The 115343-nt window shown below is 62.9% G+C and carries 93 protein-coding genes, 1 tRNA gene and 1 pseudogene (1 of these 95 running past the window's edge); 38 read left to right on the plus strand and 57 right to left on the minus strand.

Translation table 11 applies throughout. The annotated features are described in order from the left end of the window. Nucleotides 1-88: 88 nt before the first annotated feature. The 6 genes from ORS3428_RS33010 to ORS3428_RS11910 form a co-directional block, all read right to left on the minus strand. Complete coding sequence (locus ORS3428_RS33010; protein ID WP_131802886.1) at nucleotides 89-574, minus strand: hypothetical protein; 486 nt, start codon at nucleotides 572-574, stop codon at nucleotides 89-91. A 29-nt stretch (nucleotides 575-603) separates the two neighbouring features. Next, a complete protein-coding gene (locus tag ORS3428_RS11890) occupies nucleotides 604-1242 on the minus strand; it encodes a DUF4236 domain-containing protein (protein ID WP_071097792.1) in 639 nt (212 codons plus the stop codon). 53 nt (nucleotides 1243-1295) lie between these two features. Next, a complete protein-coding gene (locus ORS3428_RS11895; protein ID WP_157895957.1) occupies nucleotides 1296-2342 on the minus strand; it encodes a hypothetical protein in 1047 nt (348 codons plus the stop codon). Next, nucleotides 2339-3187, minus strand: coding sequence for a hypothetical protein (locus tag ORS3428_RS33015; protein ID WP_131802887.1), 849 nt, complete (start codon nucleotides 3185-3187; stop codon nucleotides 2339-2341). The genes ORS3428_RS11895 and ORS3428_RS33015 overlap by 4 nt, the downstream gene beginning before the upstream one ends. Nucleotides 3188-3645: 458 nt before the next feature. Next, the gene (locus ORS3428_RS11905) at nucleotides 3646-4464 is read right to left on the minus strand and encodes a hypothetical protein (protein WP_040990732.1); all 819 of its coding nucleotides are present in this window, start codon (nucleotides 4462-4464) and stop codon (nucleotides 3646-3648) included. Beyond that, entirely contained in the window at nucleotides 4457-5896 is a 1440-nt protein-coding gene (locus ORS3428_RS11910; RefSeq protein WP_071097796.1) for a hypothetical protein, read from the minus strand. The genes ORS3428_RS11905 and ORS3428_RS11910 overlap by 8 nt, the downstream gene beginning before the upstream one ends. 268 nt (nucleotides 5897-6164) lie before the next feature. Between ORS3428_RS11910 and ORS3428_RS11915 the strand changes: the two genes are divergently transcribed. Continuing rightward, nucleotides 6165-6545, plus strand: a complete 381-nt coding sequence (locus ORS3428_RS11915; protein WP_071097798.1) for a hypothetical protein — start codon at nucleotides 6165-6167, stop codon at nucleotides 6543-6545. 135 nt (nucleotides 6546-6680) lie between these two features. On the opposite strand, the gene ORS3428_RS11920 is transcribed toward ORS3428_RS11915, so the two are convergent. From ORS3428_RS11920 to ORS3428_RS11940, 5 genes are all read right to left on the minus strand, one after another. Then, nucleotides 6681-7514, minus strand: coding sequence for a thermonuclease family protein (locus ORS3428_RS11920; RefSeq protein WP_083355112.1), 834 nt, complete (start codon nucleotides 7512-7514; stop codon nucleotides 6681-6683). Nucleotides 7515-7517: 3 nt separating this feature from the next. Beyond that, on the minus strand, nucleotides 7518-7988 hold the full coding sequence (locus tag ORS3428_RS11925; protein ID WP_071097800.1) for a hypothetical protein: 471 nt from the start codon (nucleotides 7986-7988) through the stop codon (nucleotides 7518-7520). Between the two features lie 481 nt (nucleotides 7989-8469). Continuing rightward, nucleotides 8470-8775 (minus strand): hypothetical protein, encoded by a 306-nt coding sequence (locus ORS3428_RS11930; RefSeq protein ID WP_040990724.1) that lies wholly within the window; start codon nucleotides 8773-8775, stop codon nucleotides 8470-8472. A 41-nt stretch (nucleotides 8776-8816) separates the two neighbouring features. Further along, entirely contained in the window at nucleotides 8817-9062 is a 246-nt protein-coding gene (locus ORS3428_RS11935; RefSeq protein WP_040990722.1) for a hypothetical protein, read from the minus strand. Then, a complete protein-coding gene (locus ORS3428_RS11940) occupies nucleotides 9059-9334 on the minus strand; it encodes a hypothetical protein (protein ID WP_338011930.1) in 276 nt (91 codons plus the stop codon). The genes ORS3428_RS11935 and ORS3428_RS11940 overlap by 4 nt, the downstream gene beginning before the upstream one ends. Before the next feature lie 526 nt (nucleotides 9335-9860). On the opposite strand from ORS3428_RS11940, the gene ORS3428_RS11950 reads away from it, so the two are divergent. Together ORS3428_RS11950 and ORS3428_RS31470 are read left to right on the plus strand one after the other, a co-directional pair. Beyond that, nucleotides 9861-11585 (plus strand): DNA methyltransferase, encoded by a 1725-nt coding sequence (locus tag ORS3428_RS11950; RefSeq protein WP_071097984.1) that lies wholly within the window; start codon nucleotides 9861-9863, stop codon nucleotides 11583-11585. Between the two features lie 902 nt (nucleotides 11586-12487). Next, the gene (locus tag ORS3428_RS31470) at nucleotides 12488-12844 is read left to right on the plus strand and encodes an AlpA family phage regulatory protein (protein ID WP_083355113.1); all 357 of its coding nucleotides are present in this window, start codon (nucleotides 12488-12490) and stop codon (nucleotides 12842-12844) included. On the opposite strand, the gene ORS3428_RS11960 is transcribed toward ORS3428_RS31470, so the two are convergent. From ORS3428_RS11960 to ORS3428_RS11975, 5 genes and pseudogenes are all read right to left on the minus strand, one after another. Continuing rightward, nucleotides 12825-14078, minus strand: a complete 1254-nt coding sequence (locus ORS3428_RS11960) for a tyrosine-type recombinase/integrase (protein WP_071097806.1) — start codon at nucleotides 14076-14078, stop codon at nucleotides 12825-12827. The two genes, ORS3428_RS31470 and ORS3428_RS11960, sit on opposite strands and share 20 nt — an antisense overlap. 315 nt (nucleotides 14079-14393) lie before the next feature. After that, nucleotides 14394-15950 (minus strand): glutamine-hydrolyzing GMP synthase, encoded by a 1557-nt coding sequence (gene guaA / locus ORS3428_RS11965; protein ID WP_071097808.1) that lies wholly within the window; start codon nucleotides 15948-15950, stop codon nucleotides 14394-14396. A gap of 177 nt (nucleotides 15951-16127) precedes the next feature. Next, nucleotides 16128-16766, minus strand: a complete 639-nt coding sequence (locus ORS3428_RS11970) for a 5'-methylthioadenosine/S-adenosylhomocysteine nucleosidase (RefSeq protein WP_071097987.1) — start codon at nucleotides 16764-16766, stop codon at nucleotides 16128-16130. Between the two features lie 99 nt (nucleotides 16767-16865). Continuing rightward, nucleotides 16866-17228, minus strand: a pseudogene (locus ORS3428_RS34315) (PaaI family thioesterase); the annotation flags it as partial. Between the two features lie 95 nt (nucleotides 17229-17323). Beyond that, the gene (locus tag ORS3428_RS11975; RefSeq protein WP_071097811.1) at nucleotides 17324-18613 is read right to left on the minus strand and encodes an RsmB/NOP family class I SAM-dependent RNA methyltransferase; all 1290 of its coding nucleotides are present in this window, start codon (nucleotides 18611-18613) and stop codon (nucleotides 17324-17326) included. A gap of 341 nt (nucleotides 18614-18954) precedes the next feature. Between ORS3428_RS11975 and ORS3428_RS11980 the strand changes: the two genes are divergently transcribed. After that, entirely contained in the window at nucleotides 18955-19632 is a 678-nt protein-coding gene (locus ORS3428_RS11980) for an MIP family channel protein (RefSeq protein ID WP_071097817.1), read from the plus strand. Nucleotides 19633-19755: 123 nt separating this feature from the next. Here ORS3428_RS11980 and katG read toward each other — a convergent pair whose 3' ends face one another. Next, entirely contained in the window at nucleotides 19756-21957 is a 2202-nt protein-coding gene (gene katG, locus ORS3428_RS11985) for a catalase/peroxidase HPI (protein WP_071097819.1), read from the minus strand. 137 nt (nucleotides 21958-22094) lie between these two features. Here katG and ORS3428_RS11990 point away from each other — a divergent pair, with 137 nt between their 5' ends. After that, nucleotides 22095-23003, plus strand: a complete 909-nt coding sequence (locus tag ORS3428_RS11990) for a hydrogen peroxide-inducible genes activator (RefSeq protein WP_071097821.1) — start codon at nucleotides 22095-22097, stop codon at nucleotides 23001-23003. A 51-nt stretch (nucleotides 23004-23054) separates the two neighbouring features. On the opposite strand, the gene ORS3428_RS11995 is transcribed toward ORS3428_RS11990, so the two are convergent. From ORS3428_RS11995 to hisS, 5 genes are all read right to left on the minus strand, one after another. Then, the gene (locus ORS3428_RS11995) at nucleotides 23055-23678 is read right to left on the minus strand and encodes a poly-gamma-glutamate hydrolase family protein (RefSeq protein ID WP_071097989.1); all 624 of its coding nucleotides are present in this window, start codon (nucleotides 23676-23678) and stop codon (nucleotides 23055-23057) included. Nucleotides 23679-23863: 185 nt separating this feature from the next. Continuing rightward, complete coding sequence (locus ORS3428_RS12000) at nucleotides 23864-25630, minus strand: AMP-binding protein (protein WP_071097823.1); 1767 nt, start codon at nucleotides 25628-25630, stop codon at nucleotides 23864-23866. A gap of 196 nt (nucleotides 25631-25826) precedes the next feature. After that, entirely contained in the window at nucleotides 25827-26519 is a 693-nt protein-coding gene (gene hisG, locus ORS3428_RS12005; protein ID WP_071097826.1) for an ATP phosphoribosyltransferase, read from the minus strand. Beyond that, complete coding sequence (locus ORS3428_RS12010; protein WP_071097828.1) at nucleotides 26516-27637, minus strand: ATP phosphoribosyltransferase regulatory subunit; 1122 nt, start codon at nucleotides 27635-27637, stop codon at nucleotides 26516-26518. Before ORS3428_RS12010 ends, hisG begins: the two co-directional genes overlap by 4 nt. A 171-nt stretch (nucleotides 27638-27808) precedes the next feature. Next, nucleotides 27809-29374, minus strand: a complete 1566-nt coding sequence (hisS, locus tag ORS3428_RS12015; protein ID WP_071097830.1) for a histidine--tRNA ligase — start codon at nucleotides 29372-29374, stop codon at nucleotides 27809-27811. 474 nt (nucleotides 29375-29848) lie between these two features. Here hisS and ORS3428_RS12020 point away from each other — a divergent pair, with 474 nt between their 5' ends. Next, complete coding sequence (locus ORS3428_RS12020; RefSeq protein WP_071097833.1) at nucleotides 29849-30088, plus strand: hypothetical protein; 240 nt, start codon at nucleotides 29849-29851, stop codon at nucleotides 30086-30088. A 123-nt stretch (nucleotides 30089-30211) separates the two neighbouring features. Here ORS3428_RS12020 and ORS3428_RS12025 read toward each other — a convergent pair whose 3' ends face one another. Continuing rightward, nucleotides 30212-30850, minus strand: coding sequence for a DNA-3-methyladenine glycosylase I (locus ORS3428_RS12025; protein WP_071097835.1), 639 nt, complete (start codon nucleotides 30848-30850; stop codon nucleotides 30212-30214). Nucleotides 30851-31062: 212 nt separating this feature from the next. On the opposite strand from ORS3428_RS12025, the gene ORS3428_RS12030 reads away from it, so the two are divergent. After that, a complete protein-coding gene (locus ORS3428_RS12030) occupies nucleotides 31063-31800 on the plus strand; it encodes a L,D-transpeptidase (RefSeq protein WP_071097837.1) in 738 nt (245 codons plus the stop codon). A gap of 371 nt (nucleotides 31801-32171) precedes the next feature. Next, entirely contained in the window at nucleotides 32172-33092 is a 921-nt protein-coding gene (locus ORS3428_RS12035) for a bifunctional 5,10-methylenetetrahydrofolate dehydrogenase/5,10-methenyltetrahydrofolate cyclohydrolase (protein WP_071097991.1), read from the plus strand. Between the two features lie 8 nt (nucleotides 33093-33100). Here ORS3428_RS12035 and glcF read toward each other — a convergent pair whose 3' ends face one another. From glcF to ORS3428_RS12060, 5 genes are all read right to left on the minus strand, one after another. Further along, a complete protein-coding gene (gene glcF / locus ORS3428_RS12040) occupies nucleotides 33101-34426 on the minus strand; it encodes a glycolate oxidase subunit GlcF (RefSeq protein WP_071097839.1) in 1326 nt (441 codons plus the stop codon). 66 nt (nucleotides 34427-34492) lie between these two features. Further along, entirely contained in the window at nucleotides 34493-34882 is a 390-nt protein-coding gene (locus tag ORS3428_RS12045) for a DUF4870 family protein (RefSeq protein ID WP_071097841.1), read from the minus strand. Next, nucleotides 34879-36135 carry a glycolate oxidase subunit GlcE gene (glcE, locus tag ORS3428_RS12050; RefSeq protein ID WP_071097843.1) on the minus strand — a complete coding sequence of 419 codons (1257 nt, stop codon included), beginning with the start codon at nucleotides 36133-36135 and terminating at the stop codon, nucleotides 34879-34881. The genes ORS3428_RS12045 and glcE overlap by 4 nt, the downstream gene beginning before the upstream one ends. A gap of 239 nt (nucleotides 36136-36374) precedes the next feature. Next, nucleotides 36375-37871 (minus strand): FAD-linked oxidase C-terminal domain-containing protein, encoded by a 1497-nt coding sequence (locus ORS3428_RS12055; RefSeq protein WP_071097846.1) that lies wholly within the window; start codon nucleotides 37869-37871, stop codon nucleotides 36375-36377. A 265-nt stretch (nucleotides 37872-38136) separates the two neighbouring features. Further along, nucleotides 38137-39459: a DUF3422 family protein gene (locus ORS3428_RS12060; protein ID WP_071097849.1), complete on the minus strand. Its 1323-nt coding sequence runs from the start codon at nucleotides 39457-39459 to the stop codon at nucleotides 38137-38139. Nucleotides 39460-39668: 209 nt separating this feature from the next. Here ORS3428_RS12060 and ORS3428_RS12065 point away from each other — a divergent pair, with 209 nt between their 5' ends. From ORS3428_RS12065 to ORS3428_RS12075, 3 genes are all read left to right on the plus strand, one after another. Beyond that, a complete protein-coding gene (locus ORS3428_RS12065) occupies nucleotides 39669-40466 on the plus strand; it encodes an FCD domain-containing protein (protein ID WP_071097852.1) in 798 nt (265 codons plus the stop codon). A gap of 22 nt (nucleotides 40467-40488) precedes the next feature. After that, nucleotides 40489-41625 (plus strand): alpha-hydroxy acid oxidase, encoded by a 1137-nt coding sequence (locus tag ORS3428_RS12070; RefSeq protein WP_071097854.1) that lies wholly within the window; start codon nucleotides 40489-40491, stop codon nucleotides 41623-41625. 217 nt (nucleotides 41626-41842) lie between these two features. Next, nucleotides 41843-42613 carry a metallophosphoesterase gene (locus ORS3428_RS12075; protein WP_071097856.1) on the plus strand — a complete coding sequence of 257 codons (771 nt, stop codon included), beginning with the start codon at nucleotides 41843-41845 and terminating at the stop codon, nucleotides 42611-42613. 61 nt (nucleotides 42614-42674) lie between these two features. On the opposite strand, the gene ORS3428_RS34210 is transcribed toward ORS3428_RS12075, so the two are convergent. Together ORS3428_RS34210 and ORS3428_RS12080 are read right to left on the minus strand one after the other, a co-directional pair. Next, a complete protein-coding gene (locus ORS3428_RS34210; protein ID WP_263481599.1) occupies nucleotides 42675-42806 on the minus strand; it encodes a hypothetical protein in 132 nt (43 codons plus the stop codon). A 291-nt stretch (nucleotides 42807-43097) separates the two neighbouring features. Continuing rightward, complete coding sequence (locus ORS3428_RS12080) at nucleotides 43098-43796, minus strand: type 1 glutamine amidotransferase (RefSeq protein WP_071097859.1); 699 nt, start codon at nucleotides 43794-43796, stop codon at nucleotides 43098-43100. Nucleotides 43797-43883: 87 nt separating this feature from the next. Between ORS3428_RS12080 and ORS3428_RS12085 the strand changes: the two genes are divergently transcribed. The 4 genes from ORS3428_RS12085 (at nucleotide 43884) to ORS3428_RS12100 (ending at nucleotide 47846) form a co-directional block, all read left to right on the plus strand. After that, on the plus strand, nucleotides 43884-44531 hold the full coding sequence (locus ORS3428_RS12085; RefSeq protein WP_071097862.1) for a hypothetical protein: 648 nt from the start codon (nucleotides 43884-43886) through the stop codon (nucleotides 44529-44531). A gap of 31 nt (nucleotides 44532-44562) precedes the next feature. Further along, nucleotides 44563-45297 carry a 16S rRNA (uracil(1498)-N(3))-methyltransferase gene (locus ORS3428_RS12090; RefSeq protein WP_071097864.1) on the plus strand — a complete coding sequence of 245 codons (735 nt, stop codon included), beginning with the start codon at nucleotides 44563-44565 and terminating at the stop codon, nucleotides 45295-45297. Between the two features lie 204 nt (nucleotides 45298-45501). Further along, nucleotides 45502-46875, plus strand: a complete 1374-nt coding sequence (locus tag ORS3428_RS12095; RefSeq protein ID WP_071097866.1) for a glutamate--cysteine ligase — start codon at nucleotides 45502-45504, stop codon at nucleotides 46873-46875. A 98-nt stretch (nucleotides 46876-46973) separates the two neighbouring features. After that, nucleotides 46974-47846 carry a DUF937 domain-containing protein gene (locus ORS3428_RS12100; RefSeq protein WP_071097868.1) on the plus strand — a complete coding sequence of 291 codons (873 nt, stop codon included), beginning with the start codon at nucleotides 46974-46976 and terminating at the stop codon, nucleotides 47844-47846. Nucleotides 47847-48083: 237 nt separating this feature from the next. Here the strand turns inward: ORS3428_RS12100 and ORS3428_RS12105 are convergent, their stop codons facing one another. Beyond that, nucleotides 48084-48374, minus strand: coding sequence for a DUF1127 domain-containing protein (locus ORS3428_RS12105; protein WP_071097871.1), 291 nt, complete (start codon nucleotides 48372-48374; stop codon nucleotides 48084-48086). A gap of 179 nt (nucleotides 48375-48553) precedes the next feature. On the opposite strand from ORS3428_RS12105, the gene ORS3428_RS12110 reads away from it, so the two are divergent. Then, nucleotides 48554-49510 carry a LysR substrate-binding domain-containing protein gene (locus tag ORS3428_RS12110; protein ID WP_071097873.1) on the plus strand — a complete coding sequence of 319 codons (957 nt, stop codon included), beginning with the start codon at nucleotides 48554-48556 and terminating at the stop codon, nucleotides 49508-49510. A 3-nt stretch (nucleotides 49511-49513) separates the two neighbouring features. On the opposite strand, the gene ORS3428_RS12115 is transcribed toward ORS3428_RS12110, so the two are convergent. Continuing rightward, nucleotides 49514-51694 carry a bifunctional diguanylate cyclase/phosphodiesterase gene (locus ORS3428_RS12115; protein ID WP_244507935.1) on the minus strand — a complete coding sequence of 727 codons (2181 nt, stop codon included), beginning with the start codon at nucleotides 51692-51694 and terminating at the stop codon, nucleotides 49514-49516. Between the two features lie 153 nt (nucleotides 51695-51847). Here ORS3428_RS12115 and xseA point away from each other — a divergent pair, with 153 nt between their 5' ends. Further along, the gene (xseA, locus tag ORS3428_RS12120) at nucleotides 51848-53413 is read left to right on the plus strand and encodes an exodeoxyribonuclease VII large subunit (protein ID WP_071097877.1); all 1566 of its coding nucleotides are present in this window, start codon (nucleotides 51848-51850) and stop codon (nucleotides 53411-53413) included. Between the two features lie 7 nt (nucleotides 53414-53420). Continuing rightward, nucleotides 53421-54557, plus strand: a complete 1137-nt coding sequence (locus ORS3428_RS12125) for a DmpA family aminopeptidase (protein ID WP_071097880.1) — start codon at nucleotides 53421-53423, stop codon at nucleotides 54555-54557. 20 nt (nucleotides 54558-54577) lie between these two features. On the opposite strand, the gene ORS3428_RS12130 is transcribed toward ORS3428_RS12125, so the two are convergent. The 3 genes from ORS3428_RS12130 to ORS3428_RS12140 all read right to left on the minus strand — a co-directional run bounded on the left by ORS3428_RS12130 (nucleotide 54578) and on the right by ORS3428_RS12140 (nucleotide 57113). After that, nucleotides 54578-54832, minus strand: a complete 255-nt coding sequence (locus ORS3428_RS12130; protein ID WP_071097882.1) for a DUF768 domain-containing protein — start codon at nucleotides 54830-54832, stop codon at nucleotides 54578-54580. A 473-nt stretch (nucleotides 54833-55305) separates the two neighbouring features. Continuing rightward, nucleotides 55306-55941 carry a Crp/Fnr family transcriptional regulator gene (locus ORS3428_RS12135; RefSeq protein ID WP_157895958.1) on the minus strand — a complete coding sequence of 212 codons (636 nt, stop codon included), beginning with the start codon at nucleotides 55939-55941 and terminating at the stop codon, nucleotides 55306-55308. Between the two features lie 608 nt (nucleotides 55942-56549). Next, complete coding sequence (locus tag ORS3428_RS12140) at nucleotides 56550-57113, minus strand: hypothetical protein (RefSeq protein WP_071097887.1); 564 nt, start codon at nucleotides 57111-57113, stop codon at nucleotides 56550-56552. A gap of 360 nt (nucleotides 57114-57473) precedes the next feature. On the opposite strand from ORS3428_RS12140, the gene ORS3428_RS12145 reads away from it, so the two are divergent. From ORS3428_RS12145 to ORS3428_RS12195, 11 genes are all read left to right on the plus strand, one after another. Next, nucleotides 57474-59621, plus strand: a complete 2148-nt coding sequence (locus ORS3428_RS12145; protein ID WP_244507936.1) for a GumC family protein — start codon at nucleotides 57474-57476, stop codon at nucleotides 59619-59621. 20 nt (nucleotides 59622-59641) lie between these two features. Further along, entirely contained in the window at nucleotides 59642-60205 is a 564-nt protein-coding gene (nusG, locus tag ORS3428_RS12150) for a transcription termination/antitermination protein NusG (RefSeq protein WP_071097891.1), read from the plus strand. 269 nt (nucleotides 60206-60474) lie between these two features. After that, on the plus strand, nucleotides 60475-62112 hold the full coding sequence (locus ORS3428_RS12155) for a hypothetical protein (protein WP_201788310.1): 1638 nt from the start codon (nucleotides 60475-60477) through the stop codon (nucleotides 62110-62112). A gap of 189 nt (nucleotides 62113-62301) precedes the next feature. Further along, nucleotides 62302-63525, plus strand: a complete 1224-nt coding sequence (locus ORS3428_RS12160) for a glycosyltransferase (RefSeq protein WP_083355115.1) — start codon at nucleotides 62302-62304, stop codon at nucleotides 63523-63525. Nucleotides 63526-63577: 52 nt separating this feature from the next. Continuing rightward, on the plus strand, nucleotides 63578-64954 hold the full coding sequence (locus ORS3428_RS12165) for a polysaccharide biosynthesis/export family protein (RefSeq protein ID WP_244507937.1): 1377 nt from the start codon (nucleotides 63578-63580) through the stop codon (nucleotides 64952-64954). 203 nt (nucleotides 64955-65157) lie between these two features. Continuing rightward, the gene (locus ORS3428_RS12170) at nucleotides 65158-67272 is read left to right on the plus strand and encodes a type I secretion system permease/ATPase (protein WP_443136851.1); all 2115 of its coding nucleotides are present in this window, start codon (nucleotides 65158-65160) and stop codon (nucleotides 67270-67272) included. Nucleotides 67273-67307: 35 nt separating this feature from the next. Next, complete coding sequence (locus ORS3428_RS12175) at nucleotides 67308-68612, plus strand: HlyD family type I secretion periplasmic adaptor subunit (protein WP_071097895.1); 1305 nt, start codon at nucleotides 67308-67310, stop codon at nucleotides 68610-68612. A gap of 61 nt (nucleotides 68613-68673) precedes the next feature. Further along, nucleotides 68674-69624 (plus strand): sulfotransferase family protein, encoded by a 951-nt coding sequence (locus tag ORS3428_RS12180; protein WP_083355117.1) that lies wholly within the window; start codon nucleotides 68674-68676, stop codon nucleotides 69622-69624. A gap of 72 nt (nucleotides 69625-69696) precedes the next feature. Next, on the plus strand, nucleotides 69697-71199 hold the full coding sequence (locus tag ORS3428_RS12185; protein WP_244507938.1) for a lipopolysaccharide biosynthesis protein: 1503 nt from the start codon (nucleotides 69697-69699) through the stop codon (nucleotides 71197-71199). A gap of 247 nt (nucleotides 71200-71446) precedes the next feature. Next, nucleotides 71447-73819, plus strand: coding sequence for an RTX toxin (locus tag ORS3428_RS12190; protein ID WP_201788311.1), 2373 nt, complete (start codon nucleotides 71447-71449; stop codon nucleotides 73817-73819). Nucleotides 73820-74109: 290 nt separating this feature from the next. Next, on the plus strand, nucleotides 74110-77778 hold the full coding sequence (locus ORS3428_RS12195) for a metallophosphoesterase (RefSeq protein ID WP_071097897.1): 3669 nt from the start codon (nucleotides 74110-74112) through the stop codon (nucleotides 77776-77778). 173 nt (nucleotides 77779-77951) lie between these two features. On the opposite strand, the gene ORS3428_RS12200 is transcribed toward ORS3428_RS12195, so the two are convergent. The 10 genes from ORS3428_RS12200 to ORS3428_RS12245 all read right to left on the minus strand — a co-directional run bounded on the left by ORS3428_RS12200 (nucleotide 77952) and on the right by ORS3428_RS12245 (nucleotide 88683). Beyond that, a complete protein-coding gene (locus tag ORS3428_RS12200; RefSeq protein WP_071097900.1) occupies nucleotides 77952-78191 on the minus strand; it encodes a hypothetical protein in 240 nt (79 codons plus the stop codon). A gap of 224 nt (nucleotides 78192-78415) precedes the next feature. After that, on the minus strand, nucleotides 78416-78688 hold the full coding sequence (locus ORS3428_RS12205) for a hypothetical protein (RefSeq protein WP_071097902.1): 273 nt from the start codon (nucleotides 78686-78688) through the stop codon (nucleotides 78416-78418). An 87-nt stretch (nucleotides 78689-78775) separates the two neighbouring features. Beyond that, nucleotides 78776-79777: a nucleotidyltransferase family protein gene (locus ORS3428_RS12210; protein WP_244507939.1), complete on the minus strand. Its 1002-nt coding sequence runs from the start codon at nucleotides 79775-79777 to the stop codon at nucleotides 78776-78778. Further along, on the minus strand, nucleotides 79768-80925 hold the full coding sequence (locus tag ORS3428_RS12215; protein WP_071097904.1) for a PqqD family peptide modification chaperone: 1158 nt from the start codon (nucleotides 80923-80925) through the stop codon (nucleotides 79768-79770). Before ORS3428_RS12215 ends, ORS3428_RS12210 begins: the two co-directional genes overlap by 10 nt. Next, nucleotides 80922-82403 carry a cation:proton antiporter gene (locus ORS3428_RS12220; RefSeq protein ID WP_244507940.1) on the minus strand — a complete coding sequence of 494 codons (1482 nt, stop codon included), beginning with the start codon at nucleotides 82401-82403 and terminating at the stop codon, nucleotides 80922-80924. Before ORS3428_RS12220 ends, ORS3428_RS12215 begins: the two co-directional genes overlap by 4 nt. Continuing rightward, the gene (locus tag ORS3428_RS12225; RefSeq protein WP_071097906.1) at nucleotides 82400-82969 is read right to left on the minus strand and encodes an adenylyl-sulfate kinase; all 570 of its coding nucleotides are present in this window, start codon (nucleotides 82967-82969) and stop codon (nucleotides 82400-82402) included. Before ORS3428_RS12225 ends, ORS3428_RS12220 begins: the two co-directional genes overlap by 4 nt. A gap of 17 nt (nucleotides 82970-82986) precedes the next feature. Then, entirely contained in the window at nucleotides 82987-85167 is a 2181-nt protein-coding gene (locus tag ORS3428_RS12230) for a pyruvate kinase (RefSeq protein ID WP_071098005.1), read from the minus strand. 179 nt (nucleotides 85168-85346) lie between these two features. Further along, the gene (locus ORS3428_RS12235; RefSeq protein ID WP_244507941.1) at nucleotides 85347-86387 is read right to left on the minus strand and encodes a hypothetical protein; all 1041 of its coding nucleotides are present in this window, start codon (nucleotides 86385-86387) and stop codon (nucleotides 85347-85349) included. A gap of 4 nt (nucleotides 86388-86391) precedes the next feature. Next, nucleotides 86392-87231, minus strand: a complete 840-nt coding sequence (locus ORS3428_RS12240; RefSeq protein ID WP_071097908.1) for a hypothetical protein — start codon at nucleotides 87229-87231, stop codon at nucleotides 86392-86394. A gap of 156 nt (nucleotides 87232-87387) precedes the next feature. After that, nucleotides 87388-88683 carry an O-antigen ligase family protein gene (locus ORS3428_RS12245; RefSeq protein ID WP_071097910.1) on the minus strand — a complete coding sequence of 432 codons (1296 nt, stop codon included), beginning with the start codon at nucleotides 88681-88683 and terminating at the stop codon, nucleotides 87388-87390. Between the two features lie 194 nt (nucleotides 88684-88877). Here ORS3428_RS12245 and ORS3428_RS33020 point away from each other — a divergent pair, with 194 nt between their 5' ends. After that, nucleotides 88878-89309 (plus strand): hypothetical protein, encoded by a 432-nt coding sequence (locus ORS3428_RS33020; protein WP_131802889.1) that lies wholly within the window; start codon nucleotides 88878-88880, stop codon nucleotides 89307-89309. 60 nt (nucleotides 89310-89369) lie between these two features. Here ORS3428_RS33020 and ORS3428_RS12255 read toward each other — a convergent pair whose 3' ends face one another. Then, complete coding sequence (locus tag ORS3428_RS12255) at nucleotides 89370-89960, minus strand: sugar transferase (protein WP_071097915.1); 591 nt, start codon at nucleotides 89958-89960, stop codon at nucleotides 89370-89372. A gap of 818 nt (nucleotides 89961-90778) precedes the next feature. Here ORS3428_RS12255 and ORS3428_RS33025 point away from each other — a divergent pair. Continuing rightward, nucleotides 90779-91774 (plus strand): hypothetical protein, encoded by a 996-nt coding sequence (locus tag ORS3428_RS33025; RefSeq protein ID WP_210185691.1) that lies wholly within the window; start codon nucleotides 90779-90781, stop codon nucleotides 91772-91774. Between the two features lie 58 nt (nucleotides 91775-91832). On the opposite strand, the gene ORS3428_RS12265 is transcribed toward ORS3428_RS33025, so the two are convergent. The 3 genes from ORS3428_RS12265 to ORS3428_RS12275 all read right to left on the minus strand — a co-directional run bounded on the left by ORS3428_RS12265 (nucleotide 91833) and on the right by ORS3428_RS12275 (nucleotide 94103). After that, the gene (locus ORS3428_RS12265; RefSeq protein WP_071097920.1) at nucleotides 91833-92594 is read right to left on the minus strand and encodes a response regulator transcription factor; all 762 of its coding nucleotides are present in this window, start codon (nucleotides 92592-92594) and stop codon (nucleotides 91833-91835) included. A gap of 619 nt (nucleotides 92595-93213) precedes the next feature. Continuing rightward, a tRNA-His gene (locus ORS3428_RS12270) sits at nucleotides 93214-93290 on the minus strand. Between the two features lie 354 nt (nucleotides 93291-93644). Next, nucleotides 93645-94103: a phasin gene (locus tag ORS3428_RS12275; protein ID WP_071097922.1), complete on the minus strand. Its 459-nt coding sequence runs from the start codon at nucleotides 94101-94103 to the stop codon at nucleotides 93645-93647. Nucleotides 94104-94349: 246 nt separating this feature from the next. Between ORS3428_RS12275 and ORS3428_RS12280 the strand changes: the two genes are divergently transcribed. Then, entirely contained in the window at nucleotides 94350-98111 is a 3762-nt protein-coding gene (locus ORS3428_RS12280; protein ID WP_071097925.1) for a PAS domain S-box protein, read from the plus strand. Nucleotides 98112-98394: 283 nt separating this feature from the next. Here the strand turns inward: ORS3428_RS12280 and ORS3428_RS12285 are convergent, their stop codons facing one another. Continuing rightward, nucleotides 98395-100353 (minus strand): acetoacetate--CoA ligase, encoded by a 1959-nt coding sequence (locus tag ORS3428_RS12285; protein WP_071097927.1) that lies wholly within the window; start codon nucleotides 100351-100353, stop codon nucleotides 98395-98397. Between the two features lie 263 nt (nucleotides 100354-100616). Here ORS3428_RS12285 and ORS3428_RS12290 point away from each other — a divergent pair, with 263 nt between their 5' ends. After that, nucleotides 100617-102497 carry an AsmA family protein gene (locus ORS3428_RS12290; protein WP_071097930.1) on the plus strand — a complete coding sequence of 627 codons (1881 nt, stop codon included), beginning with the start codon at nucleotides 100617-100619 and terminating at the stop codon, nucleotides 102495-102497. A 78-nt stretch (nucleotides 102498-102575) separates the two neighbouring features. Here the strand turns inward: ORS3428_RS12290 and ORS3428_RS12295 are convergent, their stop codons facing one another. The 6 genes from ORS3428_RS12295 to ORS3428_RS12320 form a co-directional block, all read right to left on the minus strand. Next, nucleotides 102576-103394, minus strand: a complete 819-nt coding sequence (locus tag ORS3428_RS12295; protein WP_071097932.1) for an ABC transporter permease — start codon at nucleotides 103392-103394, stop codon at nucleotides 102576-102578. Further along, a complete protein-coding gene (locus tag ORS3428_RS12300) occupies nucleotides 103391-104356 on the minus strand; it encodes an ABC transporter permease subunit (protein ID WP_071097934.1) in 966 nt (321 codons plus the stop codon). The genes ORS3428_RS12295 and ORS3428_RS12300 overlap by 4 nt, the downstream gene beginning before the upstream one ends. Nucleotides 104357-104365: 9 nt before the next feature. After that, nucleotides 104366-105505: an ABC transporter ATP-binding protein gene (locus ORS3428_RS12305; protein ID WP_071097936.1), complete on the minus strand. Its 1140-nt coding sequence runs from the start codon at nucleotides 105503-105505 to the stop codon at nucleotides 104366-104368. Nucleotides 105506-105583: 78 nt separating this feature from the next. Further along, complete coding sequence (locus ORS3428_RS12310) at nucleotides 105584-106681, minus strand: polyamine ABC transporter substrate-binding protein (protein ID WP_071097938.1); 1098 nt, start codon at nucleotides 106679-106681, stop codon at nucleotides 105584-105586. A 339-nt stretch (nucleotides 106682-107020) separates the two neighbouring features. Further along, complete coding sequence (locus ORS3428_RS12315) at nucleotides 107021-107971, minus strand: DMT family transporter (RefSeq protein WP_071097940.1); 951 nt, start codon at nucleotides 107969-107971, stop codon at nucleotides 107021-107023. A gap of 158 nt (nucleotides 107972-108129) precedes the next feature. Further along, nucleotides 108130-109578, minus strand: coding sequence for a helix-turn-helix domain-containing protein (locus ORS3428_RS12320; protein WP_071097942.1), 1449 nt, complete (start codon nucleotides 109576-109578; stop codon nucleotides 108130-108132). A 249-nt stretch (nucleotides 109579-109827) separates the two neighbouring features. Here ORS3428_RS12320 and aceA point away from each other — a divergent pair, with 249 nt between their 5' ends. The 3 genes from aceA (at nucleotide 109828) to ORS3428_RS12335 (ending at nucleotide 112089) form a co-directional block, all read left to right on the plus strand. Next, on the plus strand, nucleotides 109828-111117 hold the full coding sequence (aceA, locus tag ORS3428_RS12325; RefSeq protein ID WP_071098010.1) for an isocitrate lyase: 1290 nt from the start codon (nucleotides 109828-109830) through the stop codon (nucleotides 111115-111117). Nucleotides 111118-111170: 53 nt separating this feature from the next. Then, nucleotides 111171-111413 (plus strand): SMc00767 family acetate metabolism repressor, encoded by a 243-nt coding sequence (locus ORS3428_RS12330; protein ID WP_071097944.1) that lies wholly within the window; start codon nucleotides 111171-111173, stop codon nucleotides 111411-111413. A gap of 259 nt (nucleotides 111414-111672) precedes the next feature. Next, on the plus strand, nucleotides 111673-112089 hold the full coding sequence (locus ORS3428_RS12335) for a response regulator (protein ID WP_071097946.1): 417 nt from the start codon (nucleotides 111673-111675) through the stop codon (nucleotides 112087-112089). Nucleotides 112090-112102: 13 nt separating this feature from the next. On the opposite strand, the gene ORS3428_RS12340 is transcribed toward ORS3428_RS12335, so the two are convergent. Continuing rightward, nucleotides 112103-112843, minus strand: coding sequence for an HAD family hydrolase (locus ORS3428_RS12340; protein WP_244507943.1), 741 nt, complete (start codon nucleotides 112841-112843; stop codon nucleotides 112103-112105). A 241-nt stretch (nucleotides 112844-113084) separates the two neighbouring features. Here ORS3428_RS12340 and ORS3428_RS12345 point away from each other — a divergent pair, with 241 nt between their 5' ends. Both ORS3428_RS12345 and ORS3428_RS12350 read left to right on the plus strand, forming a co-directional pair. Continuing rightward, a complete protein-coding gene (locus ORS3428_RS12345; protein ID WP_443136852.1) occupies nucleotides 113085-114521 on the plus strand; it encodes a glutamine synthetase family protein in 1437 nt (478 codons plus the stop codon). A gap of 123 nt (nucleotides 114522-114644) precedes the next feature. Further along, nucleotides 114645-115343, plus strand: the 5' portion of a protein-coding gene (locus tag ORS3428_RS12350) for an NAD(P)/FAD-dependent oxidoreductase (protein ID WP_071097948.1). Its footprint extends 588 nt past the window's final position; the window shows 699 of its 1287 coding nt (coding positions 1-699); the start codon lies at nucleotides 114645-114647; its stop codon lies beyond the right edge, outside the window.

The following is a 115343-nucleotide window of genomic DNA, read 5'->3' on the forward strand; positions in this document are numbered from 1 at the left end:
GGGGCGGCAAACTCGACCGAGACGGCGATGGAAACCTTGCGAGGGCCTCCGCTAGTTCGCTGCAGTGGACCTTCCTACGTGCGCAGGTTCACGATCTGGACGTTAGGCTGCGCTGCACATGCGGTGTCGATCGGTGCGAGCCGTGCACTTGGGCCAGCGCTGAGATTGCCTGACAGAACGGCTGACTGATATTCGTTTTCGAGAACTCGAGGAGTTCATTCAGTCCGCTACCGCTCGACAGTCGCAACGCCTCATATCGACAGATGGGAATCTGCCGATTGTTTTTGAACCGCCGGTCGGGTCCGCCGCTCTTGTTGGGGTGTGTCCAGGTGTAACCAATGACTTGGGCGTCGGATGGAACTCGGCCAGTCTCAATGAAATTGCTGGGAGCAAATTGGGTCCGAAGATCAGCATAGCCGACGGCACCGTACCGATTGYCATCTTTCACCAGGACAAGGTCCGGCATGAAATAGAGAACCTGCCGGCCGACGTGGATCGACGGCGGAGTAACGTTGCTGCGAACAACCTGGGGTAACGTGCTTGCTAGTGTCGTCGGCTTCTTGTCGACCAGCATGCTGGCGCCAGCGTTCCGCTTCCAAGTCGTCAGATCCTCAATCTTGCCCCCTGCCGCAACATGCCACCTTCCCGCGCAACCAGTGAGCGTCTCGAATGCAGCCACCAGCCTGCCGTAGGCAGCCTCGGCGTCCTGTTCCAGATCATAGTAAAGCACGCCACCCGGCGATAGCCGTCGAACCAACCCCCAATCAACATGCCAGATAAGAAGGCGGCTACCCCAACCACCGGCCCTACCCCGCCGATTGCTTTTCCGACAAAGAAACCCACGATGCCGAACAGAACAGCCAGGATCACCGAGAGCCGCGKTTGCGACTGTTTGGCGTTGATTTCGTCCAGCACCTCAGCCGAGGTTTCATCGCGCATATCAATCACGTCGCCGGACTCGATCTCCCTCATCACGACCCCATCGGCGATATATTCTGGGGCTGATGGTTGCGGCGTCATTTGCAGCCCTTGAGGTGCTGGCTGCCGGGCGGTGTTTTTCGCACCAGCCTTCCCGAGCGTCCCTCGGTAGTAGAGACCGCCAAAGCCTGCATGGATGTAATGGCCCCGTGGACCCGTTCCGATCCGAAGCCCCTTCACGCCCACAGAGACACCGACGCCGCCCGATGAAAAATTGAACCGGAACGGTCCCGCGCTGATCGATTTGCGAACGTAAAACCCCATCCCTTCCCCCCGACACAATGCAGTGAACGCTAAGTCACGGCATTGTCCCTCAGTCATGACTTCGATCCCTGTGAAGGCGCGAGGTCCTTTTCACGGGAGCGCTGCCTTACCCTGATTTCAATTCGCCTTCTGGCCTTCACGTCGCCAGCCTGTGCTCCATCGGTCAGACGATCGCCAGGAAGGATCAGCTGCCCGCCGGACATCGGCAAGATGGTGAACCCTCCCAGGTCAGGCATCTCTCGGAGGATGCTCGTGACGGAGATCGCTCGAGCCAAACCGAGGCCAGCGTTGTCGGCAGGATGAAGCGCACCTACCTCAACCTTGCCTGCTAGGACCGGTTGGAGGCCCTTGTCCATGTTCGACGACACGCCCGACATCGCCTGCTCGTCCGTGTGGCCAATCACTTCGATGACGTCGACGCCGTATGAGGTTGCAATACCCGCAATCGTCTTCGACAGGTCGCGTAGCTTGGTCTTGAAGCCATCGGAAAGCTCGGCGCTACCAGATTCGAAATTGTAGCCGTCAAGTTCGCTGAGACTAATGATCGGTGGCCAATCGTGAGGTTTGGCTGCGACTGTGAATTCGTTGGCCTTCTTCAGGACATCGGAGAGGTCCTTCGGAGTCTTGCCTCCGCCGACATAGCCATTCTGCTTCAGAACTTTCATATGCTCGATCATGACCTTGCCTTGGTCGACGTCGACGTCGTTCTCAGCAAGCACTTTGGTGACCGGCGCCCTTTTCACCACCTCTTCGACCGTCAGCCCCGCCTTCTTAAGTGTTTCGACGGCCTCTTTCGCCAGGACGAGTTCGCGCCATTCTTGATCGGAGACATTGCGTCCCGTCGCGGGCTTAAACGCATTTAGTTGAGCAAGCAGGCGCTTGTTTTCTTCGCCGAGTTTGCGAGCGGTCTCCTCGGCAGATTGCGCAATCCTCTGCGCCTCCGCCGCCTCCTTTTCCTTCTTGGCGATGATGGCACCTGCTGCCAAGAGGAGGCAGAAAACGAGAAGTAGCATTGTCTCAGCCATCGTTAGGCCAAGGATCAGGCCGCGGCCATAGCCTTTGCGCTCGAAAGCGACCGACGTTCCGCTGACGTCGCTCACCTGCCCCACCAACTAGATCTTCTCGGCGCTTCAACCTTCTCTGCCTGCGGTGTTCCACTCAAAGTTTGGAAGGAATCGCCTTGCGAGCTCTCGGATATCTTTATTGCTGCGCCCTCGCCGACACCCGGAGTTCCAAAAGGTGCCGGATCGATTGCGATGGGGCCGTTGGCGGAGGGTGTCGGGCGCGAGACCTGAAGGCTCTTTTCAGCAAGAGTCGCGATGAGTTCGCTCGTGTCCTTGCTTTGCTTTTGCACCACGGCTGCGAGCGCCTCGGTCAATCGCTGCTGAGCTTGCACGCTCTCAGCGGTCTTCTCTGCAGCCGCGGCYGCTCGCTCCACACCACTAGCGACCTTTGATACCACCTCTGAAATGCCGGTCATCCGAGCTTGCTGCTCCTGCGAGGCGGTTTCGGTCTTAACGGCATACTGGGCGACAGCGCTGCCAAGCAGCTTCACCATCGGCGCCAAATCGTTCTTCAGCACCTCGTCAGGAACAACAACCTTCTCCAGCTTCGTGGCGACGGTGTCAGCTTGCGTACCGAGCTTGCTTACCGACGAGGACATCGAACCATTAGCTTTATCGAGCAAATCGGCAGCRGCCTCGACTCGCTGCGCAATCGAAGAGAACTGACTTTCGACCTGACCGAAATTATCTTTCAATGCGTCGCTTAGTTTGCCCGACGCCTCCTGGACCGGCTTGATCGCTTCCATAGCGATCTTGTCCAGAGCGGATCTAATATGCTCACCGTTCCGTTCTGCCTGGGCTGCAATCTCGCCAAAGCCCTCCTCAAGCATTTGATGGCTGACGCGACGGAAATCGGCGAACTCTCTGGTCACGCTCTCCATCTCTGCTCTCACTCGCCGAGTCATGTCTGCGAGCTCGTGTCTCGCTGTCCGCTCGATGTCGGCAGGGTCGCGGCGCATCTGATTGTAGAAAATCCTGAGCGCGATACCGGTGATCGWGGAGRTAACGGCGATACCGAAAYTCCTCACGATCGTCTCAGTMGAACCCTCCGATCCGAACTGAAATAGCGAGACGCCGAGGCTCGTTAGGGTGAAAAGGAAGCCCATGTAGTAGAGGTTGTCACCAGTTTGCTCGTCGTGCAGCCGAAGCTTCCCCGTGAAGATCGATACACCCAGATAKAAAAACATCAGGCAAACCGGTATGYCCGCCGCTACAATGGGATTCACACCGGACAACTTGRCGACAGCGATAAAGGCGCAGCCGCCTAGRGTTAGGACCGCAAAGACAACCAGCGGAAAACCTGGGTGACCCAACAKGGCCCGGTCGTCTTTCCTAGCCATCAGTTTAACCCTTCCAAGCCAACAAGCTTGTCGAACTCGCCATGATGGCTCTGAACCCACTCCGCCCAGAACTCTGCGTGGTCGAGCGACTGAAAGGGCTTCTTTGCCCTATCGATGTAGAGAATTGTGACGTTCACCCCATCGAGCGAGGTGCCATAGGTTCGGTCGGCAGCACTGGTTAGGTACTTCTGGTAATCGAGTCCCGATCTGTACTGCGAATACAGAGCAGTGTGCTCAATCATATCCGATGCGACAACCAACCGCTTTGCGCTACCTTGTTTCGCCAAGCTGCTATCGAACAGCGACAGTTTGATTTTCTGGATACCAGCCATGATCGGGGACTGGCTTACCGAGTCACCATTTGGAATTTCATCCGGAAGCTTGCTCAGAGGATCGCCAAAAGCGTCTTCCCATTTCTTTTGACGGCGTGCTGGGTTGTTCGTCCAACTATCCACCGTCGACCCATCGCCCGGATTACAGGCATCGAACATCACGGTTAGGTCGCCAGGATCGGAATTCAGCATATAGATTCTCACATAACCGCCTGGCTCGACTCGCGCGATCGCTTTACGGAACTCGTTCTTCAGGTCGGACATCGTCGCCCCCGAAATAGGATCCGTAGCGTCGATCAGCACGGCCGTCAGACTTGTCGGGCCGTCCAAGGGGCAATTCGTGTTCGCGTCGATCTGTCCCTTCCCAGATCGCGACCACATCCAGGCAAAGCCGGTCAACATCGCGACCGACAGGACCCCGAGAGCGGCGGCCGCTACGATCGTGCCCGCCTGACGCTTCTTGCGCCTACGAGTCCGCTTAGACATTCACGCCGTCCGGATGGAGCTTGTCGAGATCCCGGTACTGCTCAATTCCCCGCTCGCATTCTTGGCCAATCAAGCGAACCTGACCATTGAGCTCGTCCTGCGCTTCGCGGATCGACGCACCGATATCGCTCTCGCTCCATTCCCCGTCGCCCGAAACATAAGGCTTTATTCGATCGAGCTTGTAAGGCGCGCCGAAATGTTTGGGCGCTGGTTCCGTTCTGGCCTGGATGTTGGCTTCCCTGTACTTCGAAAGCAGTTGGTTGCAGGCTCGCTCTAATTGATCCTGGTGCTGTGCAAAAAGCGCCAGGAGCCGCGAGCGGTGATCGATGATAGCGCGATGCTCCCTGCGGCGGCTTCCCAGCTCCTTGACGATTTCCTCGACCTTCTCGCTGTGGTCGTCACGAACGTCTCGCAGTTCTTCAATCAGTTCCTTCTTGCGATCGATGTAGTCCTCACGCTTAGCGACCAGGCGATTTTCCACGCCGGCGTAACCTGGATAAGGGTCGAACACGAACCAGCCGTCAATAAACGCAAATATCGAGAACATGAGTCCGATTGCGAACAGCAGCCACGACTTCACGTCCATGGGGCCCGCCGGATTTGCTAGCATGTTGTGGATGACTTCCGTGCCGGCGCCGTCGGCGAGTGATCCACTCACCTCGCGATAATGCGCCAGTGCCAGATTTATGGTTACGGCTAGGGCCACGTAGAAAAGGATCGATATGGCCCCAACTAGCTTCACGAAAAGCGACCGGTGGGTGACCAGCCGAGCGCAAAAGACGGCGAGAAGCAGCGCTGCGCCAATGTTGATGAACGAGAACGCCGCTGCCTCGAGGATGCCGCCAAAAAAGCCCTGCTCGTTTCCCTTGGCGAGGAAATTACCGTTCATCGCGGTCTCGATGAGAAACAGGAACAGGAGAAGCGACAGCCGAAAAATGTGTGCCGCGCCATGCTGAACGCGTGCAGCCCGGATCAAGCCGTGYTTTTCCTTGAACCAGACGTGCTCTTTCTCCGCATCATTAAGAGCCCTTCTCAAGCCGTGGAGTTCGTCTAAACCGACGGCAACCGAAGCCTTGAAATCCGATACGCTCGCTGCGTTCGCCTGGCGGATTAGGMCGAATTGTTCTTCGAAATCCAGACCAGCGAGACGCCCTCCGAGAAGCTGCAAGCTGTCCTCAAGCGTGTGATACGAGGCCTTCTTCTCGTCCTCGACGCGTTCGATGATGGCGTGTTCGACATCGTCGAGGTTCTTGGCGCTTTTGGGGGGCTGGTTCGCCTCCCCACGTTCCCTCCCGCGGCCAGCGAGATCCATATCGCGATCAATCTTAGCGACGTCMAAGCTGCTAAACAGCTGAGTGCTGGCGCGGAAATCATGATTAGTCTCGCGCAGAGACTCGCGCAGCTTAGTTAGCTTTTCGAATTTGGAACCCACGCCCTGCTACCCAACCCTATAGACCCAGCATAGTGCTTCTATGCACAGTAGAGCCAAAGGGCAACTGAACATTCACAACTGTCCACTTGGAAGTGTCCTGAAGCCTAACTCGGATCAGGATTTGGCAATGTCCGATCAGTCACGCCGGCTCCCGTCGGCCATTTAATTGTTACGATCGAGGCTCAGGCGCGAAAGCGGACGCAGATTGGCTCCGGAATCGACGCCAAATCYTCTGGCGTGGCGCCCAAACAGGACARGGTGCGCTGACATGACGACAAGAGTGAAGAAGCATATTCCGATTGTTTCGCTGGGGTGGTGGTCTGAAACCGAYAGTCCGAGATGGGTCTCGGCCGGCAGTGCGGTGCTGACGATTTTGGGGAGCGGGTGGATCAGCTACCAGGCTGGTGAGCATTCAGGTCACAACGCTGAGCGTAGTGCGCAGATTCAGGCACTRTTGGATTCGACCCGCGAATTTCAAGTTTATGCGGCTGCGTTTTCCACGGAGATGTTTGCCGACAGAACAGTGAGCACGCCCACCCGTAGCAAGCTGATCAAGAATCTCAACGACCAGTTCTCCAGCATTCGTGCGACCGAACCACTTATCCCCGCCGATGCAAAGAAGGACGTGGAAGCCTTCAGAAAATTTTGACTATGACCGATGCTGTAAACAATGCGGTTGATCTCATGTCGATGAAGAATTTTTGGACGGCAGCGGGTGACCTGACGGACGCCCGGAAAAGCTGAACACCAAGCTAAACTCTGCCATCTAACGAAAGACGTGGACCTAGCACAGCGTCTCGCATGCCACGCCGTCGCTGTCCCGGTCCAGCTTGCCGCCCCATGAGCAGTTCTGCAGATACCATTGGGCCTCGTCGCAGGAACTGATCTGTTTGCATGTCCGTCTCGGTTCGCAGGAAAGGCCGCCGCWCTGYGCGACAAGCTTGCGGYTGACGATGCCGAGCGGCTGGCTCGCCGGCGCCGCGCTGTCGGCATGCGATGCGCGCCAGTCCCAAGGCGCGTCGAATTTGCCGACCCATAGGCCTAGCTTCGCCGCTTTTGCTTTCGCCTGCTCCGCCGCATAGGCGCCGTTGCTGTAGCGCGGCGAATCGAGCGCCTGGCCGTGCTCGACCATCCATGCCGCCGCGCTGGCGCCGTCGGCGCGGCGGCAATCGCCAACGAAGCGGTGATAGCGATCCCAGGTCACGAACGTGCATTGCACCGGCCTCGAGGCGGCCAGGAAGCTATCCAGCGCTTCGGCCGATCGCCGGCCGCAGGGATATTCGAAGCCCTCGGCGTCTTCGCAGTATTGCTTGCTCTCCGGCGCATCAATGCCGTTGAAGCGGATCCGCTGCCCGTGAACTTCGATCGTGTCGCCGTCGATGACAAAGGCGACGCCGGTTATCTGGTCCGGCTTGGCGCCGGCGAAGTTTTGCAAATTGATCTCGTGCAGGAGGTCCGCGTGCTGCATGGTAGTCAGCGCGGCAAGAACGCCGGCCGCGACGACGGTAGCGAAGATCAGCCGTCGCGGCACGCTCGCCCATCGCAACGCGCGTGAGCGCTTGGCGCCGGTACGCTTGCGCCTTTGATTAGATCGATTGTCGTGCCGTAATTTGTCCATCGCCTAAGCCGACCAACCCGGCCACGTGGTGTCGATCATGGGCATGCCAGCGCAATAGTAGTCGTAGACAAACCGGCCGGTCGCCATATCTCGGCACCGCCAAATCACGCTGTAGTTGGGGCCGTAGAACTGGTCCCAGGCGACGCCGTAAGCCTGCGGTCGCGGAACATAGTAGCCGCCACCGCCATTATTGGCAGCCGCCGCGGCCGCTGCGCCACCTACTGCCRCCAGAGCGATTCCAGTCGCGACAGCATTGTCCGTCTGTATCAGCCTCGTGCACTTCTCGGCCGTTGCACCGCGCCGAACTAGAAGCGTTGCCACTCGATTTCRATATTGCTCATCGGTGCTGGTGGCGAGCGAGCGGCAAAGCGTTATGGTGTTTTGAGCCGTAAGCTGGCTGTCGGAAACATTTGTGTTTGTTGAGCACCCGCCGATGAACACGGCCGTGCCCGCAAGAAATGCCTTCGCCTTCATTGATTGATCCCCCACCCCGGCCAATATTGCGGGCAATTCAGGGGGCGTGTCTACAACTTTGTTTTGAGATGACCCGCGTTCCACCGCTTCCGGTGGGGCTGGGCGCAGTGCTGGTGTGGTGCATTTCACATGCGTATCCCAGTTCTGGGCTATGCTCTGGCGGTCGGAATTGCCCGACGCTCAGCTTTGGAGACGACGACATGTCTGGTGGTACGCCCGAAAATGAAGAGATGAAGGACGCCTATGGGAAGGACTCGGAGCCCTTCAGCCAACACAGCATGGCGCATGCTTGGAAGGGCGGCGGACCTGTTTTAGATAGCACTGACGCTGCAGCAGGAGCTATCTACGTTGCGTGGTGCCAAGATTGCCCGTTTGAGGGAGGCTGGAAGGGAACACCCCGACCAACGCGAGAACAGGCTCAGACTGACGCGGATGCTCACGTTGCGAGTTATCCCGATCATAGGGTGACAGTGATCTGACGTCATGTCGCCTTGTCGACGAGCGGCGTCTTTCTCGTCGGCGGCTTATAAGCTGTCACCAGCTTGAGCGTGTCCACGTTCACTGTCACCTGCACGCCAAGATTCACCGTCACCCACTCGCCATCGATATGGGCGACGTCGCCTACCAGTTCTATCGGCCGGCCCTTCTTCACCTTCGACGTTCGGTCGACGATCGAATGCGGAAACCCGTAGGCGGGGATCGAGACGCTGATCCTGTCGTCTGTCACTCGCCGGCGCACGGTCGCGGTGATCGCGACCTCGTCGCCAATGTTGATGCCCCTGGCCATGCCATGACTCTGGCGCGGCCACCGGCCTCGTCAAGGGGTTGCTAATATGCCTTGCCAGCGCGAAGCATCGCCCTCGCTATCGCCAGTTGAGCTTCGACCCTGGCGTTTTCCTTCTGGGTCATGTTGTCGGCGGCGATCAGGCGCCGCACTGCGCGCATCACCTCGCCGCGCTGCCAGCCGGCCTCGATCATGCAATCCACGATCGCCTGAAAGCCTGGCTCCATAGCTTCCTGACAGTCGATCTCCCGATCGGCGTTATCGCCTTCGCGCCTTGATCTGCTGATCATCCGTTGCCGTCCACCGTGCTCTCTTCGTCAACCGCATGAGGCACCGGCAGATACGAGTTGGCGACGAGCCATTCGCCGACGATCGTTTCCACCAGATCTGGCCTAGCCGTGCCAATCTCAGYCGCCAAGCTGGTCAGCGCGTCGTCGGTGCGCGGATCGAGGCTGATCCCGCCGACATTTCGAAGCAGCAAAGCGGCCCGCCGCAACAGCACCTGCAAATCCGCCCGTGAAGCGTCAGCGATGTGGTCGGCCGTGCTTTCCAGTTCATGCACGAATTGATGACGACATCCGGTCATGCTCCTACAGGAATTGCTCGCGTTCGGCCCTGTGCTCGTAGCAGAAACAGTGCGGCGGCTCCATTGGGCGCCAGACTCTCGACCGTCACCTTCTGGTTGGGCAGCGCGCCATCGGCGCGACGTATGTCGGCGAGCGCGTCGATCGTGTCGCCAATGCTGTCAGCGATGTTTGCCAGGTCATTGTCCAGAGCGGCGCCGCTCTCGGCCCAATCCTGACGAGCCTTGTAGCTGTATTGGATGACGGGCCTCTCGGGATTCGGCAGCTTGCATCACTTGCAACTGCACTTTCCCAATCGCGCCGCCGTGGCGCCTGCTCTTAAGATGAGATCGACAGAGGCAAAGTGGTTGACCTTTGCCCCGGAGGCCGGGGCGGTGATGCAGCTGCCCGAGACTGCGGCTGTTCCGGCGCAAAAAATATAGCGCGTTTGACCGGTCAACTCCATAGCAGTATTCGTTAATAATCCTCGTCGATACTCCGCCTATGGCGGACGGGGCTACATCGATGAACAAGCTTTTCTATGGCGACAATCTCGACATATTGCGTAACAAGATTCGGGACGAGAGTGCCGACCTGATCTATCTGGATCCTCCCTTCAAATCAGACGCAAACTACAACGTTTTCTTCCAATCGAATTCGACAAACAGCGAAGCCGACGCGCAGGTTGAAGCATTCAAGGACACCTGGAAATGGGGCGATGCTGCTGAGACCGCATACGACGACGTTCGCAACCACGGCAAACTGGGGCTGGYGCTCTCCGGCATCCGTCGGTGGCTGGGAGATCAAAACGCAATGATGGCGTATCTCGCCATGATGGCTGTGCGCTTCGTTGAACTCCAACGCGTCTTGAAGCCCACCGGCTCGATCTACCTCCACTGCGACCCCACCGCTTCGCACTATCTCAAGATCCTGCTGGACGCGACGTTCGGCCACGACTGGTTCCGCAACGAGATTATCTGGAAGCGAACAAACTCGCGCAGCACGGTTGGCCAGTGGCCTCGCCTGCACGACACGCTGTTGATGTATTCCAGCCCGGAGTCGGCGACTTTTAGCGCGCAGCGGATTCTTGGTGAGGCCGCCAAACTTCCTCATACCCTGATAACCGGTTCGGATGGCATGAAATATCAGACCTATGAGTTGACCGGCGCCGGGATCACCAAGCAGGGCGAGAGCGGGCAACCCTGGCGCGGGTTCAACCCGACGAAGATGGGGCGTCATTGGGGATACAGTTCCATCCAAATGGAGGCGTGGGACTTAGCGGGCTTGATACACTGGCCGAAGAATGGCGGCTGGCCGCGACGTCGCGCCGAAAAGCCGTTCGATGCCTCGCAACGACAAGTCGTCGTCGGCGATGTTTGGACCGATATCGATCGGTTGAACCAAACGGCAAAGGAACGGCTAGGCTATCCTACGCAAAAGCCCTTAGCGCTGCTCGAGCGAGTGCTCGTTGCGTCATCGCGCGAAGGAGATGTCGTGTTGGATCCGTTCTGYGGCTGCGGAACCGCGGTTGATGCAGCCGAAARGMTTCATCGGCAATGGATTGGAATCGACGTCGCGCACTATGCCGTCACGCTGATCGAGGAGCGCTTAGCGCGTTGGCGAGCGGGCGCCGTGTACGAGGTTTATGGRAGGCCAACCACTCTGGATGGCGCCAGGGAATTGGCGCATCGCGACAAGCATCAATTCCAATGGTGGGCTGCTTGGCTTCTTGGAGCACAGAGCTATCAACGCGACGAGAAGAAGGGGGCAGACCAGGGCATCGACGGTCGAGTAGCCTACAAAAACGGGCCATACGGCGATGGCCAAATCATCATTTCGGTGAAAGGTGGCGAACATATCGGCGTGCAGATGGTTMGGGATCTTCGGGGCGTTGTTGAGYGCGAAGAAGCCGAAATGGGTATCCTGGTTTGCTTAGCGACTCCAACAGGGCCGATGTTGACGGAGGCCGCCCGAGCGGGTTTCGTACCGAGGTCAGCTCACGGACGACTGCCCCGCCTCCAAGTCATCACGATCGAAGACATCCTGGATGGAYGACCYCCCAGGATGCCMCCTATTCCCCAACCGGAGCGACATACCCCAGTTCGCCGAAAAACCTCGCGCGATCAACTCGAATTGCTTCTGCCGCACACGGGTGACGCCCAAGTTCAAATACGGGGAGAATTTATCGATCCTCGCTTCATGAAGTTCGGACGCGACAAAAAGCAGAGTTTAGTATCCTCCGATCGCTAGGTTGTTTAGCATCGCATCTACACGCTCATGTTCTGGACGATCGTCGCCACGCTAATTGTCGTGTCCATCGTAGGCCACATTTTACAAGCTAGGGCCGACATGCGGAGCGAAATGCGTTTCGGCCCACGTAGCGAGAATCGATGGATCATCGAGAACGAGCGCATTAACGTTGCCCGGCACGCTCGTAAAGAGTCCCGCCGCTCTCCAACGCCGTGCGAGCCGTCGCGTCCGAAGTGATCGCGCCGCCGGCGCGCATGGCCCCTGCGCCGCAGTATGCGCCGTGGACTTCCTGGCGGGTTCCATCTTATCGGCAATAGAGCGTACTGCCTGCTTCGGCCGCCGAGCGTCCCAATGCATCAGCGATGCCGATCCTGGCGCCGCGGTTGTTCGCGTTGCGAATGAGCTCGACCGACTGCGGATGGATGAACATGTCGGCCAGCGCGCGGAGGTTGCTGCGCAGGRYAGCGCGCTTGACCRCATCGCCCGCCCCGTTGACCGACGTGCTCAAAGACCGCACGAGGTATCACCAAGCCGGTGGGCGAGGCAGCGCCGCCCAGGTCGGCGTTCAGCGACCGGTTGAACTCCGTCGCACTGCCGATCTCGACGCGGTACACGTAATGTTATGACCGAGCCAATTTGAACCTATAGTGAGACCAATACAAGAATCCGCGCTTGACGGTGTCAGGGGCAGGGTATGTGATGYGCAGTTTCCACCTATATGATGTTCACTGCTTGAAACTGTTCAAAATCGCCTACTGGCGTGCCGTTGCCGCCAGTCAGCTCACGCATCAAATGAGTCTTCTCATTCGCGAGTGGGGATATGTCATCGCAATTGAAGGCGGTAGAATACTTCCAAAAGTTGCGCGACGGYTTGAGCGAGAAGGCAACCTGTCGGGTACGAAATGGCCAAACAGCAGCAGTGTTCAGGGCTGGAACGATTCGTGAGTGCTGAAATTGGGCGGTCGGCCCCACTTCCGCTTCCCCATATTGGGTCACGTCGAGTGCTGCGAACTATTCGCCGTTCGCAGCTGCGAGCAATCGTCCCGCTGTCGGACACTACGATCTATGAGATGGAGCAGCGTGGCGAATTCCCAAGACGCTTCAATCTCACACCCCGCTGTGTTGTCTGGGACTTGGYAGAGGTCGAAGCTTGGATCGAGGAGCGGCGGACTGCATCATCTGCTGGAAGAATCGAGCGCGGGCCAGCTCCCAACGTGAGGCTACGAAAGACTCGACCCGTCAAATCGGATCGAGAGTAATCACTCCTCCTGTAGGCGGCTGAAGTGCAGGCGTATGCTTCTTGCCTGCTGTCCAGGAGTCGACCATGWCAGCCCACTCCTGCAGCATATGACGACGCTGCAACTCATATTCAGCCCTGTTGTAGACACCGCGCGATGAGCGGCCGTCTTCGTGGGCAAGACATTTTTCAATCCAGTCGCGATTGAACCCGATTTCGTTCAAAAGTGTAGACCCGGTGCGCCGGAGATCGTGCACCGTGAAAGGCGCAAGTGGAAGATCTTGCTTCCTTGCGCGCTCGACAATCGCTGCAGTTACGCGATTGAAGGTCGCGCGTGATATGGTTTCATCGGCATCGTAGCGAGACGGCAGCACATACCGCGAATTAGCCGCGCAAGTCTTAAGCGCTATCATGATRTCGAGCGATTGCCGTGAAAGGTACACATTATGCGGCTTCTTCCGCTTCATGCGTTCCTTTGGGATATTCCAGACGGCGTTCTCGAAATCGACCTCAGCCCACGTTGCGTCGAGCAGTTCACCCTTGCGGACCATCGTGAGCAAGATAAGCTTTAGGCCAAGCCGAATGGTCGGCAACGTCGGCACATTCTCCAACTCTTTCAGCATGATCCGGATCTCTGCGGGCGACAGTGCTCGATCTTTCGCCTCGAAAGTGGCTATCGACGCCGGCCCCACTTCGTCCGCAGGATTGCTAATCTTTTTGCCATGMAGAATGGCGTGAGCATAGATCTGCTTAACAATATCCCTGATATGAATGGCTGTTGCAGGCGCGCCGCGGTCCTTCACTCTCACGCAAAGTGCCCGCAAGTCGTCAGGTGAGATCTCGGTTAGGAGCCTTTTCTGCCAAATCGGCGAAATGTCTCGATCGAAAATCGCCTTCCGCATCGAACGGGTGCTCTCCGCCATCTTTGCGTCCTTGAACCAGCGTCTACTTGCATCGCCGAAGGTCGCCGCGGCTGACAGCCGATGCTTTTCGCGCTGCTTTTCCTGCGCGGGAGACTTTCCGGCTGCCRCCATCTTCCGCGCTGCGATGCAGCGGTCGCGCGCCTCCGCCAGCGTGATACCTCCCTCACCGTAGCGGCCCAGCGTCAGAGTCTCCCGCCGGCCGTTCATCCGGTAGTCATACCGAAATGCAATCTGCCCCGTTGGAGAAACCGTCGCGTACATACCGTCACGATCGGAAACCTTGTACATTTTCTCCTTTGGTTTCAACTTCTTAAGCGCAATGTCGGTTAACATGGCTCCATAACCATCGGGAAAAAAAGGACGAGTCAGAAATCGATTTTACCGTCAATGATTTTACCGTCAACCTTTAAGGATAACGATTGCATTTCAAATGGTTAATGGGAAAAGCAGGGTGATCTATAGACCGGCGTCATGTCGGTATTGGGCGGCAAGACAGGGGGCGGGGAAACCTTTACCGTCAGATTTACCGTCAAATGCCATCGCTTAGGGGCGATAGTTAGCGATAGCCTGAGAAAGGAAAAACATTTTTCTTCAGACATTTACGGATTCAGTTTTGACAATTACCAAAAGTCAGCGAGCGAAGCTGCCTCATTCCCACTCGATCGTGCCGGGCGGCTTCGAGGTCACGTCGTAGACGACGCGGTTGATGCCTTTCACCTCGTTGATGATGCGGGTGGCGGCCGCACCTAGGAAGGCCATGTCGTAGTGGTAGAAATCGGCCGTCATGCCGTCGACGGAGGTCACGGCGCGCAGTGCGCAGACGAATTCATAGGTACGGCCGTCGCCCATCACGCCGACKGTCTGCACCGGCAAGAGGACGGCGAAAGCCTGCCAGATGGCGTCGTAGAGGCCGGCCTTGCGGATCTCGTCGAGATAGATGGCATCGGCCTCGCGCAGGATCTCCAGCTTCTCGCGGGTGATGCCGCCCGGGCAGCGTATGGCAAGGCCGGGGCCGGGGAACGGATGCCGGCCAATGAAGCTTTCAGGCAGGCCGAGTTCCTTGCCCAGCACCCTCACCTCGTCCTTGAACAATTCGCGCAGCGGCTCGACGAGCTTCATGTTCATGCGCTCGGGCAGGYCGCCGACATTATGGTGCGACTTGATCGTCACCGACGGACCGCCGGAGAAGGAGACGCTTTCGATGACGTCGGGATAGAGCGTGCCCTGCGCCAGGAAATCGGCGCCGCCGAGTTTCTTCGCCTCTTCCTCGAAGACCTCGATGAACAGGCGTCCGATGGTCTTGCGCTTCCTTTCCGGATCGGTCTCGCCCTCCAGCGCCGAGATGAAGCGGTCGGAGGCATCGACCAGGATCAGCGGCAGATTGTAGTGCTGGCGGAACATCTCCACCACGTTCTGCGCCTCGTCCTTGCGCATCAGGCCATGGTCGACCAGGATGCAGGTGAGCTGGTCGCCGACCGCTTCGTGGATGAGCAGCGCCGCGACCGAGGAGTCGACGCCGCCAGACAGCGCGCAGATTACCTTACCCTTGCCCACCTGCTTGCGGATCGCCTCGACCGCCTGTTCGCGATAGGCGGCCATGGTCCAGCCCCCGCTCAGCCCGGCGATCCGGTGGACGAAGTTGCTGAGCAGCTTCGCGCCATCCGGGGTGTGGACGACCTCAGGATGGAACTGCACCGCGTAGAATTTGCGCGCCTCGTCGGCAATCGCGGCAAAGGGCGCGCCGGTGGAGGTGCCGACTATCTTGAATCCTGCCGGAATGGCGGTGACGCGGTCGCCGTGGCTCATCCAGACCTGATGGCGCGTGCCCTTGGCCCAGATGCCGTCGAACAGCTCGCAGTCGTCCTCGATCTCCAGGAAGGCCCGGCCGAACTCACGGTGGTGGCCGGCCTCGACCTTGCCGCCGAGCTGGGCGCACATGGTCTGCTCGCCATAGCAGATGCCGAGCACCGGGATGCCGGATGAAAAGACTTCGTCGGGGGCCCGTGGCGAACCGATGTCGACGGTCGAGTGCGGGCTGYCTGACAGGATGACCGCCTTCGGCCGGATGCGGCGAAAACCTTCGGCGGCGGACTGGAACGGAACGATTTCGCAATAGACCCCGGCCTCGCGCACGCGCCGCGCAATCAGCTGCGTGACCTGGCTGCCGAAGTCGATGATGAGARCGGTGTCGGGATGTGTCGTCATGGAGGGCCTTTAAAGAAAGAACCGATTCGGCGCAATGGTTGCGCGCTGCGGCTTTCGGTCCTTGCCAAAGCGCTTAAAGCGCGTCGCGTCGAAACGGATTCAGGCGACGGGCTCTGAGTTTTCATCTTGATGCATGTCGTTCTCCCAAAACCGCTCCGCACTTTCGGGCGACATGCATTAAGTAAGGCGGATCGCGCCGGACACAATCGCCTGCTCGAGCAGACCTATCGCCTCTGCCAGCTTCTCGTCGATGACGTGGAGGTACTCGGTCCAGTCGTCGACATGCCTGAGATCGGCCGCCCCGTCGGAAATGCCGCGCAAGCCGATCAGCGGCACCCCGAACAGCTGGCAGGCGCGCAGGCAGGCGAAGGTCTCCATGTCGACCATGTCGGCGGCGATCGCACTATAGGCGGCGCCGGTGACGATCGCGCCGCCGGTCGACAGCGTCGCGCTCCTGATGCCGGGGATCACGAACGGCAGTGGCACCGTCACCGGCAGGTCGAGAAACGGCGTGGCGCCTTTCTCGAAGCCGAGGGGAGAGGCATCCATGTCACGGTAGCTGACCGACACAGCCTGGTAGATTTCGGCCTGCTCGAGCGTGCGGCTGCCGGCGGACCCAAGCGAGACGACGAGATCCGGCAGCGCATCGTGGGCCTTCAGCGTCGCAAGCTCGGCACTCAGCCGCACGCCGGCCTCGACCGGACCGACGCCGGTCATCAGCGGCGTGAACAGCGCTTTGAGATGCGGGCCGTATTCGGCCTCGGCCGCCATGACGAAGAGAACGGACTTTTCCCCGATCCGCGCAGCGGTAGCCATGGAWCACCCCTCGATGYCGTCRCGGCCGACCACCGTCATCATCGTGCCGGTCATGGTGGCGATCAGCTTCGCCTCGCCGTCGGCGGCAAAGGCGTAAGCCTGGCCGTCGGCAACGATGATGGTGCGGCCGGGCTTCGTCACCGAGCCGCGGAAGAGGAAGCGCTCGCCCCTGCCCGGCGCCAGAAGGTTGACCTTGAATTCGATGGTCAGCACGCTGGAATTCTGCGGCATCAACGAGAATGCGGCATAACCGCAGGCCGAGTCCAGTGCGGTCGAGATGACGCCGGCATGCAGGAAGCCATGCTGCTGGGTGAGCGAAGGCGCGTAGGGCATCTCGATCTCGATGATGCCGGGCGTGACCAGCGTCAGTTCCGCGCCAATGGTGGCCATTGCCTTCTGGCGGGCAAAGGAAGTCCTGACGCGATCCTCGTAGTCGGGAGCGGGTACGATCTTGGCTGCCATGGCTTTCGCCTCACTATTTGCTGGCGAAGCTTATTGCAGAGGCAGGCAAGACAGGCAATCTCTCATGGTGCAGCGCAGCAAAACGCCTGATGCCCTCAGGTGGCCTTGCGCAAAGCATGGAAATAGAAGCCGTCGGTGCCGCTGAGCGCCGGYGACAGCGAGATGCCGCCGGCATCGGCGATGCGCGYAGCTCCCTCGCGGCCGGGGAAATGGCTGTTCCAAAGCCGGCGATGGTCGACCGGCGCAAAGTCGCCGTGGCGCTCCCGGAACGCCGCGACCTGGTCGCCGTTTTCGGCATCGAACACCGAGCAGGTGATGTAGACGAGCAGCCCGCCGGGCTTCACGAAGGCCTGCGCGGTGTCGAGGATGGCCTGTTGCTCGCCCATGCGGGCATCGAGCTGCCTCTCGGTCAGCCGCCATTTGGCGTCCGGCCGCCGCCGCCACGTGCCGCTGCCGGTGCATGGCGCGTCGATCAGCACGACGTCCATGTGCGCGGTGAGCGGCGCGAGTTCCGCGGGCTTGCTGACGACCTGTACATTGCGGCTGTGCGCGCGGCGGATGCGCTCGAAGATCGGTGCCAGCCGCACCTTCTCCGCATCATGGGCGAATACCTGGCCGCGGTTGTCCATCTCGGCCGAGAGCGCCAGCGTCTTGCCGCCGGCCCCGGCGCAATAGTCGAGCACCTGCATGCCGGGCTCAGCACCCGCAAGCGCTGCGGCAAGCTGCGAGCCCTCGTCCTGCACCTCGAACCAGCCTTTCTGGAAGGCGGGCTCGGCCTGCACGTTCGGATGCCTGCCGTCGCCGTCGATCGGCGGGATGCGGATGCCGTGCGGCGCGATCGCGGCGGGCGCGGCGCCGGTGCCTTGGAGTTCCGCCAGCACCTTGTCGCGGTCGGCCTGCAGCGCGTTGACCCTGAGGTCGAGCGGAGGACGCATTGCGAGCGCCGCGCCTTCCCCAACCCAGTCATCGCCATAGGCCTTTTCGAGGAGCGGCGCGCACCAGTCGGGCACGTCGGCCCGCACCGCGTCGGGCGCATCGGCAAGCCTGCGGTCGGCCGCCGCCCTCAATTCGGCGGCACTGAGCAACGGCGGCGCGAACTTGTCGCCGTCGAGCGCCTGGTTCAGCGACTGCGCCGTCTGGCCCCATTCGAGCAGAAGCGCGCCGAAGCCGATGGCGCGCGGCGTGTCCTCGCCGAAAAGCCAGCCGGCCGAGCGCCTGCGGCGCAGTGCATCATAGACGATGTTGCCGATCGCCGCCCGGTCGCCGCCGCCGGCAAAGCGATGCGACAGGCCCCAATCGCGCAAGGCATCGGCCACCRGCCGGTGTCGCCGGCCGATGTCTTCCAGCACTTCGATGGYCGCCGCCAGCCGTCCGCCCAGTCGCATCTTGTCTTCGCTACCCTGCAATTGTTTCCGGCCCGCTCTTAAAGCGTTTCGGGCCAGGATTGAAACAGTTCCGTTTTAGACGACCACTCCGTCCATGCCGAGGAGCGCGACCGCCGAATCCAAAAGCCGGATCGCCAACAGGAAAAGCCCTCGGTCAGCAAGAAGGCCATGAACAATTCCATCAGTACATGAACGGCCTCTAATGCAATCAACTGGCGCCTGCAAGCAATCAATCTGGCTGAACCACCGCGCTTTCCAAGATTTCCAACCAGGAATACTCTTTTGCATGTGATTCGCAGCGCGGGAAACGCGATTTGACGGATCCCTACGAGGAGAGGGCAATGAAGACTTATCTGGCAGAAGTTCTAGGCACGTTTTTGTTGGTGTTCATCGGCACGGCCTCTGTTGTGACGGGCGGCTTCGGCGGCGCGCTGYCGCTTGGCCAGGAAGGCATCGGCCTGGCGTTCGGCATCGGCCTGATCGCGGCGGCCTATGCAATCGGCCCGATCTCGGGCGCGCATCTCAACCCGGCGGTGACGCTCGGCGTGTTCCTTGCCGGACGGATGCCGCCCAAGGATGTCATCCCTTACTGGATCGCGCAGATCATCGGCGCCATCATCGCTTCTCTGGCGCTGTGGATCATCGTCGCCGGCCAGGCGGGCGGCCATACCGGCGGCTTCGGCGCCAACGGCTGGGACGTCGCGAAGTGGGGCATGAGCTCGGCCTTCCTGTGGGAGCTGATCGGCACCTTCACCTTCGTCACGGTCATCCTCGGCGTCACCAACGCCAAGCACATGACGGCCTTTGCGGGGCTGGTCATCGGCCTGACGCTGGCTGGCCTGCACTTCGCCATCATCCCGGTCACCGGCACGTCGCTCAACCCGGCCCGCTCGATCGGCCCGGCGCTGTTTTCAGGTGGTGCGGCGCTCAGCCAGCTCTGGCTGTTCATCGTCGCGCCGCTGATCGGCGGAGCGATTGCCGGYGTCGTCGCCAAGGCAGGCGTCTTCGAAAAAGACTGAGCTTTGGCTTTCTTGAAGCAATTCCGGACGGAAAACCCGCTGTACACTTTCCCTCGAATTGCTTCGGCTCAACAAAAAAGGCGCGGGTCATGCCCGCGCCTTTTTACTTGGCGGAACGATCCCTTACTTCGAGGCGAGCTCGAAGCGGTCGAGGTTCATCACCTTCGTCCAGGCCTTGACGAAGTCCTTGACGAACTTCTGCCTGGCGTCGGCAGAACCATAGACTTCGGCCAGCGCGCGCAGCTGCGAGTGCGAGCCGAAGATCAGGTCGGCGCGGGTGCCGGTCCATTTGACCGCCTTGGTCTTGCGGTCGCGGCCCTCATAGACCTGATCGGTGCCGGCGGCCGGATCCCAGACCGTGTCCATGCTGAGCAGGTTGACGAAGAAGTCGTTGGTCAGCGTGCCCGGCTTGTCGGTGAAGACGCCGTGCTTGGAGCCGCCGGCATTCGCGCCGAGCACACGCAGGCCGCCGACCAGCACCGTCATTTCCGGCGCCGTCAGCGTCAGGAGTTGCGCCCTGTCGACCAGCATCGCTTCGACTGACATCGGCAACTTGCCACGGACATAGTTGCGGAAGCCGTCGGCCCTCGGCTCGAGCGGGGCGAAGGACTCGACGTCGGTCTGCTCCTGCGAAGCGTCCATGCGGCCCGGCGTGAACGGCACCTTCACCTCGTGGCCGCCGTCCTTCGCGGCCTTCTCCACCGCGGCTGCGCCGCCGAGCACGATGAGGTCGGCCAGCGAGACCTTCTTGTCGCCGCTCTGCGCCGCGTTGAACTCCTTCTGGATGGCTTCCAGCTTCGCCAGCACCTTCGAGAGCTGAGCCGGCTGGTTGACGTCCCAGTCCTTCTGCGGGCTGAGCCGGATGCGGCCGCCATTGGCGCCGCCGCGCTTGTCCGAGCCGCGGAAGGTCGAGGCCGAAGCCCAGGCGGTCGAGACCAGCTCGGACACCGAGAGACCGGCGGCCAGGATCTTGGCCTTCAGCGCGGCGATATCCTGCTCGCTCACCAGCTCGTGGTCGATCGCCGGGATCGGATCCTGCCAGATCAGCTCTTCCTTCGGCACGAGCGGACCGAGATAGCGCGCGACCGGACCCATGTCGCGGTGGGTCAGCTTGAACCAGGCGCGGGCGAAGGCGTCGGCGAACTCGCCCGGATTCTCGTGGAAGCGGCGCGCGATCTTCTCATAGGCCGGATCGAAGCGCAGCGAGAGGTCGGTGGTGAGCATCGACGGCGCACGGCGCTTGGACGGGTCGTGAGGGTCCGGCACCGTGCCCGCGCCAGCGCCACCCTTCGGCGTCCACTGATTGGCGCCCGCCGGGCTCTTCGTCAGCTCCCATTCGTAGTTGAAGAGGTTGTCGAAGAAATTGTTGCTCCACTTGGTCGGCGTGGTGGTCCAGGTCACCTCGAGGCCCGAAGTGATGGCGTCGCCGGCAATGCCGGTGGCATATTTGCTCGACCAGCCGAGGCCCTGCGCCTCGATGCCGGCGGCTTCCGGCTCCGCGCCCACCAGCGAGGCATCGCCGGCGCCGTGGGTCTTGCCGAAGGTGTGGCCGCCGGCGATCAGCGCCACGGTTTCCTCGTCGTTCATCGCCATGCGGCGGAAGGTCTCGCGGATGTCGCGCGCGGCCGCAATTGGGTCCGGATTGCCGTTCGGTCCTTCCGGGTTGACGTAGATCAGGCCCATCTGCACGGCGCCAAGATGGCCTTGCAGCTCGCGGTCGCCGGAATAGCGCTCGTCATCCAGCCACTTGGTTTCGGAGCCCCAGTCCACATCCTGCTCCGGCTCCCAGACGTCGGCACGGCCGCCGGCGAAACCAAAGGTCTTGAAGCCCATCGATTCCAGCGCAACGTTGCCGGCCAGGATCATCAGGTCGGCCCAGGAAATCCTGCGGCCGTATTTCTGCTTCACCGGCCACAGAAGCCGGCGCGCCTTGTCGAGATTGGCATTGTCCGGCCAGCTGTTCAGCGGCGCGAAACGCTGCTGACCGGCGCCGGCGCCGCCGCGGCCGTCGCCGATGCGATAGGTTCCGGCGCTGTGCCAGGCCATGCGGATGAAGAGCGGCCCGTAATGGCCGAAGTCCGCCGGCCACCAGTCCTGCGAATCCGTCATCACATGATGCAGGTCCTTGACCACCGCATCGAGATCGAGGCTCTGGAATTCCTTGGCGTAGTCGAAGTCCTCGTCCATCGGGTCCGAAAGGTTCGACTGCTGGTGAAGAACGGCAAGGTCGAGCTGGTTCGGCCACCAATCGCGATTGGTCCTGCCGGCGGATCCATGCGGCACGGGGCATTTGCCAGCGCTGTTGTCGTCGGTTTTCGCGTCCATGTTACTCTCCGATTTTTGCCGAGGTTTGATTTTTCCGGGGCAGCCGGCGGCCGCGCCAATCTGGAATGATTCCAGACTAGGACGGCTTGGCGATAAAGACAAATTGCCTTTCCTGTTTTTTCCGATAGGATTTTCTTATGATTGGCCTCACCGTCCGGCAGATGCTTTATTTTGACGCGCTGGCGCAGACGCTGCATTTCGGCCGCGCCGCGAAGCTTGCCGGTGTCAGCCAGCCGGCGCTCTCCGCCCAGATCGCCGAGATGGAAGAGCGGCTGAATTGCCTTCTGTTCGAACGCGGTGGCAAGACCGTGCGGATGACCGACGAGGCGCTTGCTCTGCAGCCGCGTATCGAGCGCATCCTCGCCGACATACGTGACGTCGAGACGACGGCCCGGCGCGGCCGGCCCGCAATGGAAGGGCGCTTCCGCCTTGGCATCATCCCGACGGTGGCGCCCTACCTCCTGCCGCGGGCCTTGCCGGAACTGAAGCGGCATTTCCCGTCCCTGCAGCTCGAACTGCGCGAGGCGGTGACCGCCTCGCTGGCCGAGGACAGTGCGACGGGCCGGCTCGACGCCTTCATCGCAGCGCTGCCGCTCGACTATCCCGGGCTCGTCACCGAGGAGCTTTTCCCGGACCGCTTCTTCCTGGCAGTGCCCGTTGGCGATCCGGCCTTCGCCTCACCGCCGGTGCCGCCGGAAAGCCCGGCGCTGGAGCGGCTGATGCTGCTCGAGGAAGGCCATTGCCTGAGGGAACAGGCACTCGCGGTCTGCGGCAATGTGCGGCCGCTGGCAATGGCAAGCTATGGCGCAACCAGTCTCACGACGCTCCTGCAGATGGTGGCGCATGGGCTGGGCGTAACGCTCGTTCCGGAGATGGCGGCAAGTGCCGCCGGCGTCATGCCGGACCTCAGGATCGTGCCGTTCCAGGAGCCGATGCCGCAGCGCATGATCTGCATGGCCTGGCGGCGCAACAAGGTGCGCCAGGACGAATGCATGGAGCTGGCGAAGATCATCCGAGGGCTGGATCAGGCGGTGCTCGCGGCATGAGGCGATGACGGAGCGCCAGCGTTTGCCGGCCTACTCTGCTACATGCACCGTTCAAGACACGATCGAGGATTGGGCACCATTTCTGGCGTCGAGTGTCTCAATCGCCTTGCGAACCGCCGTAGAGAATCTTTCTAGAAGTTCCGGCTCTTTCGCCAGTCGCTCACGCAGCGAGAAGGGCACCTCCAGCTGCGCTCCCTTCCCCGTCAATCCACGATTGACGATGTTCCGATCGTCGACGCCTGGAAACGGGTGGTCATCGATTTTTGTCTTGAAGCCAGCTTCCCGCAACCGTCCGACTATTTCCGAGATCAGGGCGGCGTCCTTGCCACCCATGTAGATCGCCGTGGGATCATCCCGATCATGTCGACCGTGGATAGCAACGGTCGTGGACTTCGTCCGCAACAGTTCGAGCGCAGATTCCTCGTCAAAGTYCTTCGACGTTATGTGCAGCTCTCGATTGTTTTCCGGCATGAGTCCTTCAAAGCAATACATATCGAGATCGCTCCCTGCGACCTTCTCGGTGATCAGGGACGTGTGGGGTTCGATTTTCCCACCATGCGGAGCCATGACGATCGCGCCGCCGCTCCGCGCGCCAAGCCGGACAATTATGCGATAGTCTATGTTTTCGGCTTTGGCGGCTTTCAGCGCCGCAAAATTCGGGAACTCCTTTTCCATAACCTCATCCAGATACGCATGATTGGCGGGTTCGCGCCTTAAGGCGCGTCGCATTGAAACGGATTGGAGCGACGCGCTTTAAGTCTTTGGCTTCATGCATGTCGTCTGCCCAAAATCCCTGCACTTCCGGGCGACATGCCTTAGGCGCGCTGCCCAAAGGCTGAATATTTCCCGCTCAGTCCCGCTTACGCCGTCTTCTGCGCCACCAGCCCCAACTCTTCCACCATCGCCTGGCGCATCAAAAACTTCTGCGGCTTGCCGGTCACCGTCATCGGCAGTTCGGTGCGGAAGCGGATGTAACGCGGCACCTTGTAGTGGGCGATCTGGCCGGCACAAATGGCCTTGATCTCCTGCTCTGTCACGATCTGGCCGGGCTTCAGCACGATCCAGGCGCAGATCTCCTCGCCATATTTGTCGTCGGGAATACCGAAGACCTGCACTTCCTTGATTTTGGGATGGCGGTAGAGGAACTCCTCGACCTCGCGCGGATAGACGTTCTCGCCGCCGCGGATGATCATGTCCTTCACCCGGCCGACGATATTGCAATAGCCCTCGGCATCGATGGTGGCGAGGTCGCCGGTATGCATCCAGCCGTCGGCATCGACCGCCTCGCGGGTCTTTTCCGCGTCGTCCCAATAGCCTTTCATCACTGAATAACCGCGCGTGCAGAGCTCACCCGGCGCCCCGACTTCGACGGTCGCGCCATCGGGGCCGATCGCCTTGACCTCGACATGGGGATGGATGCGGCCGACGGTGGAGACGCGCTTTTCCAGTGGGTCGTCGACGCTGCTCTGGAAGGAGACCGGGCTGGTCTCGGTCATGCCGTAGGCGATGGTTACCTCGGACATATGCATCAGCGACACCACCTTCTTCATCACCTCGATCGGGCATGGCGAGCCGGCCATGATGCCGGTGCGCAAGCTGGAGAGGTCGAAGGTTCGGAAATCGGCATGGTCGAGCATGGCGACGAACATGGTCGGCACGCCATAAATGYCGGTACAGCGTTCCTGCGCCACCGCTTTCAGCGTCGCGCCGGCATCGAAACCCTCACCCGGGAAGACCATGGTCGCGCCCTTGGTGACGCAGCCCACCGTGCCCATCGACATGCCGAAGCAGTGGTAGAGCGGCACCGGGATGCAGAGCCGGTCGTCGACGGTGAGCCTGATCGCCGCGGTGACGAAATTGCCGTTGTTGACGATGTTGGCGTGGGTGAGCGTCGCGCCCTTCGGCGCGCCTGTCGTCCCGCTGGTGAACTGGATGTTGATGGCATCGCCGGACTTCAGGCTTTCGGAGAGGCGGTCGAGGCTGTCATGCTCGTCGCGTCCGGCCATGGCGAGCACATCGCCGAAATTGAACATGCCGGGYGAGTTCTCCTCGCCCATGCGGATGACAATCTTCAGTGCCGGCAGTTTCTTGGCGTTGAGCTGGCCGGGCTCGGCGGTGGCGATCTCCGGCGCCAGCGTCTCGATCATGCCGAGATAGTCGGAGGTCTTGAAGCTGGCGGCGGTGACCAGCGCTCGGCAACCGACCTTGTTCAGCGCATATTCGAGCTCGGTCAACCGATAGGCAGGGTTGATGTTGACCAGGATCAGGCCGATGCGCGCGGTGGCGAACTGGGTCACCAGCCATTCCCAGCGGTTCGGCGACCAGATGCCGACGCGGTCGCCCTTCTCCAGGCCGAGCGCCAGGAAGCCGGCGGCCAGCGCGTCGACCGCGTCCGACAGCTCGCTCCAGGTGAAGCGCCTGTCCTGGCCGACAAAGACGGCGGCGTCGAGCGTGGCATATCTGCTCACCGTATCGGAGAACAGCTCCGGAATGGTCTTGTCGAGCAAGGGTACCGAATGGTCGCCCGACACATGCGCCCTGCCGTCCATCGGGGCAAYGAAGGTGCCATGCGTTCCGCGCCCGCGCAGATTGGTGGCGTTCTTGGGTTGGTCGAGATTGATCGCCATCGCCGTCTCCTCCCGGGATGCGCCAGCCTATCAGCCGATGGCGGCGGTGAAAATCCGCCAATGGTCCCCCTCCCCCTTGAGGGACCCTTGAGGGGAGGGTGGCCAGCCGCCGAAGGCGGATGGACGGGAGGGGTCCTTTCGGCAGTGCTCGACGTGTGACGACCCCACCCGCCTCGCTTCGCGAGGCACCCTCCCCTCAAGGTGAAGGGATTTTCCCGGCGATCTCGCGCAAGAGCGCCTCATCGGCCGCATCACGTGCCTTCTTCGAGGCGACGAGGCAAGCCTGCGACTTCAGGATCGTGCCGTCGCCCAGCACCTTGAGGTGGTTGGCGCGCAGAGTCGAGCCGGTGGTGGTGATGTCGACGATGACGTCTGCCAAGCCCGCCGCCGGCGCGCCCTCGGTGGCGCCGAGGCTCTCGACGATGCGGTAGACCTGGATGCCGTGCTTCTGCGAGAAGAACTGCTGCGTCAGCCGCCAGTATTTGGTGGCGATCCGCAGCCGCCGGCCATGCCGCTGGCGGAAATCGGCGGCGACATCGTCGAGATCGGTCATGGTCTCGACGTCGAGCCAGATTTCGGGCACCGCCACCACGACATCGGCATGGCCGAAACCAAGGCGGGCGACTATCTCGGCGCGCGCTTCCCAGTCGGCAAGGTTCTCGCGCAGCAGGTCCTCGCCGGTGATGCCGAGATCGACCGTACCCTGGCCGATCTCGCCGGCAATTTCGGACGCGGAGAGGAATGCCACTTCGACATTGTCGAGGCCGTCGATGCGGGCGCGGTATTTGCGGTCGTCCTCCGGCAAGGTGACCGCCAATCCGGCCTTGGCCAGAACTTCCAGCGACTGTTCCTTGAGACGGCCCTTGGAGGGGATCGCCAGCGTGATCATCGCGCGCCCTCCCGCAAGGCAGCGATACGGTCGAGCCAGACCGAGAAGCCGACGCCGGGTATGGGCTTTTTCGCGCCGAGCAGCGTCAGCAGCCTGTCGTAACGGCCGCCGCCGACCAGCGGGCGATCGCCCCCGGCGGGCGCGATCTCAAAGACCAGGCCGGTGTAATAGTCGAGCGGGCGGCCGAAGGCGGCATCGTAGCGGATCTGCGCCATCGGCAGGCCATGCGCTTCGATCGCCTTGGCGCGGGCGGCGAAATTCTCCAGCGCGGCGCCCAGCGACAGGCCGGCATCGGCGGCGAATTTATCCAGCGCTTGCGTGGCGCCGTCGAGCGCGACATCGATTTCGAGAAAGCCCTTCAGCGCCGAGAACGCCTCGTCGGACAGCCGCACGCTGCGCAACTGCGCCTTCTCGATCAGCCGGCGCGCTATGTCGGCCGGCGAGCGCCCGGACGAGGCCGATAGCCCGGCCTCTTCCATACCGACGGCGATATGCGCGGCAAGACCTTCCACGTCGCCGTCGAGCACCAGCAGCGCCACCGCACCGGCGAGTTGGCTGTTGCGCGGCGGATTGGCGAGATCGGCAAGGGCCGCCTCCAGCATCGGCGCCGAGCCGAAGGCACGCGCGAGCCGCATGCGCCAGCCGCGCGGCAGGCCGAGGGCTGCCAGCACCGCCTCGAACACGGTCTGGTCGCCAAGCGTCACGGCAAACGGCTGGCCAGGCAGCACCAGTGACAGAAGCGCATGCGCGTCGGCCAGCGAGCGGGCGTCGGCCACGGCCGTGTCGCGCTCGCCAAGATCCTCGATACCGGCCTGGAAGAACTCGTTGCCGCCGTCGCGGCGCTGACGGAACACTTCGCCGAGATAGGAATAGCGGCGCGGCGTGCCGGCCTGGCTGGCGATGTGGTCGAGGCAGACCGGAATGGTGAATTCAGGCCGCAGGCAAAGCGTGGTTCCCGTCTCGCTCTCGGTGAGGAAGATGCGGCGGCGCAGATCTTCGCCCGCCATGTCCAGGAACGGATCGGCCGGCTGCAGCACGGCGACCTCGACCATATGCGTGTTGCGCTCGGCGAAGAGCTTCTCGATGTCGGCGGCGATGGCGGCGTAGCGGGAGGTCATGAAGCACCTCCCCTTCTCCCCTTGGGGGAGAAGGTGGATCGGCGCGCAGCGCCGAGACGGATGAGGGGTGCTGGAAGGAATGAGACGCCAGCGTTCCCTGGAACACCCCTCATCCGACCGAGCTTCGCTCGGCCACCTTCTCCCACAAGGGGAGAAGGAGAGGTTGGCGCCTTACTTGCCACGTGCCCGCTCCTCGGCCTGCGCCGCCAGGATCTTCTTCACCTCGGCGACCAGCTCGCTTTCCGCCACCGTCACCTGCGCCGGGCGCGCGGCGCGCCATTCGGCATTGTCGGCGATCTCGGCCGAGAGGCGCGCGCCTTCGATCAGGTCCTTGATCTGCACCTCGCCCTTGGCGCGCTCGTCGCCGCCCTGGATGATTGCAACCGGGCTGCCGCGGCGGTCGGCATATTTCAGCTGCGCCTTCATGCCGGCGCCGCCGAGATACATTTCGGAGCGGATGCCGCCAGCGCGCAGATCGGCGACCATCTTCTGGTAGCGCCCAAGACTTTCCGTGTCCTTGTCCATGACGAGAACGACGACCGGAGCGACGACATCGGAGACGTCGAGCTTGCCGAGATTCTTCAGCGCCGTCATCAGCCGGGAGACGCCGATGGAGAATCCCGTCGCCGGCACCGACTCGCCACGGAAACGCGAGACGAGCCCGTCATAGCGGCCGCCGCCGCCGACCGAGCCGAAGCGGACGATCTGGCCGTCCTCATTGGGGATCTCGGCCAGAAGCTCGGCCTCGAAGACAGGGCCGGTGTAGTATTCGAGGCCGCGCACGATGGATGTGTCGATGAGCACGCGGCCACCGTAGCCGGCGGCGTCCACCATGGCGGCGATCGCTGCCAGTTCCTCGACGCCTTCGCGACCGGTTCCAGCGAAATAGTCCAATGTCTTCAGCCAGCGGATCTGGGCCGCGTTCGGCGAAATGTCCGTCGCGACTGCCAGCTTGCGCCATTCGCCGGCCGCCGCGCCCGGCTCGTAATTCATGAAATAGAGCACGGTCTCGATGGCCTTCCGCTCGAGGCCGGCGCCCTTGGTGAAGTCGCCGCTTTCGTCCTTGCGGCCGGCGCCCAGCAACAGCGCGATGCCTTCGGGGCCGATCTTGTCCAATTTGTCGATGGCGCGCAGCACCGTCAGCCGGCGACCGGCATTCTGGTCGCCGCCGAGGCCGATCGCCTCCAGCACGCCGTCCAGCACCTTGCGGTTGTTGACGCGGATGATGTAGTCGCCGCGCTTGATGCCGAGCGCCTCCATTACGTCGGCCATCATCATCGCCATCTCGGCGTCGGCCGCGACGCCCGCCACGCCATTCGGCGTGCCGACCGTGTCGGCGTCGAATTGCATGAACTGGCGAAAGCGGCCGGGCCCGGGCTTCTCGTTGCGGAACACCCAGCCGGAACGGTAGCTGCGATAGGGTTTCGGCAGGCGATCGTAATTCTCGGCGACGAAGCGCGCCATCGGCGCGGTCAGGTCGTAGCGCAGCGACAGCCACTGGTCGTCGTCATCCTGGAAGGAGAAGACGCCTTCGTTCGGACGGTCCTGGTCAGGCAGGAATTTTCCCAGCGCATCGGTATATTCGATCATCGGCTGGTCGACCGGCTCGAAACCGTAGAGCTCATAGACCGAGCGGATCGTGGCCATCATCTTCTCGACGGCGCGGATGTCGTCGGCGCCGCGGTCGGCAAATCCGCGCGGCAGACGCGCTTTCATCTTTTCCGATTTGTCGGCCATGGATGGGTCTTTTCGCTAAGCAAACGCTGACTTATTTCGAGCGGGCGTGTCCTAACGCATGCCAAGTGGTGCGGCAAGCGTTTGCAGCCCGTTTGCGAGACCTCAGGAAACAGTTCGATAGCTTGCAAACGCCGCGCTGCCCCTCATCCGCCTGCCGGCACCTTCTCCCCGTATAGTGACGGGGAGAAGGAGGAGACTTCGGCGCTGCGCCACAGCTCAAACGTTCGCCATCGGCGAAATCGGCGGTGGCTGCGTCCTTCTCCCCGTCACTATACGGGCAGAAGTGCCCGGCAGGGCGATGAGGGGCGGCGCCAAGGGACGAACAAGTTAACGCCAATCTCCTCGCTCAATAGTTTCAGGAACCCGAAACGTTCGAAACAAACCACACCACACCGAAACAATTCCGCCATCAGTGCGGCATGCTGCCGACACAATCGAAGACGATAAAGCGCGCCGAAACAAGGGGTTCGGGCCATGACCACGCCGGAAGACATCTTCGCCAGCGGCAAGCCAATTGCCAGGCTGCGGCCAGCCGGCGGCCTCGCGCCCAGGCCGGCGCAGCAGCCGGCCGGGCCGTTCGAGGTCGCGGCGGAAACAGCCAAGCCGACGGTACGCGACGCGCTGGTGACCGGGCTGCTGGTGATCTATCCGGCCTTCGCTGCCGTGGCGGCCATCCTTGCCGGGTTGTTCCTGGCCGGCGCCGGCAACGTCTAGTTCTTCCCTACCCCTCCCCCTGTGGGGAGGGTCGACACGCAGCGTCGGGCTGGGGGCCGCGCGCAGGTTTTTGATCCCCACCCGCGTTCGGCGCGACCTCCTCGCGAGGAGGTCGAGGTGACGCTATTTCGGCCTCTTGAACGTCTTCCGCTCCGCTTCCACCTCGGCCCGGCAGACACAGCCTTCGAGATGGTCATTGACCAGGCCCATCGCCTGCATGAAGGCATAGACGGTCGTCGGGCCGACAAAGCTCCAGCCGCGCTTCTTGAGTTCCTTCGAGATCCTGACCGAGACCGCCGTCGTCGGATTGGCGCGCAGATGCGCGAGGTCGATGACCGTCGGCCGCTCGTCGGGACCCGGCTCGAACTTCCAGAACCATGCCGCCAGCGAGCCGGCCTCGTCGGCGAGCTCGCGGGCGCGCCTGGCATTGTTGATGGTCGAGACGATCTTGCCGCGATGGCGGATGATGCCGGCATTGCCGAGCAGGCGCTCGACATCCTCGTCGGTAAAGCGTGCCACCTTGTCGAAGTCGAAGCCAGCGAAGGCCTCGCGGAAATTCTCGCGCTTGCGCAGGATGGTCAGCCACGAGAGGCCCGACTGGAAACCTTCGAGGCAGATCTTCTCGAACAGCCGGCGATCCTCGGCCACCGGCCGGCCCCATTCGTGGTCATGATAGTGCAGGTAGTCCGGCAGATTGCCGTGCCAGAAGCAGCGCGCGATACCGTCGGGCCCGTCGAGCAGGCCRGCATTTTCTTGTTCCATTGCCACAAATCCGTTCGTTAATGCGCTTCGACGCCCATTTTACCCAGGCTTTACCAGATTCCTGAACCGGCCGGTAACCACACCAAAATCTTTACTGACAAGTCGGCATTTTAAGCATTCCGATTCATGTTTCGGTTGCCGCTCCGCACCAAGGATCGCCGAGCCGAGGGCCGCCCCGCCCCGGATGAATTCGACGATCAAGGTGCGTTCCGATGAAGACAGCGTTCACTTCCCTGCTCGGCGCAGCCGCGGTGCTTGCCGCCGGCGCGACGACCTCCTTTGCTAATGACCGTTATGCCGACATGCCGGCGGTGATGGTGAGCCCCGACCTTTCGGCGCCCTGGGTGCTGCAGCTCGGCCATGCGCCCGGCATTGTGCGCCCGGCCCGGCAGACCGAGCAGCCACAGCGGCGGCTTTTCCAGGCGCAGCCCGACCAGCAGCGCACGGCAGCCGTGCAGCAGCCTGCCAGACGCATGGTGATGCGGCCGCAGATCAACCCGATCTACCTGCCACAGGAAGTGGCCTATGACGGCCCGCAGAAGCCCGGCACCATCGTCATCGATACCAAGCAGAACTTCCTTTATCTGGTCGAGAAGAGCGGCAAGGCGCGGCGCTACGGCGTCGGCACCGGCAAGCCCGGCTTCGAATGGTCGGGCACGCACAAGATCACCGACAAGAAAGTGTGGCCGGACTGGCGCCCGCCGGCGGCGATGATCAAGCGCGAGGCGGCCAAGGGCCGCTACCTGCCGACCTATCTCGCCGGCGGCATCGAAAACCCGCTCGGCGCGCGCGCGCTCTATCTCGGCACGACCGAATACCGCATCCACGGCACCAACCAGCCATGGACGATCGGTGGCGCGGTGTCTTCCGGCTGCATCCGCATGCGCAATGAGGATGTCGTCGACCTTTACGAACGCGTGCGTGTCGGGACGACGGTCGAGGTGATCTAGCGACCGTGAATAGGCCAGTCAGGCAGCGCTGAGTGKTTTTTGGCGCGGACTGTTGCCCTCAAGCCATAGCGCGCTTTTGAGAGACGTGCTTAGACTGCCAACGGGTTTTACGGGGGACGGGCCGTGTGGGGATACGGCCAGTCACGGAAGGGCAGCGCGAACACCGCGCTGCCCTTTTTCGTTCCCGACAAGATCGTCACACAAATGYGACAGGGTCGTCACACAAGTGCGACAAGGTCGTCACTCAAGTGCGACAGCCGTCACCAAATTGCGGCGGGTCGCCCCGGAAGCATGGCATTTCGTTTTGGGGGCTGATTTCCACGTCGTCCTCTGCTAATGCGGCGCCAAACCCTCAGATGAAGGTTCATACCATGACCCGGTCCGACGATAGCCGCTATCTCCGGGGCGGCCCGGTCGCGCAGCGCATCATTGCTGCCGTGCGCGAAGACGCAGCAATAGCCACCGCCGAAGGCTTTCCGCCGAAGCTGGTGTCGATCACCGTCGGCGATACCGACGCGGTCGACGTCTATGTGCGTAACCAGCGCGCCAAGGCCGAGCTTGCCGGCATCGGCTTCGAGGAAAGGCGCTTTGCCGCCGATACCACCGCGGGCGAGCTGGAAGCGGCCATCCACGGCCTCAATGCCGACCCGCGCGTTACCGGCATCATCATCCAGCGGCCGGTGCCGGCGCACATCCCGATCAAGACATTGCAGGCGGCGGTGCATCCGCTGAAGGATGTCGAGGGCATGCATCCGGCCTCGATCGGCAACATCGTCTACAACCAGCTCGATCTCGCGCCCTGCACGGCGGCAGCCTCGGTCGAGCTGCTCAAGGAAACCGGCCTCGACCTCAAGGGGCTCGAGGTCGTGGTGGTCGGCCACTCGGAAATCGTCGGCAAGCCGATCGCCTTCCTGTTGATGAGCGAGGGCGCGACGGTGACTGTGTGCCACCACATGACGCGCTCGGTTGCCGCGCATGCGCGGCGCGCCGACGCGCTGTTCGTCGCCGTCGGCAAGCCGCGGCTGATCAAGGCCGACATGGTGAAGCCGGGCGCCTGCGTCATCGACATCGGCATCAATTCGGAGATCGGGCCGGACGGCGAAAGCCGTATCGTCGGCGATGTCGACACCGAAAGCGTCAGGGAAGTGGCGTCCTGGATCACGCCGGTACCGGGCGGCGTCGGCCCGCTCACGGTGGCGATCCTGCTGCGCAACACCATGGTGGCGCTCAACCGCCAGCGCGCGCTCTACCGCGCGACCTACGGCGTGGCGGACCAGATCGCGGCAGAGTAAGCGGTCAGCTACTCCGCGGCGACCAGGCTATTCTCGGAAACGCCCTCGGGCTTCGGGCCGCCATAGGCCCAGTCGAGCAGCTTGATCGTATGGATCACCGGCAGTTTGGCGGCCGACGCGAGCTGGGTGATGCAGCCGATATTGCCGGTGGCGACGATTTCGGCGCCGGTCGCCTCGATATTCCTCACCTTGCGATCGCGCAGCTTCGCTGAGATCTCCGACTGCAGGATGTTGTAGGTGCCGGCCGAGCCGCAGCAGAGATGCCCTTCGCGCGGCTCGCGCACGATGAAGCCCGCCTTGGCGAGAAGCTCCTTCGGCTGGCGCGTGATCCTCTGGCCGTGCTGCATGGAGCAGGCCGAATGGTAGGCAACGATCRTGCCTGGCTTGCGCACCGGCTCAGGCAGGTCGAGGGCGGCGAGATATTCGGTGATGTCCCTGRCCAGCGCCGAGACGCGCGCCGCCTTTTCGGCGTAGGCCGGATCGAGGCGCAGCATGAAGCCGTAATCCTTGATCGTCGTGCCGCAGCCCGACGCGGTGACGATGATGGCGTCAAGCCCGCCCTGCTCGATGAGGCGAGTCCAAGCGTCGATATTCCGCCTCGCGGATGCAAGCGCTTGCTCCTCGCGGCCCATATGATGGACGAGCGCGCCGCAGCAGCCCTCACCTTCCGGCACCACGACCTCAACGCCGAGGCGCGTCAGCAGCGAGATGGTCGCCTCGTTGATCGCCGGATCGAGCACCGACTGCGCGCAGCCTGTGAGGATAGCGACGCGGCCACGCTTTGCACCCTGCCCGGCGTGCACGCCGGGCAAGGCCGTCGGCGATGCCGGCGGGATCAATGAGGGCRCGAGTTTCAGCATGGCGGCAACCGGTCTCAGGCCCGGCAGTTTTTCGAACAGGCCGATGAACGGCCGACCTAATCCCGCCAGCTTCAGCGCGGTGCGGAAGCGGCCCGGGTAAGGCAGCACAAAAGCCAGCGCGGTGCGGGTCAGCCGGTCGAGCAGCGGACGCTTGTAGGTCTCCTCGATATGGACGCGGGCATGGTCGACCAGATGCATATAATTCACGCCGGAGGGACATGTCGTCATGCAGGCAAGGCAGGACAGGCAGCGGTCRATATGGGTGACGATCTCCTTGTCCGCCGGGCGGCTGTTCTCCAGCATGTCCTTGATCAGGTAGATGCGGCCGCGCGGCGAATYGAGCTCGTTGCCGAGCGTCACATAGGTCGGACAGGTCGCTGTGCAGAAGCCGCAATGCACGCATTTGCGCAGGATCTTTTCCGATTCCGCGACATGCGGATCGGCAAGCTGCGCGGCTGAGAAATTGGTCTGCACCGTGATGTCCTTAATGCCTGAGCATGATCTTTTCCGAAAACCGGTTCCCACTTTTCGGGATCATGCCTATGAACCAAAGAGCCAGCTTTGCGGGTTCCTGACCGRCTCGCCGCGCTGCAGCGCCTGCAGGCCGAGAATACAGCGGACGATAAACCAGACGGCGACCGCAAACATCAGCAGGAAGCCGATCGCAAGCATCATCAGGACAACGGAGATCAGCACGTAGAGAAGGCCGATCCAGAACGTCCTGATCAGGAATGTGTAGTGGCTTTCGACAAAGCTGCCCGCCTTGCCGCGATTGATGTAGGCAAGCACAATTCCGATAATGCCGGTCACGCCGACGACGAGACTGGCGAGGAAAAGAATGTAGATGACCAGCGCGTTGCTCTGACCCGGCTCGAGCCAGCGGTCGGTCTGGCGCGGTCGGGCGTCCGGGCCTGGATTGGCATTGCTCATGATCCTGCTTCCTCTGTCGAGCGAGGAAGAGTAGCAGAGCTGGAACCCGGCGCCATGCGGCCGGGGTTGAGAATATGCTTCGGATCGAACTCGGCCTTTAGCCGCGCCGACAATGCCGCAAGATGCGGCGGCTGCGGCTCGAACACAGGCAAGGCGGCGCGATGCGAGGYCGCGGCGCGCACCAGCGTCGCATGGCCGCCGCCATGAGTCTGGATCAATCCGCGCAGCAGCTCGGCTTCCGGCTCGTCCTCGCGCATCGAGAGCCACACCAGCCCGCCCTGCCAGTCATAGAAGGCATCGACGGCCACCTGCATGCGCAGCGCCATCACCATATGGTGCGCGTGCGACGGCGCCATCGAGACGCGCCAGACCGGCCTTGCGCCACCATCGGCGAAGGGCGCGCAATCGCGGATGTCGCGCCAAATCGCCCTTGAGGTCTCGCCGGCGATCTCCTGCAGCGGACCGGCCTTGCCGAGCAGTTGCTTCAGAGCCTCGATGCGATAGACGACCGATGGGCCGAAACCCTCGACGCGCAGCAGCGTCGCGGCATCGCTGCCGAGATGGCCGGCGGCAACGCGCGTGGCGACCCGCTCCGGCAGATGGGCCGCACTCGAGACTTCGGCGCTGGAGCCCAGCGCCAGCGCCATGGCGGCGACTGCGTTATCGTCGAGCAGGCCGCGGATGGCTAAAGTCACCTCGGTCTCGGCCGCCGGCAGTACCTTGAAGGTGACGTCGGTCAGCACGGCGAGCGTGCCCCAGCTCCCCGCCATCAGTTTGGAGAGATCATAGCCGGTGACGTTCTTGACCACGCGGCCGCCCGACTTGAAGGCTTCGCCACGGCCCGAAACCGCCGATATGCCGAGAATATGGTCGCGCGCGGCACCTGYCTTCAGCCGCCGCGGGCCGGAAAGGTTCGAAGCCAGCACACCACCGATCGTGCCCCTGCCCGGCTCGCCGCCGAGCAGCGGACCATAGTCCATCGGCTCGAAAGCGAATTGCTGGCCATTTTCGGCCAACAGCTTCTCGATTTCTGCAAGCGGCGTGCCGGCCTTGGCCGACAGCACCAGTTCGGCCGGTTCGTAGAGCGTCACGCCGGCGAGCTCTGAGAGGTCGAGCGTATGCTCGGTCTGCAGTGGACGGCCTATGCCGCGCCTGGAGCCATGGCCACGGATTTCCAGCGGCGCTTCCTCCGCCGCCGCCCATTGGATGGTGAAGAGGACTTCGGTGGGTGAGGACGGGGTGAAGGTGGTCATGGGCGCGCGTCCTTCCTCGCCCCCGCGAAGCGGGGGAAAGAACATAGGTCGCGCTCCCTCGCACCCCCCTCTGTCCTGCCGGACATCTCCCCCGCAAGGGGGGAGATTGGCAGTTTCAGCGCCGCGCCCTCCCACCAGCATTGGAGATTGGCGAAAGCCTTCGCGACGTCTGATCTCCCCCCTTGCGGGGGAGATGTCCGGCAGGACAGAGGGGGGTGTTCAAGCGCCAGCGTATCCACTCAAAACCTCGGAATATCCGGAAACGCCACCTGGCCGCGATGCACGTGCATGCGGCCGAGCTCGGCGCAGCGGCGGAGCTGCGGGAAGACCTTGCCGGGGTTCAGCAGATGGTTGGGGTCGAAGGCGCATTTGACCCGCATCTGCTGGTCGAGGTCGATCTGGTTGAACATTTCCGGCATCAGGTCGCGCTTCTCGACGCCGACGCCATGCTCGCCGGTTAAGACGCCGCCGACCTCGACGCAAAGCCGCAAAATGTCGGCGCCGAAGCTCTCGGCCTTGTCGAGCTCTCCCGGCACATTGGCGTCGTAGAGGATCAGCGGATGCAGATTGCCGTCGCCGGCATGGAAGACATTGGCGACGGCGAGGCCGTATTTCTCGGAGAGGTCGCGCATACCGGCGAGCACGCGCGGCAGCTCCTTGCGCGGAATCGTGCCGTCCATGCAGTAGTAGTCCGGCGAAATGCGGCCGACCGCCGGGAAGGCCGCCTTGCGGCCGGCCCAGAAGCTCAGCCGCTCCTCTTCCGACTGCGAGATGCGGCAGGTGGTCGAGCCGTTGCGATAGGCGATCGCCTCGACGAGGCCGATCAGGTGGTCGACCTCAACGCTCGGCCCGTCGAGCTCGACGATGAGCAGCGCCTCGACATCGAGCGGATATCCTGCGTGAACGAAATCCTCAGCGGCGTGGATCGCGGGGCGGTCCATCATCTCCATACCGCCCGGGATGATGCCGGCGCCGATGATATCGGCGACGCATTGGCCGGCCTGCTCGCTGGTCGGAAAACCGATCAAGAGCGCGCGCGCCGTCTCCGGCTTCTTCAGGATGCGGACGGAGACCTCGGTGACGACGCCGAGCAGGCCTTCCGAACCGGTCATGACGCCGAGCAGGTCATAGCCGTCCTGGTCGAGATGGCTGCCGCCGAGGCGCACCACCTCGCCATTCATCAGCACCATCTCGATGCCAAGCACATTGTTGGCGGTGAGRCCATATTTCAGGCAGTGCACGCCGCCGGAATTTTCCGCGACATTGCCGCCGATCGAGCAGGCGATCTGGGAGGATGGATCGGGGGCGTAGTAGAAGCCCTCCTGCTCGACGGCGGTGGTGATGCCGAGATTGGTGACGCCTGGCTGGGCAACGACGATGCGGTTGGGATAGTCGATCGCAAGGATGCGGTTGAAACGGCTCATCACCAGCAGCACCRCATCCTCGAGCGGCAGCGCGCCGCCGGAGAGCGACGTGCCCGAGCCGCGCGGTACGACGCGAATGTTGCGCTCGTTGCAGTATTTCAACACACGCGAGACCTGCGCCACGGTGTCGGGCAGCACAACGACCAGCGGCAATTGCCGATAGGCAGTGAGACCGTCGCTCTCGAAGGCACGCATTTCGCTGGCCGTGTCGACGACGCCCTCGCCCGGCACGATGATGCGCATGTCGGCGACGATCTCGGCGCGCCGGCCAAGCGTACCGGCATCCGTCTTAGGCATGGCAAGGCCAGACATCGGCACTTCCTCCACTCGACTGGTCAAAATCTTTTACCAGCCGGGACCATTTGTTGCAAACGTTGCTTTGGTCGAGATCAGGTGTCGGACCTAACCCAAGCCTGCAGCGGCAATCTGCCGCTGGGCTACCCTCCCCTTGTGGGGAGGGTCGCGAACGAAGTGAGCGGGGTGGGGGTCCGCGCCGGCTAAGCGCTTTACGAGCACCCCGGCCCCGATCCGCTGCGCGGATCGACCCTCCCCACAAGGGGGAGGGTAAAGTGTGCGTCTATTCGCCCGGATGCTTGGCCGGCTCGGAGTGCATGCGGCGCACGCGCCGAACACCCCACCAGACGAGCAGCACCGCCACCGGCACGGCGGCCGCGGTGACGACTTCCGGCGCGAAGGCATGGCCGAAGATCGACACACCCTTGGCGACATAGCCGACAAGGCCGACGACATAGTAGGAGACGGCGGCGACGGAGAGGCCTTCGACGGTCTGCTGCAGGCGCAACTGCAGACGCGCGCGATTGTTCATCGAGGCGAGCAGGTCGCGGTTCTGCCGCTCGACATCGACATCGACCCAGGTGCGCAGCAGCGTTGTGGCGCGGGTTAGTTTTCGCGACAGGTTGGCTTGGCGCTCCTCCACCGAGCGGCAGGTGCGCATGGCCGGCGCCATGCGCCTTTGCAGGAAGCCCGCCCAGGTATCGTAGCCTTGCACCGGCTCCTCATCCAGCGCCTTCAGCCTCTCGGTGACGATGCCGTCATAGGCGCGGCTGGCGCCGAATCGGTAGAGGCTGGAGGCCGCGTCGGCCTCCAGTTCGGCGGCAAGTTCGGTAAGGTCGGCGAGCAAGGTCTGGCTGTCGCGGGTCTCGGCGGCCTTCATCTCCAGAGTGGTCTGCGCCAGCCGGTCTTCGATGCGGCGGGCGCGGCCGGACAGCGTCAGCGCCAGCGGCAGGCCAAGCATGGCAAGCGTGCGATAGGTCTCGATGTCGATCAGCCGCTGCGACAGCGCGCCGGTACTTGCCGGCGTCAGGCCGCGGTCGAGCACCAGCATGCGGGTCAGCCCATCGCCGTCCTGGCGAAAGTCGGTGATGATGGCCRCAGCACCCCGCTCGACCAGCGAATAGCAGAGGCTGGTCGGATCGAAACCGGCAATCAGCTTCTCGCTCGCCTGCGTCCATTTGCGAATCTCCAGCCGGATGCCGGAAATCACCGTTCCAGGCGGTGAGAAGCCGTTGCCGAAGGGCGAATCCTCCTGGCCGCGGCCGTTTTCGGCGAGCGGCCCTTCCCAGAGATAGGTCGAGAATTCCGTATGCCGCTCCCAGCGCAGCGTGCCCTTGCCCCATTTCATGGCGTGGTGGCGGGCGTGGCGTTCGGGCGCCGCAATGCCTAGGCGCCGCGACAGGTCCGACAGCACGGCATGGTCGACGCCCGAGCCGCCCTCGGTCATGAAGGAAAGCTGGATGAGCACGCGCGGCTTCTCGACCAGCGGATGCGGGCGGGCGTGCACCTCGCCCAGCGCGCCGGGCCGCCCTTCATGCGCCGGAAAACCCATGACGCTGCCCTGAGCGCGCGGCTGGAATTCCAGACTGGACATCTCGTCCGACACGGCTGGTCCCCCTGATTTCGACCCTTCGTGCAACCCCCGTCCTCTTGCGGYAATCGGCAATGCACGTAAACAGCAAATTTTAGCAGGCACGGATGGGACGGCGCGGCGGCGCAGGCGACCGGACCCGCCAAATTGGATAAATAATTTGACCAGTTGGCGACAGACGCTTTAGTCTGCGCGGCATCCATCCGTTCCCAGGCGTCTCTCCGTTGAGCGATATCTTCTCCAGGATCGAGCATTCGCGCACCGCCGACGAGGTGGTGCAGCAGATCGAGAGCCTGATCCTCGAAGGGGTGCTGCGCACCAGCGACCGGCTGCCGGGCGAGCGCGAGCTGGCGCGCCAGTTCGACGTGTCGCGGCCGATCCTGCGCGATGCGCTGAAGGCGCTGGAGGCGCGAGGGCTGTTGACCACCAGGCCGGGCGGCGGCACGCATGTCGCCGACGTCATCGGCCAGCTCTTCACCAGGCCGGTCACCGACCTGATCTCGATGCACCGCAAGGCGGTGACCGACTACCTGGAGTATCGGCGCGAGATCGAGGCGGTGGCGGCCGAGTACGCGGCGCGGCGCGCAACGCCCGAGGATCTCGCGCTCCTCGACCGCATCATGGCGCGCATGGACGAGGCGCACCGGACCGGCGACTTCGACGACGAGGCGGAAATCGACGTCGAGTTCCACCATGCGGTCTGCGAATGCGCGCACAACATCATCCTCCTGCACACGCTGCGCTCCTGCTACCGGCTGCTTTCCGAGGGCGTGTTCCAGAACCGGCTTCTGGTGTTCACCGTTCCCGGCGCGCGTGACGCGCTGCTTGAGCAGCACCGGGCGATCCACGCCGCGATCAAGGCCGCAGACCCTTTCGCGGCACGCAAGGCGGCGATGGACCACATCACCTATGTCGAGCGCTCCATGGCGGAAGCCGAGCGCAGCGGCGACTGGAAGCGCGTGTCGCGACTGAGGCTGAGACAGCGCTCGGAAGCCGGCGACATCGAACGCAAACGCACCTAAGCATCGATCAAGCGGGGACCATATGAGCGACATCCTCACAATCGCCGACCTCAAGGACATGGCGCGCCGCAAGGTGCCGAAGATGTTCTTCGACTATGCCGATTCCGGCGCCTGGACCGAGAGCACCTACCGCGCCAACGAGGAGGATTTCCAAAAGATCAACTTCCGCCAGCGCGTGCTCGTCGACATGACCAACCGTTCGCTTGAAACGACGATGATCGGCGAGAAGGTGGCTATGCCGGTGGCGCTCGCCCCGACCGGACTGACCGGCATGCAGCATGCCGATGGCGAGATGCTGGCAGCGCAGGCAGCGGAGGAGTTCGGCGTGCCGTTCACGCTGTCGACGATGAGCATATGCTCGATCGAGGATGTCGCCTCGGCGACCAAGAAGCCGTTCTGGTTCCAGCTCTATGTAATGCGCGACAAGGATTTCGTCTTCAACCTGATCGACAGGGCGAAGGCCGCAAAATGCTCGGCACTGGTGCTGACGCTCGACCTGCAGATCCTTGGCCAGCGCCACAAGGATATCCGCAACGGTTTGTCGGCGCCGCCCAAGCTGACGTTGAAGAACATGCTGGACATGGCCATCCGTCCGCGCTGGTGCATGGGCATGGCCGGCACCCAGCGCAGGACTTTCCGCAACATCGTCGGCCATGCCAAGGGGGTGGGAGACCTCTCATCGCTCTCGTCATGGACGTCGGAACAGTTCGACCCGCAGCTTTCCTGGAAGGATGTCGCCTGGATCAAGGAACGCTGGGGCGGCAAGCTGATCCTGAAGGGCATTCTCGACAAGGAGGACGCGCTGATGGCGGCCGAGACCGGGGCGGACGCGATCGTCGTGTCCAACCATGGCGGGCGCCAGCTCGATGGCGCCGCCTCGTCGATCTCGGTGCTGGAAGAGATCGCCGACACCGTCGGCGACAGGATAGAGGTGCATATGGACGGCGGCATCCGCTCGGGCCAGGACGTRCTCAAGGCGCTCTGCCTTGGCGCCAAGGGCACCTATATCGGCCGACCCTTCCTCTACGGGCTCGGCGCCATGGGCAAGGCAGGCGTCACCAAGGCGCTGGAAATCATCCGCAAGGAAATGGACATCACGCTGGCGCTTTGCGGCAAGCGCCTGGTTACCGACATGGGCAAAGACCAGCTGCGGCGCTAAATCGCGTCGCGCAACGCGGATTAGCCGTTGCTTCTTGCGCATGTCGTTCTCTCAACCGCTGTGCACTTTTGGGCGACATGCGTTAAGTCCTTATGTTTGCGCATGTCGTTCTCCCAAAACCGCTGCGCACTTTTGGGCGACAAGCGCTAGGGGCTTATTCACCGATCCGCCCTAATTTCCCGTGATGGTTGATGGTTGACACGGGAAGACACTCGCCTTGACTGAGGCCGGCATCCACTATCTCGACGCGCGCGGACCGGACGGCCTGCGGCTCTATGCGATCGGCGACGTGCATGGCCGCCACGACCTTCTCGCCGCCATGCACCGCCGGATCGAGAGCGAGCTGGAAAACGCGCCTCCGTCCGACTGGCGCATCATCCATCTCGGCGACTATACCGACCGCGGGCCCGACTCGAAAAGCGTCATCGACTTCCTCATCGCGGCGCGAGAGCGCGACCCGCGCAACTTGATGCTCGCTGGCAACCACGACATCGGTTTTCTCGACTTCCTTGCCGAGCCCGACCCGGACGGGCTGTTCATGCGCTTCGGCGGCGTCCAGACGGCGCAATCCTACGGCGTGTCGCTATCAGCGGGCGGCGGCTGGTTCGGCAGGTCGGATGAGGCGCTGTCGCACAGCCACGCGGCCCTGGTCGATGCGGTGCCGCAAAGCCATGTCGACTTCCTGCGCTCGCTGTCTTTCTCGGTGTCTTTCGGCGACTTCTTCTTCTGCCATGCAGGCGTCCGGCCGGACGTACCACTCGAAAGCCAGAGCCCGCAGGACCTGATCTGGATCCGCGATACCTTCCTCGACCACGCCGGCCTTTATCCGAAGGTGATCGTGCACGGGCACACGCCGGTGCCGGAGGCCGAGGTGATGGCCAACCGCGTCAATGTCGACACGCTCGCCTGGCATTCGGGAATGCTCAGCGCCCTGGCCGTCAACGGCGACGACAAGCGGATCCTGACCRTGCAGGGAAAAGCGTTCTAGACGCGCTAGACACGATCCCGGGCTGCGGGATCTGCTTTCCGTCTACCGGGATGGATCAGTGTCAGTTGAGCGAGGCGGTGACGCCGTAACCGTCAACGGCCCGGTGGTTGGTCGCTGCATCGGCGGCATAGATACCGAGGCCGCAGAGCACGATGGCAGACAGCATTACGAAGGACAAAAGCGCTGCTTTCACGGACGTCATCTCTGGTTAAGCTTTCAGCATCTGTGCACAAGGCGGTTACCAATGCGTTGAAACGATAAAATGCGTCTCAATGTTTCGACGATTTCGCGCTTCTAAGCAGATTCTGTATCGCCGGTGTGTCGGCTGGATCACACAAAAGGTTCATGGCGGTTGCGCCGACGATACAAAGCGCGCCCTCTTAGGCGAGCAGCCGGACACAAACCAAGAATGAAGAGGGTTTTCCCCAGACGGAACCGCGGAGGCGTGCCAATTATGCCACGCTCGGCAAAGCGACCGGTGCGCTCAGATCGTGGCCACCCAGGCGCGGGCGATGGCGAGCCCCGCAGCGTCGGCCTCCGGCCCGTTGCGGGCCATCTCGTCGTCGAGCTTGCCGGCCCAGTCGGGATGGCGCTCGGCGATCAGCGATTGGAAGGCGGTGCTCCAGTCGCGCACCAGCGGCCGGTCCGCCTCGAAATGGAACTGGAAGCCGTAGACGGCGCGGCCGATGCGAAAGGCCTGGTTCTCGGCGGCATCGTTGCCGGCGAGTCGCACGGCCTTTTCAGGCAGGTCGAACGTGTCGTCGTGCCACTGGAAGATCGGGAACTTTTCCGGCAAGGCGCCGAGCACCGCATCGGCCTTGGCTTCGGTGGTCAGCGACACGCCGCGCCAGCCGAATTCCACCGCACCGCCGATGTGGTTTTCGGCGCCGAAGGCGCGCGCGAGAAGCTGGCCGCCGAGACAGATGCCCAGCACCGACCGGTCCTTGCCGGCAAAATCGCGCGTCAGTTCGAGAAGCGCGGGAAAATAGGGATAGTCATTGTCGGCCAGCGCGTTCTGCCCGCCGCCAAGCACCACCATGGCATCATGCCCGTTGGCGTCCTGAGGCAGCGGATCGCCCTGATAGGGGCGGCGCAGGTCGAGCTCGGCGCCGGCCTCCGCGAGAGCGGCGCCGACCTGGCCTAGGCCGGTATTGTCGTAGTTCTGGACCACCAACACCCGCATTAGAGAATCCTGCTGACATGAAAATGCTGGGGCGAGCGATATCATGCCGGTTGCATTTCAGCCAAGCTGCGTGCCGGAGAGAACGCTATGCCACTGCAGAACCGGGTCGATCCGTTCGGCGCCATCCATGCCGTGACCGAGYGCGGCCTGTTCATGGGCAATCGCGGCATCATCCATGATCCCGAGACGAAGACGCTGCTGAGGAAGCGCTGGGCCTTGCCGGCCTGGATCATCTGCGTCTGCGACTTCCGCAACGTGCGGCGCGAGCCGATGGGCCGCAACCGGCAAGGTGGCAAGGCCGGCTGGACCGAGCTGTTTTTCCTCGACGAAGTCACTGCACTCGCCGCCGGCCACCGGCCCTGCTTCTTCTGCCGACGCGAACGGGCGACCGACTTCGTGCGGCGATTCGGCGAAGCCTTCGGCGTTGCCGAACCGCGCGCACCGATGATCGACAAGCGGCTGCACAAGGAACGGCTGGCCTCGGGCGGCCGGCCGCCCGCCCTCTCCGCGGAAGAGCTTGGTGGCCTGCCCGACGGGACGATGGTGGCCGATGGTGGCACCGCCTACGCGCTGCGCGACGGCAAGGCGCTCGGTTGGTCGTTCGCGGGCTATAGCGCCCCGAAAGCATTCGACCGCCTCGCCGGGCGATCGCTGCGGCTCATCACGCCTGCCACCAGCATTTCGGTGCTGAGGCAAGGCTACGCGCCGGTCTGGCATCCGTCGGCCGATACTTGACGGCAACGCTGCCCTCGCCCATTGCTCGGCCATGCGCGCCAATTACAGAATGCAGCGGCTGTTCGTGCCGGACGATCTCGGGCCAGGCCTCGAATTCGATGCTGGACAACAGCAGAGCCATTATCTCGCGCATGTGCTGCGGCTCGGTGAAGGCGCCGAGATCCTTGTCTTCAACGGCCGCGACGGCGAGTGGTCGGCGGCGATTGCCGTCAAATCCAAAARGGCGGTCCGGCTCAAGCTGCTTTCGCTCCAGCGGCCGCAGCCGCCGCTGCCCGATCTCGTCTACTGCTTCGCGCCGCTGAAACAGGGCCGGCTCGACTATCTGGTGCAGAAGGCGGTGGAGATGGGCGCCGGCATCCTGCAGCCGGTCATTACCCAGCACACGCAGGTGGCGAAACCTGGCATCGAGCGGCTGCGCGCCAATGTCGTCGAGGCGGCCGAGCAATGCGGCATCCTGGCGGTGCCGGAGTTGCGCGAGGCGGAAAAGCTCGAGCGGCTGCTCGGTGGCTGGGACAAGGAGCGGCGGCTGATCTTCTGCGACGAGGATGCCTCGACCAACAACCCGCTGCCGGCCTTGCAGAAGGTGGGTGAGAAAAAGCTCGCGCTGCTGGTCGGGCCGGAAGGCGGATTTTCCGAGGACGAGCGCAAGATGCTGAGGGCGCTGCCTTTTGTCACCGCGATTCCGCTCGGACCGCGCATCCTGCGCGCCGATACGGCCGCCGTGGCGGCGCTTGCGGTGATCCAGGCGTCACTCGGCGACTGGTGATCAAATCCTCTTGAGGCGTGGCTCAGGATTTTTTGCTTGATCGTCTGCCGGCATTTCGTCCATCTAGCGCCGGCGGCCGTCCGGCCCCTGCAGCACCCTGCGCGCTTTTCGACGCGCTAAAGAGGCTGTAGCACTAAGATCTTGTGCAGGATGCCCGGCGGAAATCGAAGCCGATTTCCGGGGCGATGCGCTCGGAGGGGCTTCATGGCGCGCGACACAACCGATACCAGTCCCATCGAAGGCATCGACGAACTCGTCGGCTACCTGGCCGCGGGCAACAAGCCGCGCGACAAATGGCGTATCGGCACGGAACACGAGAAGTTCCCCTTCTATGTCGACGGCAACGCGCCGGTGCCTTACGGCGGCGAGCGCGGCATCCGCGCCATACTCGAAGGCATGCAGGAAAAGCTCGGCTGGGATCCGATCATGGATGCTGGCCGTATCATCGGCCTGGTCGAGCCGACCGGCCAGGGCGCGATCTCACTGGAGCCGGGCGGGCAGTTCGAGCTCTCCGGCGCGCCGCTGGAATCGATCCATCAGACCTGCCGCGAGGGCAATGCGCATCTGGCGCAGGTGCGCGAGATCGCCGAGCCGCTCGGCATCCGCTTCCTCGGCCTCGGCGGCAGCCCGAAATGGTCGCTGGCCGAAACGCCGAAGATGCCGAAGTCTCGCTACGAGATCATGACCCGCTACATGCCGAAGGTCGGATCGAAGGGCCTCGACATGATGTATCGCACCTGCACGATCCAGGTGAATCTCGACTTCGAGAGCGAGATCGACATGCGCCGCAAGATGCAGGTGTCGCTCAAGCTGCAGCCGCTGTCGACGGCGCTGTTTGCCAACTCGCCCTTCACCGAGAGCCAGCCGAACGGGCTGCAGAGTTGGCGTGGCGACATCTGGCGCGACACCGACAACCAGCGCTCGGGCATGCTGGAATTCTGCTTCGCGCCGGATTTCGGCTTTGCCGACTATGTCGAATGGGCGCTCGACGTGCCGATGTATTTCGTCATCCGCGACGGCCACTATCACGACATGACGCGCTACACCTTCCGCCAGTTCATGGCCGGTGCCGCCCGCAAGGAAGTGCCCGACGGCCTGCCGACGATGGGCGACTGGGCCAATCACCTGTCGACGCTGTTCCCCGACGTGCGGCTGAAGCGCTTCCTCGAAATGCGCGGCGCCGACGGCGGACCCTGGCGGCGCATCTGCGCGCTGCCGGCTTTCTGGGTCGGGCTGCTCTATGACGAGCAGGCGCTGGACGCCGCCGAGGCGCTGACCTCGAGCTGGACCTACAAGGAAGCGCTGGCTATGCGAAACGCAGTGCCGGAGCATGGCATTTCGGCGCCGTTCCGCAACACCACCCTGCGCGAGATCGCCCGCGACGTGCTCGCCATCTCGCGCATGGGCCTGAAGAACCGCGGCAAGAAGAACCGCGACGGCTATGACGAAACCTCGTTCCTGAACACGCTCGACGAGGTCGTGGCGCGCGGCACCACCAGCGCAGAAGAAATGCTTTCGGCCTACCACACGCGCTGGGGCGGCTCGATCGAGCCTGTGTTCATGGAGTATGCCTACTAACTGCCCGGCATCCGCCTGAGAGTGGCTGTAAAAGCCGCTTCAATCGACAATGGAAAGGAAATAGGCTTTCCGGCGAGCATTTTGCCGGAGGAGATCCTATGCCTTCCCTGTTCGACATCTTTGCGCAGGCTCAGAACGGCGCCGGCATGCAGGCGCTGGCCCAGCAATTCGGCCTTTCGCAGCAGCAGGCCCAGGCCGCGGTCGAAGCGCTGCTGCCGGCCTTCTCGCAGGGGCTTCGGCGCAATACCGCGGATCCTTACGGGCTGGGCGCCTTCATGACGGCGATGGCGAGCGGCCAGCACGCCAAATATTTCGAGGACGTGACCCGGGCGTTCACGCCGCAAGGCATCGATGAGGGCAACGGCATCCTCGGTTACCTGTTCGGCTCGAAGGATTTGTCGCGCGCCGTGGCGAGCCAGGCCGCGCAGGCCACAGGGCTCAGCCAGCAGGTGCTGCAGCAGATGCTGCCGGCGATGGCCTCGATGATGATGGGCGGGCTGTTCAAGCAGACCAATAACCAGATGCAGGCGGCCGGTGGAACCGGCAGCAATCCGCTCGGCGAGATCATAGCGGAAATGATGCGGCAGGCAGGAGGCGGCGTGCAGGCCGCGCAGCCGCAGCAGGCACCCAATCCCTATGGCGACAACCCGTTCGGCAAGGTGCTGCAGGACATGTTCGGCGGCGCGGCGCAGCCGTCGCAGGCCCCCAATYCCTACGGCGACAATCCGCTCGGCAAAATGTTCGAGGAGATGCTGCGCCAGGGCAGCAGCTTCGGCATGCCGGGTGGACAGCCGGCGCCGCAGCAGCCCCCGGCACCAGAGCCGCCGACCAATCCGAGCGGCAGGCCGAGAAACCCGTTCGATGACATCTTTGCCAAGATGTTCGAGACCGGCGCGCAGCAGCGCGACGAATATCAGAAGAACATCGAAACGATTTTCGATCAGTTCAAACGCGGCATGGACCAGCGGTAGGGTTTGTCGCTTACCACGCGGGGTCATCATCCTGGGGCGGAGCAAGGAGCGAAGCGACGCGGCGCAGATCCCACGATGACGAGGTTGAGAAAAAATTGCCCGGTCCTAGCTAGGACCGGGCAATGTGCAGGCAGGCCGGCGGGGAACCGGCAGGGAGTGTGGGAGCCTGCATGAAGCTTGGTCGCGCTGAGTCTTCCAAAGGTTCACCGCGACCGGAAATGCAGCGAGCGCAGCCGTTCAGGCAACCCTGCGGGCGACATCCTCGATGGAGTCGGCGCGTTCGCTGGCGATGGCGCGCAGCTTTGCCGTCGGATCGCGGCCGAAGGGCACGTCGATGGCGACATGGAGGTCGGCGCGGGTGAGGCCGATATCGGCGAGCTCGGCATCCGACATCTCGCCGAGGCGATAGAAGGCGCGGCGGTTTTTCCAGGCACGATAGGCGTTGGCGACCGCATTGAGCACGCGGGTCGCAACGGCCGGACGCGTGGTGATGCGCGGGGTCTCGGAGGCGAATTCGATCGTGGTCATGTCAGTCTCTCCTCGGAGTCGAACGGACGAAACCGCGCAATCGGCGCCTTGGGAGAAGCGCCGTCGCGGTCTCGATTCACATGCCCTCATGTGGATACTGCTAATTTGCCGGAGATCGATTGATTAATCCAACGAATGTTTCTAATCTTTAGCATCAACATCAATGATGGATTGGACCGATGAAAGCGCCGCTCGATCTCGATCAGTTGCAGACCTTCATCTCGATCGCCGACACCKGAAGTTTTACCCGGGCGGCCGAAGAGGTGCACCGGACGCAGTCGGCGGTGTCGATGCAGATGCGCCGGCTGGAGGAGCGGATCGGCAAGCCGCTGTTCGAAAAGGACGGGCGCACCAACAAGCTGACCGAGGAGGGCGACAGACTGCTTTCCTATGCGAGGCGGCTGATCTACCTCAACCGCGAAACGCTCGCGGCCTTCGACGACCAGCGGCTTGAGGGCACCATCCGAATCGGCACGCCGGACGATTATGCCGACCGTTTCCTGCCCGAGATCATGGCGCGCTTCTCGCGCTCCAACCCGCGCGTCGAGCTGACGGTCATCTGCGAGCCGACGCCGGGCCTGGTTGAGCACATCAAGCGCGGCAATCTCGATCTCGCGCTGGTGACGCACAACGATACGCGCGGCCAGTCGGAAGTGGTGCGGCGCGAGCCTTTGCTCTGGGTCACCTCGGCCAACCACGCCACGCATGAGCAGGAGATCCTGCCGATGGCGTTCGGCCGGCCGAACTGCATCTGGCGGCGCGCCGCGGTCGACGTGCTCGACCGCCAGAACCGCGAGTATCGCGTGCTGTTCTCCAGCTTCTCGGCAACCGTGATCACGGCCGCGGTTCTCGCCGGCCTCGCCATCTCGGTGTTGCCTGAATGCGCATTGCGRCCGGGCATGCGCGTGCTCGGCGAAGCCGACGGGTTCGACACGCTGCCGGACTGCCGAATCGGCATYATGCGCGGCCAGACATCGCAGCCGGAGATCGTCGACGCGTTGGCCAGACACATCGCCGAGAGCCTCGACAACATTTCCGTGCCGGTCGGCGAAGAGACGGGGAGCTTCGACTTCGCAGCGCTTGCCTTCGCCAAGATGAAGCGGACCAAGCCCAGTCAGATCCTGCCAGGCTGGTAAGTGTCACGCGTGGGCGACAGTCCGCTCCACAGCGCTCGACGACAGACCCGGCAATGCCAGCAACTGGCCAGGTTCCAGCGGCGGCGACAGAAGATAGCCTTGCAATTGGTGGCAGCCCATGCGGACGAGCCGGGCTTTCTGTTCGTCGGTCTCGACGCCTTCCGCCGTCACCTCGACCTTCAGCGCCAGCGCAAGCTCGATCAGCGCCTTGACGACCGCCGCGGCGCTCTTGTCCTCGTCCAGCATGCGCACGAATGAGCGGTCGATCTTCAACTTGTCGATGGCATGGCGGCGCAGATAGCTTAGTGACGAATAGCCGGTGCCGAAATCGTCGAGCACGATGCGGATGCCGGAATTGCGCAGTGCGGCGATAACCGAACTGATCGTGTCATTCTGCTCGAGGAGTACGGCTTCGGTGGTCTCGAGTTGCAGACGGGCCGGATCGAGCCCGGTTTCCTCCAGGATCGCCGCGACTTGGTCGGCAAAGCCCGAGTCGCGCAACTGCATCGGCGAGATGTTGACGGCGATCCAGGGCAGGTTAGTCCCGAGGGCGAAGCGGCACGCTTCCGTCAGCACCCATTTGCCCAAATCGCCGATCAGGCCGCGCTCTTCGGCAATGGCGATGAATTGYGCCGCCGGTAGCGCGCCATGCACCTCGTGCCCCCAGCGGATCAAGGCTTCGGCGCCGAGTATCTGGCGGCCGTCGATCGAGAAAACCGGCTGATAAGCGAGCTTTATGCCGTCGCCCCCGGTCAGTGCCTTGCGCAGTTCGGCCTCGACCTTGCGCTTGCGCAGCAAAAGGTCGTCCATGTCGCCGACGAAGACCTGATAGCGGCCGCGGCCGTTCTTCTTGGCTTCGTAGAGCGCGATGTCCGCCTTGCGCAGCAAGTCGCCCGCATCGGTGTCGGGCCCGGTCGAGAGCGCGATGCCGATGCTGGCGCCGACAAAGACCTGATCGTCGATCAGCCTGAACGGTTCGCGCAATTTCAGCAGCAGCCTGTCGGCGATGTCCTCCGCGCTTTTGACATCGGGAACATCAAGCAGGATGATCGCGAATTCGTCGCCGCCGAGCCGCGCCACGGTGTCGACCTCGCGGATGGTGTGCCGGAGCCTCGCCGCCGTCTGCCTGACAAGCTCGTCGCCGGCCGGATGGCCGAGCGTGTCGTTGACATGCTTGAAGCGGTCGAGATCGAGGTAAAGCAGCGCCACCTTCGCAGCGTCATGCCTGGTGATGGACAGCGTGCGCCGCAAGCGATCCTCGAATAGCGCCCTGTTGGGCAAGCCTGTGAGCGTATCGTGGAAGGCGAGATATTGCGCCTGGTCCTGGCTGGTCTGCAGCGCGGCGGATGCCCGGCGCAGCCGCCGCAAAAGGAACGTCAGAACACCCCCGGCGACAACCAAGGCAATCCCCAAGGCCGGCCCCATCTTGCGCAGCAGAGTGAGCCCGGGCCTATCCTGGTCCCAGCCGATATAGCCAAGGATCACGCCGTGGGAGTCGACCAGCGGGACCGCTGCCTCGCCGACCGGTTGCGACAGCGGCACAAGACGTGCGCCGTCGAGCAGATATTTTCCCGCGATCTTGCCGATCAAGGCGTCATTTATGAACTCGGCCGAAACATGCAGATATTCGGTGCCTGGCGCCTGGGTGATGCGGTCCGTACTCGGCACCAGCGGCATYACGCTCAGGATCGTCGGTTTTCCATCGAGTTCCACCAGGTCCTCTGCGACCATCTTGGCCGGCTGACCAGGGGCATCGGCCTTCGGCGGTTCGGCCAGCATGCGGCGCAGCTTCTCGATAGTCGGCCGCAGGGTGGGCTCATCTTCGGCGAAGGCAGACACGTCGACCACCTCGCCTTCCCGCATGGCGTGGATCGGACGATTGGCGGCGTCAAGTATGTAAACCCGGTTGTGGCCGTAGTAGGTATACATCCAGACGCTGAGATTCTCGACTATCCAGGTCTGATTGCCGGCCTTGGCGTTGGTGACGGCTTCGTCCCAGACGGAAACGCTTTGYTGCTCGCGCTCAACGGCGGCGATCTTGTCTTGGAGGCCGTCGGCAACGAACATTTTCTGGCGTTCGAGCGAGGCATGGTCGGCCTGGGCGGCCGCGTAGTAGCCAAAGCCGACGAGAATCGCCAGCGCGAGGGCGGCAAGCGCCAACACGGTCAGCGTGACCTGGTGCATCAACGGGCTGCTGTTCGGGCGTGGGCTCATGCGTCCTTGGGCCGGCTGTGTTGGGGGGCAGTCAAAGCAAATCCGGCTTAAGAACGCGTTATAATATTAGCGAGGATTGCTCCCTGCCTTGACGCAGGCCAATAAGCGTTCCCCAATCGGGCGATGAGTGAAGCAGCAACCGAATCACGCAGCAACGCCACCGAATATACGGTGAGCGAGATTTCCGGCGCGCTGAAGCGCACGGTCGAGGACGCCTTCGGCAATGTGCGGGTGCGCGGCGAAATTTCCGGCTATCGCGGCCCGCATTCCTCCGGCCACGCCTATTTCGCGCTGAAGGACGACCGTGCGCGGTTGGACGCCGTGGTCTGGAAGACCACGATGAGCCGGCTGAAATTCCGCCCGGAGGAAGGGATGGAAGTGATCGCCAGCGGCAGGCTGACGACCTATCCCGGCAAATCCAACTACCAGATCGTCATCGACAATCTGGAGCCGGCCGGCGCCGGAGCGCTGATGGCGCTGCTGGAGGAACGCAAGCGCCGGCTGCAGGCGGAAGGCCTGTTCGATTCCGGCCGCAAGCGGCGCCTGCCGTTCATGCCCCGCGTCATCGGCGTCGTCACCTCGCCGACAGGCTCGGTGATCCGCGACATCATCCACCGCATCAAGGACCGGTTTCCGCTGCATGTGCTGGTCTGGCCGGTGAGGGTCCAGGGCGAGACGACGGCCAAGGAAGTGACCGCCGCCGTGAACGGCTTCAACGCGCTTGCCTGGGATGGCGCCATACGGCCGCCCGATCTTCTGATCGTAGCGCGCGGCGGCGGCAGCCTGGAGGATTTGTGGGGCTTCAACGATGAGGGGCTGGCGCGCGCCGTCGCGGCCTCCCGCATCCCGATAATTTCGGCCGTCGGCCATGAGACGGACTGGACGCTGATCGATTTCACCGCCGACATGCGCGCGCCGACGCCGACCGGCGCCGCCGAGATCGCGGTGCCCGTCAAGGCCGAGCTCGAAGCCACGCTCGCCAACCTTGGCGCGCGGCTCAATGCCTGCACCTCGCGGCACATGGATCGCAAACGCCAGGCCTTGCGCGGCGCGGCGCGGGCGCTCCCCTCGCCCGACCAGCTGCTGGCCTTGCCACGCCGCCGCTTCGATGAAGCCACCAGCCGGCTCGACCGGGCGCTGACGGTGAACATCGAACGCAAGCGCGCAAGGCTGGAGCGGCAGAGGCTGACGCCGGCGACCCTGTCGCGGCGTCTCAACGAGACGCGCACGCTGACAGGCCGCGACATTGCCCGCGCGCGTGCAGCCTTCTTCGCCATCGTGCGCCAAAGCCGGATACGCTTCCAGCGCACGGCGACCAGGCTGTCGCCGGCGCCGATCGTCAGGCAGCAGAAGCTGCAGGCCGACACGCTGGCCGGGCTCGCACGAAGGCAGGACCAGGCGATGGCGCGGCAGCTCGACCGGCTGCGTGCGGCTCTCACCCAGGCTGACCGGCTGCTCGCCACGCTGTCGCATAAGGCCGTGCTGGCGCGCGGCTTCGCATTGGTCAAGGATGCCGAAGGCTCCGTCATCAAGAGGGTTGCGGATCTGGCGCCGGGTGCGGCGCTGCGGCTGGAATTCGCCGACGGCGATGCCGAGGCCATCGCCACCAGCGGCGGAGCGCGGCCGAAGCTGRCCGCCAAGCCTTCCGGCAAGACCAAGGAGCCGGGCAACCAGGGCTCGCTGTTCTGAGGACGGGATGAGTACCTACGACCCGCATCTTCGCACGCCCTCGGGCAATCCGCGCCTGCGCTCGTTCGACATAGCATTGGACGGTACGCCCGGCCGCTTCAATGCCATCACGGACGTGCCGGGCGTCGCGGTCGGCTACACGACGCTGGTTTCCGGCGAGGGCCCGCTCCGGGTCGGCATCGGACCCGTGCGCACCGGCGTGACCGCCATCCTGCCGAGGCCGCCTGGCGAGCTCGGCACGCCGGTATTTGCCGGCGTGTTCAGCCAGAACGGCAATGGTGAACTGACCGGCACGCATATCATCGAGGAGACCGGCGCCTTCAACCTGCCGATTACCATTACCAATACCCATTCCTGCGGCGTCACCCGCGACGGCACGCTGCGCTGGATGAGCCGCGTGCTGCCGGCGGCGCTCGACAGCGCCTGGGGCCTGCCGGTGGCGGCGGAGACCTATGACGGTTTCCTCAACGACATCAACGGCCACCATGTGGGCTTCGACCATGTCGCCTCGGCGCTCGACGGCGCAGCAGGCGGCGCCGTCGAGGAAGGCAGCGTCGGCGGCGGCACCGGCATGATCTCCTTCGGCTTCAAGGCCGGGTCCGGCAGCGCCTCGCGCATCGTCGAATGGCAGGCCAGCCGCTATACGCTCGGTGTGTTCGTGCAGGCGAATTTCGGCAAGCAGCGCAACTTCACCATTCGCGGCCGGCCCGTCGGAGCGGAACTCACCGAGCCCGCGATCCGTGAATGCACCCCGCGTGCGGAAAAGGRCTCGATCATCGCCATCGTCGCCACGGATGCGCCGTTCCTGCCGCATCAGATGAAGCGGCTTGCCCGGCGCGTGCCGCTCGGCATCGCCATGACCGGCGGCTATGGATATCACAGCTCGGGCGATATCTTTCTCGCCTTCTCGACCGCCAATCCTCAGGCTGCGCTGGCGACTTCGGGCCGCATGGCCCGCGCGGATTTCATCCCGGACGTCGACATCGATCCGTTCTTCGACGCGGTCGTGCAAGGGGTGGAGGAAGCGATCCTCAATGCGCTGGTCGCCAATGAAGATATGACGGGGCGCGATGGCAACTTCGTGCCGGCGCTGCCGAAGGCGTGGCTGAAGAGCACGTTTGGCTCGGCCGAACCTTCAGCTTAGCCAATTTATGTCATTTGCTTTTACTCGGACGCGTTGTCCGGCTTTGCCTCGTGCGCGTTCTCTTCGGCGGCTTCTTCGAGGCGCGATGCGATCAGTTCCTGGATATCGCCGACCTCTTCCTGAATGTCTTCCAGGAGAATGCCTTCCTCTGCAGCCTTGGCGCAGCATTCCTTGGCGAGAGTCTCGGCCTGCTTCTCGATCTTGAGCGGCGAATGCGGGCACTGGACCTTTTCGCCAATCCATCCGCGCAAGAACTCGATCGCGTGTTCACTCATACTGCTTTCTTCCCTAGCGGCTATGCCGGTTGGTGGTCATGAACGCCCGCATCCCGCTAAAGGATGCATGCCCCATTCGAGCCGAGTCGGCCTCGACCGGCAAGACATGTTGCCAAGGTCCGCAGAGCCGAAGGATTGGAAAGGTTCAAGGGCACGTTCAGATCATTGAGAATGGCGGTACCGTTGGCCAGGTTCGCTTCCCGTCCTAGCCATTGTTTTAGCTTTCTTTTTTTGGCCTGTTCGTTCCGAGTTGTACCGCAATATGTTCAACATTTCTGGCTACTCTCGCGGTGCATCGATCGTAGGTGCATCGTCCGAGGCCGCCGCTATATAGTGATATCCTCATGCAATGTCGACTCTCTCTTCGCCGACGCTTCTCGGCGGCGCCGCAGAAGCGACCTCATGCTGATCATAGCCAATCGGAAAATGTGGACGAGCAGTGGACCGACTGATGCCGCAAGGCTGTCTGGCCGTCAGGTCGAGATGTAAGACCGATCAAATCCGGTCATTTCGATAAGCCCCGCATGGTCGTGCAACTCCACGACGCCGCTGCGGAACGAAGCCAGGCCAGCCTCCCGCAATGTCTTCAGGACACGACTTACATGCACGGCCGAAAGACCCAACGCGTCCGCCAGTTCGGTTTGGGTCAGCGGACAATGATAGCGGTCTGGGTAGCTCGTTGCCGACCGATGCGTGCGGCACGCCAGTTCGAGAAGAAGGTGGGYCGTGCGCTCGACGGTTCCCCTTCGGCTGACGCCTGCGAGATGCTCCGCAACCCTTGAATATCGGCTCGCCTCGGCCGCCAGCACGGCCTCGCAAATGTGCTGCGGGTAGCGCGAAAAACAAGAACGGATGGGACCGGCGAGTTCGATCRCAGTGACGTCGGAGAGAGCCGTTACCGTCTCGCTCATCTCTCCGGCGAACTCGATCAAGGCAATTTCGTGAGCCAGCGCGAAATCAACGATTAGGCGAGAACCGTTCGGCAACATCTTGGCGAACGCCGCCCAGCCRGCGGTTATGATCAAAATGGCCGATCTAGCCTCATATTCGCGCGCGATAGCCGTGCCCGCCGGATAAACGCGGCGCACGGCCCCCGGCAATTCGGACACACGCTTTTCCCAACTTGAGTCGGCTAACGCGGGTGTTCGCCCGGACCCAAGAAACTGCTTTGATAAGCCCATCACGCCCCGAAATAACTCAACACTCAGGCAACCCGAAGCTGCAAGTTTAATTCAACTACGCCGAAGGTTCCATCCATGATTTCACACAACCGGTCTTGTGCCTACCACTTTCAGGTACTTCTCTACCGCCGAGCGGGTCGGAGCCGGCTGGAGGGGTGCCTCAGACGACATCGCCGCGCGATGGCGGCAATCGAGCAAGCGGCCTTCCACCAACCGGCACACAACCGGCATGCAAAAGGCGTATCCCGCCCTTAGGCCTAGGGGAATCATCGATTGAGGTGCGGGCCAGCGCTTTGCATGAACGGCAGACCAGGCCCAGGACGATCGCCATGACATCGTCGGGCGTTACGCCGATTTCGCGGACACCTTGGCTGTGAGGAAAGCCGCATCGAGGCGGCGGTCAGCTTTGCCGCGACGCCGATCCCGTTTGCAGCCTTGCGAAAATCGCCTTCGTCATGCGCCGGCGAACGGCCCGYCCGCCAACAACGCGATATCCCCCGCGGTCGCATCTGCCTTCGCGCCTCGGCACGGCCATATCATTGCGACGATCGTCGCCGCCGCCTCAACGGGCCCGAACCACCGCGGGCTGAATTGTCGAACTCCAATGTTGCTCCCGGCTCCTGCGAATACAGGCCGGGGAATGCCGGCGTCTCTCTTTCAGCCTCCGCGGCTGCGCCGGACGCATATTCCGCTGCTCCGGCTACCGACTGCAGGCGCGCAAGAATCCGCGAATTGTGGGGGGGGCGACGCGTGCTGAAGGTTTGTCGTCTCTCCTCGGCGATCTCCAGCTTGTCGATTGCCGATGCCACGGATGCGACGCGATCCTCGATTTGCGCCAATCGCTTGCGGATGGAAAGCAGAACCGTTGAAAACAACAGGCTGCTTGCGAGAACGACGAGCGCCGCCGCCACGGTGCTTTCGATGCCGAACACAACCAACATGACAGCCCCAACGAATACGCCGAGGACACCGCAGGCCACCAACCAACCCTCTCTCAGAAGAAGAGCCAGCGGCAAGGTCGCCGACAGCACCAGGATCGCTCCGGACCTATCTGTCGCCCAATCCACTAGTCCCGACACCAATTCGCCGTAGGTTTCCATGTCGACCACAGACTCGCTGAGACAAATACGCATCGGCGACGGGGGCGCACAGGCTCCCCTGCGCCCCGCGTCGCGCCAGCGTCGTTGCAGGCTCCCGAGCAAGCTCGGGAGCCTATTCGGCAACCTCCCAAAAGACAGCGGGAAGCCGTCGGGTAGACCAGATCGACCTTTTGCCGATTTACTACTCATTAATGGTAATGGCGGGGGCATCCGGGAAACTGATATGGTTTCCGTCGGTCGATGGCGCGATCGGCCGGCGGGCGGAAGAGAACGATCTGGATATGCCGTACGGCGGGCACGAACGCTCACCTTCCGATAAGTGTGGGCGCGCCTGACAGCTGACTGCCCGAATGATTTGAGGTGCAAGCCATTCAGCCGATGCTGAAGGGGTGGGTTGTTTTTTCTGGTCGCAAGGGTCCGGAAATGCGTAGTCCAACTGACGATCCGATCATATCCAGGCAAATGCCTTCACTCGACGTCAGAGAAATCTTTGATTTCTTTCTCCGACGCTGGAAGTTCGCGTCCGCAATTGCAGCCGCCACCTTCGCCATATTCCTTGTTGCCGCTTTTACACTTCCAACGACGTACACTGGCGTCGCACAAGTCTTACTTGATTCCCCGGTCGACTATATGACCCCTCAGGACTATTCCAACACCGACTTTTCCGACAATCCGACATTCATTGAAAGCCAGATCGCGGTCATGAGATCCGCGTCGCTTCTCCAACAGGTGGTCACCAGCCAAAGGCTGGCGGAGGACCCCAAGATCGGGCCGACGGCCTTGACGTGGCTTCAAACCGCATTGGGAGTCTCGCGCGTCGGGCTCGGCAACGTCATCGAAATCGACGTGGGCATGTACGACCCGGCAAAAGCAGCGTCGCTGGCCAATGCAATTGCCGAGGCATATGTCGCCGATCGAACGAAGACCCGTTACGAAGGGGTCCAAAAAGCCTCCGCATGGCTCAGCGACCGGGCCACGTATCTGCGATCAGAACTCAGCCGTTCGGAAGAAGCCGTCCAGAAGTTCCGGGCGGACCATAATTTACTGACGACACGCTCCGGCAGTTTGACCGACCAGCAGATGTCGGAGCTGAATATCGCGCTGATAAACGCACGCGCCGAATTGTCGGCGAAACGGGCGCAATATCAGCAAGTTGACAAACTTCTGAGCTCCGGCGGCGATATCCAATCGATGCCCGACGTGCTGCAATCCGTCGTGGTCACCGCGCTTCGATCCCAGCTCTCCGTTGTCAGCCGGCGGGAAGCCGACCTGCGGTTGAAATATGGCGAACGCCATCCCGACGTCCTGTCCGCCCAAGCCGAACGCCGCGATATCGAGGGACAGATCTCCGCCGAAGTCCAGCGCCTCATCGGCAATCTGAAGAATGAAGTCGACGCCGCCGAGGCCCGCGAAGCTGCGCTGGTTCGGGCTTTGGGTTCGGTATCCAACCAGTCCGAGGCGGAAGGCCAGGTCGGCGTCCAGTTGCGCGACCTCGAGCGGATTGCCACGGCAAACCAGAACCTGTTTGAGACCTTCCTGTCGCGCGCCAAGCTGACGGAGGAAAAGTCCACGCTGCTCAACAGCGGCGTACGCGTGATCACGGCTGCAACCRCTCCGCTTTCGCCAAGCTTCCCGAACAGGCCTCTCTTTGCGGCTTTGGGCCTGGTTCTCGGCGTCCTCTTCGGCGGTGCCRGCGCCCTTCTTCGTGAACTGTCCGCATCCGGCTTCATGGCAAAGAAGCAGATCGAGGAAGAACTGGCCGTTCCGGTTCTTGCGTCCATGCCCAGGATGTCGGGCTGGTCGGCCGACGCCCAGCCTGTAGCCTATCTCGAGCGCAGGCCTCTCTCCCGATATAGCGAGGCGGTGCGGCGGCTGCGCCTTGGCATGGAAGGGTCATCGGACCTGATCCGTTCGCCGCGCCTCCTGCTGGTGACATCGGCGATGCCCGGCGAAGGAAAGACGACGCTGGCCCTGAGCCTGGCCTGCTCCGCCGCCGCTGACGGCGAGCGCGTGCTGCTGATCGATGCGGATTTGCGGCTTTCGGCCGCCACGGCGTTCTTCGGCATGGCCGAAAAGGTCGGACTTGTCGACCTTTTGACTTTGCCGATGAAGACCGCAAACGCAATTCATACGGACGAGCGTTCGGGGATTTGCCTGCTGCCCGCCGGCGCAAAGACACGCAACCCGCCTGCCCTTCTTGCCTCGGCGCGAATGCTCTCGATCCTTGAAGAGCTTCGGGGAAAGTTCGACACCGTCATCGTCGACGCGCCACCAGTGGGACCGGCCGCCGATGCCTCGATCCTGGCGAGACATGTCGACAAAATCATCTTTGCGGTGAAGTGGTGCCAAACCTCGCGCGAGGCTGTCGCGGAGGGGATTCGGCATCTTGGCGGCCGATCCAAGATCGCCGGCATTGCCCTGACAATGGTGGACGAGCCGAAGCTGCCGAAATACGGGCGCTACACGTCGCTCGAAGGCAGCGTTTCGGACAGTTACTACCTCAATTGATTGAAGAAGACACATTCGCAATGCTGAATGACGGCTTACACGACGATCCGCTACCGGAACCGGCAAAACATCTTCATGACGCTGCGCCCACGCGTTGGTGTGTGGTGCAGACGCATCAGCATTCCGAGAGCCTGGCCGAGCGGCATCTGTTATCGCAAAACTTCCGGACCTACCTGCCCAAGCGGAAGCGAACCGTTCGACATGCCCGTAGCGTGAAAACCGTCTTCAGCGCGTACTTTGACTGCTATCTGTTCGTCTCATTGGCCCTTCATCAACAGAGCTGGTACCCAATCAACTCGACCGTTGGTGTCCGAAAGCTGGTCATGAGCCAAGGATTGCCGATACCGGCGCCGCACGGCGTGGTCGAGTCCTTGATGTCCGCAACCGACGACGACGGAATTTTACACCCCGATGTCCTGTTGAGGTCCGGGCAAAAAATCAGGGTCATAGACGGGCCGTTCGCCGATCAGCTTGGGATACTTGACCACGTCGGAAAGGCTGGAGCAGTCAGAATTCTTCTTGATATTATGAATCGATCGATACCGATTACTATCGATAGAAGTAAGCTGGCGATATATTCATAGAGTTCACTTTACAAACTTTCATTATTACTTTCTTTTCGTGCGCATGATGCCGAATTTCCGGCGGAGAGGCGATGAGTTGGCACCCAATTCACCCTCGCTGCGGCAGCTTGCAAAAGGCGACCGACGACAATTCCGATGGAAGCGAACGGCGCCTGCCGGCATCAACAACCGGGAACCAATTGGATCTCACGTAAACCCTTTGCTCCCGACAGTATCGTGGCGGCGGGACGGCCGCGGAGGCAATGGTGCCAGGAATAAATGGTTCAGCATTGGCCAGGGCGCATGGCGGAAGTCCATGGCAATTCTTCGCGTGGCGGCGCAAGGCTCTCCGACAGGATAGCGTCGCCGACGGCGCCACGGGTGCAGGGACGCGTCGAAATGACGGAAGCGCGCCATCCGGCAACTTTGAAACGGTACCCGGCCTGCCGATTGCCGTCGTGCTGTTTCAAGCGCTCAATGGGGCCGGACTGAGATATGGCATCGTCCAGGACGTCGAGTCGCTGCAGGACGCATTTGCCGGCCGGGACGATCTGGATGTTCTTGTGGACAAGCGGGACTATCCGGCTTTCTGTTCCATCGTGAACGGGCTGCAGGGTCGTCGCGGGGTGAGCCTCTCCTGCTACGACAATGTCTGCGCCGGCCGAGAAGATTGGTTCGTGCCCGACTTTTCGAACGGCCGATATCTCCATCTCGACGTGCATGTCGGTGTCCGGGTCGRCCGGGAGTTTCGCAAGCGCTATCCGGCATTCGACTACGCGGCGATCAAGCGGTGGGAGGCGAAGCATGTGGACGGCGTAGACGTTCCGATCGTCTCTCCCGAGGACGAGCTGCGGCTAACGATCGCGCGTTTCGCCTTTCGCGGCTGGACCCTGCCCTGGCGGCGGTGGGTCACCATGCACTTCCATTGGAAGGAGCAGTTCGCACAACTGCCGTTTGCGCCCGGCGAGCAGGACTTGCACGTGGTGGAGTTTGCGTTTGGCGGCAGAAGAACAGTGAATTGCAGGTTCCGRCAAAGCGGCAGCGATTTGGCCGTCCACAGCGGYGATCTTGCCAGGCTTCGGCGCTGGATCCGGGAAATGTGCGGTTTCACCGAACGCTACGGCATCGCCGATACCGCGGTCCACCTGGCGCGCAAGGCCTCCTATCTTGCCTTGAGGTTGCTTCACCGCCTGATGCCCGGTCACCTGCCGCCGAAGAGACGGCCCGCCACCGGTGGTCTTTTGGTGGCGATAATTGGCCCCGATGGCGTGGGAAAGAGCACACAGGTCGATCGGCTGACACAGACATTTCGATGGAAGTTCGGCTGCGCGCGGGCCTATGCCGGCATCGGCGACGGCAGCGGTTGGTGGCTCCGCAAGGCGCTGCAGAAGGTGCTATTCCCGCATAGGCGCCGGCTGAAATCCCTGGCCCAAGCCCATGGCGAGGACGCCGTCCAAGCAACTCGGGCCAGGGGGAGCGTTGCGGCGACCGGGCTGGCATTATGGGCAACCCTGATCGCGTTTGAGCGATACGCCGTCGTCAGGCGCGCACACCGAATGGCAACGCGCGGCCTGATCGTTGTTTGTGACAGGTGGCCGCAAGCGCGGCGCAGGGGATATCTGGACGGGCCCACCATCCCGCCGCACCTGTTCTTTGTCCGAGGCTTGTCGGTTCTCGCCCGCATCGAGCAGGAACTCTATCGAAAGATGGAAGCGTGCCGACCGCATCTCACCTTGCACCTCGTCTCCGATTTTGCCGTCTCCGAAAGCCGAAAGCCTGGTGAGATCAGGAAAGAAGGGTTCGATGCGCGGCTGTCGTTGATGGCGGAGTTGCGGGCCAAGAACGGGGAAATCCGGACCGTCGATGCAAGCTCAAGCGTAGAGGCGGTCAGCCGGGAACTGTTCAGACATATTTGGCTGTCCCTGTAAGGACGGAATAGGCGGCGGCCCAGACAACCAGCACCACAGACACTCAGGCTTCGCGATCTCGCCAAGGGCCGGCGCTTCTGGCCGTGCGCCCGGGAAGGCGCGACGAAGCCCGAACGCTCCAACTCCAGACGACCGATCTCCTGCCCTGCCCAGCGCCCACTGGCTTTCACGCCCCAGAGGTACAAGCAAATGAAGATCGTTCATGTGCTCACCCGACTGCTTCGAGCCGGCTCGGAAGAAAATACCCTGGCCTGCTGTCTCGCCCAGGCGCGGCATGGCCACGAGGTGCTGCTGGTTCACGGCAGCGAATACGACCCGGGTCTCAGAGCGTCTGTCGCCGGAGCCCTGCAGATCGTCACCCTGGAAAAGCTCATCAACCGMATTTCGCCGTCGCATGACATTTCCGCATTCAGGCAGCTTACCCGCCTCATGCGCGACTGGCGGCCCGACATCGTGCACACGCACCAGAGCAAGGCCGGCATCATTGGTCGCTTCGCCGCCGAGCAAGCCAACATCCCCGGGATCGTCCATGGCGTGCACATCCTGCCCTTCGTACATGTCGGCAACAGCCAGAAGCTGATCTTCCTGGCTGCCGAGCGCCTCGCCGCCAGGTTCACGCGAGCCTTCATCGATGTCAGCCAGGCAATGCGCGACATCTGCATCGCCAACCATTTGGGAGGCCCAGATCAGCATCACGTCGTCCATTCCGGCTTCGACCTGGCGCGCTTCGCCAATGCGCAATGGCCGGTGGCACCGCATTTGCTGCTCGGGACAACCGCCGGCGAGCCGAAGCCGCCGGTGGTCCTGATGCTGGCTGCGCTGGAGCCGAGGAAACGCCACGTCGAGTTCATTGAAGCGTTCGGCCAGGTCGTCGAGCGCGTTCCGAATGTCCGGCTCCTCCTGGCCGGCGAAGGACCGGCGCGGGGCGCAGTGGCATCGGCGATCGAACGGTCCCCATTTGCGAAAAACATTCGCATGGTCGGCTACCACAGCGAGYCCGAACGGCTGATCAGCCTGGCGGATGTCTGCGTGCTGACGTCGATGCGAGAGGGATTGCCTCGTGTCGTGATGCAATACCTGGCAGGCGGGCGACCCTGCGTCGTGTCGCATTTGCCCGGAGTGGAAGAGGTTGTGACGCATGGCGTCAATGGYATCGTCACGCCGGTCGACAATGTGGGCGCGGCCGCGGCGTCGGTCGCCGACCTTCTGGAGAACGAGCACTATCGCGCGCGGCTGGCGGATGGCGCGAGGCTCACCGACCTTTCGTCCTGGGGACTGGATGCCATGTGTGACCGGGTCGAAACGATCTATCAGTCCGTCCAGGCTTCGGCCCTTTCCGCCGCAAGGCCGGACGTTGCGCGGGGCATCCTCGGCGGTACGGCCAAGCAGGCCTTCCGGCTGCACGGATTTTGACACCCCGATAGAACCCTGGAGCCAGGCGGGCAAGTTAACCGGAGTAGGAACAATGTATCGGCGTTTTGACCTGCAATTTGTGTCGATGCCTTTCGCAAGGAAAGACCAGAGACTGAGGCTGAGCGAGAAGCTTGACCTTGCGGTCGGCATTCTGCTCTCGATCATTTGCGGCCTCCTCGCCTTGGCCTTTCTCCTGTTTGCCACGGACGAGTCCCGCGCGGACGGGTATACTTTCGACACCGGTGACGTCCTGCGCATATCTGTGTTCGGYGAGGCCGCCTATCCGCTGGAAGTGGTGGTCGACGATCACGGCGCGATATCGCTTCCGCTGCTTGGCGAAATTCAAGCGCGCGGCCTCACCAGCGTCGCTCTTTCGCGCGCGATTCAGGGTGGATTTCAGCAGCAGAAGCTCATCCTCGAACCGTTTGTGCAGGTGGCGGTCAGCCAGTACCGCCCCTTCTTCATTTCCGGGACCGTGGCTCGTCCCGGCTCCTACCCGTTTCAACCGGGAATAACCGTTCGCCAAGCGCTTACCATCGCGGGCGGCTTCCGGGCCACAATCACCGGAAATACCGAGCCGGCCCTGCAGATAGCGGATCTGCGCAGCGCGCGCTCAAACCTGGCGATTGAAGAATATCGGCTGAAGGTTCGACTGGCCCGTCTCCAGGCGGAAAGCCGGCAGGACAAGACCTTTGCGGCTCCGCCGGATCCGCCCGTCGAATTCGGCGGACACCTGATTGCCGACATCGTCGCATCCGAGCAAGCGCAGCTCGATGCGCGCCTTGCCGCTTACCGGGACGATATTTCCTATCTCGAGGCCTCGATCGTTCGCGCGAAGAAGGAAGCGGATGTGGTTACCGCCACGCGGAACGAACGTGAAAAGACCGCGGACCTTCAGCTCGAGGAACTGCAATCGGCCCGAGCGCTGCGAGAGAGAGGCCTGGTAACGAACACCAGTGTCATAAACGCGGAACGGGCACATACCAGTTATCGCGCCGAACTTGCGCAGACCGAGTTTCAGCAGGTCCAGGCACAGCAGGAGATGCTGAACGCCGAGAGTGAGCTGCGAAAGAAGCGCCAAGCCTATGAAATGGATTTGATCTCGCAAACCCAGGAAACGGAAGTCGAGCTGGGCAAAACTCAAAGCCAAATAAGATACGTTGCCGACAAGCTGCTTTTCATCTTCACCTATGGCGAACAGAGGACCTTCGACGACTTGCAGGGCTCGGTGAAGATTTCGATCTTCAGGCGCGACCAGAAGGAGGCGCATGACATCGTCGCGGACCAAAATACGGAAGTGAAGGCAGGCGATGTCATCGAGGTCTCGGTCGTGGCCAACAAGGGCTTCTATGCTCCCGACATCTCGGCAACCAGCGCGACATCCGCACCCGGCGCTCACACGACCCAACCCGGCATCATCGGCCAATAGACGTCGGCAAGGCGCCGGCCAACCCAAATGAGATCGTCCAGCACCGACTTCCGCATCGGCCTGGCGCATCGGAAGGGGAAAACGGCCCGGATGGGTACGACTTCATCCTTGGGACTCCGATCGTGATCTTCGGCACAGCACTGATAGCCCTGGGCAGCCGCCTTCGCCGCGCGAATATCGATGTTGGCGCGGAGCGGATGCCCGTGCGCCGTCTCCGCGCAACAGCGCGCCGAAAGACGAAACGCTTCGCGCCCCGTCGCCGGCCGCGCATTCGCCGCATGATCCTGTTCCTGCTCGTGCTCGCTCTCACGCTTGCTGGTGTCGGGCTTGTGCCGCCCTCGCTCGATTTCGCAGGACTGGTCTCGCCAGCGCGGCCCTGGGCCGATCTTTTGCCCGGCTGGCCCCAGTTTGCCAATGACCGTGTGGCCCTGCTGGCCGGCCTGGGCAGCCTCCCGCTTTGGCTGGCGGTGGCAGCCCTGGGATTGCTGACGGCAGCCGCCTCCAAGGCAAGGCGGAAACGACGACGCGACCTCATCGACATATCCGCGGACCGCGGCRCCCGGTCCCCTTCCGGGGACGTCCAGCCGGCGCCCGGTTCGGAACTCGCCTGCGCGCTGCGCTCCTGCAGGGCAGCGCTTGCGGGCGTTGCGGTTTTCAGCGGCGTGAGCAACATCCTCATGCTCACCGGCGCGATGTTCATGCTGCAGGTCTATGATCGCGTGCTGCCGAGCCGCAGCGTTCCGACCCTGGTCGGCATGGCGATATTGGYGGGCGTTCTGTTCGTCGGGCAGGCCGCAATCGACCTTGTGCGCGGCCGCGTGATGACCCGGATCGGCGCCGAGCTGGACGAAGCGGTCGGGGGACGCGTGTTCACCGCCGTCTCCAGGCTGCCCTTGTTCATCGGCCAGCAGGGCGACGGGCTGCAGCCGCAGCGCGACCTCGACAACATTCGTACGTTTCTGTCGAGCCCCGGGCCCAGCACGCTCTTCGAATTGCCATGGCTGCCCTTCTATCTGGCGATCATCTGGAGCCTGCATCCGACACTGGGTATCACCGCCATTTGCGGCGCCGCGATATTGGTGACGCTGACGGCCGCGACCGAGGTGCTTACGCGCAAACCGATGGGAGCCGCCGTTCTGACGGCCGTGCGGCGCAACAGCTTCGCCGAGGCCAGCCGCCGCAACGCGGAGGTGCTTGCGGCCATGGGCATGGGCAAGCGCCTGCATGAGCATTGGCGGGAAGCCAGCCGGCAACATCTCGCGCAACAGCAGCGCGTCAGCGATATCGTCGGCGGCTTCGGCAGCTTCGCCCGCGCCCTGCGGTTGATGCTCCAGTCGACAATGCTGGGCGTCGGCGCCTGGCTGGTCATCCGCGGCGAGGCGACGTCGGGGATCATCATCGCCGGTTCCATCCTGGCGGGCCGGGCGCTCGCGCCGGTCGACCTTGCCATTGCCAACTGGCGCAATTTCGTCGGCGCCCGTCAGAGCTGGCGGCGGCTCAGCAACCTGCTCGCCCGGCTGCCGCAGGACGGTCAACCGATGGCGCTTCCAGTGCCGAGCTCGAACCTCACGGTCGACCGCATCGCGATCGCCGCGCCGGGCACGCAACGGATCATCGTGCAAAATGTCGAATTCCGCCTTGAGGCCGGCTCGGTGCTCGGCATCATCGGACCAAGCGGTTCCGGCAAATCGAGCCTGGTCCGGGGGCTGGTCGGCGCATGGCGGCCGCTGGCAGGTCGCATCAAGCTGGATGGTGCGGCGCTCGATCAATGGTCGTCGGAGCGACTCGGCCGCTACATTGGATATCTGCCGCAAGACGTCGAACTGTTCGCGGGAACGGTTGCCGCCAATATCGCGCGCTTCGAACCGGAAGCGGACGCGGCGGCCATCGTCGCCGCTGCCCGTGCGGCGGGCGTCCACGACCTGATCGTCGGCCTTCCCAATGGCTATGAGACACAGATCGGAGAGGGCGGAACCGCGCTTTCGGCCGGGCAGCGCCAGCGTGTCGCCCTGGCGCGCGCGCTCTACGGCGACCCGTTCCTGGTCGTGCTCGACGAGCCGAACTCCAATCTCGACATGGAAGGCGAATTGGCGCTTGCCCAGGCCATCCTCGCAGTCAAGGCGCGCCGCGGCATCGTGGCGATGGTGGCACACCGGCCGAGCATCCTCACCACGGTGGATTTCATGCTGATGATGAAAGAAGGACAAATGCACCTGTTCGGCGCGAGAGACAGCGTCTTGTCGAAGCTGATGCCAATGCCACAGGTCGGTCCCGAGGGCCGGCAGCCGGTTTCAAGCTCGCCACAACTGCCGAATTGACGACGTCTGGGAAGCGGGCAAGCAAGGCAACCGTCGTGAAGCGATTATCCTCCAGCCGGCGATCCATTCGCCGCAACCTGCTGGGCGGGGCAACCGTCGTCGCGCTGCTCGTCGGCGGAGCGGGAGTCTGGGCCGGGACGGTAGACATTTCGGGCGCAGTCATTTCGCATGGCGCGGTGGTCGTCGAGACCAGCGAAAAGAAGGTGCAGCACCCGACAGGCGGGGTCGTCGGGAAGATCTTCGCGCACGATGGCGACCATGTGCAGGCCGGAGATATCCTAGTCACGCTCAGCGACACCATTCCGCGTGCCAGTCTGGCATATGTGACGAAGAACCTGGACGAGCTCTATGCGCGGAAGTCCCGACTTGAGGCCGAGCGCGACGGCAGCGAGCGGATAGCGCCCGCTCCGGAACTGGCCGGGCGGATGAACGACCCCGGGATCGCGGCCACGATGGCGAGCGAGCAACGCCTGTTCGATCTTCGCCGAGTCGAGGTGTCCGGCAACAAGGCACGCTTGCGCGAGCGCATCCAGCAGCTCGGCAAGCAGATCGAAGGCTATTCGGCCCAGGAATCGGCAAAGGCCAAGGAAATCGCGCTGATAAATGACGAACTCGTCGACATCCGAAGTCTCGTCGAAAGGAAGCTCACTCTCAGATCGAAGTTGACCGAGTATGAGCGCGAGGCGACGCGTATCGAGGGCGAGCGGGCGCAACTTGTATCGAGCATGGCGCAGGCAAAAGGGGCCATCGCCGAGGTCGAGCTCCAGATCCYGCAGCTCGACAAGGAATTCGCCAGCGAGACTGGAAGCGAACTGCGCGACGTCGAGGCCAAGGTCACCGAGTTCGAGGAGCGGAAAGTCACGGCCGAGGACCAGTTGGCCCACATCGACATTCGCGCTCCCGCCAGCGGCACGGTTTATCAATCGACCATCCACACCGTGGGCGGCGTGGTCGGTGCGGGGGAGCCGATCATGCTGATCGTGCCCGACACCGACAGGCTCACCGTCGAGGTGAAGGTCGCGCCGCAGGACATCGACCAGCTCTTGATCGGCCAGCGCGCGTTTCTGCGCTTCAGCGCCTTCAACACTCGCACGACGCCCGAAACGGAAGGCGTGGTGTCCATGATCTCGGCCGATGTCACGCGCGACCAGCGCACCAACGAAGTCTACTACGTGGTGCGCATCACGCCCGACCCGCAGGATCTGAAAAAGCTCGGAGCGCTCTCGCTTGTGCCCGGCATGCCGGTGGAGGCGTTCATAAGGACGAGCGACCGCAAGGTGATCTCCTACCTGATGAAGCCGTTGACCGACCAGATGATGCGCGCGTTCAGGGACCAGTAGCCGCGCGGTTGTCGTGTGGATCCGTGAAATCCTGACTCACCTTTCGCGATAGAGGCTTGTCATGATGACTCCAGGGCTGAAACCGCCGATTTTTCTGATTGGCAACTATCGGTCGGGCACCACCATTGCGCAGAAACTGATCGGGCTGCACCCGGACGTCGTTACCTGGTACGAACCAAAAACCTTGTGGCTCTATGCCGATCCGGCACGGCGCCATGACGAATTTGTCAAAGCCGACGCCACCGAAAAGGTCATCCGTTACATTCGCGGCAGGTTCCTCGACTATCAATTGCGGCATGGCAACCGGCAAATAATGGAAAATACGCCTGCCAATGTCTTGCGCGTGCCATTTGTCCACGAGATCTTTCCTGAGGCAATATTTCTGTATATTTCAAGGAATCCGTTCTCCTACATAAGCTCCATGGAGCTCAAGTGGCAGCGAGCAAAGAGTTTCAAAGGTCTAATGCGGCTCCTGAAACTTACGCCGGTTACCCAGATTCACTATTATGCGATAGACGTCCTAAAACAGATAGTCGTCAAAAGGATGTTGCGAAGAAAATACACGTCGATCTACGGGCCGCGCTACAAGGGAATAGATCGCGATTTGCAGCAGCATGAAAAAATGACGGTGATCGCGCGCCAGTGGGCACGCGGCAATCGAATGGCTCGAGAAGATCTCGCCAAGTTGGGAAACGGCCGCGTATTCTCGTTCCGCTATGAGGATCTCATGCAGGATCCCGAGCCGGTCCTGCGCCGCATCTACGAACATTGCGGACTGTACTGCACCGACGAAATCATTCGCACGGCCAAGGAAATGATCGACCCCGGGCGCCAGCAGAAGTGGCTCCGCCTGGATCCGAACGAACTGGCGGCGATCATCCCAGAGGTCCGGGATGAGATGGAATTCTACCGCTACGAGATCCCCTCCCTTCTCGTTGAGCATGGCTCGCGACCTACGCGGGCTCCGTTGGCATTTCAGCATGGCCATCCGGATGTCCCGTCGTCCCGCTGAGCGGTTCCGGAAAGATCAATCGGTCGCCCGCTTTGGTCGGTCGAGCAAATAACCAAGCACGTGGAGACAGGCGTGGGCGACATTCGGCGCGGACTGGCAAAACGCAGCGTCGTGGGCATGTTCTGGACGGGCCTGTCTATGGGCGCCCTGGCGGTCGCGGAGCTTGTCGCCCTCCTCCTCCTCGCCCGGCTGCTCTCGCCCAACGAATTCGGCCTTTATTCCGCGGCGCTGATCGTCATCAAATTTTCGGCCATCTTCCAGGGGCTTGGCATTACGCCGGCGATCGTGCAGCGACCTGTGCTGGAGGAGCGGCATCTTCGGGTCGGATACACCTTGTCGCTCCTCCTCGGCCTTGCCGTGACCGCGCTGGTCTGGGCGATGGCACCTGCCATTGCCAGCCTCCTTCGCCTCGCCGATCTCACTCCGATCGTGCGGGCGATCTGCTTCATCTTCCTTTTCCAGGGGGTCTCCATGGTGGCGCTGGCCACGGCCCAGCGTGCGCTGCGCTTCCGCTGGCTGGCGCTCGTAGACGCGATCGCCTTCGCGGTCGGTTACGTGGTTGTCGGCCCGGTGCTGGCCTGGCTCGGCTTCGGCATCTGGGCTCTTGTCGCCGCGCTGCTGGTGCAACAACTGTTCCGCACGATCGTGCTGCTCGCCGGGCAGCCACACCCGATGCGGCCGTTGCTCGAGCGCAGCGCGATTGTCGAACTGCTCTATTTTGGAAGCGGCTTCACCATTGCCCGGGTCTGCAACTATCTCGCCACTCAGGTAGACCGGCTTGTCGTGGGCCGCTACCTGGGCGCCGATGCGCTCGGCGTCTACGGTCTGTCATCGCAGCTGATGACGACTCCGGCGGTCATCGTCGGCCAGGTTCTCGACCGCGTGCTGTTCCCCACCATGGCGCTGGTTCAGGAGGAGCCTGCCAGGCTTGCTCGGGCCTATCGCAGCGCGGTAGCCGGTTGCGCTTTGCTCGTCCTGCCGGCCAGCGTGGTCGTGGYGATCGTCGCGCCCGAACTGGTTCGGGTCATTCTCGGACGGGGATGGGAGGGTGTAGTCGCCCCGCTCCAGATCCTGGCGTTCAGCATGCTGTTTCGCACAAGCTACAAGCTTAGCGATTCGGTCTCGCGGGCGACCGGAACGGTTTACGCCCGAGCCTGGCGCCAAGCCGTTTTCACCATCGGCGTCTTCGTCGGGGCCTTCCTGGGGCAGTTCTGGGGCGTGGAGGGGGTGGCGTTCGGTGTCGGCCTGGCATTCGGCGTCAACTTCTTCCTGATGGCACAGTTGAGCCTCCGCGTGACAGCGATGACGTGGTGGCAATTCGTGGCGGCGCACGCGCCTGGCCTAACGCTCGCAGCTGCTCTCGGAATGGGCGTTTGGACGCTGGTGGAATGGCTGCGCGAGCTGCGGCTGCCTCCCCTTCCCCTGCTCATCGATAYGGCATTGCTGGCGTCTGCCGGGAGCCTGCTGCTGTGCTGGATCCTGCCGTCGCTGTTCCTTGGCCGAGACGGGCTGTCGCTGCTGCGGCTGCTCGCGGCGGTGGTGCCGGCCTGGCCCCAGTTCCGCCGCCAGGGATGAAAGGGAAACAGGCCAACCAACGGCAAGGCTCGAGGGGCAACCTACCGACCTTCGCGGAAAACTTCGCCAACGCCGTAAAGGTGGAAACAGTGCGCGACGCTCGGTCTTGGCTGCACCATCCACAACCTCACCTTCGGACTTTTTTTTTCGGTTGAGAAAATAGCGGCAGGGGAGATCTGACATGTCACTACCACCTCGGATTCCGGACAGCGGCAACAGCCTGGAACCGGTCACGGCGCTCGACTCCGTGTCCTTCCTCAAGAGCCTTCACCTGATCAATGACGACACGCCGGCCCGAACCGGCGAGCCGAACTTCTCGGAGCACGGAGCTTCGCTAACGGAGGAAGCAAGCAGCGACTACAATGGCCACCACGCGATCCCGACCTGGGTAGGCGATGGCGGGCTGAAGTTCACCGGCGTCGCAGAGGCGGCAGCCAGAATTGCTACTCATCTCGACGGCACCGTTCTGGACAACCCAACAGAGAATAGCTTCGGCCCGTGGCACCGCGCGGGCCTCGCAGACGGCGCTCATGCCGCCATCAGCTCCGATGCAGCCACCGGCACCACGTCGACGGCAGCCACACTCATCGCCAACAGCGCGCTTGGCGCCGACCCGATCTTCGAGGCGCGGATAGCGACCGCCGGCGATGATGTCGAGGAGAAGGGCTCCGGCGCGATCTCAGGCAACATCAACGACCTGGAGCTGGGCTACGACGGCACCACGCGGCAGACGGTCGGCCTCCGCTTCACCAGCATCAACATCCCCAAGGGCGCCACCATCACCAACGCCTATATCCAGTTCCAGGCCAACGAGGTGAAGACCGGCACAACGTCGCTTCTGATCAAAGGCGAAGATACGAACGATGCGAGCGCCTTCACCAGCGCCAGCTTCAACGTGTCCTCGCGCGCGACGACGACCGCATCCACTGCCTGGACGCCGGACCCGTGGACCGCAGTGGGCGAGCACGGCCTTGCCGAGCGCACGCCGAACCTCTCGGCGATCGTCCAGGAAATCGTCAACCGCTCCGGCTGGGCGGCGCTCAACGACATGGCGTTCCTGATCACGGGTACCGGCACGCGCACGGCCGATTCCTACGAATACAATCCGGCCAGCGCGCCGCTGCTGCACATCGAATATCTCCTGCCCGGTCCGGCCGGGAATCCTGTGGTCTTCAATACCCCGGCCGACGCCGACCCCAATGCCAACCAGATCGCCGAGCTCGCCGCGGCAGGCACAGCCGTCGGCATCACGGCGTCAGCCACGGATCCCGACGCCGGCTCGACCGTTGCCTACAGCATCAACGATGCGCGCTTCGCCATTAACTCCAGTAGCGGAGTCATCACGCGCTCAGGCACCGGCACGCTGGATTTCGAGACGCAGACGTCGATCAACTTGACGGTGACGGCCACTTCCTCCGACGGAAGCACCGCCAACCACACCTTCACCCTAGCCGTGCTTGACAGCCCTGAACCGGTCGCCTTCAACAACCCGCCGGATTCCAATGYCGCCAYCAACCAGATCGCGCARAACGCCGCCGCGGGGACCAGCGTCGGTATCACGGCGTCGGCCAAGGATCCCGATGCCGGCTCGACCGTCGCCTACAGCATCGACGACCAGCRCTTCGCCATCAATTCCAGCACCGGCGTCATCACGCGCTCGGGCACCGGCACACTCAACGCCCAGTCCGAGCCCTCAATCACCTTCCACGTGACGGCAACCTCGTCCGACAGCAGCACCGACACCCAAGCCTTCAGCGTGAGCGTCGCGGGTAACCAGTTGCCGACGTCGGTCACACTGGAGCGCACAATCCTGACTTCGCAATGGTCGCCGCCGAGCCCCGACCCCATGGACATCGTCTACATCTCTCATCTCGGCAAGCTACTGGTTGCCGACAGCGAAGTCGATGAAATGGCCATTTTTACTGGCAAGAACCTTTTTCAAATGAATCTGAACGGCACCCTGGCGGGCACGCTCACGACCATCGCCTTTTCCGATGAGCCGGCCGGTGTCGCCTACAATCCCGCCAATCACCATCTCTTCTTCGCGGACGACACCGGTACGAAGAGCGTATATGAGCTCAATCCAGGACAGGACGGACTTTACAACACCTCCGATGACATCCTGACCTCCTTCAAGACGTCCGCATTCGGCAGCACGGACCCCGAGGGGATCGCGTACGACTCTAATCGTGGGGTGCTGTACGTGGCGGATGRCACAACTCAGACGATCTACACCRTRGCACCGGGCGCAAACGGCAAGTTCGACGGCGTCCCGAGCACGGGCGGCGACGACGTCGTGAAGAGCTTTTCCGCGCGGTCCCTCGGAACCCCTTCCGACGAAAGCATTGCATACGACCCGTTCCACGACCTCCTCTATATCCTTCAGTCGCGCAACTCTGTGGCAATGGTAACGCCGACGGGGTCGTTGCTGGGCACGCTCGATATCTCCGCGGCCAGGGCGCACAAGCCATCGGGGTTGGCGCTGGCGCCGAGCAGCGGCGATCCGAGCCACCATATGAGCCTCTACATCACCGATCGCGGCGTGGATAACGACGCCAATCCGACCGAGAACGACGGCAAGATCTATGAATTCCAATTGAACGATTGGCTGCTCGTCTGATCCATGGCCGGTCTTTAACCACCCCGTCCTGAAAACGAGACCGCCCTCCGGCGAGTGATGCCGAAGCAACGAACCCGAAGGGCTTGCAAGCTCCCAGCCGTGACGCTGCTCTGGCAGCAGCGCGGCGGAGCGCGAATGTTGCAGACAGTCCCAGCAAGACAGCACCGATAGCAATGCAGCCGACCCCTCCGACCGTCGCCCCGATCGCGACGGGCCGGAGGTGGCTGCGACATCCACATCCGGACCTATCGAGGCCCACAGCCGGAAGATAGCGGCAAAGGAGATCTGACATGTCCAAAACACCTCGGATTCCGGACAGCGGCAACAGCCTGGAACCGATCACGGCGCTCGACTCCGTGTCCTTCCTGAAGAGCCTTCACGCGATCGATCACAACCCGCCGCCCGGAAGCGGCGATCCGAGCCTCGCGGGGCACGGCGACGCCGGCCTGCCGGGAGCTTTCCTGACAGAAGCCAGCAGCCACGACACCCGCGCACATCAGGCTGCTGCCAAGATCGGAGATCTCATCTCCACGCACGGGGTCACCGCGACCGGGGCGGGCGATGGCGGACTGAGCGGCCTCGCAGAGGCGGCCGCCAGGATTGGCGCTCATCTCGACGGCACCGTTCTCGACACCCAAACAGCGCATGGCTTCGGCCTGTGGCATCACACGGGCCTTGCAGACAGTGCTCACGCCGCCACCGCCCCCGATGCAGCCACCGGCACGACGTCGACAGCGGCCACACTCACCACCAACAGCGCGCTTGGCGCCGACCCGATCTTCGAGGCGCGGATAGCGACCGCCGGCGATGATGTCGAGGAGAAGGGTTCCGGCGCGATCTCAGGCAACATCAACGACCTGGAGCTGGGCTACGACGGCACCACGCGGCAGACGGTCGGCCTCCGCTTCACCAGCATCAACATCCCCAAGGGCGCCACCATCACCAACGCCTATATCCAGTTCCAGGCCAACGAGGTGAAAACCGGCGCGACGTCGCTGCTGATCCAAGGCGATAATGTTGACGACGCAAATCCCTTCACCAGCACCGCCTTCAACGTCTCGTCGCTTCCCAGAACGACCGCATCCACGGCCTGGACGCCGGACCCGTGGACCGCAGTGGGCGAGCACGGCCTTGCCGAGCGCACGCCGAACCTCTCGGCGATCGTCCAGGAAATCGTCAACCGCTCCGGCTGGGCGGCGCTCAACGACATGGCCTTCCTGATCACCGGCACCGGCACCCGCACGGCCGATTCCTATGAATACAATCCGGCCAGCGCGCCACTGCTGCACATCGAATATCTCCTGCCCGGTCCGGCCGGGAATCCGGTGGTTTTCAACACCCCGGCCGACGCCGACCCCAATCCCAACCAGATCGCCGAGCTCGCCGCGGCGGGCACGGCCGTCGGCATCACGGCTTCGGCCACGGACCCCGACGCCGGCTCGACCGTTGCCTACAGCATCAACGATGCGCGCTTCGCCATCAACTCCAGTACCGGCGTCATCACGCGCTCGGGCACCGGCACGCTGGATTTCGAGACGCAGTCATCGATCAACCTGACGGTGACGGCAACCTCGTCGGACGGCAGCACGGCCAACCAAACCTATACTCTCGCCGTGCTCGACAGCCCTGAGCCGGTGGCTTTCAACACGCCGGCGGATGCCAATAGCGCAGTCAACCAGATCGCGCAGAACGCCGCCGCGGGGACCAGCGTCGGTATCACGGCGTCGGCCAAGGATCCCGATGCCGGCTCGACCGTCGCCTACAGCGTCGACGACCCGCGCTTCGCCATCGACGCCAGCACCGGCGTCATCACGCGCTCGGCCACAGGCACGCTCAATGCGTYGACCGAGCCGTCGGTCAACCTCCACGTCACCGCAACCTCGTCCGACGGGAGCACCGCCACGCAAGCCTATACGGTCGGGGTAACCGCAGCGCCGACCTTCGAGACAAGGATCGGATCCAGCGCCGACGACGCCGAGCAAGGTCCTACGGGCGGGATGGACCTCATCAGCACCCATCTCGACATGGTGGTATCCGGCACCAAGGTCCAGACCGTCGGAATGCGCTTCGCCAGCGTCGACATTCCCTACGACGCCGTCATCACCAACGCCTACATCCAGTTCCAGGCCGACAATACGAGCACTGGCGCCGTGTCGCTCCTGATCCGCGGCGAAAGCGACGATGCCACGCCTTTCGAGCAGGAAATAAACGATGTCACCTCACGCCCGATGACGAATGCCTCGGTGACGTGGACGCCGCCCGACTGGACCGTGAACAATGAAGCCGGCCTTGCCGAGCGCACGCCGAACCTCTCGGCGATCGTGCAGGAGATCGTCAACCAGCCGGGCTATCTGCAACTCAACGACATGGCATTCGTCGTCAGCGGCAGTAGCGGCACGCGCAGCGCCTATTCCTTCGACGGCAATGCCGCCGGCGCCCCGCTGCTGCACATCGAGTACTATGTGCCGACCACCGGCCCGGTCGGCTTCAGGCATCCGCAGGATGCCGACGCTGATGCCAATGAGATCACCCAAAACGCAGCCGCCGGCACTCTGGTCCACATCACAGCTTCGGCCAAGGACCCGGATGTAACCGACAAGGTCACCTACAGCATCAACGACTCGCGCTTTGCCATCGACGCCAATACGGGCGTCATTACACGCTCAGGCACGGGGACACTCAATGCGGCGACCGAGCCGTCAATCAACCTCCACGTCACCGCAACCTCGTCCGACGGGAGYACCRCCACCCAGAACTATGCTCTTAGYGTCGTGCCGACGTCGGCGCCGCAGGTATTGTACCGGTATGCGGTCTTTGGCGATTACGGCGACACCGACCTCTCCGGCGAGAAGGCGGTGTCGGCGATGGTTCATGCCTGGAACGTCGATTTCATTCTTACGGTGGGCGACAATGTCTATGCGCCGCAGGTAATGGACGCCGCGGTCGGCCAGCAATATCACGACTACATCGGCAATTATCAGGGCGCATACGGGAGCGGCAGCGCTATCAACCGGTTCTTTCCCACGCTCGGCAACCACGAATACAACGAAAACAACGTCACCAACTACCTGAACTATTTCACCCTGCCCGACAACGAGCGCTATTATGACTTCCAGATCGGGCCGGTCCACTTCTTCGCTCTCAACAGCAACAAGCAAGAACCGGACGRCCGCAGTTCCACGTCGGTGCAAGGYCACTGGGTGCAGAACCTTCTCGCGAGTTCCGACGCGACCTTCAACGTCGCCTACTTCCATCACACGCCATACAATCCGAGCGGCGGCAGCACCATCATGCGGTGGCCTTTCGAGCAATGGGGCGTGAACGCGGTCTTTGCCGGCCACCAGCACAATTACTATCGGGAGAACCGGGACGACAACGGTGACGGCGTCTATCTTCCCTACACGACCACCGGCCTCGGCGGAGCCGGCAAAAGCGTTCCCAATGTCGGCGCCAATCTGGTCACGGTCACGGACCAGGGCATGCTGATCGAGTTCTACAAGGTGAGCAGCTTCAACGGGACAACCGCAACCCCCATGCTGGTGGATTCCTACTTTGTGCCGACGCCGGCCGGGCGCACGCCGACGATCGTCAATGGGGGATATGTGCTCAACGGCACGACGGGCGCGGATTATCTGTGGGGCCTTGGCGGCAATGACACGCTGATCGGCGGGCGCGGCAACGACACGCTAGTCGCCGGCAACCAGCACAATCTGTTCGTGTTCCACAAGGGAGACGGGCAGGATACCGTTATGAATTTCGTGGCGGGCACCGGTAGCGGCGATGTCCTCGATCTCAGGGACTTCGGCATCAACAACGCCAGCCRGTTCCACCAGGTGGCCACGAACCAGGGGGCGAACGTCGTGGCGACGCTTGGCGGCGGCGATCAGATCACGATCACCGGCGTCCATGTCGAGCAGTTCCAGGACGACAATTTCGTGAGCAGTCTGCTGCTCGCGTAGGGAAGCGATTTTCCGGGGGAAAGGCGACATGCCGTCGGCCGACCGACATTCGAAGGCCACATAGGCGACGCTGGCCAGCTCGCCGCCGGTAAAAAATAGCCCGGACGCTCGAGGAGCAGTCCGGGCTTTCGAATGATGTCAAATAGAGGCTAAAATCTCAAAGTCTCGAACCGCTATTTCCGGCCGGGAGGGCCGACATGAATGTGGTTCTTGTCTCCCCAGCCGTTGCCYGGCCATCCGCCCGACTTGGCGATCGCGCTGGAGTTCAAGCTTGTGYCGAGCAGAAGCGTAATGGCTGGCGGCGTCACCGCCGCGAACCGCCCTGCCTTCTTGAGAAAGTCGCGGCGCGCCTGAGCTTCCGAGACGAGAACCTCGGGCCTGTTTTTCGAACGCTCTGCGGTTCCGGTTGTCATGGCGACAACTCCTTCGAGCTCAAAAATTTCCTTTCATGCATCGGCTCTTACATTACCCCTTCAGGTATCGGCCTGAGAGTCATCTTAAAGGCGTATCGCGCAAAGGAAATCATTCGAAAGTCCGCGCATGCAAGCCGAGCCAGGTCGGCGCAGGAAAAAGCCCGGACCGCTCGCGACACTCTGATGTGTCGCAAGCGGTCCGGGCCGTCACGTACGCGAAACCGTTATTTTCCGTGACGAAGATTGCCCAGGAGCTTGTCGATCAGGCCGGGAGGCCCCAGGTGATCGTGGTTCTTGTCTCCGAAGCCCCAGCCCGGGCGTGTTCCACCCGATTTGGCGATCGCCTTGGAATTCAAGCTTGTGCCGAGCAAAAGCGTTATGGCAGGCGGCGTCACGGCCGCAAAGCGCCCTGCCTTCTTGAGAAAGTCGCGGCGCGCCTGAGCTTCGGGGACGAGAACCTGCGGCCTCCGTTCCAATTCTTTGCTTTCGATTGCCATGTCACAACCCCCATTTCTGGCAAATCTACTTTATAAACTACAGCTAAATAAACCAGTACGCCAAAAGACTTAGACTTTCCCTGGAGTTTAAATTTTCGCGCGGGAGCAAAAAAGCGTGCGAACGACGCGGCGCCCGAGATCGAACGGACCTCGTCGCGCCAGACCATGGGCACGCGAAATCCGCCGTGCGCCCCACGCCAGATTGCCGGCCAGACGCAAGGGGGCGCCGAGCAAGGGATGTTTCGCCGCGAAGACCCGTCTCCAGTGCTGGAAGCGGATCATCGGGCGCTGTGCGCAGGTTGCGGGGATTCTGGTGCCGAAGAAGTGGTGCAAGGCCAGGAGCTGAGTGTCGAGCGCATTGCGGGCGCCTTGATCCGACATGGCTGCCTGCAGCGCTGCCCAGTCCAACTCGTCGCATTCGGCCAATTGCGCCAGATCGTRAAGGTGCCTGAGATCGATCCGTCCGCGCCAGTAGTCCCCCTCCTTGAGGAGGTCGTGCGTTATCCAGTGCAGGGCGCGAGAATGCGGCGGAGGTATTTTCGCGCACAGACCGTTTCGCCGGACGAGCTTCGGGGGATCAAAGCCTTTTGGGAGGCTCCGCCGGAGCTCCAGCATTCCAGCATCCTGCCGGCGGGCCAAGCCCCGGCCGCCCGCCACTGGGGCGTAGCCGAGCTCTTCGAGGCAGGCGTGGGYGGTTGGCTCTTCGGTCGGCTCCACAGCCAGATCGAGGTCGCTGGTCATCCTGCTGGGGATTCGTCTGGCCGTGGAAAGGAACAAGGGAACAGCCCCCTTGAGCAGGAGCGGAACGATCCCGCGCCGGTTCAGGGCCGCAACGGCTTCGCTAAGCTGCGCGCGCAGGCGCAGGTTCCGCTCCCGATTGCAATCATGCACAAACCGAAGGTACTCGCTTACGTCCTGCGGCAGACGGTGGATCTGGCCGGCACGATCGAGCGACGAGAACAGGTCCGGCGTGAGCAGAGTGCGATTGRCAAGGGCAATTACGGCCTGCCAGTCGGCGCCGGCGGCCGGGCGACCACGAAGTCCCGCGATCAACGCATCGAGCGTGTTGCAGGCTGGCATCATCGGCATGCCTTCGTGACCAGCGTCACCGCATCGTCGAGCCTGGAATAAGTCAGGCAATAGGCCTGCGCCGATCCGATGACTTTGGTCAGCGTGTCAAAGGCTGTGCCTGTCAGTTCCCTGCCGGGGGCAAAAGCGCCGTTGAGCAAGCCGCGCAGAGCGCTCGCCGGATCGATCGGCTCCAGGCGGGCTTTCGAGTCGCGATCTCGACGAAGCAGGATCACACTGCCCACGGGCTGAGGAGAAGGCGGCGCGAACGCGCCCGGCGCGGCAAAGCGTACACGCCTGCGATCCGGACGGCGAAAGACCGGAGCGGCATTAAGATCGGGACAGTATTCGGCCAGAAGCGGCCAAGCTCCCGCCTTGACAGYGGGAGCAAAGGGAAGACCCACGCACCGGCCCTTCGCGTCCAGCAGCGTCACATCGTCCGCGGCAAAGCCGAAGCCTGCATGGACCAATGCCATGGTCAATGTCGTCTTGCCCGCGCCGGGGTTTCCGCAAAGGAGGACGACACGTTCGTTTCCGAGAAGCGCAGCCGCATGGACGGCAAGTTCATAGGCGCCACGCTCGAGAACCTCGGTGAGCAACCGCCCTTTCAGCACGACGGGAAGTTCGTCGGRCAAACAGGACTGGATCCACTCGGAATCCCGGAACAGGTGAATCCGTCCGCGGTGCTCGACCAGATGAAGCAGAACATCCGCCGCTTGCCTCTGTACTTCGAGATGTCGAAACACCGCTGAAGCCGGAAGGGCGCAGGCGGCCGGATAGACGATGCGTATATGGACGCCCGCAATGGCAACCACCGGGCTCACATGCTCGTGTGCCGATGGCGGGGACGAAGGCGCACGGGGCCGTATCAGCCCGAGCTGTTCCCAATCATCGAGTGCCGCCTCGACATGCCTGTCTGCCTCACGCCTGTCGATGCCGCCGCGCGCGATCTCGAACGCGATGGCCTCCGGCGGTGTGCCTTCTTCCAGAGAGCACCAGATGTCGGCAGCGGTATCGTTGACGGCGAAAATGGCCTGGCCGGATGAGCCGAAGAGGATGTTTTGCCCCCTGATGCGCGCCAACCGGCCCTGCATCACGAAGGCGGTGTCCGGGCGGTAGCCGGCAAGACCTGCCGCCACGGTTCCGTCAATTGCCTGGCTCTGTTTCATCGGGTMGTCGTCCCCCCATCTGCCAATGCGCGGCGCCCGTCCAAGCCGTCGGATTTTGGCCCCAAGTGTTTGGCGGCACCGGCCCGGTTGCGGCCTGGTGAAATCCTGGCGAGAAACGCCGAGATCGTCGAAACCAAGCTTGCCACGGGATGCATGCCAGCTGCGGATGGCTGGGCCAATTGGTCGAACAGCCTGGGGTCTCGCACGAGCCGCCAGCGCAACCAGAGCCCTGTGGCAAAGGACGTAAGTATCGAGGCAATCACCAGTGCAGTGAAAAAGCGCTCGTTTATGATGCCGGCGGCATAGGCCACGCTGGCCAGCACGATCCCGGGTCCGCCGCGCGTGTTCATGGCGACGCCGTAGTCAAAAGCCCTGGCCCAGCCGGCACCGGCCGCCCTGGCGGCAATGGTGYAGCTCGCCAACTTGATGGCAGTGCTCGCTACGATGAAGAAGAGGGTGAGCGTGCCGTCGAATTGATGCGCCAGATCGAGCCGCAACCCGACGAGCGCGAAATAGATCGGCACGAAGAACCAGATCGAAATGTCGGCGATGTGTTGTTTCACCGCGGAAAGATGCCGCGAGGGGAAACGCGCCATCACCAGACCCGCCAAAAGCGCGGCGAGCACGACATTCACATGCAGGAGGCTCGCGGCCGCGACGAAGACCAGGCAGAGCAGCATCGTGTAGCCGGTCAGAGGCGCTTCGGTGAACTTCCCAAAGGCTTTTCGACGAATCGCGCGCGCTGCGGCCGGCGCGAGGAAGAGCGAGACAAGCACGAAGGCAAGATTGGCCACGATTACATGCGCGATGCCACCCGCGTCGGCAGCGTCGCCGTGCTGCACCGCCGTGGCGATGGCAAGCATGCTCCAGAGAATGAGATCCTGAATGGTTGCGGCGCCGATCACATTGCGCGCGAAGGCGCTGTCCATCAGGCCGAGATCGAGGAAGATGCGCGAGATGACCGGGATCGACGTTACGCCGACGGCGATGCCCATCACCAGCTTGAAAGCAAAGCCGTCGCCCGCCTGAGCGTCCGCAAACAGCGGCGCGCCGGCATAGCCCAAGGCGAACGGAATCGCCAGGGCGCCGACCACCAGCGCCGATATGATACGGCCCGATCCTCGCCCGCCCTCAGCCTGCATCTTGAAGCCGGCTGTGAACATCAGCAGGACGAGGCCCAACCAGTAAAAGGCGGAAAGCAGGGCATCATGGGCAGGAAACCCGGCAAACAGCCATTTGTGCGCCTCGGAAGAGACAAGTCCCAGCCCGGACGGGCCCAGCGCGATCCCGCCCGCGATTTCRCCGATCACGCGCGGCAACTTCAGCCGTTCGAACMTATAGCCGCCGCCCAATGCGCCGAGGAGCAGCAGCATAAGGGACAGAAAGAACCGTGCGAGCTCGGGGTCGCTCATGGCGCCGCTTCGATCGCCGGCGCGGCCAGAAGACGGGTGCTGGATGTCATGGGCCGGGCCGGTCAATTCCAGGCATAGGAGGCAACGATCCGCGCTGCGAGTTCGTCCACCGAATATGCCTCGGTGTCGAGAACGAGGTCCGGATTGTCGGGCGGTCGATACTCGCTGTTGTAGCCGATGAGCGTGTCGATCTCGCCGCGCATCGCCTTGCCATAGAGCCCTTTCGGGTCCCTTTTCGCACAAGCCTCGAGGGAGCAGGCGACATAGCCGATTGTCAGGTTCCTGACATTGGCGCGAACATATTGGCGGGCATCTTGCCCCGCCGTCAGCGCGGCAACCACGACCTGCAGGCCGGCATCGGCCGCCTTGTTGGCCAGATGCACCAGCACCGAGGCCACGCGAAGCCGGCTGTCGGCGCCAAATCCGAGATCGGGCCCGAAGAAGCCGCGAACCTCGTCGCCGTCAAAGAGAATGGCCGGCACCCCTTGCCCTCGCAAATCCGCAACGACACGGGTTGCGAGCGTCGTCTTGCCGGCCGAGGTCGGGCCGAGCAGCCATAGCACAGTGCCCGGTTGCGAATAGCCGATGCCTTGCCTGGACGCCGGCTCGAAATAGCTCGTTCCGTTGGCCATGTTCCCCCGCTTGCGCCCTATTCCTGGAACAGTGCGTGCTTCATCATCATCTCGGCGCGCACGACGTCCTGCACCTCGGAACGCATCATCCAGTTCGGCAGCGCCTCTCCCGCCTTCAAGGCACGCCGTATCGCCGAGCCGCTTATGGGCCTTGCCTCCTTGCAGGCGTTCAGGTCGACATAGCGCTCAGACTCGGTGTCGTARCCGACAGCATCGAAGAAGATCGGCTCTATGCCTATGTCGCCGAGTGCATCGAACAGCTGCCGGCCCGCTCTCGTGCCGTAGAAGCCGCCGACGCCCGAGTGATCCCGTCCGATGATGAAATGGCTGCAGCCCATGTTCTTGCGGCAGAGCGCGGTGAAGACCGCCTCGCGAGGACCGGCAAATCGCGGATAGGTGATGAAGCTTGCGAGCACCACCTTGCCCGGCGGATAGATGCCGTGGTCGAGCATTGTCTGATAGCCGTCGAGGATGACGTGCGGCATGAAATCTCCGCGCTTTGCATTTCCAACCACTGGGTTGATCAAGAGGCCGTCGGCGTGAGTGCGCTCCAGGGCAGCCATCTGGATCGCCTCGTGGGCGCGATGGACCAGGTTGCGGCCGTGGAAGGCCACCACGCGGCTCCAGCCCTTGTGCGCAAAGACCATGCGCAACTGGGCCGGCGTCAGGTCATAGCGTCGGTACGGCAAAGGCAGCGGCTGGATGAGGGTGATGTCACCGGCCAGGAAATGTCCGCCGCGCGCAAGCACGCGGGCGACGCCGGGGTGCTCGCGCGAGTCCGTGCCGAACCATTTGCGCGCCAGCAGCTGYGGCTCGAACTCATAGGTTTCGCCGATGTCGAGAACGGAATGGACCATTCCGTTCTTGCTGGAAAGGAGAACACGGTCGCCCTGCGAGAATCGGCTTGCGGTTTCCTTCGGCACAGCCAGGACAAGCGGCATCGTCCAGGYCAGGCCGGAGGGAAGCCGGTTGTACTCGAGCACGCTTTCCAGGGACGCCTTGTCCATGAAACCGCTAAGCGGCGAGAAGGTGCCGCGCGCAATCTGCTCGACATCCGTCAACTCATCGTCACCGACCGTGACCGCCGGCAGATCCTTGATTCCCAGATGTTCTGCCGGTCCGAGCGTCCGGCTGACCAGGCGTCCGCCATGAGGCTCGACATCGCCCAGCAGCGACGACGGGCGCACCCGGATGGAATGCCTGCCGTTATGCGCATTCCACCGAAATTGTTCGGCGACCTTGATCACCATTCTTGCGCAACTCACGGGGTACTGGCCGATGGCCGTTTCCRCCGCCAGAACGAGACCGTCGGCGCCGTCCGCCAAAGTATTGTAGATATCGTTGACTTCGGYGCGTGTCGGCGTCGGCGAGGTCGTCATCGACTCCAGCAGATTCGTTGCGACATAGACCTTCGCGCCATGCGCCTTGGCGTTGCGGATGATCATCTTCTGAATTGCGGGAATCTGCTCGATCGGCACCTTGCGGGACAGATCGCCACGGTCGATCAGGATCGCGTCCGACTTTTCGGCGATGGAGGCGAGATTGCGCAAGCCGCCCAGGCATTCGATCTTGGAGATAATGATCGCGCCGGGGCCGGCCTTGGCCCGGATCCCGTCGACGTCCGACGCGCGATGCGCGAAGGAAAGTGCGAAATGGTGGATGCCTTTCTTGCGGCCGATCGCGATGGCTGCGACATCCTTGTCGGTGAGCGGCGGCATCTCGATGGTGCGCTGCACCGTTACGGCCTTGTTTCGGCCGATCTCACCGCCATTCAGAACTCTCAGTATGACCGCGTCCTTGTTCTTCTCCACCACCTGGGTCAGGACCGCGTTGAAATCGATGCTGATAAAGTCGCCGACCTGAAGCTTGTCGACGATGTATGCCGGATAGAGACTGATGCTGAACTGGTCGCCCGCTACCGGTCGCGCGCCCGCGGTCAAGAACCGGTTCTCACGCACCGTGACCTTGCCGTCGGCCAGTGGGCCGGTCCGAACCTGCGCGCCTTCGGTGTCGAGACAGAGCGGGATGTCCGTCCGCTTTTGAACGAAGGCGATTGTCCGCTCGACGTCCTCGATCTTCGTGTGGGACAAGTTGAGTCGCAGCATCGACGTGCCGACCCGTTCCAGCCAATGAATGACTTTGTCATTGAGCGATGYCGGACCCAGCGTGCATAGCAACTCAACTTTCTTAGCCTTCATGGCCGTCCCCCTCTGTTTCAGCTTTGCGATGCGTTCGATGAAGGGATGAACCGGTCGATCATGCTGCAACAAGACGRGCGCGAGCGTGGACGCATTGAGCGCCACTGCGCTCAGACCGAGCGATCGCGGGCAATGCGGTTATGGAGTGGAAATGGCCCGCGGTTTTGCCGACGGATTTCTCACAGTGCTTCGTCGGAAAACCGGGCCACGTCACGATGCGCGTCAATCCACTGGGAATGCGCCTTGTCCCAGTATCGGCGGGCGTCGAGCCCCTTCAGCACTTTGAAGCCGGAGGGCGGCATCGGAAACGCGTATGGGATCGGCTCGTYGGGCAGCCACAGCAGCATGTTGTCCCGACTTTCGATCGCCAGCCGCCATGTCCGCTCCAGTCGACGAAAGCCACGCATGTTTGCCGCGGCGAGCGCAAAAACAGATCCTGTGATCCRCAACCTGGGAGACCGGTCGGTAGCCTTGACTGGCGCCTGATGCGTGATTTCACCCTTGGACAGATAGGCGTGCATGTGGATCAGCGTCCGGTCGAWATGCACCAATTCCTTTGTTCCGTCCCGCTCGTTGTTTTTCGCGGGATCCACGCTGACCCCGGAGAAGCAACCGTCGAACAAGCAATCTTCGATGGTGCCGCTGAGCAGATAGTCGTTCTCCACCGCGTCATCCCTGATCTCGCTCAGCCAGCAGCCTTTGAGGCGAAAACCAGGGGCCTCCTCGGCGAAGCGAATAGCGTCCCAGCAGCGGCGTGCGCGGACACCTTCTATCGTCGCGTCGGCGCTTCCGCCCCTGACGAGAAGAGCCGCGCTGTTGCAGTAGGTGTCCTCCCAAGCCGACGTCTGCGGTACCTCGCCGTTGAAGCGCCCGCCGATGAAGCGAACGCCGGGGCAGTCGCGCAGGACGACCGGATAGCGATTGATCGGCAGCGTCCCCTCATCGCAGCCCATCGTCACGCCCGGATCGCTGTTCCTGCTGTTGGCAACCTTGAAGGAAGCATTGCGAGCATCGATTGTCGTTCCCGCCGGCAGGTCCCGCATCAATTGTTGCTCGTAGCCATACTCGCCGCTCAGCACGACCGGCTGGCCCTCCCCGCCGGCCCCCGCCGTAAGAGGCGCCTGTCCGCTTTCCGCCTTGCACGGACCGGGCAACAGGGCGAATGCGGGATAGGCGGYGGCAAGTCCCATGAAGGAACGGCGATCCATGTTCGCGCTCATCGTTTCAAACCCGTCGATCTGCCAAGTCACTCAGGCGATGGCTGTCGAGGCAGGCCAGCAGCACCGCCTCGAGGGCACGTTCCGCCACATCCTCGGGCGATGACAGCCTGTCCACTGCGACGGAAGCCAGGACACCGCCGTGATCTTGCCTTCGCATTTCCCTGCGGAGATCGGCCGCCATCTCGCGGCACRCACGTTCCGCCGAGGACCAGAGATCGGGGTCACTGTCGGGCGTTGTCCTTTGCATCMGCGAGGAGCGGTCGCGCCTTGCCAGGAGCCGATCTCGCGCGACGTCGATGCCACCGCGCAAATGCACAAAGACCATGTCGTGCACGCCGATGGCAGACAAGATATCAAGCCATTTCTCGGATGTCTTTCGATGCTTGCTCTTCAGAAATATTGACCAGAACCCCTGCAATAATCCCTGGTCCATTATGACGATCGAATTTGTTCTTATTCTTTCGTTCTCGATGTAGGCGACCAAAACGGAAAGGTTCCAGATGCCTCGGATCATATCCATAACAGAGGCCTGGCCGATTTCGATGACGAAGCGTGCAATCCGTCCGACCAACGAACGGAACTCGGCATTGCGGAGCCTCGGGGCAACAATGCCTATCCTGTAGGCCTGCCGTTCGATGAATGATCTTGGTTCGCGGGCCATTCTCACGTCGCCCAGCAGCGGACCGCACCGCCGAAGGCTGTTCGCCAGCAGCCCGGAGGCGGTCGTCTTTCCGATTCCGGGGAGACCGAAGAATTCCACAAATCGAACATCTGACCGCAGCACGCGAGCCTCGGCGTTTGGCGGCAGGCTTGCCGCGAGGTCACGAACCGTGTGCGAAGTCATTGGATTGAGCTGCAGGAGTTAGCCCGGAGGACCGATCAGAGCGGCTCTCGCTCTTCTTCAGGTCCTCACAGGGCCGCGCGTCCGATCGGATGCGCAAGGACGGTGCAGGACTTTGATTTACCGCATGTTTCCCGATTCAGGTTTTCGGGTCATGCGCTAGCGTTCGTATGCCGGCCACGCCGCGCCTCGATAGCGCGTTGTCTTCTCGGCGCGCACGGCCTGCGGCAGTCGCTGATTGCCGCGGTAGAACATGAGCAATGCCAATGGCAGCCAGAAGAACGGTGAGGTCGATGGACCGAAGGAATCGCTCATCTGATTTGCGACGAGGTAATTCCATACGGACACCGATGTACCGAGCACCATCACATTCGTGCTCGTCGCGGACTCGCTCGTGTCGTCGCCGACCRCTCTCAATGTGCGAAGAACGCCGCCGACCAGATACGCCGTGACGAGCAGGAAGAGGATCGTTATCAGCGCGAGACCGGGCACCCCCAGCGTTCTGAAGTATTCGATGAACAGATTATGGCTGTGGGGCGCGATATCGCCTATCGGCTGCCCCGCCCCTACCCCGAGGAAGGGATGCTGCAGGCCCAGATCGATCGACATCGCCCATAGTCGCTGTCGCGAGACCACCGAATGCGCCTCACCGCCGGAAGCTTGAAGCGACAGCAGGGCGTATGCCCGCGGATTGAGGTGCTGCAGCGCCAAGATGCTGACCTCGAGTATTATCGGAGCCATAACTGTTCCGGCGATTACTGCAACTGACCCCTGCTTCCTTATCGCCAGATATACACTGTACAGCCCGAAGAAAGTCCCAAGYCCTGCAACGCCGAGTACGAAGTTTGTCTTTGAACCCGACTTCACCAAACCCAGGAGCAGCGCCACGAGACAGCCTGTGAGGAGAAGCCGGAGAATTGGTCGTCTGCGGAAGGCAATCAGCTTCGCGGCGAGCAGCGGCAGACTGGCCGACAATGCAATTCCGAGTTGGTTCGATTGCTTGAAATAGCCTTCGGCCCGATCAGCGAATTTGGCGCCGCCGATACCGACCGTCACAAGGCAGGACGTTACGACGCTCATGATGATCATCGCCGTCACGATCCTGTCGACCGCCTCGGAACCCTTCTGCCTGGTGGAAATCGCCGCGACCGCCGGGATGATGGCAAAGCCGAATATATGCGCAAACGCCGTGCGGAGCGTCCTGATCGGGTTATCCGTGTAGAGCATCGACAGCAGCGAAAAGACGATGATGAGGGCGGACGTCGCCAGGACGGAGGCCGCCAGGGTCGCTTCAGTCCGCTGAAGGCGTTTTGCCATTTCGCCATAGGTGGTCACGCTTACCGTGGCGCAGAACAGAGCCAACATGAAGGAAAGCGTGCCATCGGTCCCGCCGATCCGTGTGGCGCCAGGGAACCATATCGACACAATCAGCAAAAGAATGGTTGCTTGCAGCATGGGATGGTCACGGACTGTGCCGCCAAGGGCGGCCACTTCCTGCTTTGGCGGACAATGAGAGGGCTGGATACGGCCGGGAAACAGGCGTTCGGCGCAGTTGCGCAAGAGAAATCAAGGCATGCTGCCGCACGGCGGGTGAAATACTCCGCATACCTATTCAATACACAGCGTAGGCTCGGCCGACGGATAAGAAAATGAGCGAAAAGGTGGCATTGGGACATGGCGCCTTACGCCTTTCGTGCGATGGGTGCCTGGCAATCTCCGGCGACGCGGGTGGTCAAAGCACAGGTGCCCCAAAAAGGGCGGGCAAAGGCATGCAGCCGGTGTTGGTGCGGTCTCTCGGACGTGGGAGATTCAAGGCAAGCAGCAAACTGATTCCACCATCGGAGATCGCCGTGCTTTGGAGCCTTGTCGCAGCTGGCGTGACCGGCATCCTGCTGGGATGTCGCGCTCGCGCGCCTGCGCTCATCGCGGCGACCGCAGTGGTCGTCGTGGTCGGAGYCGGCTTGTTTGATCGACATCGCCTGCTTTCGATCCTGCTCCTCGTTGTAACGCTGCAGTGCGCCTATCTGATCGGCCTCTTCGTCGGCCTCACATGGCGACGCGGCGTGACCCGCAAGCGGTGACCTAGAGGTTCGTCGCCTGAATCCGTTCTGTGCGACATGCCTGGATCAGGAGGCCCGAGGTCAGGAAGCCCGGTCGAATTTCATCACGGCAAAGACTGTCCGGCCGAGAATGACGATATCGGTCCAAATGGACCAGTTCCGCACATAGCGGCTGTCGATGGCGACACGACTGGCATAGTCCATTGCGTCCCTGCCCGTCACCTGCCATAGGCCGGTCACGCCCGGCCGGGCTTTAAGATAATCGGCCGCGCAGACACCGTAACGTTGCAGTTCGTCGGGAACGACCGGTCTTGGACCGACGCAACTCATATCTCCGCGCAGCACGTTGATCAGCTGCGGCAGCTCATCCAGGCTCGACTTCCTGAGGATATGCCCCAGGAACGTGACACGCGGGTCGTGCTTGAGCTTCCAGTTCTGTTCCCACTCCCTGGCGGCCTCGGGATTGTTCGCAAGATGGTCGATCAGAACCTGCCGGGAGTTGGGCACCATGGTCCTGAACTTGTAGCAGGCGAAGGGCTTGCCGTCGAAACCTACCCGGGTGTGGGAGAATATCGCCGGCCCGCCATCGGCCAGCCGAACCAACAGGGCAATCACCAGCATGACCGGGGAAGCCAGGACAAGCGCGATCAGTGCAACCGTGACGTCCATCATCCTTTTGGGACGCCCTCCCAGTGGATTTTGGTTGCGACCGACGCGAAGGCCGGGCCTATGGGAATTTGTGTCAAGCGCACTGATTGTCACGGGTTTGCCGAGGAGTGCCATTGGAGTGGAGTGCAGATYGGAGTGCAGTTCCTGGCCAACTTCACAGCGACGGGTGATCCCGGACAAGAGCCGCAAAGGAGGTAGCGCGCCGGCTGCCGATGATTACCCCCTTAGCGTTATTTCAACTGGTCCTATCTCCCTTGCCGTCGGTTCGGACCGTGGCGCGGGCCCGATCCTACATGCCAGCGCAATAGCGGTAGCCGGCCYGGCACTCCCATTCATTCGGAGATAATCACGCCAGGCTGGAGAGGTCGRGCTAAGTCTTTCGACCCAAACGACGTATCGGGCGCATCCGATTGCCGTGGTAGAAGTCCGAGCGAATTCGACCCTACGCTGGRCAATGAATTGCTGAATGAGACATTGGAACTGGATCCGTCTTGGGGGCCAGTCGAAAAGCGCCATACCAAATACAGGCCATAGCCGAGACAATTGGGGAAATCCGGACCCACGCCGAAAATGCGCAAGCCGGCAAAGGCGGTCGATGGGTGCAGTGCAGAATGCATGCGCATTTCGCGCCCAATCGAGATTCCGCGAGATGAGGGTTACAGCGGAAGAGCTGTTGCCGGCCAGCCTGATCGTGGAGAGCGCGCAACGTGACGCACACCGCAATGCCGTCATCATTTAAGGTCCCAGCAGTGCCGGCTCCCCGCCCCGTTCCCGAGATCGATCGAGAGGAAGCGCTTGCCATCGTGCGCAAGCAAATAGCCTTGCTCGATCTCGATCTCTCCGGCCTCACCGTGGTGGTTGGCGCCGCCACGGGATACCAGGCAACAGCCGCGACAGCCGCAGCGCTGGCCAATGYCGGTCGCGTCATCGCGCTTACCCGAGACTCCCAGCGGCCTCCCGARCTGGCGGCAGAAGGCCATGCCACGCTGGCATTCGCCAGGCAGGCAAAAGTATCCGACCGCGTGGAAGTGACGAACAGAATCGACAGCCGCAAATGGCAGAACGTCGACCTCCTTGCGAACTGTCCTCAGGTCGGCCCGATTTCGCGGTCGCTGGTCGAACTCCTGCCCTCCCAYGCGGTAATTTCGCTCATGGCYGAACCGTGGGAGCTGCGGCCAGGCGTCGTGGACTTCGACGGCTGCGACGACGCCGGCATCAAAGTAGCGGCGCCCAATCTCAGCCACCCCGCCATCGGCCTGTTGCCCGAGTTCGCGCGGCTATGCTGCATCCTGCTCGACGACGCCGGCATCGATCAGAGCGGCGCAGCGATTGCAATTGTCTGCGATACGCCCTGCGGACCGGTCATCGAGAACGCGCTCCGCAAACGCGGAGCGCGGGTGGGCGTGTTTGCGCATCCGATGCTTCTGCCGAGCAACAAATGGGACGTGATTGTTGTCGCGATGCGGCCTGCGGACAGGCCGCCAATGGATATCAACTGCCTTGGCCGCATTTCCGAGATCTCGCGCAACGCGCTGCTGGTGCAATTCAGCGGCGAGATCGATCGCTCCGCCGCCCATTATTTCGGCCTCAGGGTGTGGCCGCCGAAGCGGCCGGCCCGCGGTCAACTGGGCCTGCCGCTCGAGGTGCTGGGCGCGGCTCCGACGATCCGCAAGCTGACCGGCGGCCTGAAGGCTGCCGAGGCCGCGTATCGCGGCGCCGAGCTCGGGCGGGACAGCGTTGGGTTCATCGTGACGGCCGGAACGGCCGACGGGGGGCGCGCCGGACCATTTGCCGACGCGCCGCCGTTTCAGGAATAGGGTCCGCCGGGGAGGTCTAACCTCTGAAGATCAGGCCATCAGACCGGCAAGACGACCCTCAAAGCATCATCTCTCTCAGCTTGTACGCCACCTCGGTACGGTTCGTGGCCTTCAGCTTCTTCATTATGTTTCGGATATGGACCTTGACCGTGCTCTCACACAGGTTGAGCTCGTAGGCGATTATCTTGTTCGCCTTGCCCTTCCGCAGCGCCTCTACCACCGCGGCCTCGCGTGCGGTGAACATGCCAGTGAGCGGGCGGGCGCTGTTGGTGGTCGCATGGATAACCTCGCGAAGCGCCAGCAAACAGCTGGCGGGTACGAAGATACCCCCGGCACGGGCGAGACCGGTGGCCTCGGCCGCAACCCTCACGGTCACGCTTGTGGGAATGTAACCGCGAGCGCCGCATTCAAGAGCCGCCAGAATCTCTCCCGGTTCATCGGAGTCGGCCACCACGATCACCGGTACCGCGCCAACCTCGGCGACGAAATGCAAGAGTTCCGCCCGAACGCTCTGTTCGGTAACTTTCCTGGCGCCCAGGATCACAAGGAAAGCGGATGGTTCCGTCGCGTCGGTGAAGTGCCGGAGTTCATCCAGCGAGCCCACCGCCCGGACACGGAAGGTGGGATTRTGTTCTGTGAGGCCCCGAGCGAGACATTCCCGCTCAAGTGCCCGCTTGTCGATAATTACGACGAGGCCGTCGGTTGCATGCACTTCTTCTTCGAGACTGGGACTGCCGAGCCCACTACCATCCGGCAGATACCCATTATGCACTGCTGCTGTCGTGTCGTTCCAAAGTTCGGGAATTCGAGAGTACCCCATGCTACTTACTCCTCTCCGCCACCCATTCTGCTTTTTGTCGGTCCTTTTCTGGCTTCGCTTCCCGGCAAAGCCCTTCAGTTGTCAACAGAATGCCCCATCCAAGGCCTTATCAGCCCTGTCCGTTTCACCAGATGATACACAAGTGGCATGAACGCCGATCCAACGCACGGCGTACATGGCACTCCGCTCAATTTGAGGCAGCCCCCCCGACCTACCTAAATTCATCCTACGACGCTGTGGAAAACGCGCATTAATCCGGGTTAACAATTTGCTAATTATATCTTAGGTGGCTAATTTAGTCCAAAAGTACTGCAGCTTAAAATTGCATCCAGTCGATTTTCGCCCAAAAGAAGAACTCGGGTGCCGCGATCAGAGGCAGCCCGGCGCGGGCCGCAAAACGCGGCATTGTTGCCGCTGACGCAATCGGCCCAGCCCCTCACAAGACGCACTCGTCCGGTTCGACCAGATCACCGCCGTCGGGCGTGTCTCCGGTCCCGCAGTTACGGTCCGGCAACAAGTCTCGACCGGCAATCGTGGCGTCGACGCAGACAGTGGAAAAAGCAAGAACTCAGCCGTCCCAGGCTGGAAACCCGGCACCAGCGCTTAACGGAGAAGGTGATGGTACCGTTGGCTGGGCTCGAACCAGCGACCCCCAGATCCACAATCTGGTGCTCTAACCAACTGAGCTACAACGGCACATCCGCTTGAGCGCAATCCGAGAAGAAATCATTCTTCGCGTCCGGCTCTATCGTCGGCGATGCGTCCCATACGGGCTAACAGAGTCTAATTCAAGGCCTTTGATAAGGCAAAGATCGGTTCAGCGAACCGGCACCGGCTTTCGCCGCACAAAAGAACGCCAAACAAAGAAAAGGCCGGCGGGAGGAGGAGCCGGCCTTTTCCTGTTACAAGCCAGCGGGAGGAGGAGCTGGCTGGTCACCCCGGAGAGCGAAGGGAGGAGGTTTCACCCTCCGGGTATTCATCTGCTCAATTCATCGCACATCTATTTGTCTGACAAAATGCGACGTTTTGATGCAGCTTTGGCGGTGCGTATCAGGCCGCCTTGGCGTCCTTCATCGCCTTTTCGAAAGCGGTCTTGACCGGCTTGGAGACGTCCTCGACAGCCTTGGAAGCAACCGTCTGGAAGTCCTTGGCCTGTTCGATGGCCATCTCGACGCGCTTGCGCAGGAAGGCGGTCTGCAGTTCGACGACCTCGGAGAGCGTCTTGGCGCCGACCAGGGCTTCGAGATGCGAGAAGCTAGCCTCGGCATTGGCGCGCAGAATGGCGATGGTCTTGAGCGACAGATCGCCGGAAACGGTCTTGGCGGTCTCGTAGGTCGAYTCCAGGACCTTCTGAGTCTCCTCGGCGCCGGTCTTCAGCTTGGCATAGGCCTCTTTCGACTGCTCAACGCCCTTCTCGGCGAAGGCGCGGATCTGGTCGGTGGCCTTGGAGGCGTCGAAGCTCGGGAATTCCACGTTCTCGATGGTCTCAGTGGTCTTGGTCTTGGACATTTTCCAACCTTTTCTGGGTAGCGGCTTTGACAGAAAGCCGTCTCGTTCATGTATGATGGCAATATAAAGGCAAATTTTGTGCATTGCAACATCCTTGTTGCAGCGCACCATAAAAATCGCCCGACCGTTAACCACGAGCCCAGAGATTTCAGCCGATACACGGGATGGCTTGTGGACCTTCGCCTTGTACGCTTTTATTAACAAAGCGTTAACCGAGATACCCGCTGCCGGAGGGTTCGCCAGCGCATGCCGCCTGAAAACTACTCCTTCCTCGATGTCGCCGTGCTCGACGCGGTGCGCCAGCGCTTTGCCGCTGGCGAYGCGCTCGCCATCTTGTCGGCCGACCTCGAGCAGGTGATCTGGGCTAACGGGCCTGGCGCGGCCATGTTTGGCTATCCGGATATCGAGGCCATCATCGGCGCCTCGGCGCGGCTGCCGGTGATCGCCAGGCGGCAGATCATGGCGACCAGCGGCTTTCCGGAAATCGGCAGCGACCGCGCCGTCACCGTCAGGCTTGCGACCGGCATGGTGAGCCGCGCCGTCGGCCTGCTCGCCAGCGCGGTGCGGATGCCGGACGGCGAGAAGGCGATCATGCTGGCTGTGCCGGCGGCGCAGACGGGTTCGCGCAGCGCGGCCGAAATCGCCAGCCGGGCCATCGGCGGCATCACCGAGGCCGGGCATTTCATCGCCTTCGTCGATGCCCAAGGTCGCGTCGAAGCCGCGTCCGAAGGCTTTGCGGCGCTCGGCATCAAGCCGGAGACCCTGGCTGCCCTGGTCGCGGATGTGGCAAGCGCGGGAGACCGCGTCGTCAAGCGCCTTGTGCCGGGCGCAGGCACCTCCTATCCGGCCGGCTTTGCGCGGCTCACCGATGCGCGCCATCTTCTGGTGGTGATCGACGAGGACCTGCTCGACCGCCAGCAGCCTGGCGGCGATGACCAAATTGCGGCGCCGGAAAGCCCGCCCGCCGTCCCCGAGGACAAGAGCGCGGCCGCCGAAGCCGAGCCCGTCCGAGAGCACGACACCACGCCTCCGGTGGCGAGAGCGCGCGACAAGGCGGACACGACTCCGCCTGCGCGCAGCGCCCGGCCGGCAGAAGGCACCCCGGCGGCCGCCCCCCAAGCGCCGGACAGCGCCCAGGCGGGCAGACCGGCTGACGATGCGCGGCTCGCGCAGCACGACCACTGGTATTTCAACGCCGGCGGCGACGATGCAAGGCGGCTTGAACAGAAGGCGCCGGCGCGGGCCGAAGCGTCGGATGGCGCGGACGAAAGCCAGCAGGCTGGGGCAGCGGCGCCGACACAGCCGTCTCGCAGTATCGACCGCTCGGCGCCGCCGCTGCGTTTCGTCTGGCGCACCGACGCCGAGGGCAAGTTCAGCGCGCTGTCGCCGGAATTCGCCGACCTCGTCGGCAAGCCGGCCGCGGACGTGATCGGCCGCCGCTTCAAGGATGTCGCCACGACTTTCGGTCTCGACGCATCGGGCGAGATCGCCGCCCTGCTCGAGCGGCGCGACACCTGGTCCGGGCGATCGGTGCTTTGGCCGGTGGCGGGCACGGACCTGAAAATCCCCGTCGATCTCGCAGCGCTGCCGGTCTACGACCGCAACCGCGTCTTCGAAGGTTTCCGCGGTTTCGGCGTCGCGCGCAGCGCCGACGCCGTTGTCGACCCGGAAGCGCTCGGCATGGCGCTCGTGCCCAATGGCGCGGCGCCGGCGCAATCCGAACCTGCCGCCCAGCAACCGGCGGCCGAGCCACCGAAGCCGGCCGACCCGTTCCGGGGCGAGGTGCCGGCGCTGACCATCGTGCCGAAGCCCGAGCGGCGCTATGCCGACAAGGTGATCCGCCTGGCCGAGCATCGGCAGCCGGCCAATGACAAGCAGCCGGGAACCGACAAGCCAGCAAGTGACAGGCCAGGAAGCGAGAAGGGCCTGTCGATCCTCGAGCGTAGCGCCTTTCGCGAGATCGGCGAGCGATTGAGAAAGGACAGTGCCGGCCCGGCCGAACCGCCCGCCGCCGACATCGCCGGGACTGAAGGGCGATCCGAGGCCGAGGCCGTCGAGAAGGCTGAGGCGGAAACCGAGGCGGAAGATCGGAAGGATCTGGCTCGCCTCGACAGCGCCGAAGAAGCTCCCGAGGCAGCCGCTGGTGAGGRCAAAGCGCCGCCCGCCTCGCGTTCGCTGCTCAACTATGCCGGGCGCGGCAAATCTGCCGRCGAAGCGGAGGAAGCGGCGGAGACCCGCGAAACCGCAGAGACGGAAAAGCAAGCCAAGCCGACGTCTGGCCAGCCGGCCCGCGCCGAGGCGGCAGCCTCCGACGGCGACGGCATGACCGCCGACGATTTTCGCGATGCTGAAGACAGCGAGGATTGGGCCGGTTCCGACAGCGCCCTGCCCCACACTGAACAGACCGGCGAAGCGAAAGCGTCACCGGAACGGCCGCGCCTCAAGGTGCCGCCGCTCAAGCTGGAAGGCTTCGTGCCGTCGGCTTTCTCCACCGGCGAGGATGTGCGGGCGCCCGACACGTCGATCCTCGCCCGGCTCCCGGTGCCGCTGCTCATCCATTCCGGCGATGTGCTGCATTACGCCAACGACGCGTTCCTCGAGCTCACCGGCTATGACGCGGTAGACGACCTCACCTATGCAGGCGGGCTGGGCGCGCTCTTCGCCGACCCCTACGCCCACGATGGCGAGGCTGACGAAAGCGACCGTTCGCTGAGGCTCAGAACCCGCCAGGGCGAGGAATTCCCGATCGATGCGCTCCTGCGTTCCGTGCCGTGGCGCGGCGGCAAGGCGCTGATGCTGGTGGTGCGCCGCTCCGGTGAGGACGAAGCGCCGATGGCGCACCTCAGCGCGGCGAATGATGCGGCGAGCCCGCAGCCGGACGTTTCCGAACTGAAATCGCGCATCGCCGAAATGCGCACCATCATCGACACCGCAACCGACGGCGTGGTGCTGATCGGCCGCGACGGCAATATCCGCTCGATCAGCCGTCCGGCCGAAGCCCTGTTCGGCTTCGACAGCGACGAGATCGCCGGCAAGCCCTTTGCCTCGCTGTTCGCCATCGAGAGCCAGCGTGCGGCGCGCGACTATCTGGCCGGCCTTTCCGAGCCGGGCGTCGCCAGCCTGCTCAACGATGGGCGCGAGGTGATCGGCCGCGAGGCGCAGGGGCGCTTCATCCCGCTGTTCATGACCATCGGCAGGCTGCCCAACGACAGCGGCTTCTGCGCCGTCGTGCGCGACATCACGCAGTGGAAGCGGGCCGAGGAGGACCTCACCCAGGCGCGCGCGGTGGCCGAGCGCGCCTCTTCGCAGAAGACGGATTTCCTCGCCCGAATCAGCCATGAGATCCGCACGCCGCTCAACGCCATCATCGGCTTTTCCGAACTGATGGTGGACGAGAAGTTCGGCCCGGTCGCCAACGACCGCTACCGCGACTATCTGCGCGACATCAACCGGTCCGGCAATCACGTGCTCGACCTCGTCAACGACCTCCTCGACATTTCCAAGATCGAGGCCGGCCAGCAGGAGATGGCCTATGAGGCAGTGTCGCTCAACGACACGCTGGCCGAAACGGTGGCGATGATGCAGCCGCAAGCCAACCGCGAGCGCGTCATCATCCGCTCGAGCTTCGCCTCCCGGCTGCCGGAAGTGGTGGCCGACTTGAGAAGCGTGCGCCAGATCGCGCTCAACATCCTTTCGAACGCCATCCGTTACACGCAGGCCGGCGGCCAGGTGATCGTGTCCACCGCCTACGAAGCCTCCGGCGATGTTGCGATGCGCGTGCGCGATACCGGCATCGGCATGACGCAGGCCGAGATCGAGCAGGCGTTGAAGCCGTTCAAGCAGCTCAATGCGCTGAAGCGCGGCCGCGGCGACGGGACCGGCCTCGGCCTGCCGCTGACCAAGGCTATGGTGGAGGCGAACCGCGCCCGCTTCACCATCACCTCGACGCCCGGCGAAGGCACGCTGGTCGAGGTCGCCTTCCCCTCGACGCGCGTGCTGGCCGAATAATCGCGTTTCGGATTTTCGGATCGCCCCGAAAAAGAAAAGGCGTCCATTGGACGCCTTAGGAATTGCTGTCACTACGGGGCTTGAGCGAATCTGATCCTCAGGAGACGAGGAACGGGATTTCTCCCTCAAGTTACACGCGACTATCGTCGCCGTCCCTTAACAAGTTCTTACCTGGGGGCGAAAAAATTTACGAATGTGTACCACTCATGAAATCTAGGTAAATCGGACAGAGAGAATTTGTTCACCATAGCGCAGCGCCGTTAGTCGCACTCGCGTCGACGAACTAATCAGCCAGCTGCGGCAGGTTCTTGAACAGCTCCAGCGCTTCGGGATTGGCGAGCGCCTCCTTGTTCTTGATGGCGCGGCCGTGGACGACGTCGCGCACGGCGAGTTCGGTGATCTTGCCCGATTTGGTGYGCGGGATGTCGGCGACGGCAATGATCTTGGCCGGAACATGGCGCGGGCTGGCGCCGGTGCGGATCCTGGCGCGAATGCGCTTTTCCAGATCCTCGTCCAAGCTCGCGCCAGCGGCCAGCCGCACGAACAGCACCACACGCACGTCATTGTCGAAATCCTGGYCGATGCAGAGCGCCTCCAGGATTTCCGGCATCTGCTCGACCTGGTTGTAGATTTCGGCGGTGCCGATCCGGACGCCGCCAGGATTGAGCGTGGCGTCGGAGCGGCCGTGGATGATCATGCCGCCATGGGCCGTCCATTCGGCGAAGTCGCCATGGCACCAGACATTGTCGAATCGCTCGAAATAGGCCGCGTGGTATTTCTTGCCTTCAGGGTCGTTCCAGAAGCCGATCGGCATCGACGGGAACGCCCTGGTGCAGACCAGCTCGCCCTTTTCCTGCCGGACCGGCCTGCCATCGTCGTCCCACACGTCGACGGCGAGCCCCAGGCCCGGCCCCTGGATTTCTCCGGTCCACACCGGCTCGGTCGGCACCCCCAGCACGAAGCAGGAGACGATGTCGGTGCCGCCGGAAATCGAGGCCAGATGCACGTCCTTCTTGATGCCGTCATAGACGAAGCGGAAATCCTCCGGCGAAAGCGGCGAGCCGGTGGACGAGATGGTGCGCACGGTCTCGAGATCGTGGCTCTTGATCGGCTTCAGCCCTGCCTTGCGCACGGAATCGATGAATTTCGCCGAGGTGCCGAAATAGGTCACCTTCTCGGCGTCGGCGAAATCGAACAGCGCATTGCCRTCGGGATAGAAGGGCGAGCCGTCATAGAGCAGCAGGGTCGCGCCCGAGGCGAGGCCCGAGACGAGCCAGTTCCACATCATCCAGCCGCAGGTGGTGAAGTAGAAGAAGCGGTCGCCGTCGAGCAGGCCGGCATGCAGCCGCTGTTCCTTGACGTGCTGGATGAGCGTGCCGCCGGCCGAGTGCACGATGCACTTTGGAATCCCGGTCGTGCCGGAGGAGAACAGTATATAGAGCGGGTGCGAAAACGGCAGCCGCTCGAAACTCAGCGCCTTGACGGCGAAGGGTGAAAGCGCTTCCTCCAGCGCCGCCGCCTTTTCGATGGTGGCGGCGACATCGGCGGACGTGCCGAGATAGTCGACGATCAGCACCTTGCGCACGGTTGCCAGCTTCGCGGCCACCGCGCGGACCTTGTCGGCGACCTCGATCGCCTTGCCGTTGTACCAGTAGYCGTCGGGCGCGATGAAGACGACCGGCTCGATCTGGCCGAAACGGTCGAGCACCCCCTGTTCGCCGAAATCGGGCGAGCAGGAGGACCAGACCGCGCCGATCGAGGCGGCGGCCAGCATGGCGGCCACCGTCTCCGGCATGTTGGGCATCATGGCGGCGATGCGATCGCCCGGCTTGACGCCGAGCGACAGGAAGAACTGCTGCAAGCGCGAGGTGAGCGCATGGAGCTCGTTCCAGGTGAGCCGGCGCTCGACCTTGTCCTCGCCACGGAAGACGATGGCCAGGCCGCCGCCGGTCTTCTTCAGAAGGTTCTCGGCGAAATTGAGCTTTGCGTCGGGGAAGAAGGCGGCGCCCGGCATCTTCTCACCGTCGACCAGAGCCCGTTCGCCCTTGTCGCCGACAAGCCCGCAGAAATCCCAGACCAGGCTCCAGAACGCCTCGCGATCGTCGATCGACCAGCGATGCAGTTCCGCGTAGCTGGAAATGGCCTCCCCGGTCTTCGCCGCCGCGGCCTTCATGAAGGCGGTCATCGGCGCGGAGGCGATCCGGTCCTGCGTCGGCGTCCACAAGGGTGTGTCGGCGGCCATGATCGTTCCTCCCAAAGCGCGTCGCGATTGCGGCAGTTAAGCCTGATGCCGCCGACGTCGTTGTCCCAAAACCGGCGTGGCGTTTGCGGGCCGGACGGGTTTATCGCTTATGCATACCGCAGCGCAGCAGAGCAAGATTTTGTTGGAATGACCAATGGAGATGCGGCGCAAATGCCATCGCGGGGCCATAAAGACTTGAAAAGCGTCGGCGCTCGGTTACACCCGTCGGGCGATTTGTCGRCAATGGAAGCATACAGGGCGACATGCCATCATCTTTGATCCGGCGGGGGGTATGGGTGATCGGCGTCGCGGTGCTGGTCATCRCACTGGCCGTCGCCGCCCTGCCGCTGATTGCTTCGACCCGCATCGTACGCGACCGCATCGCCTGGGAACTGAGCGCCTGGAGCGGCTTCAGGGTCACAATCGACGGTTCGCCGCGCATCGAGGTGTGGCCGAAGTTCCGGGYAATCCTCAGCGATGTGACGCTGTCGCAATGGACCGAAACCGACGCGCCGCCGGTGATCGAAGCCGAGCGCGTCGAGGTCGACCTCTCGGCCATGGCTGCCCTGCAGGGTGACGTCGCGTTCTCAACGGCAAGGCTTGTGCGGCCGACCATCAGGGTCGAGCGCACGGCGAGCGGCTTCTATCTGCCTCCGCTTCCGACGGGCGGCCGCATCACGCGCTCGATCGACACGGCGCGCGGCGTGGTCACTGCCAACCCGCAGAAGCCCGATCTCGGCAGACTACCTGCCGATCCGTTCGGCATCGTCGAGTTCCGCGACGGCCGCATCGTGGCTTCGGCAGGCGGCAAGGACACGGAGATCCTGAGCAGCCTTTCCGGCCAGGTGAACTGGGCGGCCATGAACAGCGAGGCCACGCTGACGGCGACCGGTATTTGGCGCGGCGAAAGCGTCCAGGTCGATTTTTCGTCGGCCCGGCCGCTGGTGCTGTTTGCCGGAGGGGTCGCGCCCGTCTCGCTCGCCTTCAAGGCGGCGCCCGCCACCCTCTCCTTCGACGGCGTCGCCTCCATGGCGGAGAACGCCTATCTGGATGGCCAGGCGAAGTTCGCCGCGCCGTCGCTGAGACGCCTGCTTGAATGGTCGCAGGCCGGCATCGCGCCCGGCGCCGCGATCGGCTCCGTCTCGGTGGCGAGCAAGGTGACGGCCTCGGCGGGACGGGCGAAATTCGAGAACAYGACGGTGGCGCTCGACAACAACCCGGGCATGGGGGCGCTGGACCTCTCGCTCAGCGAGGCGATGCCGGTGATTTCCGGCACGCTAGCYTTCGACACGCTCGATCTTCGATCGCTCTTGTCCGCCTTCACGCCGATCGTCCCCACCGGCGAAGCGGGGCCTGGCGATATCGACACCAGCTTCGCAGACAAGATCAATCTCGACCTCAGGCTGTCGGCGGCACACGCCACAGCCGGCCCCATACAGCTTGCCGACGTCGCAGCCACTGCGCAGGTCAAGAACGGGCTTGCCGTTTTCGATATCTCCGATGCGTCCGCCTTTAACGGCAACATCCAGAGCAGCCTGCGCTTCGACCGCAAGCCGGACGGAACCCAGGTCGAGCTGAGGCTGCTGGCATCGGATGTGGACACCGGCGCCTTCGCCACCGCGGCGGGGATGAAACGGCTGGTGCCTGCCGGCACCGGTACCGTCTCGGTCATTCTGAAGGGACCAGGCAAGGCCTGGGACTCCATCTTCGAGAGTGCCGACGGATCCTTCTCGGCGACGTTAGGGCCAGGCGCACTCAACGGGCTCAACCTGCCTGCCTTCCTCAAGCGCAACGAACAGGGCGGATTCTTCGCGCTCGACGACGTCGCCAACGGCTCGCTGCCGATCGACGGCGCCGAGATCAAGGCGAGCATCTCGAAAGGCGTGGCGCGGCTGGACAAGGCCGAGGTCAATGCGCAGAAGTACAAGATCTGGCTTTCGGGCATCGCCTCCTATGCCGGGCGCGGACTCGCGCTCTCCGGCGGCATCATCCCCAACGGACAGCCAGCGCAACAGCCGCTGGCCAACAACGGCAAGGCGCCCAATCCGGCTCCCCCGGGCCCGAACCAGTCGCTGTTCTTCGTCGGCGGCAACTGGAGCACGCCGTTCATCTCGCCRATCAGCCGCGGCGTGTCGGGCCAATAGCGCAATTCCAGGAAGTCGTCCGCTTCCGTCCGGAACGGCAAGAAGCACGAGGCGCAAGTCGCGCCCGTCCCTAGTTGCTTACGCGCGCTGGGCGGCCTGCTCATCGCGCTGGCGCTGGACCTCGCGGCGCTTGTTGGCGATCGAGGCGATGATGACGCCGATGGCGACAACAGCAATCAGGATGGTGCAGGCGGCGTTGATCTCGGGCGTCACGCCGAGGCGCACCTGGCTGTAGATCTTCATCGGCAGCGTCGTGGCGCCCGGGCCGGAGGTGAAGCTGGCGATGACGAGGTCGTCGAGCGAGAGCGTGAATGCCAGCATCCAGYCGGAGACGATGGCCGGCAGGATGACAGGCAAGGTGATCTGGAAGAAGGTTTTCACGGGGGGCGCGCCAAGGTCCATGGCGGCTTCCTCCAGAGAGCGGTCGAAGGAGACCAGGCGCGACTGAACGACGACCGCCACGAAGCACATGGTGAAGGTGGTGTGCGCAAGCGTGACTGTGAAGAAGCCGCGGTCGAGCCCAACGGCCACGAACAGCAGAAGCAGCGACAGGCCGGTGATGACCTCCGGCATGACCAGCGGCGCAAAGACCATGCCGGAAAACAGCACCCTGCCCCTGAAGCGCGTGTAGCGGGTCAAGGTGATCGCCGCCAGCGTGCCAAGCACTGTTGCGGCGGTGGCCGAGATGACGCCGACGCGCGCCGTCACCCAGGTGGCGTCCATCAGGCCCTGATTGTGGAGCAGCGACACGTACCATTTGGTCGAGAAGCCGCCCCAGACGGTGACGAGCTTCGACTCGTTGAAGGAAAAGACGATGAGCAGCACGATCGGCAGATACAGGAAGGCAAAGCCAAGCACGACCGAGGTGATGTTGAAGCGGCTCCAGGTGGTGCTCATTTGCCTTGCTCCTGGGCGCGCGCCTGAGCCTGCTGGAAGAACATGATCGGAACGGTCAGCACCAAGAGCAGGATGACCGCTACGGCCGACGWCACCGGCCAGTCGCGGTTGGCGAAGAACTCGTTCCACAGCGTCTTGCCGATCATCAACGTCTGTGAGCCGCCGAGAAGGTCGGGAATGACGAACTCGCCGACGGCGGGGATGAAGACCAGCAGGCAGCCGGYGATCACGCCCGGCAGCGACAGCGGAAAGGTGATCTTCCAGAAGGCGCCGATCGGCGGGCAGCCGAGATCCTGTGCCGCCTCGATCAGCGAATAATCCATCTTCTCCAGCGACGAATAGAGCGGCAGCACCATGAAGGGCAGGTAGGAGTAGACGATGCCGATGAAGATCGCGGTGTAGGTGTTGAGGATGACCAGCGGCTCACTGATGAGGTGCAGCGACAAAAGCACCTGGTTGAGCAGCCCTTCGGGCTTGAGAATGCCGATCCAGGCATAGACGCGGATCAGGAACGAGGTCCAGAACGGGAGGATCACCAGCATCAGCAAGGTCGGGCGCACCGTTGCCGGTGCGCGCGCCATGCCATAGGCGATCGGATAGCCGACGATCAGCGTCAGCACCGTCGAGACCGCCGCGATGATCAGGCTCGTTACATAGGCGTTGAAGTAGAGGGCGTCCTGGGTGAGCCAGGTGTAGTTGTCGAAGTTGAGTTCTCGGAACCCGGCGAAAAATCCGGAAATGCCATCGCTGAAATCGAGCACAGGCGTGTAGGGCGGCATCGAGATCGCCGTCTGCGACAGCGAGATCTTGAACACGATGGCGAACGGGACAAGGAAGAAGAACAGCAGCCAGAGATATGGGACGATGATGACGAGCCGGTTGACGAACCCCTTCGCCATCCTTGTCGGCAAAGCGGCTGCGGTTTCGGCCGACGGAGAAGCAGTGGCGGCGATGTTGGTCATGACCTCTTCCTACCTGGTCAGGACGACGCCGGCGTCCGGCCGGAAGGAAACCCAGGCGCGGTCGTTCCAGGTGAGCGGATCCTCGCTGATGCGCGCGGCGTTCAACGCGCTTGCCCGCACGATCTGGCCGTCATCCAGCTTGATGTGGTAGACAGTCATGTCGCCGAGATAGGCAACATCGTAGACCTCGCCTTCAAGCGCGTTGACCGCATCTGCCGGTTTCTTGGACGAGACCTTGATCTTCTCCGGCCGGATCGCGAAGACGATGTCGGCGCCCTTGGCGGCATCGCCGCCATTGTCGACCACGATCTGAGCGCCGGTCGCGCCGGTGATGCGCGTCGTGCTGRCCGTGCGCTCGGCTACCTTGCCCTCGAACATGTTCACATTGCCGACGAAATGCGCCACGAAGCGCGAGGTCGGAGCCTCATAGATTTCCGCGGGTGTCGCGACCTGCATCACCTCGCCCTTGTCCATGATGGCAATGCGGTCGGCCATGGTCATCGCCTCTTCCTGGTCGTGGGTGACGACCACGAAGGTGAGGCCGAGTTCCTGCTGCAGGTCCATCAGTTCGAACTGCGTCTCCTCGCGCAGCTTCTTGTCGAGCGCGCCGAGCGGCTCGTCCAGGAGAAGCACCTTCGGCCGTTTGGCGACCGAGCGGGCCAGCGCCACGCGCTGGCGCTGGCCGCCGGAAAGCTGGTGCGGCTTGCGCTTGGCGAACTGCTCGAGCTTGACCAGCCTCAGCATCTCGGCGACGCGCTTCTCGATATCGGGGGCAGGCATGCCTTCCTGCTTGAGACCGAAGGCGATGTTCTTCTCCACCGTCATATGCGGAAACAACGCATAGGACTGGAACATCATGTTCACTGGCCGCTTGTACGGCGGGATGCCGCGCATGTCCTGGCCGTCGAGTAGAATGYGGCCGGCCGTCGGCTCCTCGAAGCCGGCAAGCATCCGGAGCAAGGTCGACTTGCCGCAGCCTGAGGCGCCAAGCAGCGCGAAGAACTCACGCTCGAAGATGGTAAGCGACAGATTGTTGACCGCGGTGAAGTCGCCGAACCTTTTGGTCACCTTGTCGAACTGGATATATGGCTTGGCTTTCGGATCATTCCATGGCGCGAAATCCCTGCGGATGCTGCCAAGCGATTTCATGTCCCCACTCCGGTTTTGTTCGATGCCCCAAATGGAAAGCGACCCCGGCAGTTGGCTGCCGGGGTCGCGTCCAACTGCTTATTGGCCGGTTACGATCTTGGTCCAGGTGCGCGTGATGATGCGCTGGGTCTTGGGATCGTATGGCTGAACGGTATAGAGCTTCTTGGTCGTTTCCGCGTCGGGATAGACCGAAGTGTCTTCCAGGATCGCCTTGTCGACGAATTGCTGGGAGGCCTTGTTGCCGTTGGCGTAGAGCACGTAGTTCGATGACTTGGCGATGACTTCGGGCGTCATCAGGTAGTTGATGAACTCATGCGCCTCCGCGACGTGTTGAGCATCGGCAGGGATTGCCATCTGATCGAACCACATCTGGGCGCCTTCCTTCGRCACCGAATAGCCGATCTCGACGCCCTGCTTGGCTTCCTGGGCGCGATTGCGGGYCTGGAACACGTCGCCCGACCAGCCGACCGCCAGGCAGATGTCGCCGTTGGCGAGCGCGTTGATGTATTCGGAGGAATGGAACTTGCGGATATAGGGCCGGACCTTCAGCAGCGCTTCCTCGGCCTTGGCGATGTCGTCGGGCGAGGTGCTGTTGGGATCGAGGCCGAGATATTTCAGCGCCGCCGGAATGATGTCGGCGGGCGAATCCAGCACATAGACGCCRCAATCCTTCAGCTTGGCCAGGCTGTCCGGATTGAAGAACACGTCCCAGCTGTCGATCTTGTCGGTGCCGAGGGCTGCCTGCACCTTCTTGACGTTATACCCGAGACCGACGGTGCCCCACATATAGTTGACCGAGTATTCGTTGCCCGGATCGTATTTGRCGGTGCGCTCCGAGATGACATCCCACATGTTGGAAATGTTCGGCAGCTTCGACTTGTCGAGCTTCTGGAACACGCCGGCCTGGATCTGGCGGGCCAGGAAGTTGGCRCTCGGCACGACGACGTCGTAGCCGCTGCCGCCAGCGAGCAGCTTCGTCTCCAGGATCTCGTTGGAATCGAAAGTGTCGTAGACGACCTTGATGCCGGTTTTCTTGGTGAAGTCTTCGATGATCGAGCTGTCGATATAGTCCGACCAGTTATAGACGTTGACGACGTGATCCTCGGCGTGGCCGCCTACGGTGAAAAGCGTCAGAAATATCGAAGTTGCCGAAAGCCAGAGCGCTTTGCGGATCATGCTGTTCTCCTTTGGTGAGTGTTCCCCTGCCGGCCTGTCGCGGCGTGAGCGCAGGGCGGCACTTGGTTCAGATTATTGAGCTTTCCGGAGGGCGACAAGCGCGACAGGCTGGCGCCGCGCCGGATCGTTGGATTGCGGTTGCAGCCCTCGTCCCTCCTCCGGGAAGGTATCGGAGCGGCGTCAGCGGCATTCGCCGCGGCGTAAGCAGATGTATGATTTTGCAGTCCGGTCCCGGTGAGGCCGGCGGAGACACTTGGCAAGATACGCCTGTCTTGTTGTTGCCGTAATCGCAGCCTGCCCGCCCCGCGATACGGTTGTCAATGGGGAAGACTCCTGAGTTCAATTGGGAGACGGCAGGCCGGTGATGCCCGGCCGCTCGGGGCGCGTCTGCCGCTTGAATTCAAATGCGATATGGACAARCAGCGCGGTGACCACGACCGCGCCGCCGATGATGGTACGCAGCGACGGCACTTCGGAATGGACAAGCCAGACCCAGATCGGGCCGAGGATCGGCTCGAAAGTACCAAGCAGCGCCGCGACGGCGGCCGGCACAAGGCGCGCCCCCATGGCGAAGAAGGCGAGGCCGACGCCGAGATTGACGACGCCGAAGGCAAAAAGGAAGGCCATGTCGCGGCCGGAAACGGCGAACTGAGACGCCTGCGATGCGGCGAACGCGCCGGCAAGCAAGGCTCCGAGGCAAGTGGCCGGCACCATGCGCACATGGGCAAAACGCCGAGTGATGACGGTCGCGACCGAAAACATAACCGCGATCAGCAGCGCCAGCCCGTCGCCGATCGGCGAGACTGCGCCGCCGAGGGATTCGGAAACCATGATGGCGACGCCGGTGATGACGGCCGCAATGGCGACCCAGGTCGCCAGGCGCACCCGTTCGCGGAACAGCAGCCAGGCGAGCAAGGCCGCGAGAAGCGGCACGCCGGCCTGCATCAGCAGGATGTTCGCGACCGTCGTGTAAGCGAGCGCCACGACGAAGCTGGTCGAGGCGGTGGCAAAGCAGAAGGCGACGCCAAGGCCGGGCAGGCCCATGTCGCGGAAGAGCTTCAACGTGCCACGCCAGCCATCGCGCCAGAGCATGAAGGCGATGAGGAAAGCCACCGCCCAAAGCGAGCGCCAGAACACCACGGTCCAGCTGTCTGCGACATGGATGAAGCGGGCGATGGTGCCGCCGAAGCTCCACATCAGCGCCGACAGGAAGACCAGCAGCATGCCGATCCGCTCCTCGCGCGGKGAGATGGCAGGTAGGGCGATGCGGGGCGAAGCGGTACCGGACATGGACACGACTGTCGGCGAGTTGCCGGCAACAGGATGCGCCGGGGACGACAACACAATTCGCATTCGCCTAGCGCAAAGGCGGGAGCCGGGCGTGGTCCAGCGACTGCAGACATGTGGGACAACGCCGCTCGCCAAGAATCACCGCTTGGCGACAGGTGCTATCCTTGGAAATCGAAGGCGCTCAGGCCCGTCACCATCTCGTCGAGGCCAAGCGGCCGTGTCACCGGCGGCTCGGCGCGCGCCAGGCAGCCAACGCGCTCGCAGAGCCTGCAGGCCGGACCGATCGGCGTTGCCAGTGCGGCGCCCTGAGCGGCCTTGCCGGCAGCAGTTCCGGGCAGCGCTGCGRCATAGACGATCTCGTCGCGAAAGCCGATGTCGCAGCCGAGCAGAAGCGCTGTCCGGCGCGGCCGCTCGGAGAAGGCGCCTTGCGGCCCTTCGAGCGTGCGGGCGATGCAGAGGAACTCGGCGCCGTCCGGCATTTCCACCGACTCGACCAGGATCCGGCCCGGCTGCGAAAAGGCGGCATGGACAGGCAGCTTCGGGCAGGCACCGCCGAAACGGCTTTGCGGATAGCCCTGACTTCCCGCCTTGCGGAACCGGTTGCCGGCATTGTCGACCTCCAGCATGAAGAACGGCACGCCAGAGGCACCCGGCCGCTGCAGCATGGTCAGGCGGTTTGCCGCCTGTTCGAAGGACACCCCGAAGCGCGAACGCAGGACGTCGATGTCGTAACGGGCGCGGACGGCCGCCGCATGAAAGGCCTGATAGGGCATCATCAGCGCGTGCGCGGCGTAGCGGCCGAGCTCGAAGCGGGCAAGACGGCGCGCCTCGTCGGTGCCGAGCTTCAACGTCTGGATCTCGCTCGCTACGGCCACCGTCATGCGGATCAAGCTCGCCTCCATGGCGACTTCGCGCAGCTGGTCGAAGGGCGAGAGCCGCTCGGACAGGAAGAGGCGCTGCGAATGGCGGTCATAGCRCCGGCGCCAGTTCGGCATGGTGGCGACCGGCAGCACCTTGACCACGATGCCGTGCTCGCGCTTCAGCCAGGCCTTCAGCGCGCCGAACAAGTCGTCTCCGGGATCGAGCACCGAGGTGAAGGCTTCCGCCTCCTCCTCGATCGCCGCGAAGTGGTTGGGTCGCCGTTCCAGAACCTCGTGAACCTCGTCGACCGGCAGGCGCGTGCCGGACAGCGCGGTCACCCTGCCCTCCCGCGCCAGAAGCTCGTTGAGATCGGACAGCCGCTCGGCCTGCTCGCGATAGGCGCGGAACAATTTCACGATCGCGGCGGAGGCGTTCRGCGCGGTCTCGGCAAGGTCGATCAGTTCCTGGTCACCGGGGAGCTCGCCGGCGAGCAGCGGATCGCCGAATACTTCCTTCAGCGCCGTGATCGAGCCTTTGGTCTCGCCCTGCAATTCGTGCGGGTCGATCTTGTAGACGGAGGCCAGCTTGAGGATCAGCTGCACGGTCAGCGGCCGCTGGTTGCGCTCGATGAGGTTGAGGTAGGACGGCGAAATGCCCAGCCCTTCGGCCATCGCCGTCTGGGTCAGGCCCTTGGCGTTGCGCAACCGGCGGATGCGCGGCCCGGCGAAGATCTTCTGGTCGGCCAATCGGCTATCCTTGACAAGATTTTACACAAAATCCGCACAATCGCGGCTCACCCGCCTTTTACAACTATAACAATTTTACCGCCCCGACCTGTCAAACACAACACAGTTTTTCCCTTATTTTTCGCGGAAAATCCCCGTTTTTCTGGCTCTTTGCGCTCCGCAATGTAAATGATGTCACACACCGGCGGCGTGCAAAACACCTTCTACGAACGCGCCGCCCAAAGTGGCAGAACCGATCTGGAGCAACCGATGACTGATTTTTACAACCTCGTCCCATCCGCGCCGGAAGGCCGTTTCGACGGCATCGAACGCCCCTACTCGCCGGAGGATGTGAAGCGGCTGCGCGGCTCGGTCCAGATTCGCCAGACACTTGCCGAGATGGGTGCGAACCGGCTGTGGAAGCTCATTCACGAGGAGGACTTCGTCAACGCGCTCGGCGCCATGTCGGGCAACCAGGCCATGCAGCAGGTCAGGGCGGGACTGAAGGCGATCTACCTGTCGGGCTGGCAGGTCGCGGCCGACGCCAACACGGCATCGGCCATGTATCCGGACCAGTCGCTTTATCCGGCCAATGCCGCGCCGGAGCTGGTCAAGCGCATCAACCGCACGCTTCAGCGCGCCGACCAGATCGAGACATCCGAAGGCAAGGGGCTTTCGGTCGAGACCTGGTTCGCACCGATCGTGGCCGACGCCGAGGCAGGCTTCGGCGGGCCGCTCAACGCCTTCGAGATCATGAAGGCCTTCATCGAGGCCGGCGCCGCCGGCGTCCACTACGAGGACCAGCTGGCGTCGGAGAAGAAGTGCGGCCATCTCGGCGGCAAGGTGCTGATCCCGACCGCGGCGCATATCCGCAACCTCAATGCGGCGCGGCTCGCTGCCGACGTGATGGGCACGCCGACGCTGGTGGTGGCGCGGACGGACGCGGAGGCGGCGAAGCTGCTGACCTCGGATATCGACGAGCGCGACCGGCCTTTCGTGAACTACGACGCCGGCCGCACGGTCGAAGGGTTCTACCATGTGAAGAACGGCATCGAGCCCTGCATTGCACGCGCCGTCGCCTACGCCCCGCATGCCGATCTGATCTGGTGCGAAACCTCGAAGCCGGATCTCCAGCAGGCAAGGAAGTTCGCCGAAGGCGTGCACAAGCATCATCCGGGCAAGCTGCTCGCCTATAACTGCTCGCCGTCCTTCAACTGGAAGAAGAACCTGGACGACGCGACCATCGCCAAGTTCCAGAAGGAACTCGGCGCCATGGGCTACAAGTTCCAGTTCATCACGCTGGCRGGCTTCCACCAGCTGAACTTCGGCATGTTCGAGCTGGCGCGCGGCTACAAGGACCGCCAGATGGCCGCCTATTCGGAACTGCAGGAGGCCGAGTTCGCGGCGGAGGCCCACGGCTACACCGCGACCAAGCACCAGCGCGAGGTCGGCACCGGCTATTTCGACGCCGTCTCGATGGCGATCACCGGCGGCCAGTCTTCGACCACCGCCATGCATGAATCGACCGAGCACGCGCAGTTCAGGCCGGCGGCCGAGTAACAACGACAACAGAGAGGAAACGCCCAAGGGGCGCCCAGTCGAGGAGAAGAGCAATGGCATCGATAAGCCGCGTCAAGGAACGGGCCGAGGAACAATCGAGCGCGATGAGTGTCGACCAGCAGGCGATGATCCRCATGCTTGCCAACGACCTGCACAGACTGAACCAGTCGGTGATGAAGGCGGTCGAAGCGGGAGTGTCCGTGGAGCTGGTGCGTTCGGCCAGGCACCATGGTGGAGACGGCAACTGGGGTGATCTTTTGATCCCGGTGATCGTCACTCACCAGAGCCACAGCTGACGCAACGTCAACAATCTCCGCGAGTGTCTCCCGTGCGCTATTCGTTCGGGAGACTATCGCTTTCTTTCGAATTCCATTCGCGCTAACAGGTAGAACTTGCGAAGCATATTAGCGCTTCTTGTTATATTCTCCTTCTCGGCCCTTTCAGCTTGACACCGCTGGCGATCTCGCGCCAATTGCGCTCAGGTTTCAACCTTGCATTGAACCAGAGCGCCGCCCCGCCATGTGCCCCGCCGATCGTGACGACTCTCAAAAACCAGTGAAGCCGGCGGACCGCGCCGCGGCAGCCAGGCTGCCGGCGGATTTCTCCAAGGTGCTCGTGGTCGGCAAATCGTCGATCAACCGGGTCGTGGTGTCGAAGATCGTGGAGAAGTCCGGTCTGAAGCCGATATCGGAATCGCCCGAGTCGGCCGAGGGGGCGCTGGCCGGCCTTGTCCCCGGCGCAATCATCCTGGACGGCGGCCCCGACAACAAGGATTGCGACGAGCTGTTGGCCGGCATCGATGCGCTGCGGCGCGCTTCCGGCAAGGCGCAGCCCTCCGTGATCCTGCTCTCAACCGCGAATGRCACCGCCGACAGCCTCGGACTGTCGAGCGTGGTCGACGCGGTGGTTGCCAAGCCGATCACGCCTGAGAGACTGCAACCGGTGATAGATCGCCTGGTCGGCCGCGGCTAGGCTTAGGCGGYCTTCAGCCGGCCTTGGCGATGGCCTCGACAAGGGTCGGCAGTTCGCCAAGGTCGGCAATCTGACGGAAACGCGGCGCTGCGACGGGGGCCTCGGCGTGCTCGATTGCCCAGGTCAATTCATGCGGCACATGGATGCCCCAGCCGCCGGCCTCGATGGCGGGAACCACGTCGGACTTGAGCGAGTTGCCGACCATCATGCTTTTGTGCGGACCGTCRCCATGGCGGCTGAAGATGCGGGCATAGGTGGCGGCGCTCTTGTCGCTGACGATCTCGACGGCATCGAAGAGCTCGCCCATTCCAGACTGCGCAAGCTTGCGCTCCTGGTCGAACAGGTCGCCCTTGGTGATCAGCACCAGACGGTAGGAGCCCGCCAGCTTTTCGACCGCATCACGCGCATGCGGCAGCGGCTCGATCGGGTGGCTKAGCATCTCGCGGCCGGCAGCCAGTATCTCGCCGATGACCGAACCTGGCACCTCACCGTTCGTGACTGCGACCGCCGTCTCGATCATCGACAGGGTGAACCCCTTGATGCCGAAGCCGTAGACGGCGAGGTTGCGCCTTTCCGCCTCGAGTAGCCTTGCCGCGATATGGTCATGGTCGCCATACTCGGCCAGCAAGGCGGCAAAGCGCTTCTCGGTCATGCGGAAGAACTGCTCGTTCTGCCAGAGCGTGTCGTCGGCATCGAAGCCGATCGTGGTCAAATGTGGAGCGGACATGCGCAGACCCTTTGCGGACAGGCTCATCTAGAGAACTCCACGAAAAGTATGAAACAGTTTTCCGTCCGCAATAGCGTCGAAACAACGAGATACAGCGGTCCTGCGTTTCGGTGAACCGATGAACCGCTCGGACCTGGTCGGGCTGCGCCGCCAACAGAAGACGGATGCGGGCGGACGGCTGGCTTGCCTGCGAAGGCTCCCGCAGCCTCCCCTTCCCTTCCCCCACGCGGCCCGGCTATAGTTCAAAATCCGCAACACAATCTGGTGAATGATGCCGCCTGAAAAAAAGGAAGTCCGTCCGTCGAGCCGGGTGGGACGCCCACGCACGCCTGGCTTCTTGAAAAGCCAACGTGGTGTGAAGAACTGGAAGGAAGCCAGCGCTTGGCTGGAATGGCGCGGCATCGAAGACATCGAATGCATCACGCCGGACCAGGCCGGCGTCGCCCGCGGCAAGATGATGCCGTCGAAGAAATTCACCTCCAACACCTCGCTGGCGCTGCCTTCGGCGGTGTTCATGACGACGATTTCCGGCGGCTACCCGGAAGACGGCAACGGCTTCCGCTATCCGGAGGACGACGGCGACCTGAAGCTGCTCCCCGATCTCTCGACGCTGACCGTCGTGCCCTGGGAGGAAGACCCGACCGCCGCGGTGATCTGCGACCTCGTCCACCAGGACGGCCGCTCCGTCGAATTCACGCCGCGCAATGTGCTGAAGCGGGTGCTTGCCGCCTATGACACACTGGGACTGACGCCCGTGGTGGCGCCCGAGATCGAATTCTATCTGGTGCGCAAGAACCCCGACCCCGACTATCCGCTGACCCCGCCCGTTGGGCGCTCGGGGCGGCCGATCGGCGGCGGCGCCGGCTATTCGATCGCCGGCGTCAACGAGTTCGACGAGCTGATCGACGACATCTACCATTTCTCCGAGCGGCAGGGCCTGGAGATCGACACCCTGATCCACGAGGAAGGCGCCGGCCAGCTCGAGATCAACCTGCGCCACGGCAATCCGATCGAGCTCGCCGACCAGGTGTTCATGTTCAAGCGCACGATCCGCGAAGCGGCGCTGAAGCACGAGATCTACGCCACTTTCATGGCCAAGCCGATCCAGGGACAGCCAGGCTCGGCCATGCACATCCACCAGTCGGTGATCGACAAGAAGACCGGCCGGAACATCTTCTCTGCCGAGGACGGCTCCGAGACCGACGCCTTCTTCCATTTCATCGGCGGCATGCAAAAACATGTGCCGAACGCACTGGTGATGTTCGCACCCTACGTCAATTCCTACCGCCGGCTGACGCAGGCRGCCTCCGCGCCGGTCAACACCAAATGGGGCTACGACAACCGCACGACCGCCTTCCGCGTGCCGCGATCYGACCCCGCGGCGCGGCGCGTCGAAAACCGCATCCCATCCTCGGACGCCAACCCCTATCTGGCCCTCGCCRCCTCGCTCGCCTGCGGGCTGATCGGCATCACCAAGAAGGAAAAGGCTTCGGCGCCGGTGATCACTACCGCCAACGAGGACGAGATCGACCTGCCGCGCAACCTGCTCGAGGCCGTCGACCTGTTTGAACGCGACAAGGAGCTCAGCGCCATCCTAGRCAAATCCTTCGCCGCCACTTACGCAGCGATCAAGCGGGCCGAGTTCGAGACCTTCATGGAAGTGATCAGCCCGTGGGAGCGGGAGTATTTGTTGCTGAATGTGTGATGGAGCGAATAGTGAGTAGCGAATAGCGAGTAGTAGATAGAATAGTGAGAGGGATCGGCCAAAGATATTATTCGCTACTGACTATTCGCTATTCGCTATTCGCCTCCCTTCCAGGCATCATCCATGAATTACCAATCCCCCATTTCCCCGGGCCGGTCCTGGTATGAAGATACAGCGGGACCGCGTCCCGAATATCCGAAGCTTGACGGCGACCGGACCTGCGACGTCGTCATCGTCGGCGGCGGGTTCACCGGTCTTTCAGCGGCGGCGCATCTCGCCAAGGCCGGYACGGATGTCGTGCTGATCGACGCAAATCGTTTTGGTGACGGCGCGTCGGGACGCAATGGCGGCCAGCTCGGTACCGGCCAGCGCGCCTGGGCTGAGGAGCTGGAAGCTGAGTTCGGGTTCTCCCGCGCCAAGGCCCTGTTCGATCTGGCGGAAGAAGCCAAATCGCATCTCTTCGACTTCGCGGCGGTCAACAGGATCGAGATCGACTACATGCCCGGCCAGCTCTCGGTGGCGCACAAGAAGCGTTATGTCGACGACTACAAGGCCCATGCCGAGATCGTGGCGAGCCGCTTCGGCTATCCGCACATCTCCTTCATGGACGCCGGCGAGACTGCCGAGCGGCTTGGCTCGACGCGTTACTTCGGCGGCACGCGCGATACGGGGACCGGCCATATCCACCCGCTGAAGCTGGTGATCGGCACTGCAAAAGTGGCGGCCGCGGCAGGCGCCAAGCTGTTCGAGCGCACGCCCTCGACCGGCATCGCAGCCAGCGGCGGCAAGGTCAGGGTCACCACGCCGACGGGCACGATATCG

The sequence above is a fragment of the Mesorhizobium sp. ORS 3428 genome (assembly GCF_001854785.1).
Taxonomy (GTDB): Bacteria; Pseudomonadota; Alphaproteobacteria; order Rhizobiales; family Rhizobiaceae; genus Mesorhizobium.

What these genes read in the sequence shown, in the direction of transcription:
- katG (WP_071097819.1), bottom strand. Translation starts at nt 21,957, where the DNA reads ATGGACGCGAAAACCGACGACAACAGCGCTGGCAAATGCCCCGTGCCG.
- ORS3428_RS11905 (WP_040990732.1), bottom strand. Translation starts at nt 4,464, where the DNA reads ATGTCTAAGCGGACTCGTAGGCGCAAGAAGCGTCAGGCGGGCACGATC.
- ORS3428_RS12080 (WP_071097859.1), bottom strand. Translation starts at nt 43,796, where the DNA reads ATGCGGGTGTTGGTGGTCCAGAACTACGACAATACCGGCCTAGGCCAG.
- ORS3428_RS12095 (WP_071097866.1), top strand. Translation starts at nt 45,502, where the DNA reads ATGGCGCGCGACACAACCGATACCAGTCCCATCGAAGGCATCGACGAA.
- ORS3428_RS12225 (WP_071097906.1), bottom strand. Translation starts at nt 82,969, where the DNA reads ATGGCCAACGGAACGAGCTATTTCGAGCCGGCGTCCAGGCAAGGCATC.
- ORS3428_RS12140 (WP_071097887.1), bottom strand. Translation starts at nt 57,113, where the DNA reads ATGGAAACCTACGGCGAATTGGTGTCGGGACTAGTGGATTGGGCGACA.
- ORS3428_RS12105 (WP_071097871.1), bottom strand. Translation starts at nt 48,374, where the DNA reads ATGACCACGATCGAATTCGCCTCCGAGACCCCGCGCATCACCACGCGT.
- ORS3428_RS11970 (WP_071097987.1), bottom strand. Translation starts at nt 16,766, where the DNA reads ATGGCTACCGCTGCGCGGATCGGGGAAAAGTCCGTTCTCTTCGTCATG.
- ORS3428_RS12030 (WP_071097837.1), top strand. Translation starts at nt 31,063, where the DNA reads ATGAAGACAGCGTTCACTTCCCTGCTCGGCGCAGCCGCGGTGCTTGCC.
- ORS3428_RS11935 (WP_040990722.1), bottom strand. Translation starts at nt 9,062, where the DNA reads ATGATCAGCAGATCAAGGCGCGAAGGCGATAACGCCGATCGGGAGATC.
- hisS (WP_071097830.1), bottom strand. Translation starts at nt 29,374, where the DNA reads ATGGCCGACAAATCGGAAAAGATGAAAGCGCGTCTGCCGCGCGGATTT.
- ORS3428_RS12130 (WP_071097882.1), bottom strand. Translation starts at nt 54,832, where the DNA reads ATGAGTGAACACGCGATCGAGTTCTTGCGCGGATGGATTGGCGAAAAG.
- ORS3428_RS11990 (WP_071097821.1), top strand. Translation starts at nt 22,095, where the DNA reads ATGATTGGCCTCACCGTCCGGCAGATGCTTTATTTTGACGCGCTGGCG.
- ORS3428_RS12020 (WP_071097833.1), top strand. Translation starts at nt 29,849, where the DNA reads ATGACCACGCCGGAAGACATCTTCGCCAGCGGCAAGCCAATTGCCAGG.
- ORS3428_RS11930 (WP_040990724.1), bottom strand. Translation starts at nt 8,775, where the DNA reads ATGGCCAGGGGCATCAACATTGGCGACGAGGTCGCGATCACCGCGACC.
- ORS3428_RS12010 (WP_071097828.1), bottom strand. Translation starts at nt 27,637, where the DNA reads ATGACCTCCCGCTACGCCGCCATCGCCGCCGACATCGAGAAGCTCTTC.
- ORS3428_RS12255 (WP_071097915.1), bottom strand. Translation starts at nt 89,960, where the DNA reads ATGATGGACGTCACGGTTGCACTGATCGCGCTTGTCCTGGCTTCCCCG.
- ORS3428_RS12180 (WP_083355117.1), top strand. Translation starts at nt 68,674, where the DNA reads ATGATGACTCCAGGGCTGAAACCGCCGATTTTTCTGATTGGCAACTAT.
- ORS3428_RS12035 (WP_071097991.1), top strand. Translation starts at nt 32,172, where the DNA reads ATGACCCGGTCCGACGATAGCCGCTATCTCCGGGGCGGCCCGGTCGCG.
- nusG (WP_071097891.1), top strand. Translation starts at nt 59,642, where the DNA reads ATGCTGAATGACGGCTTACACGACGATCCGCTACCGGAACCGGCAAAA.
- hisG (WP_071097826.1), bottom strand. Translation starts at nt 26,519, where the DNA reads ATGATCACGCTGGCGATCCCCTCCAAGGGCCGTCTCAAGGAACAGTCG.
- ORS3428_RS12205 (WP_071097902.1), bottom strand. Translation starts at nt 78,688, where the DNA reads ATGGCAATCGAAAGCAAAGAATTGGAACGGAGGCCGCAGGTTCTCGTC.